Genomic DNA, 114,770 nt, shown 5'->3' with positions numbered 1-114,770 from the left:
GTTTGAGGAAAAGCAGTGGCGTACCGGCTTTCAGGCCGCGACCCTCTACGCCAAAGGATTTTAGCTCTGCCGCGACACCTGTCGGCAGGATGAAACCGGCCAGCGAGACGCTACCCTCGGGATAATCGAGGGTGATGCCGAGGTCTTCGACAATCACCCGTTCGCGCAGCCCGGTCTCGCGGAGAAACCGGCGACCATTGAGTGCCGGCACCGCAAGTACGACGCCGGATGTGGCGTTGAAGCGCTCGGCCGCAGCCAGGGCAATCGCCCCGCCGAGCCCCAACCCATAGAAAATCACGGAGCCGCAACCCGAAAGGCGACGCAATTCGTGGCCCGCAGACACAGCGCCTTCGATCCAGCTTTCCAAATCAGCGCCACCCTTCACGGCTGGGGCATCACCCTCACCGGGATAATCGAAGCGGAGCGTCGGATATCCACGCGAGGCCATAGAAGCGGCCAGCACGCGATGAAACTTGCGCGTACACAGCTGGTCGAAACCCCAGGGATCGCAGATGACGATTCCAACCGGCCCGCCACCCGGGCCGAAATGGCCCACCATTCCGGCAAAGGCGATCGGAATTTCAGCCCATTGCGTGACAGGGGCCTCGATCCGCGCGGCGCTGTTTGTCTTGACTGTCGACATGGCCACCGTCACCGAACCAGCAAGGCGGAACGCAGGATACCGGCCAAACGATTTGGAATTCGACCAGCAGCCCAATCCGCAATCATTGCGCGGTCCTCGGCTGGAATGGCATTCAAGGCCAAAAGGCCGACGCCGTAAACGACGGCACCTGCGACGATGCCAAGCAACATGCCGGATGGTCCAGGCAACCACCACATGCAGGCGCGCGCAGCCGCAGCGCAGAGCACCGCCGCCGCAAGGACCTTGAAGAGACCCGCGAGCCTGAACGATACCCCCAGCACGCGTTTGCAGAAGATGGCGTAGAAGACCATGGTGCCGACCGACACTGCTCCCTTCGCCCAGGCCGCGCCCTCACCGCCATAACGTGGCACCACCAGCATCAGCAGTATGACCGATATCAGTCCGCTGACAATCGACAGCCGCAACGCCTCGCTGCTGCGCTCCGTCGCCAGCAGCAGTCGTCCCGGAACATATTCAAGTGCCTGCGACAGGCAGAAAACCAGGAGAACAACCGAAACGGATATGGACGGAGTAAACTCCGCCCCGAACAGGAACGGGATAAGAACCGGGGCAATGGCAGCTCCCCCGAAACTGATAGGCGCAAGCACGATCGTCATGCCAAGCAGGCTGCGATTGAAAACGCGCGTCAGGGCTTCCCTGTCGCCACGATCGTAATGATGCCCCAGATAGGGAACGAGCGTCGCGACCAGAAAGAGCGCGACCTGGATTACCATGCCGCTCATCGTGATCCCGATACTGTAGAAACCGACATCGGAAAGCGTGAAGAACAGGCCGATCAACGCAAGTTCGATGCGAGAACTCAAGATGGCCGACAACCCGCCCGACAGCCAGTTGTCGCGGGCGTAGCGGCGCATGGCGGGTGTGACGACAGATGGCGCTGCCGGTCCCTTGCTCATGTAGCGGCGCAATGACAGTGCTTGCGGCAGGTGGCGAAGAGCGTGGCCGAAAATCGCACCAGCCGGTCCGAGCAACAGGCCGCCAACAAGAACGGAAAACGGTTGGATCAACGATCCGACGGCGGCGTAGAAAGTGCTTTCACGAAACCGGCCAAGCCCTTCGGCCGCGGCGAGCGCCATCGTCGAGTAGCCATAGGTCAGGAACAGCACGGTCGTCGCAATCCACATAAGACTGCTGTCGCCATTTCCCTGAAGGCCGATCCAGATCGCGTAGGCGCAGAGTGCTGCTCCGACTATCCCCGTCGAAAGCGCGAAACGGCGTGTCAGAACGTTAACCAGGCCGCCACCTTCAGGTCCACCATCGGTGCGCGCGATAAAGCGCAGAACGGTGTGCGGCATGCCGAAGCCGGACACGAGCGTTGCAAGCGACATGATCCAGAGCGCATAGGCGACGAGACCGGCTCCCTCGACGCCAAGCAGTCGCGCCACGAGCACGCTGCTCCCAAGTCCCGCGACCAGTGACAGCAGACCGGCAGCGGTATTGATCAGCGATGAGCTCAGCATGGACTGCATGGGCTGGGAAACGTCTCCGTGGCGCCGGCGGCGTCCTGCATCGGACAGCGCACCCATAAGCCGTAGTCCTTCGGGTTTAATATTCTGTTTCCCTTTCGCATGCCGCCTCTTTCTTTGCGGTGCACACTTAACCGGGGCTTAATGATGCGACGTTAGCGTGAAAGATGCGGACTGACATAGTTCGCGAAGGATCCCCGATGCCCGACATTTCCCTTTCCTCGCATCACGAAAGCTGGCTGAAAACAAAGCTGCAGCATCTGTTCTGGCGCCTGATATCGGGGTTGCCGGACCGCCCATATCTGCGTTGGAAATACTTCTCTATGGCCGGGCGCTTCCCCGATCTCGATCGTCCGACGCTGTTCAGCGAGAAGGTCCAGGTCCGTAAACTTTACGACCGAAACCCGCTTTACCCCGTCATGGTCGACAAATACGGAGCCAAACGGCTGATCGCCGAGCGCGCTGGCGAGCGATACGTGATCCCCACACTCTGGATCGGCCGGAACCTGAAGGACGTCGAGTGGTCGAAAATTCGCTTGCCCGCCGTGGTCAAACCGACCCACGCGTCAGGACGCGGCGCCTTCCTGCGAGGCCCAGCAGATATCGAACACCTTCTCTCCGATGATCCAGGGGAGGAATGGCTGTCGCTGAAACATCACAAGATCAACCGCGAATGGGCTTACGGCGAATTCGAACCCAAGATCATCATCGAGGAGATGCTGGTCGAAGGCGATGAAGTGCCCGACGACTACCGCTTCTTTGTGTTCTCCGGCGAAGTCTCGCACATCGAGATCAGGCTGAGGCGCAAGGGAGTCGGCTTTGAATGCAACTATACGCCCGACTGGCAAAAGATGCCGTACAGCGCCCCATACTACGAGGCCTTTCCAGACGACCTACCAGAACCGGCGGAACTCGCCGAGATGCTTGAGGTCGTCAAGAAAATGGCCGGCGAAAGCGACTTCATGCGCGTTGATCTTTACCTGACCGGCGGTCGCATCTATGTCGGCGAACTCACGCTCTATCCGGGTGGCGGCTTCAAGGGTTGCGTTGCCGACGAATATGACGCGATGCTGGGTGCGAAATGGAAGCAGACGCTCACGCCTGCGCGCGGATCGGCCGAGACATGACGAACCAATGAAATTCCTGTTCCTCTCGACGCACGCGTTTCTGCCGACGACACGCAAGACCAGCGTGCATTTCGTATCGGAGGCGCTTGCCGAGCGGGGGCATGATGTCTCGACGATCAGCGTCGGCTACAGCGGCCTCACCGCCCTGAAGAAGCCGGAACTGCACGCGCAACTCTCGGCCGATCAGAAAAACCGCTTCGTCGAAAGCCGCCCGCGATATCGCTCGGCCTGCTACCTGCCGCCGCTCCATCCGTTCAGTTCCGGCAACGCCCATATCAACAGGCTGACCGCCCTATTTTTCCCGCTCTATGGCAACCTGTTGCCGGGCTTCTTCCGGGAAGCGATCCGCGACGCGGATGTCGTGGCGATCGAATCCGGCACCGCGATCGCCTTCTTCGATGCCGTCCGCCGCATCAATCCCCGCGCCCGCACGCTTTACTTCAACCGGGATCGACTCGATACCGTCGGCGCATCTCGCTACTTGCAGACCCTGGAACAACGTGTGGCGCCGCGCTTCGACAGGGTAGTCGTCCCATCCCCGAAAATGGCGGAGCATTTGCCGCCGGAAAGCCGCGTCGTCTATATCCCGCAGGGCATAGACAAGGCTGGATTCGACGCATGCGATACCTCACCCTTCGCGGCGGGAACGAAAAACGCCGTGTCCGTCGGAAACATGCTCTTCGATCGCGAAGCGGTCGTGGCGATGGCGACGAGCAGTCCGGATGTGACCTTCCATTTCTTTGGCGCGGGAATACCCGAGGATCTGCCGGCGAACGCGGTGGTCTACGGCGAGAAGCCGTTCCTGGACATAATACCGTTCATCAAGTTCGCGAATTTCGGGATTGCCCCCTACCGGCTCAGCGAGCGCGAACTCTACCTCGCCCAGTCCAGCCTCAAGCTGCAGCAATACAGCTATTGCCTTCTGCCGATCATGGTACCGGACCTGCTGGAGGGTAGCCGCGCCAATCTGGTTTGCTACGGCCAGCATGGCGAGCCCGACTGGAAAGGCAAGGTGGCAAAGGCCGCTTCCATGCCGCATGAGGAGAACTGGCGAGACGGCATTCTGACCTGGGCCGAAGTGGCCGGGCGCATCGAAGAGGAAATCGCCGCTCTCTGAGGCGGGCGGGCCGTCCATTTGTCGCACCGCTTGCGATGACGGCGCGCTTGCGCGGCGAGAGCTGTCGGGGCAAAAACGCGTCAGTTGCGAAAGGACGACCGTGAGCCAGGAAACGATCACCCTCTATGAGGCTATAGGCGGCGACGAAACCGTCAAGGCGCTGACACGTCGGTTCTACGAGCTGATGGATACGCTCCCGGAGGCCGCCAGATGCCGGGCCATTCATCCGCCGGATCTCTCGGGAAGCGAGGAGAAACTCTACGAGTATCTCAGCGGCTATCTCGGTGGCCCGTCTCTTTACATCGAAAAGCGCGGACACCCAATGCTGCGCCGCCGCCATTTCGTTGCCGAGATCGGAGCCGAAGAACGCGATGAATGGCTGCTCTGCTTCCGTCGCGCCATGGACGACACGATCGCCAACGAGAAACTGCGGGATATCATCTGGGAACCGGTCGAACGGCTAGCGCACCACATGCAGAACAAGGAGTGAGCCAGATGGATCTGCCGGAACGTCTGAATCCGTTGGTTGGCATGCTCGCAGGGCTGATCGGCATGGCCGGAGTAGGCCTTGCGGCCGCTGCGACCCATGCCGGAGGGCCTTTGCTCGGACCGGCATCGGCCATGTGCCTCGCCCATGCGCCGGCCATGCTCGCGTTGTTCGCGGCGCAACCTTTGCTGCGCACCGCAACCGTTGCGGCGCTCGTGATGGGCATGGGATGTTGTCTCTTCGCGGGGGATCTGACGCTCAAGCAGTTCTATGGCGTCGGCATTTTTCCAATGGCAGCACCCATTGGCGGCATGACAATGATGGCCGGATGGCTGCTCGCCGGCGTGGGCGCTCTCATCCGCCCGCCGAAACGCTGAGATCGACCAGCAACACCGTCCGCGGTCGCCGTTTTCGAGACGATCCGCGTCAACGGGATCCGCGGGCCGCGTTCAGAGGCTGCCGGTCTCGCGCTGACCGAACAGCAAGAGGTTGCCGTGCGGGTCGCGTACATAGAACCGTGCGATGCCGCCATCGTCTTCGGCTGTGCGCATCACACCGTCAATGCCACGTGCAACAAGTTCCTCATAGAGACTTGAAACGGAATTGCAGCGGATGAAAACGGAGCTGTTGCTGGACATCAGCGGATCCTCACACTGCCAAAACTGCAGTTCCATGCGACCACGCCGAAACACGATGTAATCTTCACAGGCGACCGGCTTCTGTTCGAAGCCGAGCGCATTGACGTAGAAGTCGCGGGTCTGCGAGAAATTCAGCGAGGGGAGGATCGGCATGACGTCGACTTCGCTGAAATCGGCCCGGCTCATCTCGTTCATGTGAACGTTCCTTGATGATCCCTGCTCCGCCGAAGTGCGACCGGATCAGCCGTTCTTCCTCTCGGCATTGCGTTGCCAGCGGGGCGCAGGAAAATTGATGACTACTGCGTCACCCGAGGGCGACCAGCGAGACATGGGCGCATTGGGTCGCTCATGCAAGCCCGGCAGTTTCACAATCTCGGCACTGTGTTGCAAGTTTGTGTCAGCAGCGGCAAGCCGATCGAGAAGCTCCGGTATAAGTCCGTCCCCGTTCTGCTGCGCCAGCTTGTGCAGTCCGGTCAGAAAATGCTTCTCGTCACTCATTGTTCGCACCTCGGTCATTCAGGGTCTGCAGCGCTCGCTCCAGACTGGATTTGCTGCCATTGCGGAGCGGAATGAAGGTTTTTCCGAACTTCTTGCAGCCGGACTTCACCCTCAGACACGCATCGTGGCTGATACAGTCGATGGGGCAGAACACGCAGTCGACCGATGGCAGCACGGTGTCGATACGCGATACCGCCTCCCTCAAACCCCCGTCGTGGTGAATGAGTTCCGCCCCGTGATTGCTTGCAATCTGGCGAAGGTGCGCAACCTGGCAGTCCCGGCCGCCGACATAGAGGAAGCTGCGGATTGTCCGCGACGTCGGTTCGTTGACCGCGACATCCTCCGTCCTGCCCGCAAGCTTCTGCGCCGCCTGCTTCTTACCCTTCTTCGCCATGAATGCTCCCGATGCTGGCCACACGATCACGGCACTCGCCGATCCTCACGAGTCGGGACCATAATAAACTTGATTTTTCGAGTAAAGATTAAACATGACTTTTCAGGTCATATTTTCGCGGCACAACGCCGGCCCGCTCAAGGACCGGCGTTCGCGAGATGAATTTCGATGATCAATAAGGAAGACCGACATAGTTTTCGGCCATGGCCGTTTGCGCCGGTACCGAAGACGCGAGGTAGTCCAGTTCAGCCTCCTGGACTTTTTGACCGAACTCTCCATCGTCGGGAAAACGGTGCATCAGCATGGTCATAGACCAGGAGAACCGCTCCGCCTTCCAGATCCGCCGCAGCGCCCGCGCGGAATAGGCATCAATGCCGGCCTTCGATTTCTCGCCGTAGAATTCCTCAAGGCCGGCAAACAGGTAATGGACGTCCGAGGCGGCGAGGTTCAGCCCCTTGGCCCCGGTCGGCGGCACGATATGACCGGCGTCGCCGACCAGGAACAGTCGCCCGAAGCGCAGCGGTTCGGCGACGAACGACCTGAGCGGCGCGATGGACTTTTCGATCGAAGGACCTGTTACCATGCTCTGCGCCACATCCTCTGGAAGCCGTCTGCGGATCTCATCCCAGAAGGCGTCGTCGGACCATTCCTCCACCTTGTCCGTCAGCGGCACCTGTACGTAGTAACGGCTGCGGGTCGGAGACCGTTGTGAGCAGAGCGCAAAGCCACGCGCGTGATTTGCGTAGATCAGTTCGTGGTGAACGGGCGGAACGTCCGCCAGCACGCCCAGCCAGCCGAAGGGGTAGACTTTCTCGTAGGTTTGCAGCCCCTTTCCCTGGACGGCAGCGCGAGACGGTCCATGATAGCCGTCGCAGCCAGCGATGAAGTCGCAGTCGATACGATGCGTCACGCCGTCCCTTTCGTAGGTCACATAGGGCTTTTCACCGTCAAATTCGTGCGGGGTGACGTTCCCCGCGTTGTAGATCGTCTTCGCGCCGCTTTGCTCACGGTGATCCATGAGGTCGCGTGTCAATTCGGTCTGGCCGTAAACCATGACCGAGGTGCCGGTCAGTTCCTTCAGCGCAATCCGGTGCCGTCGACCCGAAAACGACAGGCTGAACCCGTCGTGCAGGAGACCCTCCCGGTGCATCCGCTCCCCGGCACCGATTCTGTCCATGAGTCCGATCGCGCCGACCTCCAGCACCCCTGCCCTGATCCGGCCCAGGATATAGTCTCGATCGACCCGGTCGATAATGATGTTGTCGATGCCGGACTTGGACAACAGCGCGCCGAGCATAAGACCAGACGGCCCGGAGCCGATGATGACGACCTGAGTACGCATGCGAAATCCTCCCAATTTCATGACGAATGATAAGAGAAGCCGCATGGCGAACAATGGAGGATTCAGCCACAGACTTGGACAAATCAAACATGGCGAGCTAAACTGAGGTCATGCGCAATGTGCCCACCTACAACCTCTATGGGGAAAACAGCGACGGCAGGCCGGAGTTCTGGCTGCACGCGGAATCGATCGCCAGCCGCAGCAGCCTCCATCGGTGGGAAATCAAGCCACACCGGCATGGCTCGTTGTTCCAGATCCTGCACATCCGCGCAGGAACCGGAGAGGTTCTGTTCGACAGCCGCTGGCGGCCGCTGGCGGCACCGTGCGTGGTCGTCGTCCCGGAAAAGCACGAACACGGCTTCCGTTTCTCGCGAGATATAGACGGCGCCGTAATGACCATGGTCACCGACAGGTTTCCTGCCTGCCGGCCGGGTTATTATGGGAATGACAACTGGCTTTCCGCCCCGCACCACCTGCATGTTCCCGCCGGTCACCCCGACGGCCCCTTCCTGATCGCTATGCTGGATCGCATCGAGCGGGAAATCCTGCTCGGCACCGCGGGCCCGGTTGCCCTGATCGAAAGCCTGCTGACGAGCGCCCTGCTCCTCATCCCCCGCATACTGGGTGAAAGCCCCGGAAGCGCACTCGATCGCGATCGCACCCGCTTCGCCGAACTGGAACGGATGATCCGGGACGGATTTCGAATGCATCTTCCTGTCGAGACCTATGCACGTCGACTCGGCATGACCGCCACCCATCTTAATCGCCTCACCAATGCCGTTGCCGGCAAACCGGTAAGCCGGCTGATCGACGAGCGGATCATGACCGAAGCCAAGCGCGACCTCGCCTTCACGGCGATCAGCATCCGGCAGATCGCCGAGAGCCTCGGCTTCGATGACCAGGCCTATTTCAGCCGCTTCTTCACCCGTCATGCAGGCGTCTCGCCACGTGCCTGGCGCGATCGGGAACGTGCGGACTGATGCCCACAGAAACCCCGGCGCCACAGGCAATCTGGTGCGAAAAACTCCAAAATTTTACCGTTTGATAAAATTTTGATCCTGAGTTACCGTGTGTGCAATCGCACCTAAAAAAACAGAGGGAACTCAGATGCGACGACTGGAACCGGGCCTGAAGGCCGGGCGGCTTGATGCTGCCGACTATGCAAGAAATTTTTCCGACCTCCACCCGCCTCTCGGCGACCACGAGGCGCTTGTCGCTTCCGACCGGTGCTACTTCTGTTACGACGCGCCGTGCATGACGGCCTGTCCGACCTCGATCGACATTCCGCTCTTCATCCGGCAGATCTCGACCGGCAATCCGCTGGGTTCGGCGAAGACGATCTTCGACCAGAACATTCTTGGCGGCATGTGCGCCCGCGTCTGTCCGACCGAACAACTCTGCGAGGAAGTCTGCGTCCGCAATACCGCCGAGGAACGCCCTGTCGAGATCGGCCGTCTTCAGCGCTATGCGACTGACGTGGCGATCGGCGAGGGTCGGCAGTTCTACACGGCAGGCCCCGAAACCGGCAAAAGAGTCGCTGTGGTCGGCGCCGGTCCCGCCGGCCTCGCCTGCGCCCACCGGCTCGCCATGGCCGGCCATTTCGTCACGATCTACGACCATCGGGAGAAGGCCGGCGGCCTGAACGAATACGGCATCGCCGCGTACAAGACGACCAACGACTTTGCCCAGCGGGAAGTCGACTACATCCTGTCGATCGGCAACATCGATGTCGTCAACGGCGAGATGCTGGGGCGCGATTTCACGCTTCCGGATCTGCAGGCAAAGTTCGACGCGGTGTTCCTCGGCGCTGGTCTCGGCAACGTCAACGCGCTGAACATCCCGGGCGCGCAGATCAATGGCGTGGTGGATGCGGTGGAGTTCATCGCAAACCTGCGCGAAGCCAATGACAAGGCCGATGTCCCTGTCGGCCGCGACGTGGTGGTGATCGGCGGCGGGATGACCGCGATCGACGCGGCTGTTCAATGCAAGCTGCTCGGAGCAGAAAACGTCACCATCTGCTATCGCCGCGGCAAGGAACACATGAACGCCTCGGAGTTCGAGCAGGACCTCGCTGCCTCGAAGGGCGTTCACATTCGCCACTGGCTGCAGCCGAAGGAGGTCGCCCACCATCACGGGCATTGCTCCGCGATAACCTTCGAATACACCCATCTCGAAAACGGGGTGATGAAGGGCACGGGGCATACGGCAGAGATCAAGGCCGACCAGATCCTCGTCGCGATCGGCCAGAAGCTCGATCCGCTCGGCCTGGAGGGTCTGCGGCTCGAAGGCGGCAAGATCGCGATCGATGGCGAGGGACGCACCTCCATACCGGGCGTCTGGGCCGGCGGCGACTGCGCCACCGGCGGCAAGGACCTCACCGTCTCCGCCGTCGCCATGGGCCGCGACGCGGCCGAAAGCATCAACCGCTCTCTCGCCGCATCTGCGGCGGGCGTGACCGCTGTCGCCTAACCGATCGGGAGAGACACATGGCTGATATCAGAAACAATTTCGTCGGCATCAAATCGCCCAATCCCTTCTGGCTCGCCTCGGCACCGCCAACCGATAAGGCCTACAACGTCGAGCGTGCCTTTAAGGCGGGCTGGGGCGGCGTCGTCTGGAAGACGCTGGGCGAGGACGGCCCGCCGGTCGTCAACGTCAACGGACCGCGCTACGGCGCGATCTGGGGCGCAGACCGACGCTTGCTCGGCCTGAACAACATCGAACTCATCACCGACCGCCCCCTGCAGATCAACCTGCAGGAGATGAAGATGGTGAAGAAGAACTGGCCGGACCGGGCGCTGATCGCCTCGATCATGGTGCCATGCGAGGAAAATGCCTGGAAAGCGATCCTGCCTCTCGTCGAGGAGACAGGCGCCGACGGCATCGAGCTCAACTTCGGCTGCCCCCACGGCATGTCCGAACGCGGCATGGGCGCCGCCGTCGGACAGGTGCCGGAATACATCGAGATGGTTGTGCGCTGGTGCAAGCAATACACCCGCATGCCGGTGATAACCAAGCTCACACCAAACATCACCGACATCCGCAAGCCCGCGCGCGCCGCCAAAGCCGGCGGCACAGACGCAGTGTCGCTGATCAACACGATCAACTCGATCGTTTCCGTCGATCTCGACAATTTCGCGCCCAATCCCACGGTCGGCGGCAAGGGCACCCACGGCGGCTATTGCGGCCCGGCGGTCAAGCCGATCGCCCTCAACATGGTGGCCGAGATCGCTCGCGATCCGGAAACGCAGGGTCTGCCGATTTCCGGCATCGGTGGCGTGACCACCTGGCGCGATGCCGCTGAGTTCCTGGTGCTAGGGGCGGGCAACGTCCAGGTCTGCACCGCGGCCATGACCTATGGCTTCAAGATCGTTCAGGAGATGATCACGGGCTTGTCCGACTGGATGGACGCCAAGGGCCACCGTACCCTCGACGACATCACCGGCCGCGCGGTGCCGAATGTCACCGACTGGCAGTACCTGAACCTCAACTACATCGCCAAGGCGCGCATCGACCAGGATGCCTGCATCAAGTGCGGACGCTGCCACATCGCCTGCGAAGACACCTCCCACCAGGCGATCACGTCCATGGTCGATGGCGTCCGGCATTTCGAGGTGATGGAAGACGAATGCGTCGGCTGCAATCTCTGCGTCAATGTCTGTCCCGTCGAGAACTGCATCACGATGGTCGGGCTGGACGCCGGCACGCTCGACCAGCGCACGGGCCGACCGGTCGACCCGAACTATGCCAACTGGACGACGCACCCCAACAATCCCATGGCCGTCCAGGCTGCGGAATAACAACCTCCCGTCAAACTGGCCCTCTTCGGAGGGCCTTTTCTTTGCCCATTTTCGTACGGTGGCACGCGTTTCCGATTCAGGAAATATTCAACTGTTGCTGCAATTTTAGGCTGCTTGGAAATGCTCTACGCGTTTTCAACCCGATTTGGATGACGTTCGCGATACGCAGGGTTACGGGGAGCCGCAATGGCGGGACACAGCGGTCTATCAGCGCGCTGGGCTGAATTGCGTGCAATTCTGCAGTATTACTTTCCTGCGCTTATCGTCATAGCAGCGGTCGCGGTATCGATCGTCTACGCCGATACCCAGAAAAAGTTGGTCCATCTCGACAATACCCGAAATCAGGTTGCCGAGCAGTTGGGCGCGCTGCGCACCAATCTCGAGACCAACATAAACTCCAACGTGCAACTTATCAGGGGTTTCGTCGCCGCGCTGGAGACGGAGCCGAGCATGGACCGCGAGAGATTTTCGGCGCTCGCCGCCCGGATCTTCGACACCACCACCCAGCTCCGCTCGCTGGCCGCCGCTCCGGATATGCGTGTCTCCTACGTCTATCCGACGATCGGCAACGAAGGCGTGATGGGACTCGACTACCGAACCAACGAGATTCAGCGCAAGGGCGCGGAGCGAGCTCGCGACACAGGTCGCTACGTCATCACCGGTCCGCTCGATCTCGTCCAGGGCGGTCGCGGCGTGATCGTCCGCTACCCCGTCGTCTACGAGACGCGGAAGGCTGGCCGCAATTTCTGGGGCATCCTCTCTGCCGTGATCGACATCGAGCGGCTCTACGAGGAAAGCGGCCTCAAGAACCCGGATCTGCCGATCGATATCGCCATTTCGACCGAGCTAGAGGATGGTCGACTGGGCAACACCTTCTTTGGAAATGGGACGATCGAGACCGAGCGTCCCGTCAGGATGACGGTGTCCATCGGCGAACTGCGTTGGCGGGTATCCGCCGTCCCGAAGGGTGGCTGGACGGACAGCGCCCCGGACATGTGGCTCTTCCGTGCCTTGATGTTGACCGTTGGGGTGCTGATCATGGCGCCCGTTCTCTGGGTCGCCAGCCTTCTGCGCGAGCGCCACGGCAACATCACCGTGCTGCGGCAGAGGGAAGAAGAACTTCGGGCGCTGTCCCACCGCCTGGAAATCGCTCTCGAAGCCTCGAAGATCGGTGTCTGGGAACTCGATATTGCCTCCGGCGAACTGAACTGGGATGCGCGCATGCGCTCTCTCTACGGCGTCGAAAACGCGACGGTCGCCGAATACGCCACGTGGCGAAATATCCTGCATCCCGACGACGTCGAGGAAGCGGAGCGACAATTCGCCGAGTCCGTGGCATCCGGACGTGACTACTCGACCGAATTCCGCGTGATCTGCCCGTCCGGCGAAATCCGGCACATCCGCTCCTATGGCACGATGTACCGCGACTCCCGGTTCCGCAAGAAAATGGTCGGCATCAACTGGAACGTCACGGGCGACGTGAAGCTTCAGCAAGCGTTGATCGAAGCCAAGCGCCAGGCTGAAATCCAAAACCAGGAACTGGAGCGCGCCAGACAGCACATGGAGTACAACTCGCTCCACGACGCGCTGACGGACCTGCCCAATCGCCGCTTCCTCGACCAGCGCCTCAAGGAAATGGACGAGACGCCGGGTGTAAAAGGTCGCTACGCCCTCCTGCATATCGACCTCGATCGCTTCAAGGAAATCAACGACACGCTCGGTCATGGCGCCGGCGACGTTATCCTTAGGCACGCTGCGGCGAGGCTTCGGGAGAACATCCGCCGCGGCGACTTCGCAGCGCGTATCGGCGGTGACGAATTCGTCGTGGTCTGCGCGGGAACCGCCACCGAAAGCGACTATACCGAACTCGCCAAGCGCCTGATTGATGCGATCAATGCATCCGTCACCTATCACGGCCACGACTGCCGGGTGGGCGCAAGTATTGGTATAGCCGTCAAGCGCGGGCCGGAAGAGCGGGCCGACCAGTTGCTGGTCAATGCCGATATCGCGCTCTATGACGCGAAGCGGCGCGGCCGCAACCGCGTGGAACACTATACCGAGGCGATGAAGTCACTGGCCGTTGCGACCAAGCAAACGGCCGACGCCATTCTCAAGTCTGTGGAGCAGAACGGCTTCATTGCCTATTATCAGCCCCAGTTCGACGCCAATACGCTGGCCATCTGCGGTGTCGAGGCACTCGCCCGCTGGGATCATCCAGAGCGCGGACTGCTGGGTCCCGCAACATTTCTTGCCGCCGCGGAGGACCTGAACGTCGTCTCGCAGATCGACGCGGCAATCCTCGACCAGACGCTCTTCCAGGCCACCCGTTGGGAAGCCAACGGTCTTGTCATCCCCAAAGTGTCCGTCAACATCTCGGCCCAGCGCCTGTTTGACGAAGGCCTGCTTGAGCATCTCGAACGCATCAATATCCCGAAAGGGCGCGTGTCGTTCGAACTCCTGGAATCGATCTCCTTCGACGACAAGAACGAGGCGGCGATCGTCGCGATCGAAAGGATTCGCCAGCACGGCATCGACATCGAAATAGACGACTTCGGCACCGGTTACGCTTCAATCCTCAGCCTGCTGAAGCTCTCGCCTCGCCGGCTGAAGATCGACCGCCAACTGACCCGTCCGGTGATCGAGTCGGAGGCCCAGCGGCGTCTGATCGGTTCGATCGTCGAGATCGGCCGGTCGTTGTCGATAGACATCGTCGCCGAAGGCGTGGAAACGATGGAGCACGCGACCATCCTTCGCGAACTCGGCTGCCAGACGCTCCAGGGATATGCGCTCGCACGGCCGATGTCGGCGAACGACTTCATGGAGTTCGCGCTCGACTACCAGAAGACCATGAAACCGCCGATCAAATCTGTCGGCTGACCACACTCTCGTTTTTGCGGCGACATGGGCTTAGCCGCCGAGCACGCCAAAGCTTTGCGTGGCTGCGAATGCGCCGTAGGCCAGTCCGCCGAAATAGAGCACTGTCAACACCACCAGCAGGTATCCCGCCGCCACCACGGCGCCGTCGCGCTGCGAGATGCCCGCCGATAGCAGCAGGATCGCGACACCTGGCAAGGTGTTGGAGAACGGAATGAAACTCAACGGCATCATCAACAGAAAGCCGGAGAAAGTCAGGACGAGACCGTTGACACGATTGACCAGCGTGCCAGTCGTCAGCACGGAAAGGCGCGGCTTGATATAGCCGTCCATGCGACGCAGCACGCCGACGCCGCGCTCAAGCACCGGAACGAGCTTCTTGCTGTCGAGACGCCGGTCGGCCAATCGTTCGGGCAGCCAGGGCATCTGGTTGAGCGTGATCGCAATACCGATCAGGACGATGCCGGCGCCGAACACGGTTGAGACGCCTGGGATGGAGACCGGGAAAAGAAAGGGCAACGACAGCAACCCGCAGAGCAGCAAGAGGCCGCTCTCCCCCATCTCGCTGAGAATTTCCCGCAAGGTGACGTCCTCGCCGTGCATGGACGCGATGACGTCTTGAAGGACGTCGCTGGTCTTCTTCTCGGTGTCTTGAAAACCGATCGTCGTTGTCATGGGAGCCACATTCGAGTAACAGGCGGGGGAATTCGGCAATGAGAAGCCGACGATGAATCGAGAACGGCTTTGCGGTCAAGCTGGATCGTGGAGACGACGCCGATCGAAACGCAGAACAGAGATGGCCGACCTAACTGAAAGAGCCGCTTCTCCGAACAGCCATGTCATTCATGCCACGGGTCGGGAAAAGCTCCTGGCCCACGGAGCCATGCTGCTTTTCGCAGCACTGATCGCGGGTTCATTCTCATTCGGCGGCATCGCCGCGCAGTCGATGGAGGCGGGCCCTCTGACGCTTTGGCGGTACCTACTTACCGTCTTCGTCATGGGCGTCATGGCCTTCGGCATCTTCAAGGCGCCGCTCGTTCTGCCAAAGCAGCCGTGGCGCTTCGCGATTCTTGGCGGCCTGATCGCCTTCTATATGCTGACGATGTTCACGGCGCTGGAGTTCACGAGCCCCGTACAGACGGGCGCGGTCTTCACTCTGATGCCGCTTTTGAGCGCCGGTTTCGCACTGGTCCTGATCCGCCAGCCGACCCGTCCGGGCGTCCTGGCCGCACTTATCATCGCCGCCCTAGGAGCCGTCTGGGTGATCTTCAGGGCTGATCTCCAGGCAATTCTGTCCTTTGACGTCGGCACGGGCGAAATCATCTACTTCTTCGGCGTGATCGCCCATGCGGCCTATGTGCCGCTGATACGGAAGTTCGGGCGCGGCGAAAATCCGGTCGCGTTCGGCTTCTGGGTCACCGTTTACAGCATCCCCTGGCTGCTACCGACCGGCCTGATGCCGTTGGTCCGGACGGATTTCACCGCCCTCCCCCTCTCGGTCTGGGCGACAGTGGCCTACCTGTCCATCGTGACCACGGCCGTTACCTTCATGCTCCTCCAATATGCCTCGACGCGCCTGCCTGCCGCGAAGGTCCTCGGCTACGGCTACCTCACGCCCACCACCGTCATCATCCTCGAAGGCATGATCGGGCACGGCTGGGCGAGCCCCGCTGTTTTCATGGGCGCTCTCGTCACGGCCGGCGGTTTGCTGGTGATGGGGCTATTGAGGGACTGACGGCCACCGTTCACGTCTGCGGCTGAACCAGCAGGCCGCGGACGAACAGCTCTTCCAGATAACGCGCCGCATCCTCGAACCGGCTTTGCTGCTTTGCCTCCGCACCCAGCACTGCCTGCACCTGCACGTCGAAATCGGCATAGTGCTGTGTGGTCGACCAGATCGAGAATATGAGGTGGTAGGGGTCGCGATCGGCGACCTTTCCCGCCCTGGCCCAGCTGCGGATGACCTCAACCTTCTCGTCCACGAGTTCCTTCAGCGGCCCCCTCAGCACATCGATGATACGAGGTGCACCCTGGAGGATTTCGTTGGCAAAGAGCCGGCTTTCGCGCGGATAGTCTCGCGCCATCTCTAGCTTGCGACGAATATAGGAGCGTATTTCATCCTCGGGATCACCTGCGGCATCGAAAGCGCGAAGCGGTTCCAACCAGTTTTCGAGCACCCTGTCGATCAACGCCCGGTGCATCGCGTCTTTCGTGCGAAAATAGTAGAGCAGATTCGGCTTCGACATGCCCGCCACCTCGGCGATCTGGTCGATCGTGGAACCGTGGAAACCGCGAGACGAAAAGACGTCTAATGCCGCCTCCAGGATCAGCTCCTCCTTCTCTTCCTGAATGCGTGTCCGCCGCAAAGTCTTCGCCGCCCTCGGAATTGCCATGAAGCCTCTCGTAACTGTCAGTTGCCAACCTTTAACCGGTTGATCTTTATCAAGATTACCCTGCATCTTTTTGCGGCAAATGCACGCGATTTCCGCTACGTTTTTTCGAGTTTTTCGTCTTGAGTACGCCGGCGGAAGCTGTAATGTTTACCAGTCGGTCAAATTATCCGGCAGATGCCTTCCGAAGGCAACCGCCGAGATGAAAACCTCCGAAAAGACCATCAAGGCAGCGGAGATGACCAGGGGAACGTAAAGGGAGAGACCACGCGCCGTCTCCCCCGCAAAGACAGGTGAGGACGAAGTCATGGTGGCAGCACCCGGCGAGAACATGCGCATCAACGGCGATCGCCTGTGGGATTCGTTGATGGAGATGGCGAAGATCGGCCCCGGCATTGCTGGCGGCAACAACCGCCAGACTCTGACGGACGAAGACGGTGAAGGCCGTCATCTGTTCAAACGGTGGTGCGACGAAGCCGGAATGACCATGGGTGTCGACAAGATGGGCACGATGTTCATGACCCGGCCCGGTACGGACCCTGATGCCTTGCCCGTCTATGTCGGCTCGCACCTCGACACGCAGCCGACCGGCGGAAAATATGACGGCGTGCTCGGCGTTCTGGCGGCGCTGGAGGTAGTTCGTTCGATGAACGACCTCGGCATCAAGACCAAACATCCGATCGTTGTCACCAACTGGGCCAACGAAGAAGGTGCGCGGTTTGCCCCGGCCATGCTGGCCTCCGGCGTCTTCGCCGGCGTGCATTCTCTCGACTACGCGTATGCGCGCAAGGATCCGGACGGCAAAACCTATGGCGAGGAGTTGAAACGCATCGGCTGGCTTGGCGAAGAGGATGTCGGTGCCCGCAAGATGCACGCCTATTTCGAGTATCACATCGAGCAGGGCCCGATCCTTGAGGCCGAGAACAGGCAGATCGGCGTCGTCACGCACTGTCAGGGCCTCTGGTGGCTGGAGTTCACCTTGACCGGGAAGGAAGCGCACACCGGGTCCACCCCGATGAACATGCGCGTCAATGCGGGCCTCGCGATGGCGCGCATCATGGAAATGTTGCAGGCTGTCGCCATGGAAAACCAGCCGGGCGCCGTCGGCGGCGTCGGACAGGTGAAGTTTTCACCAAATTCACGAAACGTGCTGCCGGGCACCGTCGTCTTCACGGTCGATATCCGAACACCGGACCTCGACAAGCTCAATCGCATGCGTTCCAAGATCGAGACGGAAGCAGCAAAGATTTGCGACACGCTCGGCGTTGGATGTTCGGTCGAGGCGGTCGGCCACTTCGACCCGGTGACCTTCGACCCGACCCTTGTCGAGCGGGTGCGAAACGCCGCCGAACGTCTTGGTTACAGCCACATGAATCTCATTTCCGGCGCCGGCCACGACGCCTGTTGGGCCGCCAAGGTCGCACCGTCGACAATGGTTATGTGCCCCTGCGTCGGCGGCCTCTCCCACAACGAAGCCGAGGAAATTTCGAAGGAATGGGCCGCCGCCGGAGCCGACGTATTGCTGCATGCCGTGCTGGAAACCGCTGAAATCGTAGCCTAGAGTGAACCCGTCGATGCAACAGCGGAACCCGGGGGATCAAGATGGCAGAGCGAAGCGGACCACGGGCGGCGATCTACCTTCTGCTCCTTCTCCCGTATCTGCTCCTGTGGTGGGTCCGCGATGCCCTGACGGAGAAGGCCACCCTCGTCTTCTGCGACGCTGGGGCCATGACCGGACTGCGGGACGCGACGGCGACATGCGGCTTGGAGCCGACCACGACAGCCATCGCGGTTTCCGCAGCGATCGTGTTTCTTGCCATCGCAACGCTGCTGCTGCGTTACGCCGGCAACAGACACCATGCCGGCGAACGCGAACGGCTGCTGCAGGAGAGAAGTGAACTGACGGCCCGCGTCACCCAGCTGGAGACGCGAATGGTCCATAACGCCACCGCCGATGAGGAGATGATCCCCTAGGCGGCCTTACCCGAACGACAAAACGACACGAGGCGAACAACCGCCCGCAAGACGAACAAGGGGAACGACATGAGCACAGTTATCAAGAACGGCACCATCGTGACCGCCGATCTCACTTACAAGGCCGACGTGAAGATCGACGGCGGCGTGATCGTTGAGATCGGCCCCAACCTGTCGGGCGACGAGGTCCTGGACGCTACGGGTTGCTACGTGATGCCCGGCGGTATCGACCCTCACGTCCACCTCGAAATGCCGTTCATGGGCACCTATTCGGCCGATGACTTCGAAAGCGGCACCCGCGCCGGTCTTTCGGGCGGCACGACTATGGTCGTCGATTTCTGTCTGCCCGCCCCCGACCAGTCGCTGCTCGAAGCCCTGCAGATGTGGGACAATAAGTCGGGACGAGCGACTGCCGACTATTCATTCCACATGGCAATAACCGGCTGGAACGAACGGGTCTTCGACGAGATGAAGACGGTCGTCCAGGACAAGGGCATCAACACCTTCAAGCACTTCATGGCCTACAAGGGTGCGCTGATGGTGAACGACGACGAGATGTTCGCCTCCTTCCAGCGCTGCGCCGAACTTGGCGCCCTGCCGATGGTGCATGCCGAAAACGGCGACGTCGTTGCCTCAATGACGGCAAAGCTGCTTGCCGAAGGCAATAACGGTCCTGAGGCCCATGCCTATTCCCGTCCGCCGGAAGTCGAGGGTGAAGCGACCAACCGCGCCATTATGCTGGCCGATATGGCGGGCGTTCCGCTCTATGTCGTGCACACATCCTGCGAACAGGCCCACGAAGCGATCCGCCGTGCCCGGCAGAAGGGCATGCGCGTCTATGGCGAGCCCCTGATCCAGCACCTGACGCTCGACGAGAGCGAGTATTTCAACAAGGACTGGGACCATGCCGCCCGCCGCGTTATGTCGCCGCCCTTCCGAAACAAGCAGCACCAGGACTCGCTCTGGGCAGGATTGCAGTCGGGTTCGCTCTCGGTTGTCGCCACCGACCACTGCGCCTTCACCACCGACCAGAAACGCTTCGGCGTCGGCAACTTCGCCAAGATTCCGAACGGCACCGGCGGGCTTGAGGATCGCATGCCGATGCTCTGGACCTATGGTGTGGCGACCGGTCGCCTGACGATGAACGAATTCGTCGCGGTGACGTCGACCAACATCGCCAAGATCCTCAACGTCTACCCGAAGAAGGGTGCCGTCCTCGTCGGTGCGGATGCGGACCTCGTCGTCTGGGATCCGAAGCGCTCGAAAACGATCTCGGCCAAGTCCCAGCAATCCTCGATCGACTACAACGTCTTCGAGGGCAAGGAAGTCACCGGCCTGCCCCGCTACACGCTGACACGCGGCTATGTCGCGATCGAGGAATCCTCGGTGAAGACCCGCGAGGGCCACGGCCAGTTCGTCAAGCGCGAGCCGTTCACGGCAGTGAACAAGGCGCTGTCGACGTGGAAGGAACTCGTCGCACCGCGCAAGGTGGAGCGCACGGGCATTCCGGCGACGGGTGTGTAATGCTTACGATGTCAGCGGTGCCCGCCAGCCTGACGTCAAATCTGCACCAGCGCGTCCAGCTCCGGCAGCAGGACGACGCTCTCCTGCTCGTTGGGATCGGTGCGCGCGATGATCGCCGAGCAAGGTGCGTTCGACAGGTTGGCCGGCAGATGCGGAACACCGGCCGGGATGTAGAACATCTCGCCGGCGTGCAGGATGATGTGGTTCTCCAGCCGGTCGCCGTACCAGGTATGCGCCTGGCCGGAGAGGCAGTAGATCGCCGTCTCGTGGCTCTCATGCAGATGCGCCTTGGCGCGCGCGCCGGGCGGCATGGTCAAGAGGTGCATGCAGATGCCCTTCGAGCCGACGGTCTCCGCCGCAATCCCCTCGAAGTAGCTGAGCCCCTGCTTGCCGTCATAGGTATGGCCGGGCTTCACGACCCGGCAGGTGGGTTTCGATGCTAGGTCCATGCGCGTCATCCTCCATGGCGGGATCTCCTCCCGCAAAACCTGATAGGCCGGGTCCCGCCGGCGCAGCAATATTATCATCAATCGGGCGTTACGCCTCAAAAACAAAAACGATCGGTTCCAGGCAATGACTGCTCCAGGCTTTTCCGTCGTGTCCGCCAAGGACCTCTGTCTTACCTTTCAGACCGGCGATGGCCCCGTCCATGCGCTCTCCAATGTAGACCTGGATGTGAGGAAGGGTGATTTCGTCTCCTTCATCGGCCCGTCGGGCTGCGGCAAGACAACGTTTCTGCGCGTGATCGCCGATCTGGAAAAACACACATCCGGCACGATCACAGTCAACGGCATGACGCCGGAAAACGCCCGCAAGGACCGGTCCTATGGCTATGTCTTCCAGGCAGCCGCACTTTATCCATGGCGCACGATCGAGAAGAACATAGCCCTCCCGCTTGAAATCATGGGCTTCACGAAGGAGGAGCAGAAGCGCCGGATCGAGCAGACGCTCGACCTCGTCAATCTCTCCGGGTTCGGCAAGAAGTATCCCTGGCAGTTGTCGGGCGGCATGCAGCAGCGCGCCTCAATCGCCCGCGCGCTGGCCTTCGACGCTGACCTGCTCCTGATGGACGAACCCTTCGGCGCGCTTGACGAGATCGTTCGCGACCACCTGAACGAACAACTCCTGAAGCTCTGGGCCCGCACCAACAAGACGATCTGCTTCGTCACCCACTCAATCCCCGAGGCCGTCTACCTCTCGACCAAGATCGTTGTCATGAGCCCCCGCCCCGGCCGCGTCACCGACATCATCGAGTCGACGTTGCCGAAGGAGCGGCCGCTGGAGATTCGCGAGAGCGAGGAATTCCTGAAGATCGCCCACAGGGTGCGGGAAGGGCTGAAGGCGGGGCATAGCTATGAGGAGTAGTAATCGATTTTCTACGAAGTTGCCCCTCATCCGCCTGCCGGTACCTTCTCCCCGCTGGCGGGGAGAAGAGAGATGGAGCGCCGGCGGTGCCACGAGTCCCTTCCCCCCGTTCCAACGGGGAGAAGGTGGCGGCAGCCGGATGAGGGGCAAAGTTACTTTCCCGGAGCGCCGCTGATGAACCCCGCCTTCCTCCTCTGGCTTGGCGCTGCCATGGTCGTATTTCTCTCTGCAGCCACAGCGTCGCGGGCTTACATCGCCAGCGGCGACAGGCTCTGGGTTCTCCTGCTGTCTCTCGCACTTTACTGCATCGGCAACCTGATGATGGTGAAGCTGATGCGGGAGGGAGGACTGGGGCTCGCGATCTCCGCGTCTTCCGTGGCGCAACTCCTGCTGATCAACGTCATCGCCTTCCTCGTCTTCGGCGAACGTCTGTCGGCCACGCAAATGGCGGGCGTCGCGCTCGGCATTGTCTCGATGGCGCTGATGCTCTTCCCGCAAAAGGGAGGCGTCTGATGGGGACAACGTCATCCTTTGTGCGTGACCGTCTCTTTCCGGTCCTGACCGTCATAGCCGTCATCCTGGTGATCTGGCATCTGTTCGTTATCTATCTCAACGCGCCCTTCGTGCGCGACCAGGCGGCCCGTGCCGGCGAGGAGATCTCGTTCGGCCAGATCATGGAACGGACGTTCGCTCAGGAAAGGCCTGTGCTGCCGGCGCCGCACCAGATCATCGCCGAACTCTGGGACACCACGGTCAACAAGGCTGTCACCTCCAAGCGCAGCCTCGTCTACCACGCGTGGATCACGCTCTCCGCCACCCTGCTCGGCTTCGGCATCGGCACCGCGCTCGGTATCCTGCTGGCGATCGGCATCGTCCACAACCGGGCCATGGATCGCTCGCTGATGCCGTGGGTCATCGCCAGCCAGACCATCCCGATCCTTGCCGTCGCGCCGATGATCATCGTCGTCCTGAACGCGATCGGGATTTCCGGCGTGCTGCCGAAGGCATTGATCTCGACTTATCTCTCCTTCTTCCCGATCGTCGTCGGCATGGTGAAGGGCTTGAGAAGTCCTGACATCATCCTGCTGGACCTGATGCACACGTATCACGCCAGCCCCTCGCAGATTTTCTGGAAACTGCGCTGGCCATCATCGATGCCTTATCTTTTCACCTCGCTGAAGGTCGCGATCGCCATTTCGCTCGTCGGAGCCATCGTCGGGGAACTGCCAACCGGCGCCGTCGCGGGCCTCGGCGCCCGGCTGTTGTCTGGTTCGTACTACGGCCAGACGATCCAGATATGGGCCGCGCTTTTCATGGCAGCGGGCCTCGCCGCGATCCTGGTTTCGATCGTCGGGATGGCGCACGCCCAGGTTCTCAAGCGCATGGGGGTCAAGCCATGAACGGTTATTTGACCTTTGCCGTCGTCTTCTGGCTGGCCGCTTGGGGGCTGAACGAATGGCTCGTGCGCCTGCGCCCGGTCGATGCCACCCTGCGAAAGATTGTCAACGCCGCTGTTCCGCTGATCTTCGGCATCACGCTGCTGGTGATCTGGGAGTGTCTGGTCAAAGGTTTCAACATTCCGTCGATCCTCCTGCCTGCGCCCTCGATGATTTGGGCCCGCCTGACGACCTCGGTTCCAACGCTCTGGGCCGATTTCCAGCAGACCTTCCTGAAATCAGTGCTCACCGGCTGGGTGCTAGGCTGCGGTCTCGGCTTTGTCGTCGCGATCCTGGTGGATCGGTCTCCCTTCCTTCAGAAGGGCTTGCTGCCGATCGGCAATTTCGTCTCCGCTCTCCCGGTCGTCGGCATCGCGCCGATCATGGTCATGTGGTTCGGCTTTGACTGGCAGTCCAAGGTCGCGGTCGTCGTCATCATGACGTTCTTTCCGATGCTGGTGAATACCGTTCAGGGCCTGTCGGCCGCAAGCCATATGGAGCGCGACCTGATGCGGACCTATGCCGCCTCCTGGTGGCAGACGCTCTTGAAGCTGAGGCTGCCTGCCGCATGGCCTTTCATTTTCAATGCACTCAAGATCAATTCGACGCTGGCGTTGATTGGCGCCATCGTCGCGGAGTTTTTCGGCACCCCGATCGTCGGCATGGGGTTCCGGATTTCCACGGAAGTGGGGCGCAGCAATGTCGACATGGTCTGGGCCGAGATCGCGGTCGCCGCGCTCGCCGGCTCGATCTTCTACGGTCTGGTGGCGCTCGCCGAGCGGGCCGTCACCTTCTGGCATCCGTCTGTCCGTGGTGGGCAGGCGTAACAACAAAAAGAGGGAACTGACAATGAAGAACAAAATCGCTTCCATGCTCCTCGCCGGCGCCGTGTCGCTGATGGCGATGCAAGCGGCCGCTGCCGAAAAGGTGACGCTGCAGCTGAAATGGGTCACCCAGGCCCAGTTCGCCGGCTACTACGTCGCCAAGGACAAGGGCTTCTACGAAGAAGAAGGCCTCGACGTCGAAATCAAGCCGGGCGGTCCGGACATCGCTCCGCCACAGGTTCTGGCCGGTGGCGGCGCCGACGTGATCGTCGACTGGATGCCGTCGGCACTGGCTACCCGCGAAAAAGGCGTGCCGCTCGTCAACATCGCACAGCCTTTCAAGTCCTCGGGCATGATGCTGACCTGCCTCAAGGAAACCGGCATCACCAAGCCCGATGACTTCAAGGGCAAGACGCTCGGCGTCTGGTTCTTCGGCAACGAATATCCGTTCCTGTCATGGATGAGCACGCTCGGCATCAAGACCGACGGCTCGCCGGATGGCGTCACTGTGCTGAAGCAGGGCTTCAACGTCGATCCTCTGCTGCAGAAGCAGGCGGCCTGCATCTCGACCATGACATACAACGAGTACTGGCAGGTCATCGACGCCGGCATCAAGCCGGAGGAACTGGTGACCTTCAAGTATGAGGACGAGGGCGTCGCGACCCTGGAAGACGGCCTCTATGTTCTGGAGGACTCCTTGAAGGACGCCGCTTTCAAGGAAAAAATGGTCAAGTTCGTTCGCGCTTCGATGAAGGGCTGGAAATACGCCGAAGAGAACCCGGACGAAGCCGCCGACATCGTGCTTGAAAACGACGCATCGGGCGCTCAGACCGAACAGCACCAGAAGCGGATGATGGGCGAAGTCGCTAAGCTGACCGCCGGTTCGAACGGCGCGCTTGATAAGGCCGACTACGACCGGACCGTCAAGACATTGCTCGGCGGCGGCTCCGACCCGGTCATCACCAAGGAGCCGGAAGGCGCCTACACCATGGACATCACGGACGCTGCCCTGAAATAGGCGTACCGCAATCCCTGAAAAAGTCGGCGTCCGGACCAGTGTCCGGGCGCCTTTTTCTTGCGCCGCAGCAGAGATGCTGACATCGGTTGGCGTCATGTGTTGTAGTTTTGCACGGAATTGTGTTTTGCGGAGAGGCAACGCGAAAAGTGCGAACCATAGACTTGCAACCGGTAGCCGCGTCACCATCTTGAGTGCCGTAGTGAGGCGGCATGACCGGCGGGTCCAGAGGGCAATTTCGTATCGCATTTGATGTAGGGCGATCCGCGGGCCCGTAACGCACGTAATGACAGTATTCTCGTTCAGACTTTACCGGAAGAGGCTCATGGTTCGCATCCCGATCTCCGCAGCAATAGCGCTGTTCGCTTTGTCCCTGACCGGCTTACCGGCGGTCTCCCAGGAGGCGGCATCGGAACCTCAACAGAACCTGCCATCGATCGTCGTGAGCGAGGCAACGGTGCGTCCTCTGGTCGATCGCGTTCTCGCGTCGGGCACGATCCGGCCGGTTCAGGAAGTCTTCATACAACCGCTCGTGGAAGGTCTGTCGATCAAGACTCTGAATGTCGATGTCGGTGACCGGGTGAAGGCCGGCGATGTCGTGGCGGAACTCAATCGCGACACCCTCATTCTCCAGAAAAGTCAGCTCGACGCCAACAAGGCAAAGGCGGAGGCAGCGCTTGCGCAGTATCGCGCGCAGGTGATCGAAGCGGAGGCAAACGCCGACGATGCCGTTCGCCAGCGCGACCGCGCAGTGACTCTTGGGCAAAAGGGCACGATTTCGACATCGCAGGTAGAACAACTGACCGCTGCGGCGGATGCCGCGCAAGCCAGGCTGAATGCCGCCCGACAGGCGGTGGCCGTGGGCGAAGCGGACATCAAGGTTGTCGAAGCGCAACTCGAGGACATCGACCTGAATCTCGGGCGTACCGAGGTCAAGGCACCTGTGGATGGTGTCATATCGGCCCGCGACGCAAAGATCGGCGCCATTGCGAGCGGATCGGCGACACCGCTTTTCACCATGATCCGCAATGGCGAGATCGAACTCGTGGCAGACGTGCCGGAAGGCGAAATCGGCCGCATACAGACAGGGATGCCCGCCAAGGTAACCATCGCTGGCACCCGCGACTCCCTGCCTGGCAAGGTGCGCCTGGTTTCGCCGGTCGTCGATCCGACGACACGACTGGGTTCCGTTCATATCCTGGTCGATGAAAGCGCCGGCGCCAAATCGGGCATGTACGCGAGCGCCCAGATCATCATTGAAGAAGTCACGGCGCTGGCGCTGCCGCAAGCAGCACTGACGACCGAACGAGCAGGTACCATTGCTCGCAAGGTCGAAGACAACGTCGTGAAGCAGGTTTCGGTCGAGATCGGCATTCAGGACGAGGGCTTCGTTGAGATCGTGAACGGTCTCGAACCGGGTGATTTGGTGGTTGCGAAGGCGGGTGCCTTCGTGCGTGATGGCGATAGGATCGTGCCGGTTCGCGAACAACCGGCAGCGTCGAACTAACAGGGGACACCTGACGATGAATTTCTCCGCCTGGGCGATCCGAAATCCGATAGCGCCCCTACTTGCGTTTGCACTCCTGGTGTTTCTCGGCATCCAGTCGTTCTTTGCGCTGCCGATCACCCGTTTCCCGAACATCGACGTTCCGGTGGTTTCGATCGCCGTGACACAGAGCGGCGCCTCGCCGTCCGAACTGGAAATGCAGGTAACGAAAGAGGTCGAGGACGCCGTTGCCTCGATCAGCGGCGTCGACGAAATCACGTCGACGGTGACGGATGGTCTTTCGTCCACTGCGGTCCTGTTCCGCATTGAAAAGCCAACCGAAGAAGCGGTGCAGGACGTCAAGGACGCAATCGACAGAATTCGCGGTGACCTGCCGGCCTCGGTCGACGAACCGATCGTTTCCAAGGTGGAAGTCGAGGGACAGGCGATCCAGACCTTTGCCGTCTCTTCGCCCAATATGACCCTCGAAGAACTGTCGTGGTTCGTGGATGACACCATCAAGCGTGCGCTTCAGGGCCAGCCCGGCGTTGGTCGGATCGACCGTTACGGTGGCGCCGATCGTGAAATCCGCATCGCTCTCGATGCCGACAAGCTGAACGCGCTGGGGATCACGGCACCCGATGTCAACGCCCAACTGCGTAGCGTCAACCTCGACCTCGGCTCGGGGCGTGGCCAGGTGGGCGGCAGCGAGCAAAGCATCCGCACCCTCGGCGACGCCCGCAATGTGGCGGAGCTTGCCGAGACGACGATCGCGCTTCCGAGCGGACGCTTCGTCAAGCTCTCGGATCTCGGTACCGTCCGGGACACGTATGAGGAGCCGAAGTCCTTCTCGAGGTTCAATGGCGAGCCGTCGGTGACCTTTGCGGTGTTCCGCGCCAAGGGCGCAAGCGAAGTCTCCGTCGCCGAAACCGTGGCAGCCCAGCTTGACCAGATCCGGACCAACAATCCGAACGTCAACATCCAGATGGTCGACGATGCGGTCTACTTCACCTACGGAAACTACGAGGCAGCGATCCACACCCTGATCGAGGGCGCGATCCTTGCCGTCATCGTGGTTCTGATCTTCCTCCGCAACTGGCGCGCAACGCTGATTTCGGCCGTCGCACTGCCTCTCTCCGCGATACCAACCTTCTGGGTCATGGACCTGCTCGGCTTCTCGCTGAACCTTGTCAGCTTCTTGGCTCTCACGCTTGCGACCGGTATTCTCGTCGACGACGCGATCGTGGAAGTCGAAAACATCGCCCGCCATATCAAGATGGGCAAGACGCCCTACCGCGCGGCGCTGGAAGCGGCTGACGAAATCGGTCTCGCCGTTATCGCAACGAGTTTCACCATCATCGCAGTGTTCGTGCCGGTGTCGTTCATGCCGGGCATACCGGGCCAGTACTTCATCCAGTTCGGCCTGACGGTGGCAATATCGGTGTTCTTCTCATTGCTGGTGGCGCGTCTTGTTACACCGTTGATGGCCGCGTATCTCATGCGCGCCGAAGACGCGATGGACGACCATAGCGACAACGACAGCGCGCTGATGAAGGCCTATACTAGGCTCGTCACCGGAACGACGAAGCGCTGGTACATGCGTTACGCGACGCTCGGCGGCGCGATTCTCTTCCTGATCGGTTCGATGATGCTTCTGGCCCAGGTGCCCGGCAGCTTCCTTCCGCCCGAAGATGCATCGCGCATCACCTTGTCGATAGAACTGCCACCCAACGCCACACTGGACGAAACGGCGGAAACGACGACCAAGCTCTACGAAACGATCCGCGCACTCGACGGTGTCGAAAGCGTGTTCGTGCTCGGCGGCGCCTCACCGAGGGGCGATCTGGAATTGCGTCGCGCGACGATCAACGTCATTCTTGGCAAGATCGAGCATTCGCTAGTCAAGACGCTCGTCAACAAAGGTCTGGGATCGATCCCCCTTGTCGGCGAATACCTGCCGAAGATGCCGGTTGAAGGTCGCGAGCGTCCACAATGGGACATCGAGAAGGAACTCTTCGCTAAGGTGAGTTCAATCCCGGATGTGCGGGTGACGAAACTCAACGATCGCGGCGAGCGCGAACTGTCGTTCAACTTCCTTGCCAGCAGCAGCGAGGAACTGGACGAGGCCGTGGCCAAGCTTGAAAGCCGCCTGCGCGCCTCACCGATCCTGGCCAATGTATCGTCGGAGGGCGCCCTGCCCCGCCCGGAACTGCAGATCCGGCCGCGCAAGGACGAGGCTGCCCGCCTCGGTATTACGCCGCAACAGATCTCCGAGACGGTCCGCGTTGCTACCATCGGCGATGTGGATGCGGCGTTGCCAAAGATCTCGCTCGATGACCGCCTGATCCCGATCCGCGCCCAAGCGTCCTTGGACGTTCGGCGCGACCTGCAGGCGATCCGCAACCTCAAGATCAAGACAGCGACGGGCAATACTGTTCCCCTCTATACGGTCGCCGACATCGACTATTCAGAGGGGCCGAGTTCGATCAAGCGCAACAACCGCAGCCGCGTGGTGTCGATCGGCTCCGACGTGCCGCAGGGGACTGCCCTGGATACGGCCAGTGACGAGTTCAAACGCATCGTCGAGGAGACAGACCTGCCTCCGACGGTTCGACTCGCCGAGAGCGGTGATGCCAAGATCCAGGCCGAAATGGTCCAGGGCTTCGCGAACGCCATGCTGCTCGGCCTGCTTCTCGTCCTTGTGGTGCTGATCCTGCTCTTCAAGGACGTGATCCAGCCGTTCACCATCCTGTTCTCCCTGCCGCTCGCCATAGGGGGCGTGGCGGTGGGCCTGATCGTCACCAACAATGCGCTCTCGATGCCCGTTCTGATCGGCATCCTGATGCTGATGGGCATCGTGACCAAGAACGCCATCCTGCTCGTGGATTTCGCGATCGAGATGCGAAATCACGGTCTGGAGCGGGTTCACGCCATGGTGGAGGCAGGCCGCAAACGTGCTCGCCCGATCATCATGACGTCGATCGCGATGTCGGCAGGCATGTTGCCCTCCGCACTCGGTGTCGGCGAAGGCGGATCTTTCCGCTCGCCGATGGCGATCGCCGTGATAGGCGGCATTATCGTCTCGACGGTGCTGAGCCTTCTGGTCGTGCCCGCCTTCTTCCTGATCATGGACGACCTTTCGCGCGTCCTCGGTTGGGTGTTCAGCCGGATGGTCGGCAAGAAGGAAGAGGAGCAACTGGCAATGAACTCGGAGGAATTGACGCGTCTCGCCCAATCGAACCGCGAGAACCTCTCGGTGCTGGAAGCCAGACTCTCCGAAATCGAGGCCCGCAACCGGCCTGATTCCCGCCGTAGCAGCGACAAAAGCAACGTGGTGACACTTCCACCGCTCGCCGCGGAGTAGTCCCGCGTACTCGCCTCTTCAGAAGCCGGGCCCAGCCCGGCTTTTTTCTTGCCGCACCATACCGTATTTTCGCGAAATGCTCACAAACGGTTGATCGAAATCAACCCGCCGGCATCGCGGGCATCCTATTCTCAACGACTGAAATGGGCGACAGAGCACCGTTTCGAAGGCAACGATCGCCATGGGATCGGGAGATCGGCTTCTCCAGACGCCTGGTGTCGTGGGTCGCGCGAGGCGAAGCAGGTTCAAGGCAAGGCCAGACCTCGCCGCACCTGCGATCATGCCACCGGACATCGAAACGCGTGATCACGACCGGGATGAAGCGTGGCGCTGGGCGCCAGGGTGGGAGCCGTAGGAACGTGAACAAGATACTGAAGTTGAATACACGCGACAGAAACATCCTCCTGAAGACGCCGTTCATGGCCTCACTCGGCCCGACGGCACTCGCGCAGATGCTGGAACTCGCGACCGTCACCAACTACGAGGCCCGGGATCTTCTGTTTCGTGAGGGAGAGCACGCGGAATACTTCTTTTGTGTCTTGAGCGGCTATGTCCGCCTTTACCGTCTGAACAAGGACGGCCGCGAGGCCGATATCCGGGTTTGCGGCCCAGGCGATACATTCGCCGAGTGTCTGCTCGCCGTTGGCGACAGCTACCGGTACAACACCCAGGCAGCCGAGAACGCGACAGTCGCGCGGTTCGAGCTCGACAAGGTCCGCGCACTGGCGGAGCAGGAAAAGGATGTCGCCAAGGCCATCATCCAGTGCCTGTCCAACTATCTCCGCTCGACAATGGATATCGTTGCCAACGACCGGCTTCAGACGGCGCCGCAGCGGGTCGCGCATTACCTTCTAGACCATTGCCCGCAGGACAGCCCCTCCGCCTCCATCAGGCTCCCGTTCCAGAAGAGCCTGTTGGCCGGAAAGCTCGGCCTGGCGCCGGAGGCTCTCTCCCGCGCCTTTTCCTCTCTGCGCCGCGCCGGTGTGACGGTGCGCGGCAGGGTCATTCAGATAAGCGACGTCAGCGCCCTCAAGCAGATCTGACGGACGATTTACTCTCCCTGGTAGACAGCTTTCGGCCGCCACTCCGGCGGCCTCTTTTTTTTCAGATACCGCCGTGCGTCACCAGGAAGTCGACGATCTCACCAAGCCCATCGCCCCGCTTCATGTCGGTGAAGACGAACGGGCGTCCGCCGCGCATGCGTCGCGCATCCCCGTCCATCACATCCGTGTCGACACCCACATACGGTGCCAGGTCCTTCTTGTTGATGACCAGAAGGTCTGACCGCGTGATGGCGGGTCCGCCCTTGCGGGGGATTTCCTCGCCCTGGCAGACCGAGATGACGTAAATGCTGAGGTCCGCAAGGTCGGGCGAAAAGGTCGCTGCGAGATTGTCGCCGCCCGACTCGATGAACACGATGTCGAGGTCGTCGAAACGTCGACCGAGTTCGGCAATGGCCTGGAGATTGATCGAGGCATCCTCCCGGATCGCCGTATGGGGACAGCCGCCGGTCTCAACCCCGATGATCCGGTCGGATGTCAGCGCCTGCATGCGCACAAGCGCATCAGCATCCTCGCGCGTATAGATGTCATTGGTGACCACAGCCACCGAGTAGCGATCCCTGAGTGCCTTGCAGAGTTTCTCCGTGAGCGCCGTCTTGCCAGAGCCCACCGGGCCGCCGATACCGACCCTCAAGGGTCCGTGTTCCGATTTCATCGTCTTCTTCCTTTCGTCGCCCCGGCTGATCCTCAGGACCTGAACAGCCGCACAGGCTGCGTTTCATGACGAAGCGACATGATGTCACCTATCATGGTGCCGCTGCCCAGATCGCCTTCCTCCGCAAATACCAACACTTCGGCGATCCGTTTGAGCAGATCCTCGGTCGCCGACTGAATGGCGACCGCCTCCACCTGTCCGATCACGCCAAGCCGGATGGCGACGGAGGTAGCCTGCGCGACATAGGCCTGCAGGAACGCAAGAAGCGCCCACTCCACCGGAACGCCATGGGCACCGGCGACAGCGCCAACCGCGACCGGATAGGGCACGGGATCTGGCAATCGATCCAGCACCGCCTCCGGCCATGCCCTGACCGCCGTTACAAAGGAACTGCCAAGACCTAGGCTCTCCGCGTGCCGTTCCCGCGACCCGGCAAGAGCGGCGGCAAGGTCCGCTAGTGCTGCGAGCTCTACAGCGTCCTCCTGACATCGATGCGCGAGCGACAGAAACAGGGCGTCCGTCCGCGTCGCACCGATCTCGAGAGATGAGTGTATCCAATCCCGCAGCGAGGGCCCGTCGGACACCAGCCGGTCCGCGACCGCGCGCTCCAGACCGCCGGAATAGGCGAACGTGCCCACAGGAAAGGCGGGAGACAGCCACGCCATTAGACGAAGGAGAGCTTGTCGCTCCCCTTTGTCGCCGCGCGGCGGGCTCTCACCCATGATGATGACCATGGCCGTGATATGCCCCGCGAACCGGTTGGAAACGCTCTTCCACCTCCGCGACCACTCCACCCAAGCCGATCAGCATCTCCCGGATCACATGATCGCGGAGAATGAGGATGCGATCGTCTTCGATTTGCGCCGATAGGTGACGATTGCCCAGATGCCAGGCAAGCTCGATCAGATGAAGACGGTTTCTTGCCCGGATTTCGAGCAGCTTTTCAGGCTTCGCCTCGATCTCCACCACGGTCCCGTCGTCCACTTCCAGCAGGTCGCCATGGGCGAGCAGCACTGGCTCCTTCAGATCGAGCATCACCATGCTGTCATCCGCAAGATGCAGCAGCTTGCGCCTCAGATGTCGCTCGTCATGGGAGAGTATGATCTTGCCGGTCACTGGACGCGTGCCCGCTCCGGCTGTCGAAATCGATGTTACACGACGCATGGACTGTCCTTTTGCACTGCCGTCAAACATGCAAAATTCACGCCAGCGCCGCAACCGGCAAATGCCGTAGATCAGGAGAGCGACACGGCGGTTCTGGTCGGCGGGACGACCTCGATCGATCCCGCCTCCCCTTCGTCGCGACGGAAGGACAGCGCCAGCTCGCTCTCGTGCACCACCCGATTCCGACCGGCGGCTTTGGCAAGGTAAAGCGCCCGATCGGCGGACGAATAAACGATCTCTCCACGCCGTTCGCCGAACTCGGCGACGCCGACCGAGATGGTCGTGGAAATGGCAACATCCTCGAAAGCGACTCTCTGCTCGGCGATCCGCTGCCTCACCCGCTCGACAAGCTCGATACGGCTTTGGATATCGCCGCCACGGATCACCACGCCGAATTCCTCGCCCCCGAGTCGAGCGGCGACATGCGGAGCGCCGAACACTTCGCGAATGGCTGTTGCAACAGAACGGATCACCGTATCGCCAGCCAGATGTCCATGACGGTCATTGATCGCCTTGAAACGGTCGAGATCGAAGATGGCGAGCGAGGCGTTCTCTTCTCCCTGCGCCAGCAGCTCGGAAAACGCGCGTCGATTGAGAAGACCGGAGAGCATATCGGTGCGGCTGAGACGTTCGAAACGCGCGCGGGACAAGGTCAACTCCCGCATGGCGCTCCCAAGGGCGAGAGCCATCAGTCCGGACACGGCACCGCCGATCAGCCACGAAAAAAGAACAGACAGCAACACCGCGTTGCTGAAATCGGGCGCGAGGCCGAGCACATGGTTGACCGGCAGCACGACCAGGCAGAGGGCAAACGACAGAAGAACGGCACGAAAGGCCATCTTGAGGGCAAAACGCCGAACGCCGCCGCGCCGCTCGAATTCGGCGAGATCGACCTTCAGGGAAAACCATTTGTTGAGGCGTTTCACGGGGCGCTCCTCGTTCCTCCGACGGCCAACGGATAAGGAGCTTCTCTTGGCGTTCTCCTAATCGAAACGTTAAAAAGAGAACGATTTCGGACAAAGTTTTCAGGTCGCTTCTGAAGACCGCGTGCCGATATTTAAAGTAGTATATTCGAATAAAATAATGTGCGTCGGATTTGTTGAGGAGCTACCGTAGCTTACGTATTTTGCCGATATTTCGCGGCGTCTTCGACGAACCTCTGCAACCGGATTTGACCGCAACACCACTTTTGGTATGCATCTTTCTTTTCCACAGAAAAGCGCGGTTTACGCTTCGGTCCGAGACCGAATTTCTTAATCTCTTAAAGCGTTGCGACGCTCAGCCGCGTATCGATTGTTAACGATAGCTAACTCCAAGGGAGGACATCTGGCCGGCGACTCACGCAGACCAATCCTCTGACGACATCCGGTGGATGCCGTCAGCCGCCAATGCCAGCAGAGTGCCGATCAGAAGAGAAAATACCGCTGCGCCATCGGCAGCACCCTCGCCGGTTCGCAGGTCAGCAATTCCCCGTCCGCACGCACCTCGTACGTCTCCGGATCGACCTCGATCTCGGGCGTCAGATCATTGAGGATCATCGACTTCTTGGAAATGCCCCCGCGTGTGTTCTTCACTGCAACCAGTTGCTTGCCCACGCCGATCCGCGAGGCCAGCCCCGCATCGAGCGAAGCCTGGCTGACGAAGGTGACGGATGTATTGGTACGGGCCTTGCCATAGGAGCCGAACATCGGCCGGTAGTGTACCGGCTGCGGCGTCGGGATCGACGCGTTCGGATCACCCATCGGCGCTGCGGCGATCATGCCGCCGAGCAGCACCATATCGGGCTTCACGCCGAAGAATGCGGGATTCCAGATCACGAGGTCGGCGCGCTTGCCGATCTCAACCGATCCGATCTCGTGGCTGAGGCCATGAGCGATCGCAGGGTTGATCGTGTATTTGGCGATATAGCGACGAACGCGGAAATTGTCGTTGTCGCCGGTTTCCTGCGCAAGCCGGCCGCGCTGGCGCTTCATCTTGTCGGCGGTCTGCCATGTACGGATCGCCACCTCGCCGACGCGGCCCATGGCCTGGCTATCGGACGAGATGATCGAGAAGGCGCCGATATCGTGCAGGATATCCTCGGCCGCGATCGTTTCCTTGCGGATACGGCTTTCGGCGAAAGCGATGTCTTCCGGAATGGATGACGACAGGTGATGGCAGACCATCAGCATGTCGAGATGCTCGGCGATCGTATTGACGGTGTAGGGACGCGTCGGATTGGTCGACGACGGGATGACGTTCAGCTGGCCGCAGATCTTGATGATATCGGGCGCGTGACCGCCACCCGCACCCTCGGTGTGGAAGGCGTGGATGGTGCGGCCGCGGATAGCGCCGATCGTATCCTCGACAAAGCCGCTTTCGTTCAGCGTGTCGGTGTGGATCATCACCTGCACGTCCATCTGGTCGGCGACCGACAGGCAGCAGTCGATCGCGCCGGGTGTCGTGCCCCAGTCCTCGTGCAGTTTGAGAGAAGTTGCGCCGGCGAGCACCATCTCCTCGAGCGCGCCGGGCAGCGATGCATTGCCCTTGCCGGCGAAGGCAAGGTTCATCGGGAAGGCGTCGGCTGCCTCGATCATGCGGGCGATATGCCAGGGACCGGGCGTGCAGGTGGTGGCGAGCGTGCCATGTGCCGGTCCCGTGCCTCCGCCCAACATGCAGGTGAGACCACTCATCAGGGCCTCCTCGATCTGCTGCGGGCAGATGAAATGGATATGCGCGTCCATACCGCCGGCCGTGACGATCTTGCCCTCCCCGGCAATCGCCTCCGTACCGGGGCCGACGATGATGTCGACACCAGGCTGCGTGTCCGGGTTTCCGGCCTTGCCGATCGCGACAATGCGGCCGTCCCTGAGGCCGATGTCGGCCTTCACGATTCCCCAGTGATCGATGATCAAAGCGTTGGTAATGACAGTGTCGACAGCCCCGTCCGCGCGTGTCACCTGGCTCTGCCCCATGCCGTCGCGGATCACCTTTCCGCCGCCGAACTTCACCTCTTCGCCATAGGTCGTGTAGTCCTTCTCGACCTCAACGAAGAGTTCGGTATCGGCGAGCCGCACCTTGTCACCTGTCGTCGGACCGAACATCGAGGCATAGGCGGCGCGGGACATCTTGTAGGGCATGGTTCAGGCTCCTTGGGAGGGGGAGGATGAGGACGGCAGGCGCTGCAGGCGCCCGGCGACGATATAGGTTTCGATCAACCGGCGTTCCGCCGCGAAGGGATGGCCATCCCACCCGGTATGGCCGAAGCCGGCAATGACGATCTCGTCTCCTGCAAAGCCGAAATCGCCAAGAATGTGGGTCACGACCACCATCCCGCTGCTTGGCACAACATACGGTCCCGGCTCATGGGCGGCGAGCGCCACGTCCGCAGCCTCGTGCACGGTTGCCGGAATGACGCGATGCGCCTTGCCGGACTCTTGAGCGAATGTTGCAAAATCCGCCGTCCGGTCGTCGCAGAAATCGTCGAGCTCGGGATTGGTGATGGCGAGTTGCGGCCGCAACGCGCTGAACTTCTCAGGATCGCGTACGGACCAGATTTCGCGCGACCCGGCGACGGCAGGACTACCCCGCCACTGTTGCGACGTGACCATCGCATGCGCCGGACGGCCGGTATTGCAGACGGCAACGACATCGGTTCTTCGACCGGCGGGGCCGAGATTGCGGCTGTCGTTGAAACGGATGACGAGGTCGGACAGGTCGATCATCCTGTCCGATCCATCCGCCACCGGCCCGTTTCCAACGATCATGATGCGTCTGCCCATTCCCTCGCCCTGCTGTGTCAGTAGTTCTCGACCAGGCTTTTCAGCTCTTCGGTCCGCTCGCGGGTCATTTCCGCCATGCAGGAGGAATAGACCATCGGCGCCATCGAACCGCCCTGCACCCCGAGTTCCTCCACGTCGCATTGCGTGTCGCGATATTTGAGCCAGGCCCGCTGGCTGGCAAGCAGAGCTTCCTCCGCGCGGGCGATCATGTTGAGCGTCTTGAACCCCTCGTCCCAGTCCTTGGCGGCTTCCTTCGTCAGCACCCACTGAGCGTTCAGCGCGGCATCGGCCTCCTCGTAATCCCTCTGGGCGCAGATATTCATGTCGCGCTGCGTCATTGCGTTGTCGCAGTCCACCTGGGGTTCGTCCTCCCCGACGGCCGGCCCATCGACGAGCAAAACACAACCACACAGCAAGAACGGCAGTACGGATTTCAGCATTATCTAACTTTCCGGTTCGGCCCGCACATCTCAGAGTGCCCCCATGACCTGCTGGCGGAACCCGTAGACCTCGCGTTTGCCCGAGAGCGGGATCAGCGTCACCTGCCGGGTCTGACCCGGCTCGAAACGGACAGCCGTGCCGGCCGGAATATCGAGCCGCATGCCGCGCGCCTTGTCCCGCTCGAAGGACAAACCGGCGTTGGTCTCGAAAAAGTGGTAGTGACTGCCCACCTGCACCGGACGGTCACCGGTGTTGGATACCTCGAGTGTCACAGTCGGCAAACCGCTATTGAGTTCGATGTCGCCGCTCGCGGCAATGATTTCACCGGGGATCATGGCTTCTCCTCACTCTCAGGCGGCCGTGCGGGGCTGACAGCCCTCGGCCTTGAAAATTCGTACTGTCGATGCAGGATTGTTGACGAGTTTGCCCGCCGGACGGACCGGCCGGCGCACGAGTTCGCCGCCGCAGTTGGGACAAATGCCTTCAAGAACACCTGTCGCGCAATCGACGCAGAAGGTGCATTCGAAGCTGCAAATCAGCGCGTCACGGCTCTCCGGCAGAAGGTCGCGGTCGCAGCATTCGCAATTGGGCCGAAGCTCGAGCATGGTCTCACCTGATCGGTTCGTGAACGGTCACCAGCTTGGTGCCGTCTGGAAAGGTCGCCTCCACCTGAACGTCGTGAATCATCTCGGCGACCCCTTCCATGACCTGGGCACGGGTGATGACATGCGCGCCGGCTTCCATCAGGTCGGCCACCGGCCTGCCGTCGCGGGCGCCCTCGACCACGAAGTCGGTAATCAGCGCGATTGCTTCGGGATGGTTGAGTTTCACCCCGCGCTCCAGCCGGCGCCGCGCCACCATGGCCGCCATGCTGATCAGCAGTTTGTCCTTTTCCCTCGGCGTCAGGTTCATGACCGCTCCACTTGTTTTTCAGGCTCTTACAGATTCCAGACTTTCGGCACAGACGCGCCGCCGCGCAAGACGGAAATGACCGGGATCAAGGTTTTTCTGAGTGCGAAACCGTCCTCGGCGACAAGGCGGACGACGAGCTTGCCGTTCCACTCGCTCGCACCGCCAAAGCTGTTGCCGAGCGCGCTACGCACTGTTGCCAGATAGGCTTCGCTTTTCGGGCCGGTATAGAGCACGGTCGCGAACGCGACATTTCCATGAAGCACCGCCGCGCGACCGGCAAGCTCTGCCACCGGCCCCTTTAGGCGCAGGTCTTCCGCATGGATGAGGCGCCCTTCGCGGCGGATGCGCCACCGATCACGCACAAGGCCGGTCTCCATGGCCTCGCCCATTGCCTTGCGCCCAAGCAGGATCGCTTCGACGGCAAGAAACTCGGCATCGGCGGCAAGATCGACGTCAAGATGGCGCGTCAGGGAAGAACGGTCGAAGAGAATGGATTCCTGCGGCAGCCAATGGACGCGCGCGCCCTGCTCAACCGTGATTCGGGTTCTGATCTCGGCCGTGTCCTCGGCGGCCTTGTAGATCTTCTCGCACGCCTGCGTCGTGGCGGTGACGAATGTGCCGGCGCCGGCGCTTACCTCCCAGCCGAAACGATCGCCGCCCGTCATCCCGCCGGCGGTGTTGATGAACACCGCCTCCATCTCGCTGGAAAACGTGTCGGGGAGCCGAATCTTGGCGGCCCCCTCCTGATAAAGCTCGGCGATCCGGCTGCGTCCGCCGAGCGCCTTTGCTACAAGTCGCCCACGACCGCGGGCTCGCTGCTGGCTGATCCGAGCGGCTGGCTGCACGTTTTCCCCTGTCCGCCCGTCGAATCCGGGCCGGCGTTCTTGGCGGTCGGGCAAGCCGCTTGTCCCGGCTGGCCCGCAAGCAGACCGCCACCCGAAGTCTGGAAGAAGTCCCATATTCTTCCGGTCGCATCAACCTCACGACTCGGCTGATTTCCGGTAGAGGCAAGTTGGAATAGCAGCTTCTGGCTTGGCCAAGAATGCCCTGCATCGGCGATCACATAGGACATGACGCCGACACCGTTCTTACAGCTGACATAACTGGAGACACTGATCTCCTCACCCTCGCCGGTCATCGGCTTCATGTCGCAGCCATTGAGTTCCGCCCAGCGCCCCACAGCGACCTTGCCGCCATATTGCCAATAAGGCTTTCCGCCGCCGGAGAAGGGATTGACGTCATCCTTCAGGCCCGAAAACGCGATGATCGAGATCGGCTTGGCGGGCTTGCAGGTATCCGGACGGGGGCGCCAAACACCTTCTTCCTGTTCCGGATAACCGGCGCGCAATCCCATCATGAACCCTGCCGCGGCGAACTCTGAGTTGCCGTTGCAGATGAACTGCGACAGCATCCGCCCGCCCCCGGAATAGCCGGTCGCGTAGATACGCGCCGGATCGACGCAGAAGGTTTCCTTGGCATAGGCAACCGCGTCGCGGATGAACTGCTCTTCGTCGAGACCATTCTCCTCGCTGACGCCCGGCAGCGGCTTCACCCCCGGCACGTTCCAGGCATGCGCGCCCTTGAACGATCCGTCGAGGCTGCCCTGCAGCGCGATAACCATGAAGCCCTCGCGCTCCCCGATCTCATCCCAGTGGCTGCGGTTCATCTGACCTTCCGGATGGCTGTTCGAGCCATGGAAGTCGAACACCAGCGGCATCTTGCGCTTTCCGTCATAGGCCGACGGAACGAAATAAACGGCGGAGCGTTCTACACCGTCAGACATGATCTTAAGGTCATGGCGCCCCGACTGGAAAACCGGGCCGCAGCCAGCGGCAAGAGCCGCAGAATTGACGAGTGTCACAAAAACCGTCGCGAGCACGACGCGAACCCACGCCGGCTGACGGAAAAAAACCGCGCTGGTTGTCATCGATATGCCTTCTGTTCGCAGACGAGCGGAAAGTACCACGACACCGTGCAGCATCAAGCGTACATTCTTATCAAATTAACAAAGCAGCCCTGCAACATCAGACGGTCAGATGCCTCCGCGCCTCCACTGTATCCAGCGTTTCGGCCGGCCCCTCATGCACGATCTCGCCGCGATCCATGATGTAGACGTGATCGGCGAGCTCCCGGCAGAAGTCGAGATATTGCTCGACGAGCAGGATCGCCATGCCCGTCGAATCCCTTAGATAGCGGATTGCCCGGCCGATATCCTTGATGATGGACGGTTGAATACCCTCGGTCGGCTCGTCGAGAACCAATATCTTCGGCCGCGTGACCATGGCCCGCCCGATCGCCAGTTGTTGCTGCTGTCCTCCGGACAGATCGCCCCCGCGTCGGCCCAGCATGGTCTGCAGGATCGGGAACAGGCTGAAAATCTCGTCGGGAATGAACTTGTCCTTTCGCGACAGCGGCGCGAAACCGGTCTCGAGGTTTTCCCTGACCGTGAGCAGCGGAAAGATCTCCCGCCCCTGCGGCACGTAGCCGACACCACGCCGCGCCCGATTAAACGGCGCCAGCCCGTTGAGCACCTCTCCCTCGAAGCTGATCGATCCCGCCGAAATGGGATGCTGCCCGGTCACCGCGCGCAACAGCGACGACTTGCCGACGCCGTTGCGTCCGAGAACGCAGGTGATCTTGCCCATCGGAGCGCCAAGGCTGACGCCGCGCAAGGCCTGCGCTGCGCCATAATGAAGATTGACGTTATCGACTGTCAGCATTGGAAAGCTCCAGCGGCTGGACCTGAACGGAAGATGGCCCTCATCATTACCGCCCCAGATAGTTTTCGATGACCTTCGGATCGCTCGACACGAAGTCGATCGATCCCTCGGCCAGAACAGAACCCTCGGCGAGGCAGGTGACCTTGACGCCGAGATCGCGGATAAAGCCCATGTCGTGCTCGACGACGACGACAGAGCGGGTCTTGGCAATTTCCTTGAGCAGCACCGCCGTCTCCACAGTCTCAGCATCCGTCATGCCGGCCACCGGCTCGTCGACGAGCAAAAGTTGCGGCTCCTGGGCGAGCAGCATGCCGATTTCCAGCCACTGCTTCTGCCCGTGGCTGAGATTGGCGGCATAGTCGTCCTTCCGACCGGTCAAACGGACCGTTTCGAGGATTTCTTCGATACGGCCCTTGTCTTCTGGCGACAAACGATAAAACAGCGTGGCGAAGACACCGCGCTTGCGGTTGAGCGCCAGTTCAAGATTGTCCCAGACGGTATGGCTCTCGAACACCGTCGGCTTCTGGAACTTGCGACCGATCCCGAGCTGGGCGATTTCGGCCTCGTCCTTCTTCGTCAGATCGACGGTGCCGTTGAAGAACACCTCGCCCTCGTCGGGACGGGTTTTCCCGGTGATGATATCCATCATCGTCGTCTTGCCGGCGCCGTTCGGGCCGATGATCGCCCGAAGCTCGCCGGGCTCGACCACGAAGGAAAGCGAGTTCAGGGCCTTGAACCCGTCGAAGGAGACCGAGACCCCATCGAGATAGAGAAGGCTGGTAGGCTTCTGGTTCTGGATCGTCGTGTTCATTCCGCCGCCTCGCGCTTCATCTCGACACCGATGCCCGCCTCAGCTGCCGCCGACACCTTCGCCGCCTGGGCATAGTCCTTGCGCCGGGCCATAGCCTGCTGGACCGTCCCGACAATGCCCTTCGGCAGGAAAAGCGTAACGGCAATGAACAACCCGCCCAGCGCATAGAGCCAGAACTCCGGAAACGCACCGGTAAAGAAGCTTTTTCCGGCGTTGACGAGAACAGCGCCGATGATCGGGCCGATCAGCGTTCCGCGCCCGCCGACTGCGGTCCAGACGACCACCTCGATGGAATTGGCCGGGGCAAATTCGCCCGGATTGATGATGCCGACCTGCGGCACGAACAGCGCGCCGGCAATGCCCGCCATCATGGCCGAGACCACGAAGGTGAAGAGCTTGATGTTTTCAACCCGGAACCCGAGGAAGCGGACCCGGCTTTCCGCATCGCGGACGCCGACCAGCACCTTTCCGAACTTGGACCGCGTAATCGCGGAGGCGAGCAAAAGGCAGATCGACAGCATGATCGCCGACAGGGCGAAGAGAACAGCACGCGTTCCGTCCGCCTGCACGTTGAAGCCGATGATTTCTTTGTAATCGGTCAGGCCGTTGTTGCCGCCAAAACCCATGTCGTTGCGGAAGAAGGCGAGCATCAGCGCATAGGTCATCGCCTGGGTGATGATCGACAGGTAGACGCCGTTGACACGGGAGCGGAACGCGAACCAGCCGAACACGAAGGCCAGCAGCCCGGGCACGAACAGCACCATCAGCATGGCAAACCAGAACATGTCCATCCCGTGCCAGAACCATGGCAGTTCCTTCCAGTTGAGGAACACCATGAAGTCCGGCAGGATCGGGTCGCCATAGACGCCGCGCGAGCCGATCTGCCGCATCAGGTACATGCCCATGGCATAGCCGCCAAGCGCGAAGAAGGCGCCGTGACCGAGCGAAAGAATGCCGCAATAGCCCCAGACGAGATCGAGCGCCAGCGCCAGCAGCGCGTAGCATAGATACTTGCCCATCAACGAGACGGCATAGGTCGGAATGTGGAAGGCGCTCGTCTCGGGCACCAGCAGGTTGAGCGCCGGCACCAGAAGCGCGAAGGCGAGGAGGATTGCCACCGCGACGACGATCTTGCCTTCCAGCGCGCGGAGAATGAAGCCGGTGATCATGCTTCCACCGCCCTTCCCTTGAGCGCGAACAGTCCGCGCGGTCGTTTCTGGATGAAGAGGATGATCAGGACCAGGACTAGGATCTTGCCGAGCACGGCACCGACCGATGGCTCGAGGAACTTGTTCAGCACACCGAGCGACAAAGCGCCGACCAGCGTGCCCCACAGATTTCCGACACCCCCGAAGACCACCACCATGAAGCTGTCGATGATGTAGCTCTGCCCAAGGTTCGGCGAGACGTTGTCGATCTGTGAGAGCGCAACACCCGCGATCCCGGCGATGCCGGAGCCGAGCGCGAAGGTGAGCGCATCGACCCAAGGGGTGCGGATACCCATGGAGGACGCCATCCGCCGGTTCTGCGTCACGGCGCGCATGTTGAGCCCGTAGGCGGATTTCTTCATGACGACGAGAAGGGTGAAGAAGATCGACAGGGCAAAGACAACGATCCAGAGACGGTTCCAGGTGATCGTCATGCCGCCGACCGGGAACGAGCCGGACATCCAGCTCGGATTGCCCACTTCCTGGTTGGTCGGCCCGAAGATCGAACGGATCGCCTGTTGCAGGATCAACGAGATGCCCCAGGTGGCGAGCAGCGTTTCAAGCGGACGACCGTAGAGAAAGCGGATCACCCCGCGCTCGATCGCGAAGCCGACCGCGCCGGTCACCAAAAAGGCGACCGGCAGCGCGATCGCGAGCGACCAGTCGAAAAGGCCGGGATAACTGGTGCGGATGACCTGCTGGACGACGAATGTCGAATACGCGCCAAGCATCACCATCTCGCCGTGCGCCATGTTGATGATGCCCATCACGCCGAACGTGATGGCAAGCCCGATGGCCGCGAGCAGAAGAACCGACCCGAGAGAGACGCCGTACCAGACGTTCTGCGCCATATCCCAGAAGACGAGCGTATCTTCGATGGAAGCAATTGCCGCCTCCAGGTCGGGGCGAAGTTCTTCATCGGCCGAACCGAGAGCGCCACCCAGAACGGAAATAGCGTCGCGGCCACCCTTGCTTTTCAGAGTCTCGATGGCGGCGCGCTTGTCTTCGATCGGGCGATCGGATGTCAGCAGGGACACGGCGCGGGCTTCTTCCATGCGCGCCTTGACCTCTGCATCGGTTTCCTTGGCAAGCGCGGCCTCGACGAGGTCCAGATTTTCCGCGCTTGGCGATTGCAGAACTTGCTGCGCGGCTTGCAAACGAATGGCGCGGTCAGGACTGAGCAATGTGAGGCCACCGAGCGCGGACCTGATGGCACGTCTCAGGTTGTTGTTGACCTTGATCTTGGTGACTGCAGATTTTGCGACCTCGGCGACGCCCTCGCCCGTCAGCGGATCGATCAGCGACAGCTTTGATCCAGCCGGCTTGGCGATGAAAACGACATTGTCCGACTTGCGGAAATAGAGATCACCCTCGGCGAAGGCTTCCAGAGCCGGCACGACGCGGGTATCCCCGGTCGCGGCAATCTGCATCAGAAGGTCTTCGGCCTGCTTGAAATTGGCCTTTGCCAGTTGATCGATCAGCGACTTCGGGTCAGCGCTTTGCGCCAGTGACGGCGCGGCCAACGACAGAAAAAGAAAAAGTAGCGTGAAGAAACGGATGAGCATTGTCTTGTCCCCCGGATGACGGGCGGTGGAGCGCAGAATGGCCTCTCATCCGCCTGCCGGTACCTTCTCCCCGTCAACGGGGAGAAGGACGATTGTCGCGCCCTCACTGACCACCACCGGCATGTCTGCCGGCCAAATCCCTCTCCCCGGTTGCGGGGAGAGGGTCAGGGTTGAGAGGCTGAGAGCAAAGATCAGCCGATCAGCTGCCCTTGCCGCCGCACTTGCCGGTGGCGACGTTGAAGTTGCCGCACTCCATCGGCTTGCGCCAATCGGAGATCAGGTCCTTCGAGTCCGGCAGATAGTCAGACCACTCGTCACCGACGACCGAAGGCGTCTGCTGCACGATTTCGAACTGGCCGTCGGCCTGGATTTCGCCGATCAGCACCGGCTTGGTGATGTGGTGGTTCGGCATGACGGTCGAGTAGCCGCCGGACAGGTTCGGCACGGCAACGCCGATGATTGAGTCGAGAACGGCATCCGTATCGGTGGTGCCTGCAGCTTCGACGGCCTGAACCCAGGCATTGAAGCCGATATAGGCGGCTTCCATCGGGTCGTTGGTCACGCGCTTGTCGTTCTTGGTGAACGCATGCCAGGTCTCGATGAACTCGGCATTGGCATCGGACTCGACGGACTGGAAGTAGTTCCAGGCGGCCAGGTGACCGACGAGCGGGCCGGTATCGAGACCGGCAAGCTCTTCTTCACCCACCGAGAAGGCGACGACAGGGATGTCTTCGGCCTTGATACCCTGGTTGGCGAGCTCCTTGTAGAAGGGAACGTTCGCGTCACCGTTGATGGTCGACACGACGGCGGTCTTCTTGCCGGCCGAGCCGAACTTCTTGATGTCGGAGACGATCGTCTGCCAGTCGGAGTGACCGAAAGGCGTGTAATTGATCATGATGTCTTCTTCGGCAACGCCCTTCGACATCAGGTAGGCCTTGAGGATCTTGTTGGTCGTCTGCGGGTAGACGTAGTCGGTGCCCGCGAGAACCCAACGCTCGACGCCTTCGGTCTCGGCCAGATAGTCGACCGCCGGGATCGCCTGCTGGTTCGGAGCGGCACCGGTGTAGAAGATGTTGCGCGAGGATTCTTCACCCTCGTACTGGACCGGGTAGAAGAGGATAGAGTTCAGCTCTTCGAATACCGGAAGAACAGACTTGCGCGAGGACGAGGTCCAGCAACCGAAGACGGCAGCGACCTTGTCCTGGGAGATAAGCTGACGAGCCTTTTCGGCAAACAACGGCCAGTCCGATGCCGGGTCGACGACCACGGCTTCGAGCTTCTTGCCAAGGACGCCGCCCTTCTTGTTCTGCTCTTCAACGAGCATCAGCATGGCGTCCTTCAGCGTCGTCTCCGAAATCGCCATCGTGCCGGACAGCGAATGCAGCACGCCGATCTTGATCGTGTCTTCCTGGGCGAACGCGCCATGGAAGGCCGTTGCCGACAGCATGGCGGCAGTCAGCGCGCCGATGAGATGTGACTTGAGTTTCATTGCTTGAACCCCTCTCCTTGTTTCGCAACTGGTGGGTTAATGCGTTTTAACCGTTGCTGAGGGGACTATCCGACGCTGCAGTGCAAAACCGTATACGTAATTTGACGTAGGCCAGGGGGAAAGCTGCGCAGGCCGGGCGCGCCTGTTTTGGGAGACCACCTTTTGTCGTCGGCATGTCATAGTATATTGACGCTTAGGCCATCGAAGGGACATGGCATGACTTTCAACGGGAAAAGATGAATGCCGCTTCCGCGCCGCAGGCAGAATTTGAAGACACTGACCGCAGACTTGCATCAGCGACTGGACGACAAGGTTGGCGCTCTCGACAGCATCGAGGGTTATGCGGCCTATGTTGAAGGAATGTTGAGATTTCGCCGTGAGATCGAGCCGAGAATCGAAGCATCCAATCTGGCTGACGTGTTGCCTGGCTTCCTTCCAATCCTGATCTCGAAGGAACTGGAGCGGGATGTTGCCAACGTTAGGGGTAGCGTCGCTGCTGGCAACAGCGAGTTGTCACGCGATGGCATCGCATTCAGCCGCGACGAACTTTTGGGCACACTCTACGTGCTGGAGGGTTCGGCGCTTGGTGCCCGTATTCTCGTTCGCCGTGCGGCGGGCCTGGGGTTCGGCGAGAACTCTGGCGCCGCCCATCTCGCAAAACAATCTTCGAACGCCGGGAACTGGAACGCGTTTGCCGCGTTATTGGAAACGGTGAGGAATGTGGACGAGGACGCTATGGCAAATGCGGCCTTGGCAACCTTTGCTACAGCACTAAGCGCCTTCGAGACCCACTAAATGCATTCTCCTCTACCTCCTCAAGCCGTCAACCTGACGAACTGCGACCGTGAGCCTATCCATATCCCTGGAAGCATCCAGCCTCACGGATGCCTTCTCGCCTGTGACGCCGTCGCTGCGCGCGTCTTGCGGCACTCGGCAAATGCCGCTGAGATGCTCGGCTTTTCGGGCAACATGATCGGCGCCAATCTGAATGACGTAGTTGGAAGCCAGGCAAGTCATGACCTTCGCAATGCTCTGGCCGCAGCGCCCCAGGCGTCGCGACCAGCACTTTTGCAGCGGGTCTTGTTGGAAAACGGCAAGTTCTTCGACGTCTCCCTCCATCGTCACGCCGGCCACGCGATCATCGAGTTCGAGGCGTGCGACGAGGTTTTCGTTCCGCTTCATCTTGCACGTGAACTGATTGGACGCATCCGGCAGGTTTCCCGAACCGACCAACTTTTGCGCCTGTCCGCTACGCTCTTGAAGGCCGTGCTCGGCTATGACCGGGTGATGATCTACCGTTTCGACGCCGACGGCGCTGGGAAGGTCGAGAGTGAGGCGAAGCGCCCCGATCTAGAGAGCTTTCTTGGCCAATACTTCCCGGCCAGTGACATCCCGCAACAGGCGCGGGCGCTCTATGTAAAAAATCCGATACGCATCATCTCCGACGCCAGTGGCAGCAGGATTCCCATAGAGCCGGTATTCGACCAGTCCGGCGAGCCGCTAGACCTCTCGTTCGCCCACCTACGCAGCGTCTCACCGATCCATCTGGAATATCTTCGCAACATGGGCGTCGCCGCATCGATGTCGATCTCGATCATCGTCGAGGGAGCGTTATGGGGATTGATCGCATGCCACCACTACAGCCCGAAAAACCTTAGCCTCCCTCAACGCGTCGCGGCGGAAATGTTTGGGGAATTTTTCTCCATGCATCTGATCGGACTGCTGCAGCGACAGAAGCTTGACGTCGTAACGATGGCGCGCCGCGCCCTCGATCGCTTCTTTCTTCGGGCCACCGAGTATGGGGACGTGGCGGAGCTTCTGGTCGAAGTCCTCCCGGATTTCAAATCGCTGCTGCCCTGCGACGGCATCGGCGTTCTGATCAACGGGAAATGGCATGGGCTCGGTACGACGCCCCCTGCCGATGCCATTCCATCGCTTGCGGAACATGTCGCGGCATTCGGCGAGCACAGGATCTGGGCGACGCATATGCTGGCCGATATCCACCCGCGCGCCGATGCTTATTTCCAGGATGTCTCCGGTCTTCTGGCTATTCCCCTGTCGCGCGTAACGGACGATTGCCTGATGTTCTTCCGCAAGGAACGCCTTCAGACACTGAACTGGGCAGGAAACCCCGAAAAGTCCTACGAAACAGGCCCCATGGGCGATCGCCTGACGCCGCGTAAGAGCTTCGACATCTGGAAGCAAACCGTCGAGCGGCAGTCCGAACCCTGGAGCGAGGCCGACCGGGAAATTGCCGCCGCCATTCACTCCGCGACCGTCGAGGTGGTGCTGCGCCAGAGCGAGCTCATGCAGGAAGAGCGCGACAAGGCGGAAGTGCGCCAGCGACTGCTGAACGAGGAACTGAATCACCGCGTCAAGAACATCCTTGCCGTGATCAAGTCACTTATTGCCGGCCCGGCGCGCGAAAGCGCGACACTTGTCGACTACGTGACCTCGCTGAAAGGTCGAATTCAGGCGCTCTCGCACGCGCACGATCAGGTCATTCGTGGCAGTGGCGGCGGCGAAATCGGCCGGTTGCTGGAGGCTGAACTGTCGCCGTACCGCACCGATATCAATCGTCTTGGCCTTGAAGGCCCGACGGTCTTGCTGGACGGCAGAGCCTATGCCGTGACGGCCCTCGTCATCCATGAGCTCTGCACCAACGCGGCCAAATACGGCTCGCTCTCGCGCTCCGGGGGAACGTTGGATGTGAGCTGGGAGCTGCTCGATCAAGGCGATCTGCAGATCCGCTGGACGGAAAGCGGCGGTCCGCCGGTGGACATCCCGATGTCGCGCGGCTTCGGCTCCGCACTCATCGACCGCAGCATCCCCTTCGACTTGGGCGGCAAGAGCAAGGTTACCTATGATCCAGGCGGTGTGAAAGCGACGCTTGTTATACCCGGCCGCTTCCTGAGCGTGCCGCAGGACCAGACAGCAAACATATCACGATCACCCGCGACGATGGGCGATACCGAAGTGCAACGGAGAACTGACATGTCCCTCCTCCTCGTCGAGGACCAGATCCTCATCGCCATGGATGCCGAAACCATGCTTGCCGACAACGGCATCCAAGACGTTGTCACCGCCAATTCCAGCGACATGGCGCTAACGCACTTGAAGACCTTCACACCGGACGTCGCGCTGCTGGATATTAATCTGGGCAGCGGCACCTCCGTTCCGGTGGCTGAGGAACTGGTTCGCCGCGGCATACCCTTCATTTTCGCAACCGGCTACGACGACCGTACCGCACTACCCCAAGAACTACTCTCGGTCCCTGTTGTCCGCAAACCCTACGACGCCGACGAACTGATCAGCGCGATCAATCGACTGCTGGCCGACCCTATCGCCTGACACCTCGCGAACGCCGGCGCGGATCATGCCGCAGATCCCTTGCATTTCGTGCCATTCTCGTAACAATGCCCAATCTCTATTCAGTCTCTCGAAGGCGCTAGATTTTAGGCATGCCGGCACGTCAACGCATCATTCCCGTCCGACGCGAGTACAATCGCTGGGTCGCCAACCAGACGCTTGAAGATTATGCACTGCGCTTCACCGCCAAGAGCGCGCGTCAGTTCTCATCGAGCCGGATTTCCCAGACCGCGATCGGCGCGATCTCGTTTCTAGCCCTGGAAGCGATCGGCGGAACGATTACCATTGCTTACGGCACGACCAACGCCTTCTTCGCGATCATCGTCGCCGCGGTCCTGATGCTGTTGGTCGGCGTGCCGATCAGCCGATACGCGATCCGCCATGGCGTTGACATCGACCTTCTGACGCGTGGCGCCGGCTTCGGTTACATCGGTTCGACCATCACCTCGCTCATCTATGCCAGCTTCACCTTCATGCTCTTCGCCATCGAAGCGTCGATCATGACCAAGGCGCTGGAACTGGCCTTCGGCATCCCGCTCTGGCTCGGCTACATTATCTCCGCTATCGTCGTTCTTCCGCTGGTCACCTACGGAATACGGATGATCTCGAAGTTCCAGCTGATCACCCAGCCCTTCTGGATCGTGCTCAATATCCTGCCCTTCGTTTTCATTGCATTTCTGGACTGGGAAAAGATCGACCTCTGGCGCGCCTTCGCCGGCGTCGGCCATTCGAATGCCGGGCTTGGAGACACCGCTCCCTTCGATCTCCTCGAATTCGGTGCCGCGTCCGCCGTGATCCTGGCGCTGATGCCGCAGATCGGCGAGCAGGTCGACTTCCTTCGCTTTCTGCCACCGGAGGGCGCGCGCAAGCTGCACCACCGTATTGCGATCTTTCTCGCCGGCTCCGGCTGGGTGGTGCTTGGCGTACCGAAGCTGCTTGCCGGCTCTTTCCTCGCCGTTCTGACTCTCTCCACCGGAGTGCCGATTGGCGACGCGGCGGACCCGGCTCACATGTATGTGGCGGCCTTCGGCTACATGATCCCGAACGAAACGGCAGCAATGCTGCTGATGGCAGGTTTCGTTGTCATCTCTCAGCTCAAGATCAACGTGATGAACGCCTATGCCGGCTCTCTCGCATGGTCGAACTTCTTTTCGCGCCTGACCCACAGCCATCCGGGCCGCGTCGTCTGGCTCGTCTTCAATGTGGCGATCGCCCTCCTCCTGATGGAGCTTGGCATCTATGGCCTGCTCGAGGAAACGCTCGGCATTTTCTCGATCATCGCCATGAGCTGGCTCTGCGCGATCTCCGCCGATCTCTTCGTGAACAAAAAGCTTGGGCTTTCGCCGCCCGGCATCGAGTTCAAGCGCGCTCATCTCTACGATATCAATCCCGTCGGATGCGGCACGATGCTGTTCTCGGCAAGCCTGGCGCTGGCTGCCCATTTCGGTGCCTTCGGCTCGCTGATGGCGTCGCTTTCCACCTATGTGACGCTCGTCGCTTTTGTCATCTCACCGCTCATCGCGTGGGCGACGGACGGCAAGTTCTATCTCGCCCGCAAGCCGCGGCAGAGCTGGAAAAATCTCACCGGTATCACCTGCTCCATCTGCGAGCATCCCTTCGAGCCGGAAGACATGGCCTGGTGCCCTGCCTATGCCGCTCCGATCTGCTCGCTCTGCTGCACGCTCGACAGCCGCTGCCACGACATGTGCAAGCCGCACGCGAAGCTCAATGCGCAGGCCGGGGTTGTCGCCCGAGCCTTCCTGCCGGATGTGCTGCTGGAGAAGTTCTCGACACGCCTGGGGCGCTATGCGCTTACGGCAATGATCTCTATTTCCATCATAGGCGGCATCCTCTCGCTGATCGCACACCAGGTGAACGTCGCCACGCCCGACATGGCCGAGGTGGTCAACCGCACCATCACCGTCGTCTTTTTCATTTTCGCGATTATCACCGGCATCGTCTCCTGGTTCTACGTGCTCGCCCATGACAGCCGCGTCGTTGCGGAGGAGGAATCATCCCGCCAGAACACGCTGCTGCTCAAGGAAATCGCCGCACACCGCAAGACGGACGCTGCCTTACAGAATGCGAAGGAAACCGCAGAGGCCGCCAACCGGGCCAAGAGCCGCTACGTGGTCGGCCTCAGCCACGAGCTGCGAACGCCACTCAACGCCGTGCTCGGTTACGCGCAGCTGCTGGAAAAGGACGAGAGCATTCCGCAGCCTCGCCAGTCCGCGATCCGCGTGATCCGCCGCTCCGCCGATCACCTTTCGGGCCTGATCGACGGGCTGCTGGACATTTCGAAGATCGAGGCCGGTCGGCTGCAGGTCTATTCCAACGAAGTGAACTTCCACGATTTTCTCGACCAGATCGTCGACATGTTTGCCCCCCAGGCCGAGGCCAAGGGTTTGAGCTTCGGCCACGAGCGCCCCCCCGGACTGCCGCAATATGTCCGTACCGACGAGAAACGCCTGCGTCAGATCCTCGTCAACCTGCTGTCCAATGCGATCAAGTTCACCGACGCGGGCACGGTCCGTTTCCTCGTCACCTATCGCAATCAGGTGGCGACCTTTACCGTCTCGGACACGGGTCGTGGCATCACCGAGCGCGACCTGAAACGCATCTACGAACCCTTCCAGCGCGGCGAGGCGGACAACATCCGGCCGATGCCCGGCCTGGGCCTCGGCCTGACGATCACCAAACTTTTGACCAATACGCTGGGCGGCGAGATCGCCGTGGAAAGCGAAAAGGACAAGGGCACGACCTTCCGCGTCCGCCTGATGCTATCGACCGTCGACCGGCCGAGCACGGCGCCGGCGCCGGAGCGAAAGATCGTCTCCTACACCGGCCCGCGACGCACCATCGTCGTCGTCGACGACAACGAAGATCATCGCGAACTGATGCGCGAGGTGCTTGCTCCTCTCGACTTCATTGTGTTGACCGCCAATTCGGGTCCGGACTGCCTGACACTGATAGAGGGCGTGAGACCGGACTTGTTCCTGGTCGATATCTCCATGCCGGGTATGAACGGCTGGCAACTCGTCGAGCGGCTTCGCGAGGCGGAGCAGAAGGCACCGATCCTGATGCTGTCGGCCAACATCGGCGATGGCACGGCGGCCGTCGGCACCGATGGCCACAGCGACACGATCGCAAAACCCGTCAACGTCAAGCGCCTTCGGGATAAGCTCGCCATGCATCTCGGGCTTGAATGGCTGTACGCCGACGACATGCCATCAGCGTCAACGACAGAGAAGGCGATCATAGCGAAAGGACCGGGGCGCCCGCATGTCGAGGACCTGCTTCGGCTGGCTGAAATCGGTTATGTGCGAGGCATCGAAGCCAAGCTTGCCGACCTGGCGAAGGAACCGGAAAACGCGGCCTTCACCTCCGCGGTGGGGAAGTACCTCGAGACATTCGACATGCCGGGTGCCATGCGGTATCTGAAGTCGCTTGAGGCAGAGGGGGCCAAGGACGGTGGCTGAGATTGGCGGACCGCGCGACATTGTCTTGCTGGTGGACGACAGCCCGGAAGCCTTGGGCTTTCTCACCGAGGCGCTGGAGCAATCCGGCTATTCCGTCCTGATCGCCACCTCGGGCCAGGCGGCGCTGTCGATCGTCGAACGGATCAGCCCCGACCTGATCCTGCTTGACGCCGTCATGCCCGGCATGGACGGGTTCGAAACCTGCCTGAAGCTCAAGGCGAACCCCTCGGTTGCGCAGGTACCCGTGATCTTCATGACGGGCCTGACGGAAACCGAGCACGTTGTGCACGCGCTGGAATCTGGTGGTGTCGACTACCTCACAAAGCCTATTAACATCGACGAACTGAGGGCCCGCATCCGCGTCCACCTGTCGAACGCCCGCTCCGCCCAGAGCGCGCGCGTCGCGCTCGACGCCGCCGGGCGGCATTTGCTGGCGATGAGGTCGAACGGGTCGGTTCTCTGGTCCACGCCTCAGGCAACACGCCTCGTCAACGCCGCGACCGGCCGTGATGACGGACTGGACGCCATCTCCAGAACCGTACGACAGTGGATGGAACGTCGGCAACAGCCGGGCTTCTCGCGCGACGCATCGTTCATGGTTGATGCTGCCCCTTCGCTGCAGATGACCTTCCTTGGCGCAATCAGCAACGACGAATACCTCTTCCGCCTGACCTCCGCCACGAAACGGGATGACGACGTGGCGCTGAGAAACGCATTCGGACTCACGCAGCGGGAATCCGAGGTGCTGATCTGGATAGCCAAGGGCAAATCCAACCGCGATATCGGTGAAATCCTCGGCCTGTCGGCTCGCACCGTCAACAAGCATCTGGAGCAGATCTACGTAAAGCTCGGGGTTGAGAATCGCGCATCCGCCGCGGTCAAGGCGGCGCAGACGTTGCACGAGGCCTGATTACGCCGGGGCTCCTCAAGAGCCTAACAGCTACAATGGCCCGTAAATCCCGATCTCATCGGGAGCGCCAAGAAGTTCCGACGCCTCGGCATGGTCCGCGACGGTGCCGTACTCTTTCTCAAGCGCTTTCGTCACCTTGTCGTTCGCCTCGGAATCACGCGCGCTGTTGATGACCTCGTTTATCGACAGACCGAGCTTGTCGAGGCCGAGATCCCGCTCAATGCTGGCAATGGCCTGCTGGCCGTTTGGCTGCATCCGGATGTTGCTGAGGGCAGCCTTCATTGCCGAGACGAATTCGTTCGCTGTCGCATAGTCGTCCTTGTCGACACCGAGCGCCTTGCCGGTGCGCTCGATGAGATCGAGCTTCATCGCGGCAATGCTCTGGTGATTGACGCTGAAAAGCCTCTCGGAAAGCTTGGCTTCCGCCTTATTCCCCTGCCCATCCGATCCGGTGAGGTCAGGGAGACCGTTGGCAACGGCGATCATGGCATCAGAAACGTCGGCCGAAGCGGGCGCTGAACCGCCAGTCGAAGTGGTCTGTTGGAGAATGAGCAAAGCGGCAGAATTGGTCGTCGAAATCGAGGTCATTGCACTTCCTTCGATCGGAGCGCCGTCGCGCGAAACGCCTAAATCATGGTCGTGTGATGTAAAATACCGGACCAGAAGTAGCGTGAACGCGATTAAGCATCCGTTAACCCGCAGCCTGTCCTCCTGGGCCGGAACCGCGCCCCCATGTGGGCGGCCGAGCGTGCAACTTTCCTTCTGATACGCTTTCAGACCGATAGATGCGGCGGGAATACATACGCCCACAAAAGCAGAAAGCCCGGTCTTGCGACCGGGCTTTCATGACATCGGCCGTAGGCCTGATGATTACATTTCGAAGTAGCTGATGTTGCCGTCTTCGCCCTTCTTCCACTCGTACATGACGTAGTCCGGACGGGTGATGTCGCCCTTCTCGTCAAAGCCGAGTTCGCCGATAACGGTCGGGAACGGACCCTTTTCCTTCGTTGCGGTTGCAACGGCTTCCGGATCGTTGGAACCGGCGGCCTTTGCAGCCTCTGCGATGACCTGCAGGGCAGCATAGGAGTAGAGGGTGTAGGCTTCCGGCTCGAAGTTGGCGTCACGGAACTTCTTGACGACGTCCTGTGCGGCCGGGTTCTTGCGCGGATCCGGAGCGAACGTCATAAGCGTGCCGATAACGGCGTCGCCGGCGATCGAAGCCAGTTCGTTCGAAACGATACCGTCGCCCGACATGAAGGTTGCCTTCATGCCCTGGTCGGCCGCCTGGCGCTCGATCAGGCCGAACTCGGTGTGCAGACCGCCGAAGTAGACGACGGTAACGCCGGCTTCCTTCATCTTGGCGATCAGAGCCGAGAAGTCCTTGTCGCCGGTCGTGACGCCTTCGTAGATCACTTCGGTGACGCCAGCGGCGTTCATGGCCTTCTTGGTTTCGTCAGCCAGACCCTGACCGTAGGGGGTCTTGTCGTGAATGACGGCAACCTTGGCGTCCTTGAACTTTTCGGCGATGTAGCTGCCGGCAACGAGGCCCTGCTGGTCGTCACGGCCGCAGGTACGGAAGGTGTTCCAAAGGCCGCGCTCGGTGTAGGTCGGGTTGGTCGAAGCAGGCGTGATCTGCATGATGCCGTTTTCGGCGTAGACTTCCGAAGCCGGGATCGAAACGCCCGAGTTGAAGTGACCGACGACGAACTTGACGCCGTCAGCAACGAACTTGTTGGCAACGGAAACGCCCTGCTTGGCGTCCGAAACGTCGTCGCCGAGCACGATCTTGATCATTTCACCGTTGATGCCGCCAGCTGCGTTGATGTCGGCAGCTGCCTGCTCGGCACCCTTCTGCAGCTGAGCGCCGAAAGCGGCGTTCGGACCGGTCAGCGGGCCTGCGACGCCAACCAGCAGGTCTGCCCAGGCGTTGCCGCCGAAGGCTACCACTGCCGTCAGCGCAACGGCGGAGAGAAGCGACTTCTTCATTATGTTACTCCCAATTTTTAAGGTGGCTTTGGTTACGAGAACCCTGCGCAATACCCACCATCACTGCGCGGGAAAACTGTTCCACTCTGTTGTTATGTGAGACGAGAAAACCGACGCTGTCAATCTTTCTTCTTCCAGGAAAAAGGCGAGGTTTTTTCGTACATCCAGTAATAGTTTTCAACCATTTGCGTGGTGCGCCGTGTCCGGAAACCACTGATCGAAAGGATCATCAGAAGCACCACGTCGATGACGTAGAAAGAAGGGCTGATGAAGGGCCCCTGGAACAGCGCGTAATGCAGGAAACGCATCACGACGCCGAGAAGAAGCGTGTAGACGATGACCGTCGGATAATCCTGCCACCCTTCGGCAACCGCCTTGCCGGTACGCCACGCGGTCCAGAACCCGAGGAGGACGACCAGGAAGCGCAGCACATAGCGGACGCCGGTATCGCTCTCGAAAAACAAACCCTGCATATCGAATACTCCTATCGGCGCCTTAGTGGTGGCCGCCTTCGAGGTAGGCCGCGCGGACCGACGGATCGGCGAGCAGTTCCTTGCCGGTACCGCTCATCGTGACCTGTCCGTTGACCATGACATAGGCGCGGTCCGACAGCTTAAGCGCCGCGAATGCGTTCTGTTCGACGAGGAACACGGTCAGCCCCTCTTCCTTGTTAAGCTTGCGGATCGCTTCGAAGATTCCCTTGACGATCAGCGGCGCGAGACCGAGTGACGGCTCGTCCAGCAGGAGAAGCTTCGGGCGGGCCATCAAGGCGCGGCCGATCGACAGCATCTGCTGCTCACCACCAGACAAGGTTCCGCCGCGCTGGCTCTGGCGCTCCTTCAAGCGCGGGAAGAGCGTGAAGATCTTCTCGACGTCCTCGTTGAAGTATTTGAGGTTATCGAGGCCGGCACCCATCTGCAGGTTTTCGAGCACCGTCATGCGCGGGAAGATGCGACGTCCCTCGGGCGACTGGGCGATGCGGCGGCGCGCGATCAGGTGCGTCGGCATCTTGGTAATATCGGTGCCGTCGAACGTGATCGTACCCGTGCGGGCCTGCGGCGCGCCGCAGATCGTCATCATCAGCGTCGACTTGCCGGCGCCGTTCGCGCCGATCAGGCTGACGATCTCGCCGCGATTGACGTGCACGGTGACACCGGCCAGCGCGCGGATGTTTCCGTAGTAGGTTTCGACACCTTCTACCTTGAGCAGGGCTTCAGCAGACATCAGTTCTGCCCTCCCGAAACGGCGTCGACTTCATGTATCGCGTCTTCCAATTCTTCGTCCTCGACACCGAGATAGGCAGCGATCACCTTCGGATCGTTTTTGACGTGATCCGGACTGCCGTCGGAAATCTTCTGGCCGTATTCCAGAACCACCACATGGTCGGAGATTTCCATAACCACCGACATGTCGTGCTCGATGAGCAGCAGCGAGGTACCCTCGTCGCGAATGCTGCGCAAAAGCGCGTTGAGCGCCAGCGACTCCTTCGGATTGAGACCGGCGGCCGGCTCATCGAGGCACAACAGTTCGGGGCCGGTGCACATGGCTCGTGCGATCTCGAGGCGACGCTGTGCACCATAGGGCAGATCACCGGCCGGATCGTCGGCGCGCTCGACCAGATCGGCCTTCTCCAGCCAGAACTTAGCCCGCTCGATTGATGCCTTTTCCGCCGCCTTGTAGGCCGGCAGACCAAGCAGACCGAGTACCGTGTAGCCGGAAGCCTTCATCAGCATGTTGTGCTGGGCGACGAGCAGGTTTTCCAGAACCGTCAGACCCGAGAACAGCCGGATATTCTGGAAGGTGCGCGCGACCTTCGCCTTCTTGGTGATCTCGAAGTCGGCGAGACGTTCGAGCAGAAACTGCTCGCCACTCTTCTGCGTCAGCGTGATCATGCCCATCGTCGGCTTGTAGAAACCGGTGATGCAGTTGAACACTGTGGTCTTGCCCGCGCCGTTCGGGCCGATCAGCGCGGTAATTTCCCCGCGCTTGGCCTCGAACGAGAAGTCGTTGATGGCCATGAGACCACCGAACTTCATCGACAGGTGTTCGACCTTGAGGATCGTATCAGTCATTGCAGTCGTCCCGGACGTCATCAGCCGTGACCTTCCTTGGTAAAGCTACCAGACACAGCCTTGCTTTCCTTGAGGAAGGCGGTTGGCTGGCGCGACCCCACGAAGCCGCGCGGCTTGAACAGCATCACGATGATCATCGCCAGGCCGAAGAGCAGCATGCGGTAGAGTTCCGGCGTAAAATCGTCGCCGAAGATATGCTTCAGGAACTCCATCTCGCGCAGCGCTTCCGTGCCGCCGACCATGACGATCGCTGCAATCGCGATACCCGTCAGCGAACCCATGCCGCCCAGAACCACGATGGCGAGAATGACAGCGGATTCCAGGAAGACGAAGCTTTCCGGCGAGACGAAGCCCTGGCGCGCGGCGAAGAACGAGCCGGCGAAGCCGCCGAACATCGCACCGATCGAGAACGCCGTCAGCTTGGTTGCGACCGTGTTGATGCCGAGCGAACGGCAGGCGATCTCGTCCTCGCGCAGCGCTTCCCACGCACGTCCGATCGGCATCCGGCGCAGGCGGATCGTCACGTAGGCGGTGAGCAGGCAGAGCGCCACGATCACGTAGAACAGGAAGATCTTGTAGTAGGCCGAAGACATCGGCAGGCCGAAGGTCTTGGCAAAACCGTCCGGCGAGGCATCGAACGACATGCCGAACAGCGTGGCCTTCGGGATGCCGGAAATGCCGAACGTACCCTTGGTGACGTCCGTCCAGTTGATCAGCACAAGGCGGATGATTTCGCCGAAGGCGAGCGTCACGATGGCAAGATAGTCGCCTCTGAGCCGGAGAACCGGGAAGCCGAGAATGATGCCCCAGAACGCAGCCAGGATGCCCGACAGCGGCAGCAGAACCCAGAACGACAGGCCGAACTGCTGCGACAGCAGCGCATAGGAATAGGCGCCGACCGCATAGAAGGCCACGTAGCCGAGGTCGAGAAGACCCGCGAGGCCGACGACGATGTTGAGGCCCCAGGCCAGCATTACGTAGATCAGGATCTGGATGCCGAAGTTGTCGACGAACTTCAGCGAGCCCTGAATGCCCGCAGCCCAGACGGCAACGGCCGGATAGATCAGCACGGCGGCGAGCGCCAACTTCAGGAAATGCTGGTGGAAGAAGGATGGCTTTGCATCGACCTCATGCACCGGCACCTGGGCGCGGCGGCTGGTGCGCGACGCCTTCCAGGGCTGGAACACGGCGACTACGAAGAAGCGTCCGGCTGCGGCGATGAGGACAAAGCTGGCCAGAAGACCCCAGCGTGTCCGCCACACCAGCGCGTTGTTCATGTCCTGGTAGGTTTCGATGCCGACGAACAGGAGGAACATGCCGAAGGCAAGAACGCCGGCAAAGATAGCCTCCTTCACCGCCCGGCCGAGCGTGCTCTGCTCGACCTGGGCTGTAGTGGGTGCAGTGCTTGTCATGATGTCAAACCTTCTCGACTTCGGGTCGACCAAGGATACCGGTCGGCTTGAAGATCAGCACGAAGGCGAGGATACCGAAGGTGGCCACGTCCTTGTAGGCGATCGTGAAGTAAGCAGACCAAAGAGATTCGATCAGGCCGATCAGCAGCCCGCCGAGAACCGCACCCGGCAACGATCCGATACCGCCGAGGACCGCAGCGGTGAACGCCTTGACACCCGGAATGAAGCCGTCGTTGAACGAGGCAACGCCGTAATACATCAGATACATCGTACCAGCGACCGCGGCCAGCGCAGCACCCATAACGAAGGTGATCGAGATGGTCCGGTCGACGTCGACGCCGAGCAGTGCGGCCATTTTCCGGTCCTGCTCCGTCGCACGTTGAGCACGCCCGAGCGGCGTCTTGTTGACGATGTACCAGAACGCAGCCAGCAGAACGACAGTGACGGCAACGATGATCAGCTGCTTCAGCGAAATCGTGATGTCGCCGAAATGATAAACGTCATTGACCAGGGGCGGGATCGGCTTGTTGCGCGGGCCCTGCGTGACCTGGATGAAGTTCGACAGCACGATCGACATGCCGATGGCCGTGATCAGCGGCGCCAGGCGGAACGAACCGCGCAGAGGCCGGTAGGCAACGCGTTCGATCACCCAGTTCCACAGACCCGTCATCAGCATGGCCACGATCAACATGACCAGCAGGGCCAGCGCGACCGGTATGCCGGCAAAGAACGACGTCAGGATGAGAAAAACGATCAGGGCTGCGAAGCCGCCAAGCATGAAGATATCGCCATGGGCGAAATTGATCATGCCGATGATGCCGTAAACCATCGTATAGCCGATCGCCACCAGACCATAGATGGATCCAAGAGTCAGCCCGTTGATGAGCTGCTGGACAAAGTACTCCATTTACTACCCCCGGACGCGATCTTCATCGCCGCGTCTCTTTTTTGTCTACCCTTGCGGGTCACCAACTGGAGCAATTCCATAGCGTCTCGGATAAAAAAGGGAAGTCTAAAAGCTCGACTTCCCGCATTTTCGACGCATTTCCGCACAAATTGACGCCAAAACGGCCTGAGGCATCAAATTTGCGGCATGATGTGCAGCAATTTTGGGCAGCGTACCGCTTTCGAAAAAACGGTACGGTTGCAAATGATGGCACTACTACCGCGCGAGTCGTGTTCGCCGAGTCAGCCGCGCATGACGGAACCGTTCGCATCGAAAAGAGGATGAGGCTGCAGACGGGCCGGAAGAACATCCCCGAGAATTTCGATAGACCATCCGTCCGCCTCGTCGGCGACGTCCTTCGGCACGTATCCGACCGCCACCGACAGTCCGGCCGCGTGCGCGTACCCCCCCGAAGTCACCCAGCCGAGCGGCTCGCCCTTGTAGAAGATCGGCTCGTCCCCGATGACATCGGCATCCTTCGCGTCGATGATGAAGGTGCGCAGGCGCAGCTTTCCGCCCGACAGCTTTTCCTCCATCGCCGCTTTCTTGCCGATGAAGTCGGCTTCTTTCTTGAGTGCCACGAAACGGGAAAGACCGGCTTCGAGCGGACCATAGAGGGGCCGGTATTCGCGCGACCAGCTGCCGTAGGATTTTTCCAGGCGAAGGGCGTTGAGAGCCCGCAGGCCGAACGGCTTGATCCCGAACTCGGCCCCTGCCTCCACGATCAGGTCGTAGAGATAACGCTGGTACTCAGGCCGGACCCAGATTTCGTAGCCGAGATCGCCGGTGTAGCTGACGCGCCCGACGACGACAGGCGCCATGCCGAGATCCATTTCGCGAATGTCCATGAACGGAAACGCTTCGTTCGAGACATCGAGATGCGTCAGCTTTGCCAGCACCTCGCGCGATTTCGGTCCCGCGATCGCAAGGCCGGTCAGACCCAGATTGAGCGACTCGATCTCGACGGAACCATCATCCGGCAAATGCTGTTCGAACCAGCGCATGTGGTAGTCCTCTGCAAGACCAGAGCCGATCAGCAGGAAGTCTTCGTCGTCGAGCGTCGCAAGCGTGAAATCGCCGATCAGCTTCCCGGCTTCGTTCAGCATGGGCGCAAGCGTCATGCGACCGGCCGGCGGGATCCGGCAGGTGAGCATCCGGTCGATCCAGTCACGCGCGCCGGGACCCGACACGGTATATTTCGCGAAGCCCGAGGTCTCCATGATCCCGACGCTGGCCCGCACCGCCTTGGCTTCGGCGGCGACATAGTCGAAGTCCGTCGAACGGCGCCAGGAGAACTTGTCCTCGATGCCTTCAGGCGCGAACCACAGCGGAGTCTCAAGGCCGTAATAGGCTCCGAACACGGCGCCGGCGCTCTTCAGCTTGTCGTAGACCGGCGTAGTAAGCAGTGGCCGCGCACCCGGAAGTTCCTCGTTCGGATAGCGGATCGAGAACCGGCGGGAATAGTTCTCGCGCACCTTGGCATTGGTATAGGCGAGCGTCGCGTAGTCGCCGTAACGGCAGACATCCATGGCAAAGACATCGAAGCCCGGATCGCCGTTGATGATCCACTGGGCGAGCGCAAGTCCAACGCCGCCGCCCTGGCTGAAGCCGGCCATGACCGCGCAGGCCGACCAGAAATTCGTCATGCCGCGCACCGGACCGACCAGCGGGTTGCCGTCGGGGGAGAATGTAAACGGTCCGTTGATGATCTTGCGGATGCCGGCATTGTTGAAAGCCGGAAAATGACGGAAGCCGATCTCGAGTTCGTTGGTGATCCGTTCAAGGTCTTCGGCCAGCAGCTCGTGCCCGAAGGTCCAGGGCGTCTCTATCGGCGACCATGGGCGGCAATCCTTTTCGTAGGTGCCCATGAGCATGCCGTTGCGCTCCTGGCGAATGTAGATTTCGCCGTCGAAGTCGACGCAGTGCATCAGTTCTCGACCGGCCTTCTGGTTGAACTCGATCACCTCCGGCATGTCCTCGGTGATCAGATACATGTGCTCCATCGCCAGTACAGGAAGCTCAAGGCCGACCATGCGCCCGACCTCACGCGCCCACAAACCGGCGGCATTGACGACATGCTCGGCCTGAATCTCTCCCTTGTCCGTGATCACCCGCCAGGTGCCGTCAGGAAGCTGCATCAGTTCCTCGACCTTGGTGTGCAGATAGATCTCGGCGCCGTTCTTCTTCGCCGACTTGGCGTAGGCGTGCGTGGTACCGTAGGGATCGAGATGACCTTCGTGCGGATCGAAGACGGCGCCGACGAACTGGGTTGGATCGAGCAACGGCATCATCGCATGCGCTTCTTCGACCGAGACGAGCCGCGCCTCCCCGCCCCCATACTTGCCTTTGGCGAGCAGCGATTTGAACCAGTCGAAGCGCTCATGGGTGGCCGCCAGCATCAGGCCGGAGGTCATGTGCAGGCCGATGTCCTGGCCGGAATACTCCTGGATTTCCTTATAGAGATCGACGGTGTATTTCTGCAGCTTGGCGACGTTCGGGTCACCGTTGATCGTGTGCATGCCGCCGGCCGCGTGCCAGGTCGATCCGGAGGTGAGCTCCGACCGCTCGAGCAGCACGACATCGCTCCAGCCGAACTTGGTGAGGTGATACAGCACCGAACATCCGACGACACCACCACCGATGACGACGACACGCGCATGACTTTTCATGAATGGATTCCCCTTAGCGCTACAGGCATTGTGCCGAAAGCTAGAGTGGCACGCAAAGGACGAGAAGCCCATGGCTGCGACGCGACATGTCGCGTGCGGAAAAACAATTGTTCAGTGTGCGGCGCCGGCTGGGCAATTGCTGCGGCGGAGCGCTGTCGGATATCCGGCTCGCGGCGTCAGCGCTCAAGCCCGGTCAACGCATTCGCGATCTGGTCGGGTTCGAACGGCTTCTGCACGACCATGGCATCCAGGTACGGCTCGATGAGTCCCGCCTTGCCGTAGCCGCTGGCGAACATGAACGGGATACCCCTTTCACGCAGCCTGTCGGCCACAGGGAAGGATTGTTTGCCCGCCAGGTTGATGTCGAGAATGGCGAAATCGACATCCTGCGCCTCGACGATGTCGAGCGCCGTTTCCAGTCGCATCGCAGGCCCCACGACCGTATGGCCGAGGTCGACAACGACATCCTCGATCAGCATTGCGACCAGCATTTCATCTTCGACAATCAGAACTCTTGCCATCACGAAGCGGCTCCGGTGGCCTTGTCACTGACGGCCTCCAAGCTCGTGTCCAGCGTAAAGACCACCCCTGATGGCGCGTACTCGATATGCGCAACGCCCCTGAGTTCAAGCGGCAGAACCTTGAGGATGAGACGCGAGCCGAAACCCCGACGATCGCTGGGCATAACCGCCGGGCCGCCTGTCTCGGTCCACGACATCCGGAATTCGGAATGGGGACCCACTGACCAGGACACGTCAACATTGCCGCTCGGGCTGGATAATGCACCGTATTTCGTCGCATTGGTCGCAAGCTCGTGGAGAGCAAGTGCGAGCGAGATGGCCGCATGCGGTCCGACGCGCAGATCAGGTCCACCTATCCGGATCGCATCCCGTCCGGCTACCTGAAATGCTTCGAGCGAACTCTCGACAATCGCACGCAGATCGGCTCCCTCCCAGTTTTCCCGGGTCAGAACGTCATGCGCTCGTGAAAGTGCCATGATCCGCAAGGATATGGCCTTTGCCGCCTCCTCCTTGGTCTGAACACCGCGAAGGGTCTGCGTGACGATCGACTGGATAGAGGCAAGCGTGTTTTTTACGCGATGATTGAGTTCGTTGATCAGCAGCTTCTGGTGTATCTCCGCCCGGACCCGATCGGTGACGTCGGACCCCTGAACGAAGATCTGGGTAACGGTCCCGCCATCTTCTCGTATTGGCTGATAGACGAAGTCGACAAAGCGTTCTTCGAGAACTCCCCCCTCCGTTCGACGCAGGAGCACTCTCTGCGATGTCCGGTTGACTGCCTCGCCCGACTGGAAGACGTGGTCAAGGAGTTCGACGAATCCCTGCTCGGCAACTTCCGGCAGAGCATCGGCGACCGGCAGACCCAGCACATCACGCGGACCGATCAGTTTCCGATACTCCGGATTTACGAGTTCGAACCGATGCTCCGGACCGCTCAGCATCACCATGAACGTCGGAGCCTGGGAAAAAAGGTTCTGCAGGCGCTGGAACTCCTCGCGATTGCGTCGCTCGGCAATGACACGCTCTGTGGTCTCGATGACGATGGCGATGACACCCGCAGGCGTGCCCGTTTCGTCCAGAACCGGAGAATAATCTAGGTCCAGCCACACTCTCTCGGGATAACCCTTTCGATGCAGGACGAACTCCTGGTCACGATAGGCGAGCGTTTTACCCGCCAGTCCCGTTTGCATCACATGGTCATTGAAATCTCTGGCCTCGGGCCAAGCGTCTCGCACGCTCGATCCAAGCAGCGCCGGATGCCTGTGACCGCCAATCACCGAATACCCGTCGTTATAAATCATCACGCCCTCTTCACCCCACAGCATGACCATGGGAACGGGCGATTGAAGGATGAGAGACGTGGACGTTTTCAGCGGAGCTGGCCAGCGCTCAACGGGTCCAACCGGCGTTGACGACCAATCGTACGAACGGATGAGAGACGCCATCTCTCCGCCATGACCGAGGAAGCGAAAAGCGTCTTCTGTGTCAGGTTCAGTATAGGACATAAAATGTGTGCTACCCATTAGTGCCCCAACGTCGATCGGAGCAGCATACCCAGGCGAGCAACGCACGACCTCCAACTTTGTTCCGCCGGCAAACAATATCTATTTGGCAGAGCAAGTGTTCCTAAAAAGCGTGTCAGGCGAACCCCGCTGTCATGGCATATTCGCGTCCCATCTCCATGATTTCTTCGAACACATGGCCCGCAAACGAGCGGGGAACGATCAGTTCAAAAGTGTTTTCGCCCGTGCGCGCCAGGTTGGCAGCGACATGACAGCATTGGGTTGGAGTGGACGCCCCGACAACAAATTCATCGGGATGGACGTCGACCGCCAGGCACTTGGCGAGGATCTTGCGGACGCTCGGGCCCGCAAGACGCAAGACCACGCGTCCATCACTCTGATCGGTAAAATGAAGCACATCGTCTCCCGCCGCCGTCAGTTCCCGTGCGATCGAGGAAGCAGAAGCATCCTCTGACACGAGCAACCATTCGCCGGGGCCGGCAAACCGGGCGGAACCAGCCTCTATCCGGCCAAGCACCGAAAGTGCGTCCCCTTCCCGCCCGCTTCGCGCCAACACGGAGAGAACGGCCGGTCTTTTCACGACAGCAAGGTGATGCGGGTTGGGCGTGCCTTCGAAGCCGACAATGTAGTCCTCGAGCACATGGCGATGCGGGAAGGTCATGGTCGCGCTCCTTAGATATAGAGTCTTTTGTTATCGGGATCGACAAAGGCCGGGGCGCAGACCTCGGCCAGCACCTCGGATCCTCGCAGGCCATCCCAGACGATAATCTTCTCACCCATGCGCTCGCGTCCGGACTTGAGGAAAGCAAGCCCGATATGCTGGCCGAGGACGGGGGAGTAGCAGACGGACGAAACCCAACCCTGGTCGTTTGCCATCGAAGGATTGGCACCCTCCTTCAGAAGATGGGCACCCGCCTTGATTTCCTTGTCGCGCTCGACGGGCTTTACTCCAACAAGCTGCGGCCGATCAGCCGCCGTCAGCCCGAAACGGCTGGAAAGCCGCTTGCCGATGAAATCGGGTTTCTGCTCGGAGAACATCCGTCCGAGACCGAGATCGTCCGGCGTCGTGCGGCCGTCGATCTCGTTGTGCGTAACATGTCCCTTCTCGATCCGCATCACGTTGAGCGCCTCGACGCCATAGGCGCAGATCGAATGCTCCTTGCCGGCGTCCATCAGGGCATCGGCCACGGCTTCGCCGTAACCCGCCGGAACGGCCAGCTCGTAGGCAAGCTCGCCGGAAAACGAGATACGGAACAGCCGCGCGCGAAGACCACCCTTCAGCCCGACCTCGCGGGCGGCAAGGAATGGGAAGGCCTCATTGGAAATGTCGTCCTCGACGATCTTCTCCAGAACCAGCCGTGCCTTCGGGCCGACCAGCGACATCTGTGCCCATTGGTCCGAAACCGATAAGAAGCGCACGTCAAGGTTCGGCCAATGAACCTGCGATGCGAACTCCATATGGGTCATGACTTCAGCCGCATAGGCCGTGGTCGTGGTGACGAGGAAATGGTTCTCCGCCAGACGGCTGGTGGTGCCGTCGTCGTAGACCATGCCGTCCTCGCGCAACATCAGCCCATAGCGCGCCTTTCCGACAGGGAGTTTCAGGAAGGCATTGGAATAAAGCCGGTTCAGGAATTCCGCCGCATCCGGTCCGAAGACCTCGATCTTGCCGAGCGTCGAGACGTCACAGAGTCCGACATTGGCACGGACGTTCAGAACCTCGCGGTCAACGCTTTCGCGCCACCCCTTCTCCCCCGCTCGTGGGAACCAGGATGAACGATACCAGAGCCCGGCCTCGACGAAGATCGCGCCGTTCTTTTTGGCCCAGCCATGCAGGGGCGACTGGCGGACAGGTCGCGAGTGTTCGCCGCGGCTCGTGCCGGCCATCGCGCCGAACGACACTGGCGTATAAAAGGGACGGAACGTCGGGGTCCCGACCTCGGCCGGCGACACGCCGCGCATGCCGGCAATGATCCCGGCCATGTTGACGTTGCCAAGCTTGCCCTGGTCGGTCGCCATGCCGCCTGTCGTATAACGCTTGGAGTGCTCCACATGGCTGTAGGCCTCGCGTTGGGCGAGACCGAGATCCTTGGTGTGAACATCGTTCTGGAAATCGACAAAAGCCTTGTCGCGGGCGCCCGGAACATACCAGAGCGGCGCGAAGGCGACGTCATAGTCTCCCTCGACTTCGGGTACCGGCAGAGAGCCCACCATGCGCCCCAGTGCCTCGATCGCGGCATGGCCCTTGTCGGCGCCGTCGCGCAGGCAGTCGGCAATCGTGGAAAGACCGGCAGCGCTGCCCGCCACCTGCAGCCCCTGCCCGACATCTGGCGCGAGAAACGCGCTGTGTTTGTCGGACCAAACCGGGCGTGCGCCGCGCTGGCAGGCAAGATGGATCACCGGGCTGTAGCCTCCCGACATCAGAAGCGCGTCGCAATCGAGCGCCTCGTCATAGCCGGATCGTTCAAGGATCAGGCTGGAGATGCGGTGACGGCCCGCGGTCTTGACGATACCGGCACCGCTGATCACACGGACCCCCTCCGGCGCGGTGTCGGTCGAACCGGCGCGGCTATCGATGACGGCAGCGACCTCGATCCCGGCCGCCACGAAATCGGCGGCGGCCTTATAGCCCGAACCACCGTTCGAGAAGATCGCGACCTTCTGGCCGACGGCGACGCCATAACGGTTGAGATAGGTTCGTGCCGCGCCGGCCATCATCACGCCGGGCCGATCGTTTCCGCCGAATACCAACGGCCTTTCCTCGGCACCGGTCGCTAGCACGGCCCGTTTGGCAACGATCCGCCACAAACGCTCCACCGGAAGATCCGGCGATGGTTTGGCGAGGTGCTTCTGCACTTTCTCAAGCGCGCCAAAAACGTTGTCGTCGTACCAGCCAAACACCGTGGTGCGCGGCATCACTGTTACGTTCGGCAGGGCGGAAAGCTCGGCCACGACATCGCCGACATAGACCGCCGCAGGCTTTCCATCGATCGCGACGCGCTCGTTGAGCAGCGACCCGCCAGGCCGGAACCCCTCGTCGGCAAGGATCACGCGAAGGCCGGCCCGACCGGCGGCGAGCGCTGCCATCAACCCGGTCGGTCCGGCGCCAATGACGAGCAGGTCGCAATGCGCCCAGCTCTTCTCGTAGCGGTCCGGGTCCGCTTCCATCACAGCCTTGCCGAGACCCGCCGCCTTGCGGATTAGCGGTTCATAGACCTTCTCCCAGAACGAGGCCGGCCACATGAATGTCTTGTAGTAGAAGCCGGCGCTCAGAAAGGGCGAGAGCAAACCATTGACGGAGCCGATATCGTATTTCAACGACGGCCACCGGTTCTGGCTGCGGGCGACAAGGCCGTGATAAAGCTCCGCCACCGTCGCCCGCGTATTCGGCTCGGTGCGCGCGCCCTCCCCGATGGCGACCAGAGCATTCGGCTCTGCCGACCCTGCCGTCACCATGCCGCGCGGACGATGATATTTAAACGACCGGCCGACCAGCATCTGATCGTTGGCGAGCAGTGCCGAGGCGAGCGTATCGCCTTCGAGGCCCTTCATTTCCCGACCATCGAAGGTGAAGGTGAAGCTGCGCCCGCGATTGACAAGGCCGCCACTGTTTAAACGATGGCTGGTCATCGGCCCGCCTCCCGCGCCACATCGGCGGCATCCCGTACGGAAAAGACCTCGTGGCTCATGGCATTGTCGCGCTCCACGACGAGCCAGCGGCGGCAGCCACCGGTGTGGTGCCAGTATTCCCGGATGCGCCCCTTGGGATTGTCTCTAACAAATACATACCGGTACCACGCATCGTCATCGGCCGAAGGCGACGGACGCTGCGGCACCGCATCTCCCCTGATGGAGAACTCTTCTTTCGGTCGAACCCCGCAATGCGGGCAATGAATCAGGCTGGCCATCGGATGTCTCAATGAAGATTGGGTTGCGGGCCCTTGCCGCCCTCGTCGACAGCAAAACCGCGACGGAAGCGATCAAGGCGCAGGAGGCGTGCGACATGATGTGGCTCGTTGCGGGCAATCAGGTGCGCAAAGCAGAAGCCCGAAGCGGGCGTCGCCTTGAAGCCGCCGTAACACCAGCCGCAGTTCAGGTAGAGATTGTCGATCGGTGTCTTGTCGATAATCGGCGAGCCGTCCATCGACATGTCCATGACCCCGCCCCAGGCGCGCAGAACGCGCAGCCGGGAAAGGCCCGGGATCAACGACACGCCTTCCTCGATCGTATGCTCGACGGTCGCAAGATTGCCGCGCTGGGCATAGGAGGAATAATAATCGATGTCCGCACCGAACACCAAACCACCCTTGTCCGACTGCGAGATATAGAAGTGTCCGGCACCATAGGTGATAACGTTATCGATAACCGGCTTGACGCCTTCGGAGACGAAAGCCTGCAGGACATGCGACTCGATCGGTAGTTCGAGGCCTGCCATCTGTCCGGTCAACGAGGTATTGCCAGCGGTTGCCAGCGCCAGCTTGCCGCAGCCGATGAAGCCTTTGGTCGTCTCCACGCCAAGCACGTGACCATCGACTTCCCGGCGAATGCCTGTCACCTCGCAATGCTGGATAAGATCGACGCCGCGACTGTCAGCGCCGCGCGCATAACCCCAGGCGACAGCGTCGTGCCGGGCGGTGCCGGCGCGCTTCTGGTGGAGGCCACCCAGGATCGGGAAGCGCGCATGCTCGAAATTCAGATACGGCATCATCTTGCGAACCTGCTCGCGGTCGAGCAGTTCCGCGTCGACGCCGTGGATCTTCATCGCATTGCCGCGCCGCGCATACGAATCGCGCTGGCCGTCGGAGTGGAACAGGTTGACGATGCCGCGCTGGCTGACCATCGCGTTGAAGTTGAAGTCCTGCTCCAGCCCTTCCCACAGCGTCATCGACAGCTCGTAGAACGGCTCGTTGCCTTCCAGCATGTAGTTAGAGCGGATGATCGTGGTGTTGCGGCCGACATTGCCTGAGCCGAGATATCCCTTCTCGATCACCGCGACATTCGTGACGCCGAATTCCTTGGCGAGATAGTAGGCGGTCGCAAGTCCATGGCCGCCGCCACCGACAATGATAACGTCGTAATGCGGCTTCGGCTCGGGTTCACGCCAGGCCGGCTTCCAGTTCCTGTTGCCTGAGAACGCTTCCCTGACGATGGAGAGGGCGGAGTAACGCATCTGTTGGTCCTGTGGATATGTGGCGGCCACATTCGCACAGCCGCGCCAAAGAGCAAGTCCATGCGGGACGTCAATCGTGCATTTTGGGACATCGGGTGAGATGCCGGGAATGCACACGCGACACAGACCTACAGTCGATAGTCAAGCGCCACAAAAGAGGCGGGGAGATACGCCCTTAATTATCAAAGAACCATATTTTTTCCTCGTCCTCCGCGTCCCCCTTTTCCGTCGGCAAGCGACAATCATCGGCACGTGATCCGGAAATGTCCGGCCGTTAGAAGGAGACCAACGATGCGCGAGACCACACCGAACCTCGACCTGCCCTACCTCAGGCCAGCACAGGCGCAGAAACATATCACCCATAACGACGCGCTGACGCGTCTGGACGCCATAACTCAGCTCGTTCTGGTCGACGATCTCGTCGACCCACCGGAAGACGCAGCCGATGGCGACTGCTTTATCGTCTCCGCAGGGGCCGGCGGACCCTGGTCCGGCAAGGACGGAAAGATTGCCGTCCGGCAGGACGGCGGGTGGCTTTTTCTCTCCCCCAGGGAAGGCTGGAGGGCGTACTTCCTCGGTGACCACGACATGAAAATCTTTGCGGAGGGCCAGTGGCAATCGATTGTCCTGCCGTCGCACGCAAGCGTCGGCACGCTCGGGATCAATGCGACGGCGGACAACACGAACCGGCTTTGTGTCTCGGCACCGGCGACACTCTTCAACCACGCTGGCTCTGATCATCGACTGACAATCAACAGGCAGGCGTCGGCAGACACGGCGGCTGTCGTTTTCCAGACGGATTGGCTCGGCCATGCGGAGATCGGTCTGGCTGGAAACAGCCGGCTTGCCCTCAAGGTCAGTCCGGACGGCACCAACTGGTTTACCGCTATGGACGTCTCACCGGCAGGGGTGGTCGACCAGCCGAACCGTCCGTTGGTATCGGCAACACTGTCTATCGGCGCCTATGCTCCACCAAGCGATTCGCAGATCGGCTTCGACACGGTTTTGTTTAGCCAAGGTGGCTTCACGCTCGGTTCAGCAGCGCCGGGGAGCGGTATGGGCAATCGACTCATTGTGCCTGCCGACGGCTTCTATGCGATAAATCTGCGGCTCCGGACGAGCGCGTCCTCTGGTCATCACGTAACGGTTCTGCGAAACGAGTCGATCGCGCTAGCCTCGCTGACGGGACAGGCAAACGACCAAAATTGCGTCAACTGCCTGGCGCAACTGGTGACCGGAGACAGTCTCACCCTCGGATTTTCGGGCGCATCGACGATCGATTTTTCCCCGGAAAACCTAGGCCTTGAGGTTTACCTAATATGAATAGCGGACAGAAAAGACGGTTAAATCCAAAGCCCAAAAAACCGTCATACAATTGTTAAATTTTCGACAAATGCATCGTTTTTAGTCTTCAATAGATTAAAATACGATCAGTCGAGAAATATTCACCGCCACAAATAGGACAAACTTTGCAGGACGGCCGGAAATGCCGTGACCGTCTTGCAACGGGACTTGGTTAAGTTAACCAACCGTTAATTTTGCGAATGACTTTGCCGAAAAGGTGATTTATTCAACCAGGGTGTCTTGGCGCAACCATCATGAATGAACGAGGCGAAAACCGTGAGTATTGCGCAAATCCAGGATTCGGATACCGCACGCCCCGCAGCAATGTCTGCTCCCATGGCGTACATCGAAGCGGCCTCGTTCAACGGTCGCGATGACAATCGCCAGGTGGCGGTGCATTACGCCTTGAAGCGATCGCTCGACATATTCGTGTCCGGTCTCGCTCTTCTGCTGTTGCTGCCGTTTTTCCTGACGGTCGCGCTTCTGATCAAGCTCGACAGTCCCGGTCCGGTTCTGTTCAGGCAGCACCGCTGGGGCAAGGGATGCAAGACAATCAGGGTCTACAAGTTCCGCTCCATGCGAACCGACCTCTGCGACACGACCGGGGTCGCGCAGACGGTGAAAAACGATCCGCGCGTAACACGAATGGGCGCCATCCTGCGCAAGACCAACATCGACGAACTGCCGCAACTGTTCAATGTGCTGATGGGCGATATGTCGCTGGTCGGCCCGCGCTGCCATGCTATCGGCATGCTTGCTGCGGGCATGCCCTATGAAAGCCTTGTTCCGGAATATCACCGCCGTCACGCCATGCGGCCCGGCATAACGGGACTGGCGCAGATGCGCGGTTTGCGTGGCCCGACGGATCGTCCGGCCAAGGCCCGTGCCCGTATCGCCTGCGATCTCTATTACATCGAAAACTTCTCGATTTGGCTGGACATCAAAATCCTCGTCGGCACCGTCATGTCGGAAATACGCGGCGGCAGCGGCTTCTGAGCCTACCCTCCATCGACGACTAATCGGATCACAACAGGCGGAATCGACAAGCTCGAGCGACCGCCTGCATCCTGTTGACCGAGTCAAGCTTTCGCATCGCGCTCTTCAGATAGCTGATGACCGTATGTCCAGAGATGTTCAGGATAACGGCGATCTCCTCGCTGCTTTTGCCCGCGGCCGACCAGCGAAGGCACTCCAGTTCGCGTGCGGACAACTTCTCCCGAGGACCGTCCTGCGGCGCGCGTGTAAGGCCGAGATCCAGCAGTTCCAGTGCTCCGAAATAGAGCTTAGCGACGTCTTCCTGCGGAAGAGAGTCTCGCGTCCCCGAGAAGACGAAGATGTAGTGATTGAGATGAGCGTCGTGTAACGAGAACGCGATGCTGGAGACAAGGCCCTGGCTCTCGAACAGACGCTTCTGGTCTGCATCCGATTCCGAGTTCAATGCCGTCGAAAAAAGGCATTCGCGCGTGAAGAACGGTCTCACACCTTGCCGCAGGCGACCCACCAGCTTGCTGAAACCGAAGGCATCGGTCGAATGATAGATATCGCGCAGCGATGCAGGCCAGTTGCAGCTGATCAGATTGGCGAGGAATTCGGGCTTATCCGCCTTGGGAAAGCTTGCCACCAGAAAAAACGGCATACCGTGCGCCTTGCCCAGTGCCATCAGACGGCGCGCAACTGCATCATTTCCGGCGTCGTCCCGTAAATCGGAACTGGCATCCACTGCATGGTCTGCATGACCTGTGTCTACGGCTCGGTACATAAATTCCTCATCGTCGGAACGATTCCGACATTGGACTGAGTGTGCAGGCTGCTTCTAGTCTCGACCTTGCTAACGGTTTTACGACGGCGAGCGTTCCGGATGACGGAACCGTGTCGACGGGTCAGCGGGTTGGAGGTCGGCTCGTATGCACGCATGGCATGCACCGTAACGTTGGTGTGCCTTCTACACGAAATCATACATTAAAATAATTCAAATTAGGCATAACTCCTATGCAACTGCCGCAAGTTTACGCAACGGCAGCAGATCGACGTGAATCATTCCTCTCAAGATCCGGTGAATCACTTTGCTTAAATACTTATCAAATCGTTACAGGCTGCTTAGCCAAATTTTAAAGGTGCATGGTTAGGATGAGCGCCTGTGGTCTTGAGTATGTGTAGAGAGTCCAATGACCGAAATGATACGCCCCCGAGTGAAGTATGTCATCGGCCCCGATGGCAGCCCGCTCACAATCGCCGACCTGCCGCCGCCGGATACGCGCCGTTGGGTCATTCGCCGAAAGGCGGAAGTCGTCGCCGCCGTCAGAGGCGGCCTGCTCAGCCTTGAGGAAGCGTGCGAACGCTATACGCTTACGGTCGAGGAATTCCTCTCCTGGCAGAGCTCCATCAACGATCATGGCCTTCCCGGCCTGCGCACCACAAGAATTCAGCAGTATCGCCATTAAACATCTGCTTTATTCATTCCGCTTTTAAGAACTGCGGGCAACACGCCCGCGATCATTGCAGAGACCGCGAAAAACCAGAGGCCTGGCTGAGTGAAAGCACTCGCCAGGCCGCTGCTTTTTGCGGCGAAGATCACGATCGCGACGAGCATCACATCCATCATGGACCAGCGGGCGAGATGAGGCAGGAGGCGCTGCCAGTACCCTGACTTGTCCGGCGAGGCGCGTTGCCCGATGGCCTCCGCAGCCAGCAACATCAGCTTCAATGTGGGCAGGACCATGGAGAGGACGGCCACGAGAGACGCAAGTCCGTAGTCTCCTCCCGACCACAGCGACCCGACGATTTCGATGAGCGACGGCGTGCGGCTGACGACATAGAACGTCTCCAGGCGAAGAAGTGGCAAGGTGAAGCCAAGAGCAAGACAGAAGGGTGCCGCCACCAGCAATGTCGCCCGTAGCCAGATCATCGCAAGTGTCCTCCCGCGCTTCATCCCTGGGGTTGAATGCCCTTTTAGCCTATATGAGCGTGTCAGGAAGAGACCAAGGTCAAATTGAGAGGATACGATGACGATCACGCACCAGGAAGGCCACAGCGGTGGCGCCTACACCATGGTAGTTGGCGATGAGACGGCGAAACTTACCTATTCCAGGGCTTCCCCGAGCCTGATCATCGTCGACCACACCGAGGTTCCGGATGCGATGCGCGGACAGGGGATCGGTCAGAAGCTGGCGGCCCACGCGGTCGAGGCCGCCCGACTTGGCGGCTGGAAGATCGTGCCGCTATGTCCATTCTTCCGAAGCCAGGTGGAGCGGCATCCCGAATGGCGCGACGTCATTTCAGCGTAACGCGCAAACATGAAGAGGGAAGCCGCGCCTCTTGCAGCGCAGCTTCCCTCTTCATTCCGCTCTAGCCTTTCCCGGTCAGGCGCGTGCGCGCTGCTGACCGTCCCGCTCCTCCAGAGCGGTTGCCTTCGCATATTCCGCTTCGGCCTCTTCCAGCGCCAGTTCCGCAGCTTCCTGCTGAACCTTCAGTTCCCGGATCGAGTTCTGGAGATTATCGGCACGCTGCCGGGCAGCCTTTGCGAAGGTTGGATAGGCAAAATGACCGGGATCGGAAATGCCCGACTTCTTCTCCTCGATGGAGATCTGGCTTTCCAGTTCCTTCGACATCCGATCGAATTCAGACATCATCAATTGCAATTGCTGCAACTGGCGACGTTTCTCGGTGACCTGAAAACCTTTCAGGCGCACTAGGCTCTCACGCGACTTCATACGCAATACTCCGTTGATGCGAGACCCCCGCCAACTCGTTTACTGCCCGCCGAGACGCTGTCGTTTGCGAATCGAATCCTAAAAAAGTTCGGCGACGTTAATAAAAAGCTACCGCTGGTAACCTTTCGTTTACGGGCATCGTTAATGATAACGGTGATCTTTTAAGGGTCAGTAAATGCCGCATCCCAAAAAGGGTGCCTCGACAATGACGAGTCGAATGAATCGGTTAGCGGGAGTTTCTCACAAACTGATTCAAACTTGGCGATGCCGGAAAGACGCGAAAAATCAGGAGTCTGCAAACCTTGCTTAATAAATTCCGTACACCTTGCCAGAGGGAATCAGAATTTGTTAACCATTTGGTGGCAGCCTTCAAATCAGGCAACGACTGGATCCGAAGCGCGTGGGGACCATCTCGACCTTTCGGCGGCGGTTAAGGGGATAATTATGCGGGTTCTTCTCATTGAGGACGACAGCGCCACGGCGCAGAGCATCGAACTGATGCTCAAATCGGAAAGCTTTAACGTCTACACCACCGACTTGGGTGAAGAAGGTGTCGACCTCGGCAAACTGTACGACTACGACATCATCCTGCTCGACCTGAACCTGCCCGACATGTCCGGCTACGAAGTGCTTCGTACGCTGCGTCTGTCCAAGGTTAAGACGCCCATCCTGATCCTGTCGGGCATGGCAGGCATCGAGGACAAGGTACGCGGTCTTGGCTTCGGCGCCGATGACTACATGACCAAACCCTTCCACAAGGACGAGCTCGTCGCCCGCATTCACGCGATCGTCCGCCGCTCCAAGGGCCACGCACAATCGATCATCATCACCGGTGAACTCATCGTGAACCTCGATGCGAAGACGGTTGAAGTCGGGGGCCAGCGCGTTCACCTAACTGGTAAGGAATACCAGATGCTGGAGCTCCTCTCGCTCCGCAAGGGTACCACGCTTACCAAGGAAATGTTCCTGAACCACCTCTATGGCGGTATGGATGAGCCGGAGTTGAAGATCATCGACGTCTTCATCTGCAAGCTGCGCAAGAAACTTGCCAACGCTGCCGGCGGCGCCAACTACATCGAAACCGTCTGGGGTCGTGGCTATGTGCTGCGCGAGCCGGATGGCTCGGAGTACATGGAAACCGCTTGAGCCTTGCTCGATAGACCATCAAAAAACCTGCCTCGCGGCAGGTTTTTTTGTGTTCAGCGCTCGAATGGATGGAAAGGCCGCTGCGCCGCGACCAGCTCAGGATTGTCAGGCGGCGATGGCCTTGTCGGTGAATATCTTCGTGAGGATCTTGCGATCGAAAGGCTTCAGCAGGAACTCGTTGGCCCCCGCCCGCTTGCCCAGCATCATCGTCTTGAGGTCGGCCTCGATCACGCAGTAATAGATCGTCACGCTCTTGCCGTCCGGCAGGGCGCGGATATTCGTGATCAGATCAAGCGCGCCTTCAAGCCCTGCATCGACGATCAGAAAGTTCGGGAGTTCTCGTTCGCAAAGGCGCAACGCTTCGCGCGCCGTCGCAGCTTCGGAAATGAGAAAGCCGATTTCCGACAGGATTCTCTTGCCGACCTTGCGGACGATGTCCGAACTGTCCGCGATCATCAAACGCTGCATGGAAAACTCCTCTCGTCCGCCAAGTCGGGGGCGACCAGAGAAACAATCTAACGTGGTGCGGCTAAGAAACGGTTACCGTGGACCGTCCCGTTTCGGGAAGTTGACCTAACAGGACCAGGCGTGTCAGGCCGCCATTTCCGCAATGAAGGCGATTTGCTCGTCGGACGAGACATACTTGATCTCCATCCCGCATTCCTCGGCCAGCAGCACCGTGTAGTAAGGCTGGATGGAGTGGGCGTCAATCGCTTCCTCTGCGCGACCCGAGAGGATCTCGGCAAACTTCTGCGGCACACGCATCAGGCGCCCTTTTACGGCGATCGTGAACCGCGCATCATATTCCGGGTTTTCGAGCGAGATCTCCATCTCGCCGCCGCGCGGAATGGCGCTGTATGCCACCAGAAACAAGTTGAGCAGCAACTTGACCCTGTTCTTCGCGATGATGGCCCGCGGACCGCTCCACGAAATCTGAGCCTTCTTTTCGGCTTCGACGAAATCGCGCGCCGCCTTTTCCGCCTCTCCGGTGTCGATGGAGGCGCCGACCGAGCCGGACGCACCGAAGGCCAGCCGCGCGAACTTCAGCCGGACCGACGCGTTGAGCGCGCTCGCCCGAATCAGTTCCATCGCGTCGGCATCAGCCCCGCCCTCATCGAGAAGCTCGAGACCGTTGTTGATGGCTCCGACCGGAGAAATAACGTCGTGGCATACCCGGCTGCACAGAAGCGCTGCAAGGTCGGGACCGGCAAGCGTGAGAATAGGGTTCTTTGGCATCGGGTTCTCCTAAGAAACGGAATCGCCGCACCACAGGCGGAGCGGCACACGGTGGCCGCTCGGACATCCGATTCCTCTGCGGCCATAATGACACCATATTTGGTAAACCGATTGTTAAGACCCTCGACGCAAAATGCGCCAAGGGTAACGGGTTCCGCCCGAGCATGCACAATTACGGAGGAAACGATGAGCCCCGCCAGACGTCCTGTGACCGCATTCGTGCGGGCGATCGCGCTGACCGTCATGACCATCGCGCTGTCACTCGGCGCAACGCGTCCCGCTTCGGCCGACAGTAGCCAGTATACCATGCAGGAGATCGTTGATGCCGGTCACGGCTTCTTCGGCTCGACCAGTGGCGCTTTGGCCAAGGTAATCGAGCAGGCCTTCGGCCAGTATGGCCTGCCGAATGGCTATATTCTCGGACAAGAGGGCTCCGGCGCCTTCATCGCCGGCCTAACCTATGGCGAAGGCAATCTCTACACCAAGAACGCCGGCCAGCACGAAGTCTTCTGGCAAGGCCCGTCGCTCGGCATAGACTATGGCGGCAACGGCACTCGCGCTATGATGCTGGTCTACAACCTGCCGAGCGTTGACAGCCTCTATACCAGGTTCGGCGGCGTCAGCGGCTCCGCTTACGTCGTCGCCGGCGTCGGGATGACAGCGCTGAAGAACGGCAACGTCGTTCTCGTTCCGATCCGCACCGGTATCGGCGCGCGCCTTGGCGTCAACGTTGGTTATCTGAAGCTCACCCAGGCGCCGACTTGGAACCCATTCTGAACGATTTGCGCGTCGAACGCGCAAACCTTGTTCCGCGCAAGCCTCGTGGTTAATGATGCGTGTCGCAACGGCTCGCTGAGGAACCACGAAACGTGATTGAATACGCTCTCTTGTTTGGTCTGGGTGTCCTGACGACGGCCCTTATCGTCATGCTGGTCGCGCCGGCCGTGCACCGCCGCATCGTCCGCTTCACCGAAAATCGCCTGCGCGCGACCGTGCCGTTGAGTCCGCAGGAAATCCGGGCGCAGAAGGATATGGCGCGTGCGGTCTATGCGGCCGAAAACGCCAAGACGATGCAGGAGCTGGTCCGCGAGCGCGAAAAGGCAATGGCCCTTCAGGTTCAGAACGACGAACTGGCCAAGGAAGCGAGCCGGCTTCTTGCCGATCATGAGGAGATGCGGATTTCGCTCGAAGAGATGGAGGTCACGGCGGGACAGCTACGCTCGGACGCCCGTCGCTATGAAAACGATGCCCTGAGCCTGTCGGAAATGGTCCGCCGACTGGAGGAGGCCTCGGCTGCGAAGGATATCGAGATCGAGCAGATGCTTGGCCGCCTCCAAAAGCTCGCCTACGAGATCGATACCCTCAAGATAGAAAGCGCCGCACGCGAGGCGGAGATCGAAAACCTCAAACAGCGCGTCCAGTCGCTGCGCGACGAGCGGGAAGACCTTCGTCGCGAGGCAAAACTTGCCGGCCAGCGTGCGAAGGAAGCCGAACAACGGCTGATCCAGGAAGAGCACACGCGGTTACGCATCGACGACCGGCTCACCCGGCAGATCGCCGAAAACGCCGACAAGGATGCCCAGCTGGAGCGCCGCGCCAACGAACTATCGAGCATGCGTGAGAAGCTCAAAGCCGCCAACGCTGCGGCACGCGCGGCCACCCGGGCGCTGCGAAGCGCGAAGATCCTTATTCCCACGGCTGCTGAGGGTGATTTCAGCGATCCTCCGGAGGAACCGCGCATCGATATTGCCAGCCGCCGCCAGCCCCCTGCCGCGCCAACCATCGATCTTGACCGGATGGCCGAAGAACTGACCTTGCGCCAGGAGGCGCTGACGGACCGGCTTCTGAAGTCGAAGGGCTCAGAAAATGATGATGCGTTACGCGAGGAAATTTCCGATCTCGCCGCCCGTATGATCGTACTGACTTCGCTGAAGGAAGGCCGCACCTCGCCAATCGGCGACCTCCTTCCCGGAGGTGCAAGTTTGAAAGACAGCGGCAAGCGCACCAATCTTGGGGAACGAGCCCGGGTGCTCAGAAATGGTATTGAGGAGAAACACTGACGCGTTAGATCCGTCCCAGCTTGGCGGCGATCGTATAGAGAGCGATCCCGCTCGACGTTCCGACGTTGAGACTGTCCAGCGACGGCGACTGTGAGATGCGCGCCGTGCGGAAGCGGGACAGAATTCTCTCCGGCAACCCCTCCCCTTCTGTTCCAAGCACCAGCGCGATCCGTTGCGATCGCTCTATCTGCCTGATCTCCACCTGCCCGGAGGGAGAAAGGGCCCATATGTCAAAACCGCCATCGGCCAACGCATCAAGAGTGGCCTCGGCCGTTCCCCCACGACAATAAGGGACCGACAGCACCGATCCCACAGACACCCTGAGGGCCTTGCGATAGAGCGGATCGCAGCAGGTTTCGTCGAGCAGCACGCCTTCAGCGCCGAAAGCGGCGGCATTGCGAAACATCGCGCCGATATTGTCATGGTTGGAGATGCCGCAGGCTGCCACGATCAGTGACGCCGAGGGAAGGCTTGCCACGAACTCGGTGACGCTCGGCGCGGTCTCGCGCGATCCCAGAGCCAGAACGCCTCGATGCAGATGGAAACCCGCTATGGCATCCAGAACGTCCGCCTCGGCCACGTAGACCGGAATGTCCTCCGGAAATGCGGCGATCAGATCGCCAAGTCCGCCGACGCGGCTGCGAAGCAGAAGCAGTTTTTCCGCTCGCACGCCCGAACCCGCCGAATGGGCGCGCGCCAGTACGCGCAGGACGACCGTGCCCTCGGCGATGAAACGGCCTTGGCGCCCCGTCAGGTCGCGCTCCCGAATGTCGCGGAACTCCGCGATCCTCGGGTCGTCCGGGCTCTCGATCGTCACGAGCCTGCGTTCGAGCATTGTGGCTCTCAGTTACCGGTCACGGTCACGTCGGCAATGATACGGCCGACCGTGAGGTCGAAGACAAGGGCCTTCCGGGTGCCGTCAGCCGTGGTGCCGTAGAAGAGGATCTGGCTGCCGGACAGATCGACTGAGAGGACGGTGAAACCGGCCGGTAACAGCGCGGCCGCGGCAATCGGTTGGTCGGATGGGATAGCGAGGCCCTGAGTGGCGACCTGGGGACGGGGATCCTCGGACCGGGTCACCTTGTAGACAATCGCAGCCAACACCGCCAGAAACATCAGGAACATGATGCCGCCCGAAACGAGCTGCAGTTTTACCATCTTGCGCCGGACGTTTTCCATCGCCGGGTCAAGAGGCTTCTCGTCTTCCTGCTCTTCGGGCTCGTAATTCGCCATGGCGTTCGTCGCTGCTCCTGTGACTCGTGATCTTTTTGCTTTTTCTCGCGAACAAGGCGTTGTGCGAAGAAAAACGGTCATCCGGCGCGTCTTGCGATTGTCGAAGGCGGCCGTCTGTGCCAATTGCACCGCAGCCCTGCCCTCACCGGCAACGTCGCACACGGGATGACGGAATGAACGACCCCTTTAAAGAAGGCGAGACCACAAGGAAAGCCCTGATCGCCGACGAGACGGCGGAAGGCCGGGTCGATGCGTGGATCGCGGCCGAACTGGGCGGAGAGATGTCTCGTAATCGCGTCAAGGCGCTGATCGAGCAGGGCGCGGTCTTCATCAACGGAACGGCCATCACCGAACCCAATAAGAAGGTACGGCCGGGCGACCGCGTCGAGTTGCTCATGCCCGAACCGCAGGATCCGGAACCGAAGGGCGAAAACATACCGATCGAGGTGCTTTACGAGGACTCCGATCTGATCGTTGTCGTCAAGCCACCCGGTCTCGTCGTCCATCCAGCCGCCGGCAACTGGACGGGCACGCTCGTGAACGCCTTGATCTACCATTGCGGCGACAGCCTCTCAGGCATTGGCGGCGTGAAGCGTCCGGGAATCGTCCACCGTCTCGACAAGGACACGTCCGGCGTCATGGTCGTTGCAAAGAACGATGCCGCGCATCGTCATCTTGCCGACCAGTTCGCCGACCATGGCCGCACCGGTCCGCTGGAGCGTGCCTACCTTGCCGTCGTCTGGGGCAGACCGCGCGCGTTGCAGGGAACGATAGACGCTCCTCTGGGACGCGCCGGTGATCGTACCAAACGGGCCGTCAAGCGCGAAGACAGCATCGATGCTCGCGAGGCGATCACGCATTACGAGGTGCTTGAACGTTTCGGCGAAAAGCCTGATGCAACCTGCCTCGCCTCGTTGGTGGAGTGCCGCTTGGAGACGGGTCGGACGCACCAGATCCGCGTCCACATGGCTCACATAGGCCATCCCGTCGTCGGCGACCCGGATTATGGCGCGGCGTTCAAGACCAAGGCCAACCTGCTGCCCGAGCCGGCAAAGCGCCTCGTCAACCGCTTTCACCGTCAGGCCCTGCATGCCTACCTCCTCGTCTTCGAACACCCCTCCACCGGGGAGATCATGAGCTTCGAAGCGCCTCTGCCGGCAGACATGCAGGCGATTGTCGAGGCCCTGCGGAACAGTTGAACGGTGGCCTGCGCTCGATTGTGCGGTATAATACGGTTGAAGCGGGAACGAGCTGCTATTTTTCGCGTTTTTGGAACAGTGTGTTGAAATGTGTCGGGGAAGTAATTCCCGGCGTTCCAGCGTATAAGACGTTCATCAACGAACGTTGACCCTGTCAAACGAGGTCGCGTTCGCCCGCGAAGCTTACCGATTTGTAATGCTGTTACATGCTGGTGATCGCTTGAATCACCATCATGCCGCACTTATCTCTCAATCGGGTTTCTGTGGGGTTTTGGAAATCCACGGAGATCAGGCTCGCCCCGAGATGGAGGGGAGCCACCAGAAAAGGGGGTGCTCTATGGCCCGCAGTTCATTGCCTACCATTACCGCCGGCGAAGGCGGTTTGAACCGTTATCTCGACGAAATCCGCAAGTTCCCGATGCTGGAGCCGCAGCAGGAATACATGCTCGCCAAGCGTTATCAGGAACATGGGGATCGTGACGCCGCTCATCAACTGGTGACCAGCCATTTGCGCCTCGTGGCGAAGATCGCCATGGGTTATCGCGGTTATGGGCTGCCGATCGGCGAAGTCGTTTCCGAAGGCAATGTCGGCCTGATGCAGGCCGTCAAGAAGTTCGATCCCGAGCGGGGCTTCCGCCTGGCGACCTATGCGATGTGGTGGATCAAGGCCTCTATCCAGGAATACATCCTCCGCTCGTGGTCTCTCGTCAAAATGGGCACCACCGCCAACCAAAAGCGCCTGTTCTTCAATCTGCGTCGCATGAAGGGTAAGATTCAGGCGATCGAGGAAGGCGACCTGCGGCCCGACCAGGTGACCGAGATCGCCACCAAGCTCAAGGTTTCCGAGGAAGAAGTCATCTCGATGAACCGGCGCCTATCCGGCGATGCCTCCCTGAATGCGCCAATTCGTGCAACGGAAGGTGAGTCCGGCCAGTGGCAGGATTGGCTCGTCGACGACCACGACAGCCAGGAAGACACTCTGATCGAGCAGGACGAGCTTGAGACGCGCCGCCGCATGCTGGCGAAAGCCATGGGCGTTTTGAACGACCGTGAACGGCGGATTTTCGAGGCTCGGCGTCTGGCGGATGAGCCGGTGACGCTGGAAGAACTATCGGCCGAGTTCGACATCAGCCGCGAACGCGTCCGCCAGATCGAGGTCCGTGCCTTCGAGAAGGTACAGGACGCGGTGCAGAAGGAAGCCCGCGAACGGGCACAGGCACTCCGGCTGGTCGACGCCTGAGCCAGATTGCCTCTGCTAACAGCGCCAGCTAGGTGTCACGATAAATCAAACGGCGGCTCATCAGCCGCCGTTTGTCGTTCCAAGCGCCGCCCACTCCTTGATGACGTTCTCAAAAGCGGCCGCCCCGGTCGCACCCTTGTCGATCGTCAGGAGCGCACGACGGCCGTTGCGATAGGTGACCGGTATGTCGATCCAGTTGCGGGTGCGAAGCAGCTCGAGATTGCGCGCCACGACATCCTGAAAGTCGTTCAGTGCGATCAGGAAGGTATCGTCGGTGATCTTGGCGGCGACCGCCACCAGCGGATCGCCCCGATCCTGCTCGGTGCGTTTCATGGCAACGCGTTGAACATCCTCGATCGCACCACCCTCAAAGGTCGGTGGGACTGAAAAGACGACCTCGATGAGATGGCTGGCAGGCAAGGAGCTGTCGGTATTGAGCTTGAAGGTGATGAGCGCACTCAAGCCGTTTTCCGGCACGATAAGCTTGCCCTGCACAGCCGGTTCCGGTTTGCCGGACGGGCCGATCTCGCGCGAAACGCTCCACTCGATCCGCCCGTTGACGGCCGTCGGTGTCGCTTGGCCGATGCGCTCTTCATACACGATGGCCCGTTCGCCCGCAGCTGTGGCGGCTCCGGCTTCGACAGGAGGCACTGCTGGAGGGGTGTTTGTCGCCCCGGCCGGAGCCTGCGCTGCAGGCGTGTCGGCAGCGGCAAGCGTCTGCTCGGAAACGGAACGGCCTTCCTCGCCGGTGCCGATGCTGCCGTCTCCCTCATCCACCTCGGTCCCGTTGGCAAGAAGCCGCTGGGTGAATTTACGACCGGCGACTTCGCCTTCGGCGGGCGCCTGTGCCTGCGGAGCCTCGGTACCGGTCGCCGTGTCGACCGGCGTCGGCGGCGTCTGGCCCTCGGTCGTCGCAACGTCCCCGGCCTCATCGCTGGTACCATTCGATGCCGAGCTCACAAGCCCGGTCACGAATTCGCCCATCGCATCTTTGTTCAGCCACACCGCATACCCGCCGCCGGCGATGACCACGAGGCCGGCAAGTCCCAAAAGCAATGGTACGAGGCTTCGTTTGCGGGTTGGCGGAGCCTTGTAAGCCTTGGCCTCGGTAGCCGCCATCAACTCGTCGAAATCACCGTCGGTTGCGACGCGCGACGCGGCCGGTTTACCGGTCGTCGGCTCCAACTCGAGTTCATCGAGAGCCTCCGTCATGCGTGACGACGTCGCCGCGGTACCGGCGGTGACAGCCGCAGGCGTCAGCCAGTCCGCGAAATCATCGACCGGCAATGGCTCGCCCTTGTTCACAGAACTCGTCGTTGCCGGCGGCTCCCAGTCGAGAAGGTCGAGACCTGCCGCCGGCATCTCAACGGCGCGCGGAGCCTCCGCAGACTGCGGGACCACCTCCGCCTGTTCTTGCTCGTGAACGTCTTCGCCCACTTGCGCAGGATGAAGTTCGTACGGATCGTAGGGAGCGGGAGCTACGGGCTCCTCGGATGGCAGCTCCGCCGCCTCGACAGCTGCGGCACGCGAAGCTTCGAGCGACCGTTCCCATTCATCGAAAGGGGAGCTCTCGGTCGCCGCCACGACCGGTGTCGGCTCCTCGCTCACCGGTTCCTCTTCAGGCAAGTCCTCTGGCTCTTCCGCCTGCTGGCTCTCGGCAGGGCTCTCCGTCCATGCCGCAGGCGCGCTGACTGGCCAGTTGTCCGCGTCTCCGGCGGAGACAGGCTCCATCGCCTCGACTTCGAGAGGCTCGGACGGTTCCGGATGGATCTCGGTCTCCGGCTGCCATCCGTAAACTGCGGCCGTGTCTTGAGGCTCGGCAGGTTCGACCGTTAGGACCGGCTCGTCTTCCTGCTCCGAATAGGGTATCTCGCCCGCGACAGGCTCCGGCTCCGCTGCCGACCGCTCATCAACTGAACCGTTCCGATCTCCGTCAGACTCAACCTCGCGATAGCTCTCGGGCTGCTCGCTCGTCTGTTCGTCCTGGTAGGGATGGACGTCGTATTCCGAAGGACGCTGCTCCTCGGCAGGAGCGTCCCAGGACGGAGCCGGCTCGACCGCGTCAGAAGCAGCTGCCGGAGGAACATAGGTTTCTGCCTCTGAAGGTTCATCGGCATATGCGAGCGCTTCGACCCCATCGTCTTCGACCGCCGGAAGCGCCTCGGCATATTCCGAATCCACCTCGATGATGGCGGCTTCCAGCTTGTCGAGCTGACGCTTCAGCATCTCCTCGGAGGGACGCGGGTTCATCGTCTCGAGCTGACGGCGGACAGCGGCGCGCGCCTTGTCGTAGACCTTGGTGCGCATCTCCGGCGTATTGTTCGGCAGTCCGGTCACCGCGCGACGAATTACTGCGATAAAATCTGCCATCAGTACTTTCTCATGGTCACCGGTCCACCGGTGATTAACATTTCCTTAAAGGTCGCCAACATTAGTCCTCAAAGGGATCGGTCACAAGTATCGTGTCGTCCCGCTCCGGGCTTGTGGACAAAAGCGCGACAGGAGCGCCGATGAGTTCCTCGACCTGGCGCACATACTTGATTGCCTGAGCAGGCAAATCCGCCCATTTGCGGGCACCAACGGTCGATTCCTTCCATCCTTCGAGCGTCACATAGATCGGCTCGACACGCGCCTGCGCCGCCTGGGCTGCCGGCAGATAGTCGATTTCCTGGCCGTCCAGCTTGTAGCCGACGCAGATCTTCAGCTCTTCAAGACCGTCAAGAACGTCGAGTTTGGTGAGCGCGATACCGGTGATTCCGTTGGTGGCAACCGACTGGCGCACCAGCGCTGCATCGAACCAGCCGCAGCGACGCTTTCGACCCGTCACCGTACCAAATTCATGGCCCTTTTCACCGAGGAACTGACCGATCTCGTCATGCAGCTCCGTCGGGAACGGACCTTCGCCGACGCGCGTGGTGTAAGCCTTTGTGATGCCGAGGATATAGCCAAGCGAACCAGGACCCATGCCAGAACCGGCAGCGGCCTGACCGGCAACCGTGTTCGACGATGTGACGAAAGGATAGGTACCGTGGTCGATGTCGAGAAGAGAGCCTTGCGCGCCTTCAAAAAGGATGCGCGAACCCTTGCGACGCTCCTTGTCGAGCATGTTCCAGACCGAATCCATGAACGGCAGGACACGCTCGGCGATGGAGGTGAGTTCCTGCATAATCGTCTTGTGCTCGACCTCGGCAGCGCCGAAGCCGCGACGCAGAGCGTTGTGGTGGGTGAGAATGCGCTCGACCTTGCCTTCGAGCGCATCGAGGTCGGCAAGATCCATGACGCGAATGGCACGGCGACCGACCTTGTCCTCGTAGGCTGGGCCGATGCCGCGACGGGTGGTTCCAATCTTCGTACCGCTGTTGGAAGCGGCATCCTCACGCATGCCGTCGAGCTCGCGGTGGAGCGACAGAATGAGCGTGGCATTTTCCGCGATTCGCAGATTGGCCGGCGTCACTTCGACACCCTGATCCTTCAACCGACCGATTTCGGCGATAAGTGCATGCGGATCGACAACGACTCCATTGCCAATCACCGCCATCTTGCCGGGGCGCACGACGCCGGACGGAAGAAGCGAGAGCTTGTAGCTGACGCCGTCGATGACGAGCGTGTGACCGGCATTGTGGCCGCCCTGGAAACGGACGACGATATCGGCACGCTCCGACAGCCAGTCGACGATCTTGCCCTTGCCTTCGTCGCCCCACTGCGAACCGATCACCACGACATTGGTCATTTCATAATCCTGTCAATCGCGCATGCCTGCGCCCTATGCAAACCGGCGCATCTATACTGCGTTGTTTTGCGGAAAGCGACCCGTTTGTCGCTGCAGATTCGGCTTTTTGCGTGACAATTCCATGCCCCTGGCCTATTCCGTCGCACACGTCTCGACCGCATTCCGGTCAACGTCAATACCGGTAAGGTGGTGGAACTTGTCCGCGAAAGCATATTTGTATCTGGTCGTGACGACGTTCCTGTGGGGCGGCAACACCGCCTTCGGGAAAATGGCGGTCGGCCATGTTAGCCCCATGATGCTGAACCTGTCGCGCTGGGGCATCGCCTTCATGCTGATCACCGCGATATCCGTTCCGCAGTTGCGCAGGGACTGGCCGGAGATCCGGCGTAACTGGCTGCTTCTGCTCGCTTACGGCGCCATCGGCTATACTGCCTTCAATGGCTTCCTCTACTCCGCTCTCAAATATACGAGTGCCGTCAACGGCGCGATCGAGCAGGGCGGGATCCCGGTTCTGATTTTCATCATCAACTTCATTTTCTTCCGGATCCCGGTGTCAGCAATCCAGATACTGGGCTTCCTGATCAGTTTCGTCGGCGTTGCCTTGACCGCCAGCCATGGCGATCTGGCCACGCTTCTGACGCTGACGCTGAACTACGGCGACGCCCTCCTTCTGCTGGCAGTACTCGCCTACTCCCTTTACACGGTAGCCTTGCGTTGGCGGCCGCAGATCCACTGGCGCAGCCTGATGGCAGGCTCCGCGTTCGGCGCGACGCTCGCAGCACTTCCCCTCGTCTTTTGGGAGGCCGAAACCGGCAACCTCATACTGCCAGACACGCTGGGGCTGGCGATCATAGCCTACGCCGCCTTGCTGCCGTCGCTCGTCTCGCAAATTCTCTATGTCAAAGGTGTCGAGGTCATAGGCGCCAACCGGGCTGGCCTCTTCGTCAACCTGGTGCCGGTATTCGGCACGCTTTTGTCCATTCTGGTCGTCGGCGAGAGCCTGCAGCTCTTCCACGTTGTCGCCATGGTGCTCGTGCTCGGCGGCATTGCAATCGCCGAATGGGGAAAGCCGAAAGAAAAGACGTGATGTGCTGACATCGATACGGTGGCCGCGTCCGCTACCGAAAAGGCAGCACGCTGCCCGCAAATTGATGCTTTTCGACGCCAGCCGGATTTCCTAAGCCATAGCGGAAGCCAAACCGAGGAAGCCGCCATGTCCAAGCCATTCTACTGGAACGAACTCAATACCTCGGACTTCGCGGGACTCTCGGTCGATAAGACGATAGCGGTATTGCCGATCGCATCGACGGAACAGCATGGCCCGCACCTTCCGATAGCGACCGACGTGGCGATAGCCAACGGCATGATCGCCGAACTCCGTAACCAGCTCCCCGCCGACCTCGACATTCTCGTGCTGCCAACCCAGGAAATCGGCAAGGCGAATGAACATATCTATGGTCCTGGCACACTCTCCTTCGGCCCCCAAATCCTGATCCCCGCCTGGACGGCGATCGGCACCAAGGTGGCGGAAGCTGGCGTGAAAAAACTCGTGATCGTCAATTCCCACGGCGGCAATGTCGATATCATGAGCATCGTGGCGCGCGAACTGCGCGTCCGTCACCAGATGGTGGTCGTCTCAACCCAATGGGGTCGCTTCGGCAATCCCGTCGGCATGATCTCCGAACACGAGAACCGCTACGGCATTCACGGCGGCGAAGTCGAGACCTCGCTGATGCTCTACTTCCGTCCGGACCTGGTGCGAATGGACAAGGCCCAGAACTTCGTCTCCAGGGCCGAGGAGATCCGGGCCGGTTCCAAATATCTGACGCCGCTTCCACCGCATTCGCTCGCCTGGATCGCCCACGACCTCAATCCGCACGGCGTCGTCGGAAATGCGGCGGCGGGAACCGCGGCGAAGGGCGAAGCGATTTGCAAGCATCAGGTCGCAGGGTTCGTGGACCTGTTGCGCGACGTCGAAGCCTACCCTCTGTCCAACCTCTACAAGCCCTGATCGAGGTCTGAAAGGACGGGAGCCGCAGCCCCGGCGATCGGCGCCGCTGATACCGGCAGATGGCCCTTCGCCTGCAACTCGCGAACCAGCGCCACGAGTTCCTGCATCAGATATTCGGCAAAGACGCTGGTTGCGGCATCGAGCGGCGCCCGCGCCCGGGCAAAGAGCTTCATCGGCTGGTGCCGCGTGTGCGGATCGGCAATCGGCCGGAAAACCAATTCTCCGCTGCGGCATTCTGCGCTCACATCGAGTGGATTGAGCAGGCTGAGCGCGGTACCCCGTTTGACGAGTTGCTTGAGCATCAACGAGGAATTGGTCTCCAGCAGCGGCTCCACAGGGATGGGAAGCGGTGCGAGCGCCAGATTGATGACATTGCGCAGGCTAGTCCCCGGCTGGGCAAGCACCAGCGGCTCCTGCACCACGCTGACCAGATCCACGGGGCCCGCCTCTTGCGCAAGAGGGTGAGACGGAGGCAAGACGACACCGATCGGGATATCGAAATTGGCCAGAGTGCGGATCCCGGGCGTCGCCGGGATGTTAAAGCCGAGGCCGAGATCGACCTCCCCCGTGAGCACCGGATTGATAGTGGATGTATTGCCGTCATCCCTCAGCAGAATGCGCACGCGCGGGTTCTTCTCTATGAAGCCGGCGAGGATGGCAGGCAGGGGGCCGGCGGCGAGCCCGGTCGTCACGACGATGGACACTTTCCCGGCCTGCGGCATCTTGAGGCTGCGGATACGGCTCTCGAGCCTTTCGTAGTTCTTCAGCACATCGCGGATGTGCTCCACGCATAACTCGCCGGCCGCCGTCAACCGTAGTCCGCGCGGCAGGCGTTCGAAAATAGGCGCTCCAAACTCCTCCTCGATGGCCAGGATCTGGCGGTTGACCGCGGATGAGGCGACATTCAACCGGGCGGCGGCTTTGCGGATCGATCCGCACCTGGCGATTTCGTCGATATAGAGCAGTTTTCTCGAATGCAGCATGGCCACCATTGCCTATTTTTTTATCATCCCGCACAATCAGGAAACAAAGGCGCAAGCGATGCTGCAAAGGCATCAATGCGCGCGAATTTTGATGCTTTTCATCGCGCATGGCAACCGCTCAAATGAGCGTAGAAGAACACGTCTCACGATGCCGCAAGGTTTAACAGGGGAACTCAAAACCATGACCAATGCACGGATATTCAAGTCTTTTGTCGCCGCGCTCAGCCTGACCGGCGCGGCAGCCGTCTCCATGCCCGCCTATGCCCTCGACGAGGTAACATACGGCACCAACTGGCTCGCGCAGGCGGAACATGGCGGCTTCTACCAGGCCGTCGCCGACGGCACTTATGAAAAGTACGGCTTGAAGGTCACCATCGTTCAGGGTGGGCCGCAGGCTGCCAACCGCTCGCTTCTAATCGCCGGCAAGGTCGATTTCTACATGGGCAGCCCGCTCGGTGAGATGGATGCCGTGAAGGAAGGCATCCCGCTGATCGACGTCGCCGCGATCTTCCAGAAGGACCCGCAGGTCCTGCTCGCCCATCCCGACCAGGGCATCGAAACCTTCGCCGATCTCGCCAAGCTTGAGTCGATCTTCATGGGCAAGGACGGCTACGTTACCTATTTCGAGTGGATGAAGAAGAATTTCGAAGGCTTCAGCGACGCACAGTACAAGCCCTACACCTTCAATCCGGCCCCCTTCATTGCCGATCCCAAGTCCGCGCAGCAGGGCTACCTGACCTCCGAACCCTATGAAATTGAGAAGCAGGCCGGCTGGGCGCCAAAGGTCTTCCTTCTCGCCGACAACGGCTACAATCCGTATTCGACGATGATCACGACGACCGCCACGATGGTCGAGACAAAGTCCGACGTTGTCCAGCGTTTCGTCGATGCTTCGATCGAGGGTTGGTACAACTACCTCTATGGTGACAACAAGGCGGCGAACGACCTCATCAAGAAGGACAATCCCGAGATGACCGACGGCCAGATCGAGTATTCGATCGCCAAGATGAAGGAGTACGGCATCGTCGAATCGGCGGAGGCGCTCGACAAGGGCATCGGCTGCATGACCGACGACAAGTACAAGGCCTTCTTCGATGCCATGGTCCAGATCGGTGTGCAGCCGGCCGACCTCGATTACAAGAAGGCCTACACCACGCAATACGTGTGCAAGGGCGTTGGCCTCGCATTGAAGAAGTAAGTCGGGAACTGCCCTCCGCGTTGCACGGCATCAGCGGAGGGCAACCCATCACATGGAATGCAAGGCCGGTAATGACTGCTTCCCAGGTTCAGACGACAACACCCACCATCGCGTCCGCCGCATCTCCGCAGACACGGCGCCCGCTTGTCGTTATGGACCGTGTATCGAAGATGTTTTCCAGTGGCACGCTGGCGCTGTCGAACATGACGCTCACCGTCAATGGCGGCGAGTTCGTCAGCCTTCTCGGACCCTCAGGTTGCGGCAAGTCGACGGCGCTGCGCATCATCGCCGGCCTCGGCGACACCTCGTCCGGCACAATCGACTGGCCGAGCTCCCGGATCAACTCGAAGGGGCTGCCGGAAGGCGACATCTCTTTCGTGTTCCAGGAACCGACATTGATGCCGTGGCAGACGGTGTTCGGGAACGTCTACCTGCCGCTCAAACTGCGTGGCATCTCCAAGGCGTCGGCGCGCGACGACATCATGGCGACCCTCGCGACCGTCGGTCTCCAGGATTTCGCGGATGCCTACCCGCGCGAACTCTCAGGCGGCATGAAGATGCGCGTATCCATCGCCCGCGCGTTGGTCACCAAGCCGAAGCTGCTGCTGATGGACGAGCCTTTTGCAGCACTCGACGAGATCACCCGCCAGAAGCTCAACGATGACGTCCTGCGCCTGTGGAAGGACACCGGCATCACGGTCATCTTTGTAACCCATTCCGTCTTCGAAAGCGCTTACCTCTCAAATCGTATCGTTGTCATGAAGGCCCGTCCCGGTCGGGTCCATGCCGATTTCCCGCTGACCACCAGCCTTGATCGCGACGCGCATTACCGCACGTCGGAAGAGTATCGGCAGGCCTGCGAAAAGGTCTCAAACATGCTGCTCGAAGCGATCGGCGGGGAGGAACACTGATGGCGGACGCGAACCTGATTCTTTCCGTACCAAAACAATCCGCGCTGGGCCGTCATTCCGAAACGATTCTGCGGGTTGTCGTCCCCGTCGGCGTCATCGCCTTCCTCATCCTGCTCTGGCATATCGGCGTCGTCGTCTCAGGCGTACCGCAATACATCCTTCCCGGTCCCGTGGCCGTCGCCAAATCTCTCTTCAACGACTGGGGCACGCTCTCTCCAGCTCTGTGGGTCACGACGAAGATCACCGTCGCTTCGCTCGCACTTGCCCTGATCGGCGGCGTCGGCATCGCCGTCTTCCTCGTCCAGTCCCGCTGGATCGAGGTCGCCTTCTATCCGATCACCGTCATCCTGCAGGTCACCCCGATCGTGGCGATCGCGCCGCTGATCCTGATTTACGCACCGTCGACCCAGGTCGCGCTGCTGATCTGCGCCTTCCTGGTCGCCTTCTTCCCGATCCTCTCCAACATGGTTCAGGGGCTCAAGAGCGTTGACCACAATCTGCTGAACCTCTTTGACCTCTATGGCGCCTCTCGCTGGCAGACCTTGCTCTATCTGAAGCTCCCGGCCTCCCTGCCCTATTTCATGACGGGTCTCCGGATCGGTGGCGGTCTCGCACTGATTGCGGCCGTGGTCGCGGAGTTCGCCGCGGGTTCCGCCGGCGCTGGTTCGGGGTTGGCTTTCCGCCTGCTGGAATCGCAATACCGGCTGAACATTCCCCGCCTGTTCGCCGCGCTATTCCTGCTCTCCTGCCTCGGCGTCGTGATCTTCGCGATCACCTCGTTCATCTCCTGGCTTGCGCTCCACCGCTGGCATGAAAGCAGCCTGAAACGGGAAAACTGATGCCTGCATTTGTTCCACACCTGCCAAAAGCCGACCGCTTCGCGCTGCGCAACGCGACCCTGCCCTCCGTCACCGTCGATGGTTTCCAAGCACCCACATGCGAAGGTCTCCTTAGCGCCGACATCGTGATCAGCGGAGGCAAGATCGAGGCGCTGTTGCCAGCCGGATCGGCGCCCGCGGACCTTCCGTCCACCGACCTCGACGAGAGCATGGTCTGGCCCTGCTTCGTCGACATGCATACTCATCTCGACAAGGGGCATATCTGGCCACGCAGTCCAAACCCGACCGGTGACTTCCCGGGCGCCTTGGAAACGGTCAAGGCCGATCGCGAGGCCCGCTGGAACGCGGGCGACGTACGCGCCCGCATGGAGTTTGCGCTCAGGACCGCCTATGCCCATGGCACGAAGCTGATCCGCACCCATCTCGACAGCCTCGCGCCGCAGCACCGCATATCGTTCGAGGTGTTTTCCGAAGTGCGCGACGCCTGGGCAGGCAAGATCGATCTGCAGGCCGTCGCGCTTTTTCCCTTCGACCAGATCGGCGACGAGGCGTTCTTCAAGGACCTCATCGAGGTGATCGTCGCTCACAATGGCCTGCTCGGCGGCGTCACCCGCATGGAAGGCAATCTCGACGCCGGCCTCGACCTTCTATTTCGCACCGCCGCGGATAACGGGCTCGACATCGACCTGCATGTCGACGAGACGCAGGACAAGGAAGTCCTGACGCTGAAGTCGATCGCGGAAGCCAAGCTGCGCAACCGTTTCGAAGGCGCTGTCACCGTCGGCCACTGCTGTTCGCTAACGCGACAGGACGCCGACGTGGCGAAATACACGATCGACAAGGTGGCCGAGGCCCGCATCTCCGTCGTATCGCTGCCGATGTGCAACATGTACCTGCAGGACCGCCAGCCGGGCCGCACGCCGCACTACCGCGGCGTCACCATGTTCAAGGAACTGGCGGCCGCCGGCGTGCCAACCGCTGTGTCCTCCGACAACACCCGCGACCCGTTTTATGCCTATGGCGATCTCGATGCCGTCGAGGTCTTCCGCGAGGCGGTCCGCATCATTCACCTCGACCACCCCCTCGACGACGCCGCCCGCGTGGTCACCCGCTCACCGGCCGATATCCTCGGTCGCCCAGATGTCGGCCGTATCGCAGCTGGGCTGCCGGCCGATCTCGTGATCTTCAGCGCCCGTCGCTGGAGCGAATTCCTCTCCCGTCCGCAGGCTGACCGCATCGTGATGCGGAATGGCATGGGCATCGACCGCAGCCTGCCGGACTATCGTGAACTTGACCCGCTGATGAAAGACTGACGACAATGGCCGACTACCAGCAGATCAAGAAGGAACTGGAAGGGATCGCCGTCGAGGACAATCCCGCGCTCGTGAAGCAGAAGAGCCGGGATTTCTACTGGTACTCGCCGATCCTGAAAGCGCAGCTCGACAACGTAACTGCCGACCTCGTCGTCTCACCGAAGAGCGAGGAAGAGGTGATCCGGACGCTGCGGGTCGCCTATGCCCACGGCGTGCCCGTCACCCCGCGCGGCGGCGGCACAGGCAACTACGGCCAGGCTATGCCGCTCTCCGGCGGCATCGTGCTGAACCTGATGAACATGAACGCAGTGAAGGAAATCCACCCCGGCCGTGTCGTGTGTGAGCCCGGGGTGATCATCTCCGAACTGGACAAGCAGACAAAGGCTCACTCCGGCCAGGAACTGCGCTTCCATCCCTCGACCGCCCAGACCGCGACGATCGCCGGTTTCATCGCCGGAGGGTCTGGCGGCGTCGGCTCGATCACCTGGGGCGGCCTGCGCGATCTCGGCAACATCCTGCGCCTGCGCGTCGTCACCATGGAAGCAGAGCCGCGCGTGCTGGAGCTCTCCGCCTGGGACCTTCAGAAGGTCAGCCATGCCTACGGCACCAACGGCATCATCACCGAGGTCGAGATGCCGCTCGCTCCCGCCTATGACTGGGTAGACGTCATCGTTGGCTATGACCATTTCATGGATGCGGTGAAGTTCGCCGATGCCCTCACCCATCGCAACGGTATCCTGCTCAAGGAAGTCGCACCGATCGCCGCCCCGATCCCCTACGACTATTTCACCCGCCACAAGCCTTGGCTGAAGGAAGGCCAGTCGGTCGTCGTGCTGATGGTCGCGCCACACTCCATGGAACCCTTCGTCGCCTACGCCGAAAAGATGAAGGGAGATATCCGCTTCCGTTCCGACACGGTCGAGAGCATGAAGGGCATCCCGCATGCCTACGAACTCGCCTGGAACCACACGACGCTACGCGCCCTGAAGCTCGACACGGGTTTCACCTATCTGCAGGTCCAATACCCCGGCCCTGACCATGTGGCTAAGGTCGCGAAAATGGTCGAATTGTTCCCGGACGAGGTCTACGGCCACCTCGAATTCATCAAGTTCGACGGCCAGATCCAGTGCTCCGGTCTGCCGCTGGTGCGCTATACCACCGAGGAACGGCTCGAAGAGATCATCCGTATCCACGAGGAACACGGCTGCCCGATCTTCAACCCACACCGTTACACGCTCGAGGAAGGCGGCATGAAGCAGACAGATACCGTCCAGCTCGCCTTCAAGAAGGAGACCGATCCGAAGGGACTTCTAAACCCCGGCAAGATGATTGCCTGGGACAATCCGGACTTCGATTTCGCCGCTGGCAAGAACTACCTCTTCCCTGGCCTCCAGGCATTCCAGGAGGCTTGAGACCGCCCACACGACGACAGAACTTCCGAAGGTACTCCCGGCCGGCATTACCCGGCGCATGGTATCATGGTGAGGGCCGGCCCGGCATAGGCGGGCGGGCCACCCTCATTGGGACAAACGGCGCGGAAAAATTTCAATCGAAGCCGGAAGAGATTGCCTCCGGCGGAAACTGGAGCTTTTCGACATGCGCGTACTCGTTATTCATTCCCATCCGGTCAAGGAAAGTTTTAACAAGGCCCTATTCCGGCTGGTCTGCGACAGCCTTGCCAGAGCGGGCCATGAGGTGGATCCCTGTGACCTTTACGCGGAAGGGTTCGATCCCGTCATGTCGGCTCATGACCGGCGGGTCTATCATGACTATCCGGAAAACACGCAACTGGTGCAGCCTTATGTCGACCGTTTGCTGGCTGCCGAGGCGTTGGTCTTTGTCACTCCGGTCTGGAACTTTGGCTTTCCAGCCATGCTGAAGGGCTATTTCGATCGGGTGTGGACCATGGGCGTGTCGTTCGATCTGACGGACGGCAAGCTGACCCCAACCCTCCGGCACATCCAGAAAGTCGCTTCGGTGATGACCTACGGCGGCACGCGGATGAGAGCCTTTCTCGTCGGCAATCCGCCGAAAAAGATCATTACGCGTGTAATTCGAGCTCAAGTGAAGCTCGGTGCTCCTGTCCGCTTTCTTGCCCATTACGATATGAACAACTGCACCGAGGAGACACGGTCCGCCTTCATGGCGAAGGTTCGCAAGGAAATGGAGGCTTTTTGATCTTCATCGCCCGGGACTATAAGTCCCGGCGCAGATCCAAAGCACCACCAGGATCGGGATAGAAGCGCGGACCGACACGTCGCACATTCATTCGATTTTCCGGTATAGGAACAGGGGTCACACCGATTTCTACCGGAGTTGCAGGCAGAAAGTCCTGAACAGCCTGAACGTTTGCAGCAACCTGAGTCTCGGACTGCACCGACGCCTTCTGCTGCGCGACGGCCGAAGTCTGCAAACTGATTGTCACGACTGAGAACGCGACGATGATAGGCAAGATGATAGTGCGCATGGCGATATCTCGGAATCAAAGCGGCAGGCGCTATGCACCTGCCGCTTCTTTGTCTCAGTAGACTCCCACGACCACATGGGTCTGGGGATCAACGATGACGCGCTGGTTGTTGACCACAGCGTAGGCGTAGACCGGATTTTCCGGAACGGGAGTCAGCACGACGGTCTGAGGAAGAGGCTGTCCCACAGCCACGCGCTCCTGGATCACAACGGTTTCGGCCGGCATCGGTGCCTGCTGCACGTAGGTGACCACCCGTTCCGGCGGCGGATCGATTGCCGTGCCGGCAGCGGCACCCACGATACCACCCACAGCCGCTCCGATCGGACCACCGACGATGGCACCCGTTACAGCACCACCGGCCGCACCGGTCACTGTAGAATCCTGCGCAAGGGCCACCCCTGCAAGCGAACTGGCTGCAAGTGCAGCGAGCGCGATTATCCTGGTCTTCATGGCTGTTTCCTTTTCTCCTCGTTTGGATGGCAGGAAAACAGCGGCGCCTCTTTTTTGTTCCGTCATCAAATCCGGAGAGGTCGCGAACGACAGGGTGGAACACACCACGTCTGGGTAAACGACTAGCGTTGCGCGCTAGCCGTCAGAAAACTTTAGCCGCCGTGACCTCCACCTCGACCAGAAACTCGGGCCGGGTGAACCCGCCGACGACGATCAGTGTGGAAACTGGCTTTGGATCCATAGTGTAACGGTCGCGCACGGCCATGTACGGGCCAAAATCCTCGCGTTTGGTGACGAACGCCGAGATACGGATGACGTCGGCAAACGACATTCCCGCCTCCTCCAGAATAGCCTTGATCGCCTCGAAGCAAAGTTCAGCCTGGCCGCTGACATCCGCCGGAATGCTGTCGTCTGGCCGGATTCCCAGCTGCCCGGATGTCACAAGAAGGCTCGCACCTGCGGGAACCATAACGCCGTGATTGTAGTGACCGAACGGCTTTCGGACGGATGGCGGGTTGAAAACGCTTTTCACTGAAAAATCCGGCTTTTATCATCGGGAAAAACAGATTGGCTGGCGGCGCCGGGAATTTCAAGCTCTCGACTGCAACCGTCATCGCTTTTGCAAAGCCTCTCTCATGGTGCGCAACCCTGCTCTTTTCTTTCGCAATAGTGCAACTATGCTGTCACCGCAGGCGTTGTAAGTTGTCTTGCACATCACCATTGGAGGGGAAATGTCGAGAACGTCTATTGCGAGCCAGTGGTGGCGTTATCCGCTTTGGACCATGGCAGTTTTGGGAAGCAGCAAATCGTTCAGAACCAACCCGGTGATAGGCAGTCCGGGCCTCAACGAACGCGGCCTTCACCGCGCACGCGTCAAACTGGCAGCCGACATGGCGGCAAGAAGACGCAAATGGCTCGCGCCCTCCGTCCGTGACGATGAGCGTCAGGCATTCGATCGCGACGGTTATGTCATCCGGGAAAACGCGCTGCCGCGGGAAGTTTTCGAACGGCTGGTCGAAACCCTCCACTCCACCCCCCTTCCGGCACGGGAAATGCGACAGGGGCAGGCGGTGACCAGAATGATCCCGCTCGGCCCAAATGTCCTGTCGACAATACCGGATCTAAAGGCTTTTACCGCTCCGCAGACCTTCGCACCGCTGATCCGCTACGTCGCCGGCCTTCCCGGTGAACCCGTTTACTTCATCCAGACAGTGATCGCTGAGCCGGCCGTGAAAAAGGCTGACCCACAGATAACCCTTCACGCTGACACATTTCACTCGACAGCAAAGGCGTGGCTTTTCCTCCAGGACGTTGGTCCGGATGACGGCCCTTTCGTCTTCGTTCCCGGTTCCCACCATCTAACCCCTGAGCGTCTGGAGTGGGAACACCGCCAAAGTCTGGCTGCGCATCACGACGATCGTCAGCACCATGCTTCCGGGTCGTTCCGTATCTCGCCGGAGGAACTGCAAGCGCTGGGTGATTTCACGCCGCAGAAAGTTACCGTCCCCGCAAACACCATTGTAGTAGCCGACACCTATGCGTTTCATTCGAGAGCAACGAGCCCGAAACATACAATCCGCGCGGAACTGCACGCCTATCATCGCGGCAATCCATTTTCTCCACTTCCGTTCTCGTTGAGCTCTCTACCGGGTTTCGGCGAACGCAGGTTGGACATGTTTCTCGCCTATGAGGACTGGCTCGCCAAAAGGCGGCACAAGCGTCCCGTCTGGCAGGACGTCGGAGAAAGCACCGCTTTCGACGGGGCGCATATCTAAAGCTGTGACAGGCGAAGGTGACCTCACTTGGCCTCGGACATCTCTGGCGTCTCCGGCAGACGCCAATCCACGGGCACCCTGCCGTGCTGTTCGAGATACGCGTTTGCCTTGGAAAAGTGGCCGGAGCCGAAGAAGCCGTTTTGCGCGGACAGCGGTGACGGGTGCGGTGCCTTCAGCACCAGATGGCGTGAGCGATCCACAAAGGCGGCCTTCTTCTGGGCGTAGGACCCCCAAAGCATGAAGACCACGTTGTCGCAACGCTCGTTGACCAGCCGGATCACCGCGTCGGTGAAGCGCTCCCATCCCCTGCCCTGATGCGCGGCGGCGCGACCTTCCTCCACCGTCAGAACACTGTTGAGCAGCAGCACGCCTTGCCGGGCCCAGTGCTCTAGGTACCCGTGCCGGGCCGGTGGGATGCCGAGATCGGACTGCAACTCCTTGTAGATATTGACGAGTGACGGCGGGATCCTGATGCCGGGACGGACGCTGAAGCAAAGTCCATGCGCCTGGCCCGCACCATGATAGGGATCCTGCCCGAGAATCACCACCTTGACCTCTTGCAGGGGAGTAAGATCGAGAGCTCTGAAATACTCGGAACCCTTGGGAAAAATTGTCTTTCCATGCGCCTTCTCCTCGACGAGGAACGCCCGGAGCTGCTGCATGTACGGATTGGCAAACTCGCCGCCGAGTTCCCGTTTCCAGCTTTCTTCCAGTTTGACGTCGGCAGTCATGCGGATCACCGTTTCATGAATGGGCTGTCGATTGAAGGCGACCCGTCGACGGTGTCAACCCGAAGCGAGGCTTTTCCACCTGGCATCATCTGAACGGACAGTCCCAAACGGCAGAGCCTTCAGAAAGCGAGCACGCGGGAACGCAGTCCCGACAAAGGCGTTCGGTCTGTCATAAAACTGTCTCCGAATATGCGTTCTATCGCGCCCGAAACAGCGCGGAATCGGGAACATGACCATGGATGGACTGACGCTCTTCTGCCTGGCGACCGGCGCGGTGCAAATGACGAGTTCGGCATTGGCGATACGACGAGCGTGGGCGACGAGCCACGAGGCTGGCCCCTCGATCCAGGGGCAGCCTCCGGTCAGTATCCTCCGCCCCATCTGCGGCCTCGAAAACAACCTGGAGCGCACGCTCGAATCGGCATTCGCGCTGGATTGGCCTTCTCCCTACGAGGTCGTCTTCTGCGTAGCATCCGAAACGGACCCGGCGATCTCCGTTGCGCGCCGTGTGATCGAGAGGAACCCGCATATACCCGCACGGATTTTGACCGGCGACGACCGGGTCAGCGTCAACCCGAAGCTCAATAATCTCGTCAAGGGCTGGAAGGCGGCCCGCTATCCCTGGATCGTGATGGCCGACAGCAACGTGCTGATGCCGCGCGATTACCTTGCACGCCTTTTCGCGCGCTGGCTGCCCGGCACCGGCATGGTCTGCTCCCCGCCTGTGGGCTCGGATCCGGAGGGCTTCTGGGCCGAGGTCGAATGCGCTTGGCTCAACAGCTACCAGGCCCGGTGGCAACTGGTCGCCGACGAAATCGGTCTGGGTTTCGCGCAGGGCAAGACCATGATGCTCCATCGCGGCCTGCTGGACAGCCATGGCGGCATCGAACGTCTGGCATCCGAAGTGGCGGAGGATGCTGCTTCGACAAAGATCGTCAGGGGCGAAGGTCTCAATGTTCGCTTGGTGGAGAAGCCCTTCCCGCAGCCGATCGGTCACCGCGACTGGCGCGGCATCTGGCGTCGGCAGTTGCGCTGGGCCCGACTGCGACGCGATTCCTTCGTGCTGTTCTTCGTGCCGGAATTGCTGGCCGGAGGCTTGCTGCCGATCCTCGCCGCCGGCACGGCCGCAGCGCTGGGACTATGGTCGCCGGTAACAGCCGCCGCATACGCTATTGCCTGGTACAGTATAGAGCTGGCGCTGATCCGCGCCTATCGCTGGCCGCTCGACCGTTGGACACCATTGGCGCTGCTCGCCCGCGACATCGCTTTGCCGGCACTCTGGTTCGCGGCTTGGTTCGGCAACGGTTTCGAATGGCGCGGCAATGCCATGAGCGTCGCGCATCCCGTTGAGGTCAGCCCTGCAAGAGCGCGCATACGCCGTGCCATGGACAAAACCCGGGAAAAGGCGCGGGCGATAGCCGCCTTTAGGCACTAACGCTGAACATGGTTTACTTGAAGCGCCCGTGACGCTGCAGCACCTCGATCTTGTAGCCATCCGGATCGGTGACAAAGAAGAAGCGGGCAAACAGCGAACCGTCCCGGTTGAACTCCACGATCTTGCCGGGCGCCAAACCCGCGTCGTCCATGCGCCGGTGCTCCGCGTCCAGATCGGTGACGCTGACGGCGAGATGGCCATAGCCGGTGCCCAGGTCGTAGGCCTCGTCCCGCCCCTTGTTGACCGTCAGTTCGAGCTCGAACTCCGTCTCGGGATTGCTGAGATAGATCAGCGTGAAGGTTTCGAAGTCGAGCCGCTCGGCGATGTCTAGTGCGAATGCCGTCCGGTAGAATTCAACGGAGCGCGCCTCTTCCAGAACACGGATCATCGAATGGATCATCTTTGCCATGCGTTTCTCCTAAATGAAAAATAACCGTCAGTAGAGCGAGGGTTTTGAAGGCGTTGCCGCCGTGGATTTGTACGGAGCCACCAGATCGGCTGCGGCCTTGACCAGCAGACCGACATCGCTACCAATCGCCACAAAATTTGCGCCAGCCTCGATTGCCTTGTCGATCAGGTTTTGATCCGTCGTCATGATCCCCGCCGGCTTACCAAGTTCACGGATACGGCCAATAGCTTGGACAACCGTCTTCACAACTTCCGGCGCACGCGGACTGCCGGCAAACCCCATATCAGCGGACAGATCCGCTGGTCCAATGAACACGCCGTCGACACCGTCGGTCTTGGTGATCGCATCAAGGTTTGAAATTGCCAGCCGGCTCTCGATCTGCACAAGACACGCGATCTGTTCGTTGGCGGTTTCGACATAATTGGGCACCCGCCCGAAGTTCGACGCCCGGCCCAGCGACGCGCCAAGACCGCGCACGCCATCGGGCGGATACCGGCAGGCGCGCGCCATCTCAAGTGCCTGTTCCGGCGTGTCGACCATCGGAATCAAAATACTCTGCGCGCCGATGTCGAGCGCCTGCTTGATCATCCAGGTCTCGCCTACGGGGAGGCGAACGACCGCATGGGCGGGATGACGCGCGGCGGCGGCAAGCTGTTGCGTCAGAAGCGGAATATCGTTCGGCCCGTGTTCTCCGTCGATCAGGATCCAGTCAAATCCCGAGCCTGCGCAGATCTCTGCCGCGTGCGGACTTGCCAGCGCCGTCCAGAGGCCTAACAGCCTCTTGCCCTCCTGGATGTCGCGTTTGAACTGGTTGACGGGTGCCGACATTGTCCGTGTCCTTATTCTTGCTGTTCAGTAAGTTGTCATGCAACCCGACCTACCGCTTGACAAGCCCCGGCCAGCCGAATTTCGGTACGCTGATTGTCACACTGGGCAAACCGCCGGTTCTGATTGACACCCCTTGGCGCCGCCGCTACCAAATTCGACCGAGGGGAGATCATGGCAAGACGCATAGGCAGCACCGGAAGACTTGACGACGCCGCACGCGCGGGCTGGCTCTATTACGTTGCCGGCAAGACGCAGGACGAGATCGCCGCCGCCATGAGCATCTCCCGCCAGAGCGCCCAGCGGCTGGTCTCGCTTGCCATCGCGGAGAAACTGATCAAGGTCCGCCTCGACCATCCCATCGCCGAATGCATTGAGCTCGCCCAGGCCCTCAGGGACAAATATGATCTGCGCCAGGTCGAGGTCACGCCCAGCGCACCGGGCTCTGACGGCGGCCATGCCGGTATCGCGGAAGCTGGTGCGGCGGAACTTGAGCGCTGGCTGAAACAGACCGACCCACTGATCATCGCCATCGGTACCGGTCGAACGCTGCGCGCTGCCGTCGACCAGTTGTCGCCGATGGAGTGTCCGCAGCACCGGATCGTCTCGTTGACCGGCAACATCAGCCCCGACGGCTCCGCTGCCTATTACAACGTCATCTTCTCGATGGCCGACGCCATCAAGGCGCGGCATTTTCCGATGCCGCTGCCGGTTATTGTCTCGTCCAAGGCCGAACGTGACCTGCTCCATCAGCAGGCGCTCGTCAAACCGACGCTGGCGCTCGGCGCGAAGGCCGACGTAACGTTCGTCGGTGTCGGCGAAGTCGATCCACAGGCACCGTTGTTGCTCGACGGCTTCCTCAATCCGGACGAGGTGAAGAGCCTGATGGCCGCCGGTGTCATCGGCGAAATCTGCGGCTGGATGTTCGACGAAAACGGTGCGCTCGTCGACAATCCCGTCAACGAACGGATCGCCAGTTTGCCGCTGCCGTCAATCGAGACCTCCTGTGTCATCGGCCTGGCACGAGGCCGCCGCAAGCATGTTGCCATCAGGGCAGCTCTCAGGGGCCGGCACATCAACGCCCTCATTACCGATGAGGATGCAGCACGCTTCCTGCTGCAAGACTGACCCCCCTTCACACACATTTATCGTTTCTTAATCAATTGCTTGACTGCCCTTTTCGGCAGCGCAGCATTGATTCCGCATTGACATTCTCACCGGCAAAAGTGAGTAATTGCCCATGAGCAAAGCGAATGCTCATTTCTCTTCTGGGAGGAAGTTATGACTTTCAAGACGATTCTGCTGGGCGCCTGCTCGGCACTGGCACTGGCTGGAATGGCCTCTGCCGAAACTCTCACCATCGCGACCGTGAACAATGGCGACATGATCCGCATGCAGGGTCTGACGTCGGAATTCACGTCGGCCAACCCCGACATCCAGGTTGAATGGGTCACGCTGGAAGAAAACGTCCTGCGCGAACGCGTCACGACGGATATCGCCACCAAGGGTGGCCAGTACGACATCATGACCATCGGTACCTATGAAGTTCCGATCTGGGCAAAGCAGGGCTGGCTTGTCGCTCTCGACAACCTCGGCGCCGACTATGATGTCGACGATCTGCTGCCGGCCATTCGTTCGGGTCTGACCGGCGATGACGGCAAGCTCTATGCCGCTCCGTTCTACGGCGAATCCTCGTTCATCATGTACCGCAAGGACCTGATGGAGAAGGCCGGCCTGACCATGCCCGATGCCCCGACATGGGAATTCGTGGCTGACGCCGCCCGCAAGATGACCGACCGCGCCAACGACATCAACGGCATCTGCCTTCGCGGCAAGGCCGGCTGGGGCGAGAACATGGCCTTCCTGACGGCCACGTCCAACGCCTTCGGCGCCCGCTGGTTCGACGAAAACTGGAACCCCCAGTTCGACCAGCCGGAATGGAAGAACACGCTCGACTTCTACGTCAAGCTGATGAACGACGCCGGCCCGCAGGGTGCATCGTCGAACGGCTTCAATGAGAACCTGGCGCTGTTCCAGCAGGGCAAGTGCGGCATGTGGATCGACGCCACTGTGGCGGCTTCCTTCGTGACGAACCCGAAGGACTCGACCGTTGCCGACAAGGTCGGCTTCGCTCTGGCTCCCGATACCGGTCTTGGCAAGCGTGGCAACTGGCTCTGGGCCTGGAACCTCGCCATCCCGGCCGGCTCGCAGAAGGTCGAAGCAGCCGAGAAGTTCATCGCCTGGGCAACCAGCAAGCAGTACGCCGAACTGGTCGCCTCCAAGGAAGGTTGGGCAAACGTTCCTCCGGGCACCCGCACCTCGCTCTATGAGAACCCGGAATACCAGAAGGCTGCACCTTTCGCCAAGATGACGCTCGACTCGATCAACGCCGCCGACCCGAAGAACCCGACGGTCAAGCCGGTGCCTTATGTCGGCGTGCAGTTCGTGGCCATCCCGGAATTCCAGGGTCTTGGCACCACGGTCGGCCAGCTCTTCTCGGCAGCCCTTGCAGGTCAGATGTCGGTTGACGACGCGCTCGCCCAGGCCCAGCAGGTCTCGGTTCGCGAAATGACCCGCGCCGGCTACATCAAGTAAGGCTCTCCTCCCGAAAGAGCCGTCCGGGCCGAGGCCCGGGCGGCACCCCAAAATAAAGCGGATCGGTGGCCCGCGCGGATCAATTCCGGATACAGTCCCGCCTGGAAAGACGAGCCGCAGCGCCCGATTACGGAAGACGCCGGCCTCTAGGAAGAGATTTTACCCATGGCTACGCAAAACACCCGGACGCTTGCCCGTCTCATGATGGCGCCTTCCGTCGCCCTTCTTCTGATCTGGATGATCGTGCCGCTGTCGATGACGCTGTGGTTCTCGTTCCAGAACTACAATCTCCTCAACCCGGCAAACGTCAGCTTCGCCGGCCTGTTCAATTACCGGTTTTTCTACACCGACCCCGCGTTTTTCCAGTCGATCTGGAACACGCTGCTGATTGTTGGCGGCGTGCTTTTTATCACCGTTGTTGGCGGCATCGCCATCGCCCTGCTGCTCGACCAGCCGATGTTCGGCCAGGGCATCGTGCGCATCATGATCATTTCGCCCTTCTTTGTTATGCCGCCGGTCGCGGCGCTGGTGTGGAAGAATATGATCATGCACCCGGGCTACGGCGTGCTCGCCGATATCAACCGCTGGCTGGGTTTGCAGCCGGTGGACTGGTTCGCCCAATATCCGCTCTTCTCGATCATCGTCATCGTCGCTTGGCAATGGTTGCCGTTCGCGACACTCATTCTGCTCACCGCGCTTCAGTCGCTCGACGGCGAACAGAAGGAAGCGGCAGAGATGGATGGCGCCGGCTTCATCAATCAGTTCATCTACCTGACGCTGCCGCACCTCGCCCGCGCCATCACGGTCGTCGTCCTGATCCAAACGATCTTCCTGCTCGGCGTCTATGCGGAAATCCTCGTCACCACCAATGGCGGCCCCGGTTACGCCTCCACCAACCTGGTGTTCCTGATCTACCGCACCGCGCTTCTCGGCTACGACGTCGGCGGCGCATCGGCCGGCGGCATCATCGCCATCATCCTCGCCAACATCGTCGCCTTCTTCCTGATGCGCGCCGTTGGCAAGAACCTGGACAGGTAAGGAGAACGATCATGGCACGCGCCGTCAGCACCCGCAGAAAGATCGCCTTTACCGTCTTCGCATGGATCGTGGCCCTCGTGATCTTCTTCCCGATCCTCTACACGATCATCACCTCGCTGAAGACGGAGACTGAGGCGATTCAGGGTTTCAGGCTGATCCCGTCCTTCACGCTCGAGAACTATGTGACGGTCCAGACGCAGCGCGACTACTTCAAGCCCTTCATGAACTCGGTCATCATTTCCGTCGGCTCGACCATTCTCGCGCTGCTGGTGGCGATCCCGTCCGCCTGGGCCATGGCGTTCTCTCCGACCAAGCGCACGAAGGACATCCTGATGTGGATGCTCTCGACCAAGATGATGCCAGCCGTCGCCGTTCTCGTGCCGATCTACTTGATGTTCCGGGATTTCGGCCTGCTAGACACCCGCATCGGCCTGACGATTATGCTGATGCTCATCAACCTGCCGATCGTCGTATGGATGCTCTACACCTATTTCCGCGAGATTCCCGGCGAAATCCTAGAAGCCGCGCGCATGGATGGCGCCTCGTTGTGGAACGAGATCATCTATGTGCTCACACCTATGGCGGTTCCCGGCATCGCCTCCACCATGCTGCTCAACATCATTCTCGCGTGGAACGAGGCCTTCTGGACCATCCGGCTGACAACGACCAACGCGGCGCCGCTGACAGCGTTCATTGCGTCCTTCTCCAGTCCGCAAGGTCTGTTCTGGGCGAAGCTTTCGGCGGCCTCGACGCTTGCCATCGCCCCGATCGTCATCCTCGGCTGGTTCAGCCAGAAACAACTCGTCCGCGGCCTCACCTTCGGCGCCGTGAAGTAAGGAACAGGAAGATGGGTAGCATCACGCTTCAGAACGTCTCGAAGACCTTTGGCGAGGTCTCGGTCATTCCCTCGATCGATCTCGAGATCAACAATGGCGAGTTCGCGGTTTTCGTCGGTCCGTCGGGCTGCGGCAAGTCCACGCTGCTTCGACTGATCGCCGGCCTTGAAGACGTGTCCGGGGGCCGAATCCTGATCGATGGCAAGGACGCCACCGACAAGGCGCCGTCGCAGCGCGGTCTTGCGATGGTGTTCCAGTCCTACGCACTCTACCCGCATATGAGTGTGCGTTCGAACATTGGCTTCCCGCTGAAGATGGCCAAGGTCGACAAGGCCGAGATCGACCGCAAGGTCGAGGAGGCCGCCAAGATCCTCAATCTCACCGACTATCTCGACCGCAAGCCCCGCAACCTCTCCGGTGGCCAGCGCCAGCGCGTCGCCATCGGCCGCGCTATCGTCCGCTCGCCGGAATGTTTCCTGTTCGATGAACCGCTGTCGAACCTCGACGCCGCGCTGCGCGTCAACATGCGGCTCGAAATCTCCGAGCTTCACCAGAAGCTCAAGGCAACGTCGATCTACGTCACCCACGACCAGGTCGAGGCCATGACCATGGCCGACAAGATCGTCGTCTTGAACAAGGGCCGCATCGAGCAGGTCGGCTCTCCGCTTGATCTCTACAAGAGCCCGCGCAACCTCTTCGTCGCCGGCTTTATCGGCTCGCCCAAGATGAACTTCATCACCGGAGCCCCGGCGACCGCGAAGAACGCGCATACGATCGGCATTCGCCCGGAGCACGTGACGCTCTCCACCACGGAGGGCGCCTGGAAGGGCCGGGTCATCATCGCCGAACATCTCGGCTCTGACACCTTCCTCCATATCGACACCGAAGGCGTGGGCACGATCACCGCGCGCTGCAGCGGCGACATGCCGGTCCGCCATGGCGATACCGTGTACGTCACGCCGGATGATGCCCGCATCCACCGCTTCGACGACAAGGGCATGGCGCAATGACTGGCAGGCTTTCCGGCAAATCGGCGCTGATCACGGGCTCGGCCCGTGGCATCGGCCGCGCCTTTGCGGAAGCCTATGTCCGCGAAGGGGCAACCGTCGCGATTGCCGACATCGACATCGCTCGCGCCGGAGAAACGGCCAACGCCATCGGCCCGTCCGCCTATGCCATACAGCTTGATGTGACCGACCAGTCCTCCATCGACGCCGCCGTAAAGGCCGTCGAGGAAAAGACCGGCGGCCTCGACATCCTGATCAACAATGCCGCGCTCTTCGACCTCGCGCCGATCATCGACATCACCCGAGAAAGCTATGACCGGCTGTTCTCTATCAACGTTGCCGGCTCGCTCTTCATGCTACAGGCGGCGGCGAAGTCGATGATCGCTCGCGGCAAGGGCCGAAAGATCATCAACATGGCAAGCCAGGCGGGGCGGCGGGGTGAGGCCTTGGTGGCAGTGTATTGCGCCACCAAGGCCGCCATCATCTCCCTCACCCAGTCTGCCGGGCTCGACCTCATCAAGCATCGTATCAACGTCAACGCTATCGCACCGGGGGTCGTCGATGGCGAGCACTGGGACGGCGTCGACGCGCTGTTTGCGAAATACGAGAACCGGCCGCGGGGCGAGAAGAAGAAGCTCGTCGGCGAAGCCGTGCCCTTCGGCCGCATGGGCCGTGCCGAGGATCTGACGGGCATGGCAATTTTCCTGGCCTCCAGCGAGGCCGACTACATCGTCGCCCAGACCTACAATGTCGACGGCGGCAACTGGATGAGCTGAGCCTCGGAGCCAGCTTACCGATCGAGGACACTGATATGACCTGCAAGCTTTCGCTCGCCACCCTGAAAGAAGCCGCCAAGCTGGCCGCCGTTCCCTCCTATCGGCACGACCAGCTGAAGGCAGGCATCCTGCATTTCGGCGTCGGCAATTTTCATCGCGCGCATCAGGCGATCTACCTGCACGAACTCTTCGAAAAAGGGTTGGACCACGATTGGGCAATCATCGGCGCAGGGGTGATGCCGAGCGATCAGCGCATGAAGGACAAGCTCGCCGCGCAGGATTTTCTGACCACGGTGGTGGAGCAGGACAACAACCGCTCGTCCGCGACGGTCACCGGCCCGATGGTCGATATCCTCACCGCCCCGGATTACAAGGCAATCATCGCCAAGCTGGCCGATCCGGCAATCCGCATCGTGTCCCTGACGATCACCGAAGGTGGCTACTTCATTGATCCCGCCACCGGAAAGTTCGACCCGAAGCATCCCGCGATGGTGGCCGATGCGGCCGATCCGGAAAGTCCGAAGTCCGTCTTCGGCCTGATCATCGCCGGCCTCAAGACCCGGCGCGCGGCCGGCGCGCCGCCCTTCACCGTCATGTGCTGCGACAACATTCCCGGCAATGGTGAGGTAACGGAGGCAACGGTCACGGGTCTCGCGAAACTCTCCGATCCTGACTTCGCACATTGGATCCACGAGAACGTCGCCTTTCCGAATGCCATGGTCGACCGCATCACGCCCGCCACAGGCGAGCGCGAAATCAACATCACGCGCGAGACTTACGGCATAGAGGATTCGTGGCCGGTATTCTGCGAGGAGTTCAAGCAGTGGGTTCTTGAAGACAAGTTCCCGCTTGGCCGCCCTGCGCTGGAGAAGGTCGGCGTCACATTCGTTCCGGATGTCGCACCTTATGAACTGATGAAGCTGCGCATTCTGAACGGCGGCCATGCCGCGATCGCCTATCCGGCGGCGCTGATGGACATTCACTTTGTCCATGAAGCGATGGAGAACGACCTGATCCGTGCCTTCCTCGCCAAGCTGGAGAAGGAAGAAATCATCCCGATCGTTCCGCCGGTCCCGAACACCAGCCTCGACGACTATTTCGACCTGATCGAACGTCGCTTCTCCAACCCGAAGATCGGCGACACCATCCCCCGCCTTGCTCAGGACGGCTCCAATCGCCAGCCGAAATTCATCCTACCCTCCACTGCAGATCGCCTCGCAAAAGGAATGGACGTGGTCGGGCTTGCTTTGGTCTCTGCACTCTGGTGCCGCTATTTCGAAGGCAAGTCGGACAGCGGCAAGGAAATCGTCTTCAACGACCCGAATGCCGAACGGCTGCACACCACCGCAGTGGCCTCGCGCAAGGATCCGCTTGCATTCTTGGCACTTTCCGACATCTTCGGCAGCGTCGGTACGAATCCGCTATTCCAGCGCCGCTTCGCCGGGGCGCTCACCTCGCTCCGCAACGTGGGAACAGCCGAGACCCTGACCCGATATCTGGAAGGCAAACTCGACTGAACGAGACGGCATGACGACAGCGACATCGAAGACCCCCCTGATCATCTTCGATTGCGACGGCGTTCTCGTTGACAGCGAACCGATTTCGCTCGCCGTGCTCGTCGAGGCCCTGGCCGAAGCCGGCGCGCCGATGGACGAAACGCGCGCCCGCGAGCTCTTTCTGGGTCGCAGTCTCGCCTCGATGATCGCCACGGCGCGTGACGAGTATGGCCTTTCGATCGACGACGCTTTCCTGAGTGCGATGCGCCTGAAACTCTACGACCGCTTTCAGGAAGAATTGCAGGCGATTGAGGGTATCGCCGATGCGCTGGGCGCCCTCACCACCGCCGGAATCGACTGGTGCGTCGCCTCGTCCTCGCAGCCGGAGCGGATCGAGCTTTCACTGACCGTCACGGGCATCCTGCCGCGCTTTGCCCCGCGTATTTTTTCTGCCAGCATGGTCGATCATGGCAAACCCGCACCCGACCTGTTTCTTTTTGCCGCACGGTCGATGGACCGCAACCCGGCCGATTGCATAGTGATCGAGGATAGTCCAGCCGGAATCGCTGCGGCAAAGGCCGCGGGAATGAAGGTTTTCGCCTTCCTCGGCGGCTCTCACGCAAGAGATCCTGCCTTCGGCGACGCGATCAGAGCGCTTCATGCCGACGCCGTGTTTGACGCCATGGGTGATTTGCTCCACCTTGTCTCCAAAAATATGAGCAGGGATGGAAATAAGCCGTAATGCGCGATCACGTGATTGCCGTCGATGTCGGAACGGGCAGTGCGCGCGCGGGCGTCGTCAGCGCGAGCGGACGACTGCTGAGTCGCCGCGAACATCCGATTCATATGCGCCACGACGGCGACCATGTGGCGGAATACTCCTCCGAGCAGATCTGGAGCGCCACGTCCCTCGCGGTCCGCGACGCGCTTTCGGCCGCTCAACTGACGGCCGATCGTATCGCGGCGATCGCCTTTGACGCGACCTGCTCGCTGGTGCTGCGAGACAGCGGCGGCGGTCCTCTCGTTCTGAAAGAACAGGATGGCCTCGCCTTCGACACCATCGCCTGGCTCGACCATCGCGCGGTATCGGAAGCCGAAGAGATAAACGCTAGCGGCCATCCCCTGCTTGCCCATTCCGGTGAGATGCTCTCGCCCGAGATGCAGATGCCGAAGCTGATGTGGCTGAAGCGCAACCGGCCCGAGCTGTGGGAAAAATCCGGCCATTTCTTCGATCTTTCTGACTTCCTGACCTGGAAATCGACAGGCAGCACCGCGCGATCGCTCTGCACCCTGACCTCGAAATGGAACTTCGCAGCGCATGAACAGGAAGGCTGGAGCCGCAGCTTCCTCCGAAGCATGGACCTGGAAGATCTGACCACGCGGGGGTCTCTGCCCGCTGAAGGCGTCCTTGTCGGAGAACCGATCGGACAGTTGTCCGAAACCGCCGCCGCCGCGCTCGGCCTCGATGCCGGCATCGCGGTTGCGCCCGGCATGATCGACGCCTATGCCGGCGCGCTCGGAGTGCTCGGTGCTTCCGCCCGTAGCCGCGAGACGCTCCGCCGTCAGGCGGCGCTGATCGGTGGCACCTCAAGCTGCCTGATCTGCTTCTCATCTGTCCCGAATTTCGGTCGCAGCCTGTGGGGACCTTTCCGGGACACGGTTTTTGCCGGACAATGGCTCGTCGAAGCCGGACAGTCGGCGACCGGCGGACTTCTCAACCACCTGATCCGCGTGCATTCCGCCGGCGGCGAGCCGACCACGGAACGCCATCAGCAGGTGATCGCCCGCATCCAGGAACTGCGCGCCACCGAAGGAGACGGTTTTGCCGGGCAGGTCAACATCCTGCCGGATTTTCACGGCAACCGCTCACCCTTCGCCGATCCAACACTGACAGGTGTGATCTCCGGCCTCACTCTCGACAGTTCCTTCGACGGGCTCTGCCGCATCTACTGGCGGGCCTGCGTGGCGATCGCGCTCGGCCTGCGCCAGATCCTCGACTACATGCACAACAGAGACTTCCACCCTCAGCAATTGCTCGTCACGGGCGGGCACGTGAAAAACCCGCTGCTTGTCGAACTCTATGGCGATGTCACGGGCTGTGACCTGCTGATCCCGGAAACAGACGACGCGGTGCTGGTCGGAACCGCGATCAACGCCGCGACCGCTGCAAGGCTGCACCCGGATCTCGCCTCGGCCGGAAGCGCAATGATTGCCGGCGGTCGCACACGCCCGGCCGATCCGGAACGGCGACGACACTACGACATCGACTTCGCCCGGTTCGTGCTGATGCAGAAACACCGCGCCGAGCTGACGGCACTCTGATCAGCCCCAAAGACGCGGAGATGGCGGATACATGATCGCGCCATCATAGCGGATCGCGTCGTCCCGGTCCGCGGCAAGCAGCAGCGGCCCGTCGAGATCGACGTAATCCGCCCCCTGCGCGGCATAGAAAGCCGGTGCCATGGCGAGCGACGTGCCGAGCATGCAGCCCACCATGATCGAAAAGCCCTCGGCCCGCGCGGCGCTCAAGAGCTCCAGCGCCTCCGTCAGTCCACCCGTCTTGTCGAGCTTGATGTTGACCGCGTCGTAGCGGCCCTTGAGCTTTGCGAGCGACGCCTTGTCGTGGCAGCTCTCGTCGGCGCAGACCGGCAAGGGCCGCGCTATCGTCGCCAGCGCCTGATCCTCACCGGCCGGCAGCGGTTGCTCCACGAGCGCCACGCCGAGCCGCAGGAAGGCCGGCGCCAGCGCCTGGTATTGCTCGACGCTCCATCCCTCGTTGGCATCGACGATGATCTTCGATGCGGGGGCGCCGGCCCTCACCGCCTCGATGCGCTCGAGATCGCCGTCATGCCCGAGTTTAACTTTCAACAAAGGCCGATGCGCATTCGCCTTCGCCGCCGCGTGCATCGTCTCCGGCGTCCCGAGCGAAAGCGTGTAGGTCGTTTCGAGCGTCACCGGCTCCGCAAGCCCGGCGAGCTGCCAGACCGGCTTGCTAGCCCCCTTGGCCTCGATATCCCAAAAGGCGCAATCAAGAGCATTGCGCGCTGCCCCCGGCGGCAGGCGTGACTGCAATCCGGCCCGGTCCAATCCCCGGGCGAGATCGTCCTTAAGCCCAGCGATGGTCTCAATGACGCCTTCCACCGTCTCGCCGTATCGCGCATAGGGCACGCACTCGCCGCGCCCGATGAACGTCCCGTCGGACAACGTCACCGTCACCACCCGGATCTCGGTGCGCGACCCCCGCGAGATCGTGAAAGCACCGGCAACGGGAAAGCGCTCTTCGACGACGGTAAGCGTAAGCGACGTCATCGCCGAACCTCGTGATGGCGGAAAAGAATTGGGAACATCGACGGCTCTCCTCATGAATCACCCGCAAACTCGCATGCGGCGGATGTTGAAGGAAGCGGCTTGGTGAAACAGCCCTCAAGCCCACCACGCAACTGGCTGCGGGGCCTCAAAACGCCCCTCCCCTTGCGTGCAAGCCCAATCCTTTCTATATCCGTCAACATTCAAAGGGGCGGAACAGTGCCCTCGCGCTTGACCGCCTTCCCGTCGATGACCGAACGGCCGCAACGCGCCCAGAAGAGACGATGCCCGTGAACACGCTGGATTTCGACAAGAGACCCGAGGATACCCGCGTTGTCGTCGCCATGTCCGGCGGCGTCGATTCATCCGTCGTGGCCGGTCTTCTGAAACGCGAAGGCTATGACGTCCTCGGCATCACGCTGCAGCTTTACGACCATGGCGCCGCCGTTCACCGCGCAGGCTCCTGCTGCGCCGGACAGGATATCGACGACGCCCGCCGGGTCTGCGAAACGCTCGGCATCCCGCATTACGTGCTCGACTACGAACAGCGTTTTCGCGATACGGTGATCAACCCGTTCATGGAAAGCTATATCGCCGGCGAAACGCCGATCCCGTGCGTGGCCTGCAACCAGACGGTCAAGTTCGCCGATCTGCTCGCGACGGCGAAGGAACTCGGCGCCGACGCGCTGGCGACCGGCCACTACATCCGCTCGAAATCCGTGCCGCTCGCCAACGATCCCGGCCACCGCGCCCTGTTCCGCCCGATCGACAGCGAGCGGGACCAGAGCTACTTCCTGTTCGCCACCACGCAGGAACAGATCGACTATCTGCGCTTTCCACTTGGCGGCATGTCGAAGGCGGAGGTGCGCGCGCTTGCCGAAGAGATGGGCCTCGTCGTCGCCCAGAAGGCCGACAGCCAGGACATCTGTTTCGTGCCGCAGGGCAAGTATGCCGACATCATCACCAAGCTGAAGCCGGAATCAGCGCTCGGCGGCGATATCGTCCATCTCGACGGACGCGTGCTCGGCCACCACGAGGGCATCCTGCATTACACGATCGGGCAGCGGAAGGGCCTGGGCGTCGCCACGGGCGAACCGCTCTACGTCGTCTATCTCGACGCCCGCTCCAAGCGCGTCATCGTCGGCCCCAAGGAAGCGTTAGAAACACATCGTATCTATCTGCGCGACGTCAACTGGCTGGGTGATCTGACGGTGGCCGAAGAAGCCGCCGACGGCTTTGCCTGCTACGCCAAGGTACGTTCCACCCGCCCGCCGACCCCCGCGACGCTGCATGCCGACGAAAAGGGGATCTACGTCGATCTCGCCATCGGTGAAGCCGGTGTCGCCGCCGGTCAGGCCTGCGTCATCTATTCCGCCCCGGGCGCCGACGCGCGCGTCTATGGCGGCGGCTTCATCGAACGCTCCGAACGCGCCGCGGACGCGGAAGCCGCGCTGAAGACCCTGCTCGCTAGCCCCGTCGCCGCCTGACCGCGGCGGCGCCCTAAGCCTTGCGTCCGCAAGGCAAAAACCCGGTTTTGCACTGCGCTTTTCTTTTTGCGATACCGCGCTTGACAGTCCGCCCCGCCCCGACCTATAAGCCGCTCAACCTGACGGCCGGACGCTTTCAAAGCACTTGCAAATCCCGGTCGCCGAACCCGGCGGAGTAGCTCAGTAGGTTAGAGCAGAGGAATCATAATCCTTGTGTCGGGGGTTCGAATCCCTCCTCCGCTACCAAAAATTTCCTGTCCATACCGAAGACATAGGTAACATCGTGTACCTAAGACATGGGTGACAACCTCGTGCCGAACGGGTTGTCGATGGTTTGCAAAGTCCTCTGCTCCAG

The 114,770-nt window shown here is 60.8% G+C and carries 110 protein-coding genes and 1 tRNA gene (1 of these 111 only partly in view); 54 read left to right on the top strand and 57 right to left on the bottom strand.

All coding sequences use genetic code 11. The annotated features are described in order from the left end of the window. On the bottom strand, positions 1-643 hold the start of the coding sequence (locus J5J10_RS04020) for an alpha/beta hydrolase (RefSeq protein ID WP_211928929.1). It extends 1,154 nt beyond the left edge of the window; the window shows 643 of its 1,797 coding nt (coding positions 1-643); its start codon is at positions 641-643; its stop codon lies off the left edge, out of view. 8 nt (positions 644-651) lie between these two features. Beyond that, positions 652-2,133 (bottom strand): oligosaccharide flippase family protein, encoded by a 1,482-nt coding sequence (locus J5J10_RS04015; RefSeq protein ID WP_211928928.1) that lies wholly within the window; start codon positions 2,131-2,133, stop codon positions 652-654. 197 nt (positions 2,134-2,330) lie between these two features. On the opposite strand from J5J10_RS04015, the gene J5J10_RS04010 reads away from it, so the two are divergent. The 4 genes from J5J10_RS04010 to J5J10_RS03995 all read left to right on the top strand — a co-directional run bounded on the left by J5J10_RS04010 (position 2,331) and on the right by J5J10_RS03995 (position 5,238). Beyond that, positions 2,331-3,257, top strand: coding sequence for an ATP-grasp fold amidoligase family protein (locus tag J5J10_RS04010; RefSeq protein WP_249116671.1), 927 nt, complete (start codon positions 2,331-2,333; stop codon positions 3,255-3,257). Positions 3,258-3,264: 7 nt separating this feature from the next. Further along, positions 3,265-4,374 (top strand): glycosyltransferase, encoded by a 1,110-nt coding sequence (locus J5J10_RS04005; protein WP_211928927.1) that lies wholly within the window; start codon positions 3,265-3,267, stop codon positions 4,372-4,374. A gap of 100 nt (positions 4,375-4,474) precedes the next feature. Beyond that, the gene (locus tag J5J10_RS04000; protein WP_211928926.1) at positions 4,475-4,864 is read left to right on the top strand and encodes a group II truncated hemoglobin; all 390 of its coding nucleotides are present in this window, start codon (positions 4,475-4,477) and stop codon (positions 4,862-4,864) included. A 5-nt stretch (positions 4,865-4,869) separates the two neighbouring features. Further along, positions 4,870-5,238, top strand: coding sequence for a DUF423 domain-containing protein (locus J5J10_RS03995; RefSeq protein ID WP_211928925.1), 369 nt, complete (start codon positions 4,870-4,872; stop codon positions 5,236-5,238). Positions 5,239-5,310: 72 nt separating this feature from the next. Here J5J10_RS03995 and J5J10_RS03990 read toward each other — a convergent pair whose 3' ends face one another. The 4 genes from J5J10_RS03990 to pobA all read right to left on the bottom strand — a co-directional run bounded on the left by J5J10_RS03990 (position 5,311) and on the right by pobA (position 7,733). After that, a complete protein-coding gene (locus tag J5J10_RS03990; protein ID WP_211928924.1) occupies positions 5,311-5,694 on the bottom strand; it encodes a VOC family protein in 384 nt (127 codons plus the stop codon). A gap of 45 nt (positions 5,695-5,739) precedes the next feature. Continuing rightward, a complete protein-coding gene (locus tag J5J10_RS03985; protein ID WP_211928923.1) occupies positions 5,740-5,997 on the bottom strand; it encodes a hypothetical protein in 258 nt (85 codons plus the stop codon). Continuing rightward, positions 5,990-6,391, bottom strand: coding sequence for a DUF2325 domain-containing protein (locus tag J5J10_RS03980; RefSeq protein WP_208552104.1), 402 nt, complete (start codon positions 6,389-6,391; stop codon positions 5,990-5,992). The genes J5J10_RS03985 and J5J10_RS03980 overlap by 8 nt, the downstream gene beginning before the upstream one ends. 172 nt (positions 6,392-6,563) lie before the next feature. Then, entirely contained in the window at positions 6,564-7,733 is a 1,170-nt protein-coding gene (pobA, locus tag J5J10_RS03975) for a 4-hydroxybenzoate 3-monooxygenase (RefSeq protein ID WP_211928922.1), read from the bottom strand. A gap of 110 nt (positions 7,734-7,843) precedes the next feature. Between pobA and J5J10_RS03970 the strand changes: the two genes are divergently transcribed. The 4 genes from J5J10_RS03970 to J5J10_RS03955 all read left to right on the top strand — a co-directional run bounded on the left by J5J10_RS03970 (position 7,844) and on the right by J5J10_RS03955 (position 14,410). Then, complete coding sequence (locus J5J10_RS03970; RefSeq protein ID WP_211928921.1) at positions 7,844-8,713, top strand: helix-turn-helix domain-containing protein; 870 nt, start codon at positions 7,844-7,846, stop codon at positions 8,711-8,713. 127 nt (positions 8,714-8,840) lie between these two features. Continuing rightward, on the top strand, positions 8,841-10,202 hold the full coding sequence (locus J5J10_RS03965; protein ID WP_211928920.1) for an NAD(P)-dependent oxidoreductase: 1,362 nt from the start codon (positions 8,841-8,843) through the stop codon (positions 10,200-10,202). 17 nt (positions 10,203-10,219) lie between these two features. After that, complete coding sequence (gene preA, locus J5J10_RS03960) at positions 10,220-11,533, top strand: NAD-dependent dihydropyrimidine dehydrogenase subunit PreA (RefSeq protein ID WP_211928919.1); 1,314 nt, start codon at positions 10,220-10,222, stop codon at positions 11,531-11,533. A gap of 186 nt (positions 11,534-11,719) precedes the next feature. Next, positions 11,720-14,410 carry an EAL domain-containing protein gene (locus J5J10_RS03955; protein ID WP_211928918.1) on the top strand — a complete coding sequence of 897 codons (2,691 nt, stop codon included), beginning with the start codon at positions 11,720-11,722 and terminating at the stop codon, positions 14,408-14,410. 30 nt (positions 14,411-14,440) lie between these two features. On the opposite strand, the gene J5J10_RS03950 is transcribed toward J5J10_RS03955, so the two are convergent. After that, complete coding sequence (locus J5J10_RS03950) at positions 14,441-15,082, bottom strand: exopolysaccharide biosynthesis protein (RefSeq protein WP_211928917.1); 642 nt, start codon at positions 15,080-15,082, stop codon at positions 14,441-14,443. 121 nt (positions 15,083-15,203) lie between these two features. Between J5J10_RS03950 and J5J10_RS03945 the strand changes: the two genes are divergently transcribed. Continuing rightward, positions 15,204-16,142: a DMT family transporter gene (locus J5J10_RS03945; protein WP_211928916.1), complete on the top strand. Its 939-nt coding sequence runs from the start codon at positions 15,204-15,206 to the stop codon at positions 16,140-16,142. Between the two features lie 10 nt (positions 16,143-16,152). Here the strand turns inward: J5J10_RS03945 and J5J10_RS03940 are convergent, their stop codons facing one another. Continuing rightward, positions 16,153-16,800, bottom strand: a complete 648-nt coding sequence (locus tag J5J10_RS03940) for a TetR family transcriptional regulator C-terminal domain-containing protein (protein WP_211928915.1) — start codon at positions 16,798-16,800, stop codon at positions 16,153-16,155. Between the two features lie 304 nt (positions 16,801-17,104). Here J5J10_RS03940 and J5J10_RS03935 point away from each other — a divergent pair, with 304 nt between their 5' ends. The 3 genes from J5J10_RS03935 (at position 17,105) to hydA (ending at position 20,295) form a co-directional block, all read left to right on the top strand. Beyond that, positions 17,105-18,358, top strand: coding sequence for a Zn-dependent hydrolase (locus J5J10_RS03935; RefSeq protein WP_211928914.1), 1,254 nt, complete (start codon positions 17,105-17,107; stop codon positions 18,356-18,358). A 41-nt stretch (positions 18,359-18,399) separates the two neighbouring features. After that, complete coding sequence (locus J5J10_RS03930; protein WP_211928913.1) at positions 18,400-18,771, top strand: hypothetical protein; 372 nt, start codon at positions 18,400-18,402, stop codon at positions 18,769-18,771. 69 nt (positions 18,772-18,840) lie between these two features. Then, positions 18,841-20,295 (top strand): dihydropyrimidinase, encoded by a 1,455-nt coding sequence (gene hydA, locus J5J10_RS03925; RefSeq protein WP_211928912.1) that lies wholly within the window; start codon positions 18,841-18,843, stop codon positions 20,293-20,295. A gap of 35 nt (positions 20,296-20,330) precedes the next feature. Here the strand turns inward: hydA and J5J10_RS03920 are convergent, their stop codons facing one another. Further along, positions 20,331-20,744 (bottom strand): cupin domain-containing protein, encoded by a 414-nt coding sequence (locus J5J10_RS03920; RefSeq protein WP_208552144.1) that lies wholly within the window; start codon positions 20,742-20,744, stop codon positions 20,331-20,333. 124 nt (positions 20,745-20,868) lie between these two features. Between J5J10_RS03920 and J5J10_RS03915 the strand changes: the two genes are divergently transcribed. The 8 genes from J5J10_RS03915 to J5J10_RS03880 all read left to right on the top strand — a co-directional run bounded on the left by J5J10_RS03915 (position 20,869) and on the right by J5J10_RS03880 (position 30,828). Next, on the top strand, positions 20,869-21,660 hold the full coding sequence (locus J5J10_RS03915) for an ABC transporter ATP-binding protein (protein ID WP_208552145.1): 792 nt from the start codon (positions 20,869-20,871) through the stop codon (positions 21,658-21,660). A 174-nt stretch (positions 21,661-21,834) separates the two neighbouring features. Beyond that, the gene (locus tag J5J10_RS03910; protein WP_208552146.1) at positions 21,835-22,173 is read left to right on the top strand and encodes a hypothetical protein; all 339 of its coding nucleotides are present in this window, start codon (positions 21,835-21,837) and stop codon (positions 22,171-22,173) included. Further along, positions 22,173-23,060 carry an ABC transporter permease gene (locus J5J10_RS03905; RefSeq protein ID WP_211928911.1) on the top strand — a complete coding sequence of 296 codons (888 nt, stop codon included), beginning with the start codon at positions 22,173-22,175 and terminating at the stop codon, positions 23,058-23,060. The genes J5J10_RS03910 and J5J10_RS03905 overlap by 1 nt, the downstream gene beginning before the upstream one ends. Next, positions 23,057-23,923, top strand: coding sequence for an ABC transporter permease (locus J5J10_RS03900; protein WP_211928910.1), 867 nt, complete (start codon positions 23,057-23,059; stop codon positions 23,921-23,923). Before J5J10_RS03905 ends, J5J10_RS03900 begins: the two co-directional genes overlap by 4 nt. A 22-nt stretch (positions 23,924-23,945) precedes the next feature. Beyond that, positions 23,946-24,938 (top strand): ABC transporter substrate-binding protein, encoded by a 993-nt coding sequence (locus J5J10_RS03895; protein ID WP_208552149.1) that lies wholly within the window; start codon positions 23,946-23,948, stop codon positions 24,936-24,938. Between the two features lie 322 nt (positions 24,939-25,260). After that, positions 25,261-26,442, top strand: a complete 1,182-nt coding sequence (locus J5J10_RS03890; protein WP_211928909.1) for an efflux RND transporter periplasmic adaptor subunit — start codon at positions 25,261-25,263, stop codon at positions 26,440-26,442. A gap of 16 nt (positions 26,443-26,458) precedes the next feature. Further along, positions 26,459-29,785, top strand: a complete 3,327-nt coding sequence (locus J5J10_RS03885; protein WP_211928908.1) for an efflux RND transporter permease subunit — start codon at positions 26,459-26,461, stop codon at positions 29,783-29,785. Positions 29,786-30,102: 317 nt separating this feature from the next. After that, entirely contained in the window at positions 30,103-30,828 is a 726-nt protein-coding gene (locus J5J10_RS03880) for a Crp/Fnr family transcriptional regulator (RefSeq protein WP_211931129.1), read from the top strand. A gap of 61 nt (positions 30,829-30,889) precedes the next feature. On the opposite strand, the gene ureG is transcribed toward J5J10_RS03880, so the two are convergent. The 17 genes from ureG to urtA all read right to left on the bottom strand — a co-directional run bounded on the left by ureG (position 30,890) and on the right by urtA (position 45,572). Continuing rightward, positions 30,890-31,501 (bottom strand): urease accessory protein UreG, encoded by a 612-nt coding sequence (gene ureG / locus J5J10_RS03875; protein WP_211928907.1) that lies wholly within the window; start codon positions 31,499-31,501, stop codon positions 30,890-30,892. A gap of 32 nt (positions 31,502-31,533) precedes the next feature. Next, positions 31,534-32,235, bottom strand: a complete 702-nt coding sequence (locus J5J10_RS03870) for an urease accessory UreF family protein (RefSeq protein WP_249116670.1) — start codon at positions 32,233-32,235, stop codon at positions 31,534-31,536. Further along, positions 32,216-32,665 (bottom strand): urease accessory protein UreE, encoded by a 450-nt coding sequence (locus J5J10_RS03865; RefSeq protein WP_211928906.1) that lies wholly within the window; start codon positions 32,663-32,665, stop codon positions 32,216-32,218. Before J5J10_RS03865 ends, J5J10_RS03870 begins: the two co-directional genes overlap by 20 nt. Before the next feature lie 71 nt (positions 32,666-32,736). Then, positions 32,737-33,591, bottom strand: coding sequence for a GGDEF domain-containing protein (locus J5J10_RS22360; RefSeq protein WP_211928905.1), 855 nt, complete (start codon positions 33,589-33,591; stop codon positions 32,737-32,739). A gap of 480 nt (positions 33,592-34,071) precedes the next feature. Beyond that, positions 34,072-35,784 carry an urease subunit alpha gene (gene ureC / locus J5J10_RS03855; protein ID WP_211928904.1) on the bottom strand — a complete coding sequence of 571 codons (1,713 nt, stop codon included), beginning with the start codon at positions 35,782-35,784 and terminating at the stop codon, positions 34,072-34,074. Positions 35,785-35,787: 3 nt separating this feature from the next. Beyond that, positions 35,788-36,411 (bottom strand): Urease operon accessory protein, encoded by a 624-nt coding sequence (locus J5J10_RS03850; protein WP_211931127.1) that lies wholly within the window; start codon positions 36,409-36,411, stop codon positions 35,788-35,790. Between the two features lie 32 nt (positions 36,412-36,443). Beyond that, positions 36,444-36,866, bottom strand: a complete 423-nt coding sequence (locus J5J10_RS03845) for a lysozyme inhibitor LprI family protein (RefSeq protein ID WP_211928903.1) — start codon at positions 36,864-36,866, stop codon at positions 36,444-36,446. Positions 36,867-36,896: 30 nt separating this feature from the next. Next, positions 36,897-37,202: an urease subunit beta gene (locus J5J10_RS03840; protein WP_211928902.1), complete on the bottom strand. Its 306-nt coding sequence runs from the start codon at positions 37,200-37,202 to the stop codon at positions 36,897-36,899. Between the two features lie 15 nt (positions 37,203-37,217). Further along, entirely contained in the window at positions 37,218-37,472 is a 255-nt protein-coding gene (locus J5J10_RS03835) for a DUF1272 domain-containing protein (RefSeq protein ID WP_211928901.1), read from the bottom strand. A gap of 4 nt (positions 37,473-37,476) precedes the next feature. Beyond that, complete coding sequence (locus tag J5J10_RS03830) at positions 37,477-37,779, bottom strand: urease subunit gamma (RefSeq protein WP_211928900.1); 303 nt, start codon at positions 37,777-37,779, stop codon at positions 37,477-37,479. Positions 37,780-37,805: 26 nt separating this feature from the next. Then, the gene (locus J5J10_RS03825; protein ID WP_349252035.1) at positions 37,806-38,624 is read right to left on the bottom strand and encodes an urease accessory protein UreD; all 819 of its coding nucleotides are present in this window, start codon (positions 38,622-38,624) and stop codon (positions 37,806-37,808) included. Further along, positions 38,567-39,706 carry a polyhydroxybutyrate depolymerase gene (locus J5J10_RS22355; protein ID WP_249116668.1) on the bottom strand — a complete coding sequence of 380 codons (1,140 nt, stop codon included), beginning with the start codon at positions 39,704-39,706 and terminating at the stop codon, positions 38,567-38,569. Before J5J10_RS22355 ends, J5J10_RS03825 begins: the two co-directional genes overlap by 58 nt. A gap of 97 nt (positions 39,707-39,803) precedes the next feature. Continuing rightward, entirely contained in the window at positions 39,804-40,499 is a 696-nt protein-coding gene (gene urtE, locus J5J10_RS03820; RefSeq protein WP_211928898.1) for an urea ABC transporter ATP-binding subunit UrtE, read from the bottom strand. A 46-nt stretch (positions 40,500-40,545) separates the two neighbouring features. Next, the gene (gene urtD / locus J5J10_RS03815) at positions 40,546-41,310 is read right to left on the bottom strand and encodes an urea ABC transporter ATP-binding protein UrtD (RefSeq protein ID WP_208552173.1); all 765 of its coding nucleotides are present in this window, start codon (positions 41,308-41,310) and stop codon (positions 40,546-40,548) included. Next, positions 41,307-42,479 carry an urea ABC transporter permease subunit UrtC gene (gene urtC, locus J5J10_RS03810; RefSeq protein ID WP_211928897.1) on the bottom strand — a complete coding sequence of 391 codons (1,173 nt, stop codon included), beginning with the start codon at positions 42,477-42,479 and terminating at the stop codon, positions 41,307-41,309. The genes urtD and urtC overlap by 4 nt, the downstream gene beginning before the upstream one ends. Continuing rightward, the gene (urtB, locus tag J5J10_RS03805) at positions 42,476-44,083 is read right to left on the bottom strand and encodes an urea ABC transporter permease subunit UrtB (protein WP_211928896.1); all 1,608 of its coding nucleotides are present in this window, start codon (positions 44,081-44,083) and stop codon (positions 42,476-42,478) included. Before urtB ends, urtC begins: the two co-directional genes overlap by 4 nt. Positions 44,084-44,282: 199 nt before the next feature. Beyond that, entirely contained in the window at positions 44,283-45,572 is a 1,290-nt protein-coding gene (gene urtA / locus J5J10_RS03800) for an urea ABC transporter substrate-binding protein (RefSeq protein ID WP_208552185.1), read from the bottom strand. 240 nt (positions 45,573-45,812) lie between these two features. On the opposite strand from urtA, the gene J5J10_RS03795 reads away from it, so the two are divergent. The 4 genes from J5J10_RS03795 (at position 45,813) to J5J10_RS03780 (ending at position 53,330) form a co-directional block, all read left to right on the top strand. Continuing rightward, positions 45,813-46,367: a biliverdin-producing heme oxygenase gene (locus J5J10_RS03795; RefSeq protein ID WP_211928895.1), complete on the top strand. Its 555-nt coding sequence runs from the start codon at positions 45,813-45,815 to the stop codon at positions 46,365-46,367. Next, on the top strand, positions 46,368-48,923 hold the full coding sequence (locus J5J10_RS03790; RefSeq protein ID WP_211928894.1) for an HWE histidine kinase domain-containing protein: 2,556 nt from the start codon (positions 46,368-46,370) through the stop codon (positions 48,921-48,923). Positions 48,924-49,033: 110 nt separating this feature from the next. Continuing rightward, complete coding sequence (locus J5J10_RS03785) at positions 49,034-52,420, top strand: ATP-binding protein (protein ID WP_211928893.1); 3,387 nt, start codon at positions 49,034-49,036, stop codon at positions 52,418-52,420. Continuing rightward, complete coding sequence (locus J5J10_RS03780) at positions 52,413-53,330, top strand: response regulator transcription factor (RefSeq protein WP_211928892.1); 918 nt, start codon at positions 52,413-52,415, stop codon at positions 53,328-53,330. Before J5J10_RS03785 ends, J5J10_RS03780 begins: the two co-directional genes overlap by 8 nt. 30 nt (positions 53,331-53,360) lie before the next feature. Here the strand turns inward: J5J10_RS03780 and J5J10_RS03775 are convergent, their stop codons facing one another. The 14 genes from J5J10_RS03775 to J5J10_RS03710 form a co-directional block, all read right to left on the bottom strand. Next, entirely contained in the window at positions 53,361-53,918 is a 558-nt protein-coding gene (locus J5J10_RS03775; protein ID WP_211928891.1) for a hypothetical protein, read from the bottom strand. A gap of 282 nt (positions 53,919-54,200) precedes the next feature. Next, entirely contained in the window at positions 54,201-55,316 is a 1,116-nt protein-coding gene (locus J5J10_RS03770; RefSeq protein ID WP_208553940.1) for a branched-chain amino acid ABC transporter substrate-binding protein, read from the bottom strand. Positions 55,317-55,435: 119 nt separating this feature from the next. Continuing rightward, positions 55,436-55,789 carry a DUF6867 family protein gene (locus J5J10_RS03765; RefSeq protein ID WP_208553939.1) on the bottom strand — a complete coding sequence of 118 codons (354 nt, stop codon included), beginning with the start codon at positions 55,787-55,789 and terminating at the stop codon, positions 55,436-55,438. A gap of 22 nt (positions 55,790-55,811) precedes the next feature. Beyond that, entirely contained in the window at positions 55,812-56,540 is a 729-nt protein-coding gene (locus J5J10_RS03760; protein WP_211928890.1) for an ABC transporter ATP-binding protein, read from the bottom strand. Next, positions 56,540-57,409, bottom strand: a complete 870-nt coding sequence (locus tag J5J10_RS03755; protein ID WP_282959979.1) for an ABC transporter ATP-binding protein — start codon at positions 57,407-57,409, stop codon at positions 56,540-56,542. The genes J5J10_RS03760 and J5J10_RS03755 overlap by 1 nt, the downstream gene beginning before the upstream one ends. Then, complete coding sequence (livM, locus tag J5J10_RS03750; RefSeq protein WP_211928888.1) at positions 57,409-58,800, bottom strand: high-affinity branched-chain amino acid ABC transporter permease LivM; 1,392 nt, start codon at positions 58,798-58,800, stop codon at positions 57,409-57,411. The genes J5J10_RS03755 and livM overlap by 1 nt, the downstream gene beginning before the upstream one ends. Positions 58,801-58,804: 4 nt before the next feature. After that, on the bottom strand, positions 58,805-59,707 hold the full coding sequence (locus tag J5J10_RS03745; protein WP_208553935.1) for a branched-chain amino acid ABC transporter permease: 903 nt from the start codon (positions 59,705-59,707) through the stop codon (positions 58,805-58,807). A 281-nt stretch (positions 59,708-59,988) separates the two neighbouring features. Continuing rightward, on the bottom strand, positions 59,989-62,415 hold the full coding sequence (locus J5J10_RS03740) for an FAD-dependent oxidoreductase (RefSeq protein WP_211928887.1): 2,427 nt from the start codon (positions 62,413-62,415) through the stop codon (positions 59,989-59,991). A 176-nt stretch (positions 62,416-62,591) separates the two neighbouring features. Further along, positions 62,592-62,936 carry a response regulator gene (locus J5J10_RS03735; RefSeq protein ID WP_208553933.1) on the bottom strand — a complete coding sequence of 115 codons (345 nt, stop codon included), beginning with the start codon at positions 62,934-62,936 and terminating at the stop codon, positions 62,592-62,594. Continuing rightward, positions 62,936-64,381, bottom strand: a complete 1,446-nt coding sequence (locus J5J10_RS03730) for an HWE histidine kinase domain-containing protein (RefSeq protein WP_211928886.1) — start codon at positions 64,379-64,381, stop codon at positions 62,936-62,938. Before J5J10_RS03730 ends, J5J10_RS03735 begins: the two co-directional genes overlap by 1 nt. A 193-nt stretch (positions 64,382-64,574) precedes the next feature. Then, entirely contained in the window at positions 64,575-65,120 is a 546-nt protein-coding gene (locus J5J10_RS03725) for a sarcosine oxidase subunit gamma family protein (protein WP_211928885.1), read from the bottom strand. A gap of 11 nt (positions 65,121-65,131) precedes the next feature. After that, positions 65,132-68,089 carry a sarcosine oxidase subunit alpha family protein gene (locus J5J10_RS03720; RefSeq protein ID WP_211928884.1) on the bottom strand — a complete coding sequence of 986 codons (2,958 nt, stop codon included), beginning with the start codon at positions 68,087-68,089 and terminating at the stop codon, positions 65,132-65,134. After that, on the bottom strand, positions 68,086-68,367 hold the full coding sequence (locus J5J10_RS03715; RefSeq protein ID WP_208553929.1) for a sarcosine oxidase subunit delta: 282 nt from the start codon (positions 68,365-68,367) through the stop codon (positions 68,086-68,088). The genes J5J10_RS03720 and J5J10_RS03715 overlap by 4 nt, the downstream gene beginning before the upstream one ends. A gap of 8 nt (positions 68,368-68,375) precedes the next feature. Further along, entirely contained in the window at positions 68,376-69,629 is a 1,254-nt protein-coding gene (locus J5J10_RS03710) for a sarcosine oxidase subunit beta family protein (RefSeq protein WP_211928883.1), read from the bottom strand. A gap of 291 nt (positions 69,630-69,920) precedes the next feature. Between J5J10_RS03710 and J5J10_RS03705 the strand changes: the two genes are divergently transcribed. Further along, positions 69,921-70,952 (top strand): DUF2793 domain-containing protein, encoded by a 1,032-nt coding sequence (locus tag J5J10_RS03705; protein ID WP_211928882.1) that lies wholly within the window; start codon positions 69,921-69,923, stop codon positions 70,950-70,952. 297 nt (positions 70,953-71,249) lie between these two features. Next, positions 71,250-71,969 carry a sugar transferase gene (locus J5J10_RS03700; protein ID WP_348646496.1) on the top strand — a complete coding sequence of 240 codons (720 nt, stop codon included), beginning with the start codon at positions 71,250-71,252 and terminating at the stop codon, positions 71,967-71,969. A gap of 28 nt (positions 71,970-71,997) precedes the next feature. On the opposite strand, the gene J5J10_RS03695 is transcribed toward J5J10_RS03700, so the two are convergent. Then, on the bottom strand, positions 71,998-72,732 hold the full coding sequence (locus tag J5J10_RS03695) for a helix-turn-helix transcriptional regulator (RefSeq protein WP_211928881.1): 735 nt from the start codon (positions 72,730-72,732) through the stop codon (positions 71,998-72,000). A gap of 406 nt (positions 72,733-73,138) precedes the next feature. On the opposite strand from J5J10_RS03695, the gene J5J10_RS03690 reads away from it, so the two are divergent. Continuing rightward, positions 73,139-73,414 carry a DUF1153 domain-containing protein gene (locus tag J5J10_RS03690; protein ID WP_208553925.1) on the top strand — a complete coding sequence of 92 codons (276 nt, stop codon included), beginning with the start codon at positions 73,139-73,141 and terminating at the stop codon, positions 73,412-73,414. Here J5J10_RS03690 and J5J10_RS03685 read toward each other — a convergent pair. After that, a complete protein-coding gene (locus tag J5J10_RS03685) occupies positions 73,411-73,878 on the bottom strand; it encodes a paraquat-inducible protein A (RefSeq protein WP_249116666.1) in 468 nt (155 codons plus the stop codon). The two genes, J5J10_RS03690 and J5J10_RS03685, sit on opposite strands and share 4 nt — an antisense overlap. Positions 73,879-73,975: 97 nt before the next feature. Between J5J10_RS03685 and J5J10_RS03680 the strand changes: the two genes are divergently transcribed. Continuing rightward, positions 73,976-74,257 (top strand): GNAT family N-acetyltransferase, encoded by a 282-nt coding sequence (locus J5J10_RS03680; protein ID WP_211928880.1) that lies wholly within the window; start codon positions 73,976-73,978, stop codon positions 74,255-74,257. A gap of 75 nt (positions 74,258-74,332) precedes the next feature. Here the strand turns inward: J5J10_RS03680 and J5J10_RS03675 are convergent, their stop codons facing one another. After that, positions 74,333-74,683: a flagellar export protein FliJ gene (locus J5J10_RS03675; protein WP_208553923.1), complete on the bottom strand. Its 351-nt coding sequence runs from the start codon at positions 74,681-74,683 to the stop codon at positions 74,333-74,335. Positions 74,684-75,127: 444 nt separating this feature from the next. Between J5J10_RS03675 and ctrA the strand changes: the two genes are divergently transcribed. After that, a complete protein-coding gene (gene ctrA, locus J5J10_RS03670; protein WP_099058674.1) occupies positions 75,128-75,829 on the top strand; it encodes a response regulator transcription factor CtrA in 702 nt (233 codons plus the stop codon). A gap of 105 nt (positions 75,830-75,934) precedes the next feature. Here ctrA and J5J10_RS03665 read toward each other — a convergent pair whose 3' ends face one another. Then, a complete protein-coding gene (locus J5J10_RS03665; RefSeq protein WP_208553922.1) occupies positions 75,935-76,297 on the bottom strand; it encodes a response regulator in 363 nt (120 codons plus the stop codon). 123 nt (positions 76,298-76,420) lie between these two features. Further along, entirely contained in the window at positions 76,421-77,065 is a 645-nt protein-coding gene (locus tag J5J10_RS03660) for a histidine phosphotransferase ChpT (RefSeq protein WP_211928879.1), read from the bottom strand. Between the two features lie 243 nt (positions 77,066-77,308). Between J5J10_RS03660 and J5J10_RS03655 the strand changes: the two genes are divergently transcribed. Together J5J10_RS03655 and J5J10_RS03650 are read left to right on the top strand one after the other, a co-directional pair. Beyond that, positions 77,309-77,842, top strand: a complete 534-nt coding sequence (locus J5J10_RS03655; RefSeq protein ID WP_246746052.1) for an EipA family protein — start codon at positions 77,309-77,311, stop codon at positions 77,840-77,842. Between the two features lie 92 nt (positions 77,843-77,934). Then, positions 77,935-79,125, top strand: coding sequence for a hypothetical protein (locus J5J10_RS03650; RefSeq protein WP_211928878.1), 1,191 nt, complete (start codon positions 77,935-77,937; stop codon positions 79,123-79,125). A gap of 4 nt (positions 79,126-79,129) precedes the next feature. Here J5J10_RS03650 and J5J10_RS03645 read toward each other — a convergent pair whose 3' ends face one another. Together J5J10_RS03645 and J5J10_RS03640 are read right to left on the bottom strand one after the other, a co-directional pair. Next, a complete protein-coding gene (locus J5J10_RS03645; RefSeq protein ID WP_211928877.1) occupies positions 79,130-79,960 on the bottom strand; it encodes an RNA methyltransferase in 831 nt (276 codons plus the stop codon). An 8-nt stretch (positions 79,961-79,968) separates the two neighbouring features. Beyond that, positions 79,969-80,358: a hypothetical protein gene (locus J5J10_RS03640; protein WP_211928876.1), complete on the bottom strand. Its 390-nt coding sequence runs from the start codon at positions 80,356-80,358 to the stop codon at positions 79,969-79,971. 173 nt (positions 80,359-80,531) lie between these two features. Between J5J10_RS03640 and J5J10_RS03635 the strand changes: the two genes are divergently transcribed. Continuing rightward, the gene (locus J5J10_RS03635) at positions 80,532-81,557 is read left to right on the top strand and encodes an RluA family pseudouridine synthase (protein WP_208553916.1); all 1,026 of its coding nucleotides are present in this window, start codon (positions 80,532-80,534) and stop codon (positions 81,555-81,557) included. 337 nt (positions 81,558-81,894) lie between these two features. Beyond that, the gene (gene rpoH, locus J5J10_RS03630; protein WP_211928875.1) at positions 81,895-82,797 is read left to right on the top strand and encodes an RNA polymerase sigma factor RpoH; all 903 of its coding nucleotides are present in this window, start codon (positions 81,895-81,897) and stop codon (positions 82,795-82,797) included. Positions 82,798-82,857: 60 nt separating this feature from the next. On the opposite strand, the gene J5J10_RS03625 is transcribed toward rpoH, so the two are convergent. Both J5J10_RS03625 and J5J10_RS03620 read right to left on the bottom strand, forming a co-directional pair. Further along, a complete protein-coding gene (locus J5J10_RS03625; RefSeq protein ID WP_211928874.1) occupies positions 82,858-85,167 on the bottom strand; it encodes a hypothetical protein in 2,310 nt (769 codons plus the stop codon). A gap of 61 nt (positions 85,168-85,228) precedes the next feature. Next, positions 85,229-86,527: an adenylosuccinate synthase gene (locus J5J10_RS03620; RefSeq protein WP_208553913.1), complete on the bottom strand. Its 1,299-nt coding sequence runs from the start codon at positions 86,525-86,527 to the stop codon at positions 85,229-85,231. Positions 86,528-86,723: 196 nt separating this feature from the next. Between J5J10_RS03620 and J5J10_RS03615 the strand changes: the two genes are divergently transcribed. Continuing rightward, positions 86,724-87,614, top strand: a complete 891-nt coding sequence (locus tag J5J10_RS03615) for a DMT family transporter (protein WP_208553912.1) — start codon at positions 86,724-86,726, stop codon at positions 87,612-87,614. Positions 87,615-87,740: 126 nt separating this feature from the next. Beyond that, positions 87,741-88,538, top strand: a complete 798-nt coding sequence (locus J5J10_RS03610) for a creatininase family protein (protein WP_211928873.1) — start codon at positions 87,741-87,743, stop codon at positions 88,536-88,538. Here the strand turns inward: J5J10_RS03610 and J5J10_RS03605 are convergent. Then, on the bottom strand, positions 88,526-89,521 hold the full coding sequence (locus J5J10_RS03605) for a LysR family transcriptional regulator (protein ID WP_211928872.1): 996 nt from the start codon (positions 89,519-89,521) through the stop codon (positions 88,526-88,528). The genes J5J10_RS03610 and J5J10_RS03605 overlap by 13 nt on opposite strands. A 181-nt stretch (positions 89,522-89,702) precedes the next feature. On the opposite strand from J5J10_RS03605, the gene J5J10_RS03600 reads away from it, so the two are divergent. From J5J10_RS03600 to J5J10_RS03575, 6 genes are all read left to right on the top strand, one after another. Further along, a complete protein-coding gene (locus tag J5J10_RS03600; RefSeq protein ID WP_249116665.1) occupies positions 89,703-90,719 on the top strand; it encodes an ABC transporter substrate-binding protein in 1,017 nt (338 codons plus the stop codon). A 152-nt stretch (positions 90,720-90,871) separates the two neighbouring features. Then, a complete protein-coding gene (locus J5J10_RS03595) occupies positions 90,872-91,630 on the top strand; it encodes an ABC transporter ATP-binding protein (protein WP_249116819.1) in 759 nt (252 codons plus the stop codon). Next, on the top strand, positions 91,630-92,469 hold the full coding sequence (locus J5J10_RS03590) for an ABC transporter permease (RefSeq protein WP_211928869.1): 840 nt from the start codon (positions 91,630-91,632) through the stop codon (positions 92,467-92,469). The genes J5J10_RS03595 and J5J10_RS03590 overlap by 1 nt, the downstream gene beginning before the upstream one ends. Further along, complete coding sequence (locus J5J10_RS03585) at positions 92,466-93,782, top strand: cytosine deaminase (protein ID WP_211931125.1); 1,317 nt, start codon at positions 92,466-92,468, stop codon at positions 93,780-93,782. Before J5J10_RS03590 ends, J5J10_RS03585 begins: the two co-directional genes overlap by 4 nt. A 5-nt stretch (positions 93,783-93,787) precedes the next feature. Then, positions 93,788-95,194, top strand: coding sequence for an FAD-binding oxidoreductase (locus tag J5J10_RS03580; protein WP_211928868.1), 1,407 nt, complete (start codon positions 93,788-93,790; stop codon positions 95,192-95,194). Positions 95,195-95,378: 184 nt separating this feature from the next. After that, on the top strand, positions 95,379-95,960 hold the full coding sequence (locus J5J10_RS03575) for an NAD(P)H-dependent oxidoreductase (protein ID WP_211928867.1): 582 nt from the start codon (positions 95,379-95,381) through the stop codon (positions 95,958-95,960). A 16-nt stretch (positions 95,961-95,976) separates the two neighbouring features. Here the strand turns inward: J5J10_RS03575 and J5J10_RS03570 are convergent, their stop codons facing one another. The 3 genes from J5J10_RS03570 to J5J10_RS03560 all read right to left on the bottom strand — a co-directional run bounded on the left by J5J10_RS03570 (position 95,977) and on the right by J5J10_RS03560 (position 97,231). Next, on the bottom strand, positions 95,977-96,249 hold the full coding sequence (locus J5J10_RS03570; RefSeq protein ID WP_211928866.1) for a hypothetical protein: 273 nt from the start codon (positions 96,247-96,249) through the stop codon (positions 95,977-95,979). Positions 96,250-96,303: 54 nt separating this feature from the next. Beyond that, entirely contained in the window at positions 96,304-96,699 is a 396-nt protein-coding gene (locus tag J5J10_RS03565; protein WP_208553902.1) for a DUF1236 domain-containing protein, read from the bottom strand. Between the two features lie 142 nt (positions 96,700-96,841). Further along, the gene (locus J5J10_RS03560) at positions 96,842-97,231 is read right to left on the bottom strand and encodes a RidA family protein (protein ID WP_211928865.1); all 390 of its coding nucleotides are present in this window, start codon (positions 97,229-97,231) and stop codon (positions 96,842-96,844) included. Between the two features lie 199 nt (positions 97,232-97,430). On the opposite strand from J5J10_RS03560, the gene J5J10_RS03555 reads away from it, so the two are divergent. Continuing rightward, a complete protein-coding gene (locus J5J10_RS03555; protein ID WP_211928864.1) occupies positions 97,431-98,474 on the top strand; it encodes a phytanoyl-CoA dioxygenase family protein in 1,044 nt (347 codons plus the stop codon). Positions 98,475-98,497: 23 nt separating this feature from the next. Here J5J10_RS03555 and ung read toward each other — a convergent pair whose 3' ends face one another. Next, a complete protein-coding gene (gene ung, locus J5J10_RS03550) occupies positions 98,498-99,205 on the bottom strand; it encodes a uracil-DNA glycosylase (protein WP_211928863.1) in 708 nt (235 codons plus the stop codon). Between the two features lie 229 nt (positions 99,206-99,434). On the opposite strand from ung, the gene J5J10_RS03545 reads away from it, so the two are divergent. After that, on the top strand, positions 99,435-100,640 hold the full coding sequence (locus J5J10_RS03545; protein ID WP_211928862.1) for a ceramide glucosyltransferase: 1,206 nt from the start codon (positions 99,435-99,437) through the stop codon (positions 100,638-100,640). A gap of 13 nt (positions 100,641-100,653) precedes the next feature. Here the strand turns inward: J5J10_RS03545 and J5J10_RS03540 are convergent, their stop codons facing one another. Both J5J10_RS03540 and J5J10_RS03535 read right to left on the bottom strand, forming a co-directional pair. Continuing rightward, positions 100,654-101,049 (bottom strand): VOC family protein, encoded by a 396-nt coding sequence (locus J5J10_RS03540; RefSeq protein ID WP_211928861.1) that lies wholly within the window; start codon positions 101,047-101,049, stop codon positions 100,654-100,656. Between the two features lie 27 nt (positions 101,050-101,076). Beyond that, entirely contained in the window at positions 101,077-101,877 is an 801-nt protein-coding gene (locus J5J10_RS03535) for an HpcH/HpaI aldolase/citrate lyase family protein (RefSeq protein WP_211928860.1), read from the bottom strand. A gap of 171 nt (positions 101,878-102,048) precedes the next feature. On the opposite strand from J5J10_RS03535, the gene J5J10_RS03530 reads away from it, so the two are divergent. The 9 genes from J5J10_RS03530 to J5J10_RS03490 all read left to right on the top strand — a co-directional run bounded on the left by J5J10_RS03530 (position 102,049) and on the right by J5J10_RS03490 (position 111,944). Then, positions 102,049-103,002, top strand: a complete 954-nt coding sequence (locus tag J5J10_RS03530) for a sugar-binding transcriptional regulator (RefSeq protein WP_211928859.1) — start codon at positions 102,049-102,051, stop codon at positions 103,000-103,002. 153 nt (positions 103,003-103,155) lie between these two features. Beyond that, positions 103,156-104,469 (top strand): sugar ABC transporter substrate-binding protein, encoded by a 1,314-nt coding sequence (locus tag J5J10_RS03525; RefSeq protein ID WP_208553894.1) that lies wholly within the window; start codon positions 103,156-103,158, stop codon positions 104,467-104,469. A gap of 165 nt (positions 104,470-104,634) precedes the next feature. Continuing rightward, positions 104,635-105,507: a sugar ABC transporter permease gene (locus J5J10_RS03520; protein ID WP_211928858.1), complete on the top strand. Its 873-nt coding sequence runs from the start codon at positions 104,635-104,637 to the stop codon at positions 105,505-105,507. A gap of 11 nt (positions 105,508-105,518) precedes the next feature. Then, positions 105,519-106,343 carry a carbohydrate ABC transporter permease gene (locus tag J5J10_RS03515; protein ID WP_208553892.1) on the top strand — a complete coding sequence of 275 codons (825 nt, stop codon included), beginning with the start codon at positions 105,519-105,521 and terminating at the stop codon, positions 106,341-106,343. Between the two features lie 11 nt (positions 106,344-106,354). Beyond that, complete coding sequence (locus J5J10_RS03510; RefSeq protein ID WP_211928857.1) at positions 106,355-107,353, top strand: ABC transporter ATP-binding protein; 999 nt, start codon at positions 106,355-106,357, stop codon at positions 107,351-107,353. Next, entirely contained in the window at positions 107,350-108,126 is a 777-nt protein-coding gene (locus J5J10_RS03505) for an L-iditol 2-dehydrogenase (RefSeq protein WP_211928856.1), read from the top strand. The genes J5J10_RS03510 and J5J10_RS03505 overlap by 4 nt, the downstream gene beginning before the upstream one ends. A gap of 35 nt (positions 108,127-108,161) precedes the next feature. Next, complete coding sequence (locus J5J10_RS03500; protein ID WP_211928855.1) at positions 108,162-109,643, top strand: mannitol dehydrogenase family protein; 1,482 nt, start codon at positions 108,162-108,164, stop codon at positions 109,641-109,643. Positions 109,644-109,653: 10 nt separating this feature from the next. Beyond that, the gene (locus tag J5J10_RS03495) at positions 109,654-110,364 is read left to right on the top strand and encodes an HAD family hydrolase (RefSeq protein ID WP_211928854.1); all 711 of its coding nucleotides are present in this window, start codon (positions 109,654-109,656) and stop codon (positions 110,362-110,364) included. Beyond that, positions 110,364-111,944 (top strand): FGGY-family carbohydrate kinase, encoded by a 1,581-nt coding sequence (locus J5J10_RS03490; RefSeq protein WP_211928853.1) that lies wholly within the window; start codon positions 110,364-110,366, stop codon positions 111,942-111,944. The genes J5J10_RS03495 and J5J10_RS03490 overlap by 1 nt, the downstream gene beginning before the upstream one ends. Here the strand turns inward: J5J10_RS03490 and dgcA are convergent, their stop codons facing one another. Further along, entirely contained in the window at positions 111,945-112,931 is a 987-nt protein-coding gene (gene dgcA / locus J5J10_RS03485; RefSeq protein ID WP_211928852.1) for an N-acetyl-D-Glu racemase DgcA, read from the bottom strand. A 287-nt stretch (positions 112,932-113,218) separates the two neighbouring features. Between dgcA and mnmA the strand changes: the two genes are divergently transcribed. Both mnmA and J5J10_RS03475 read left to right on the top strand, forming a co-directional pair. Next, positions 113,219-114,415 (top strand): tRNA 2-thiouridine(34) synthase MnmA, encoded by a 1,197-nt coding sequence (mnmA, locus tag J5J10_RS03480; RefSeq protein WP_211931124.1) that lies wholly within the window; start codon positions 113,219-113,221, stop codon positions 114,413-114,415. Between the two features lie 169 nt (positions 114,416-114,584). Beyond that, positions 114,585-114,661, top strand: a tRNA-Met gene (locus J5J10_RS03475). Positions 114,662-114,770 lie beyond the last annotated feature (109 nt).

This window comes from Ciceribacter sp. L1K23 (genome assembly GCF_018122705.1).
Lineage (GTDB): Bacteria > Pseudomonadota > Alphaproteobacteria > Rhizobiales > Rhizobiaceae > Allorhizobium.
This window is presented reverse-complemented; position numbering and strand designations above follow the sequence as displayed.

Coding starts and splice junctions, on each gene's coding strand:
- J5J10_RS03760 (WP_211928890.1), bottom strand. CDS start 56,540: ATGTCTGCTGAAGCCCTGCTCAAGGTAGAAGGTGTCGAAACCTACTAC.
- J5J10_RS03505 (WP_211928856.1), top strand. CDS start 107,350: ATGACTGGCAGGCTTTCCGGCAAATCGGCGCTGATCACGGGCTCGGCC.
- J5J10_RS03520 (WP_211928858.1), top strand. CDS start 104,635: ATGGCTACGCAAAACACCCGGACGCTTGCCCGTCTCATGATGGCGCCT.
- J5J10_RS03515 (WP_208553892.1), top strand. CDS start 105,519: ATGGCACGCGCCGTCAGCACCCGCAGAAAGATCGCCTTTACCGTCTTC.
- J5J10_RS03500 (WP_211928855.1), top strand. CDS start 108,162: ATGACCTGCAAGCTTTCGCTCGCCACCCTGAAAGAAGCCGCCAAGCTG.
- J5J10_RS03565 (WP_208553902.1), bottom strand. CDS start 96,699: ATGAAGACCAGGATAATCGCGCTCGCTGCACTTGCAGCCAGTTCGCTT.
- J5J10_RS03610 (WP_211928873.1), top strand. CDS start 87,741: ATGTCCAAGCCATTCTACTGGAACGAACTCAATACCTCGGACTTCGCG.
- J5J10_RS03530 (WP_211928859.1), top strand. CDS start 102,049: ATGGCAAGACGCATAGGCAGCACCGGAAGACTTGACGACGCCGCACGC.
- J5J10_RS03865 (WP_211928906.1), bottom strand. CDS start 32,665: ATGCGTCGTGTAACATCGATTTCGACAGCCGGAGCGGGCACGCGTCCA.
- ctrA (WP_099058674.1), top strand. CDS start 75,128: ATGCGGGTTCTTCTCATTGAGGACGACAGCGCCACGGCGCAGAGCATC.
- J5J10_RS03840 (WP_211928902.1), bottom strand. CDS start 37,202: ATGATCCCCGGTGAAATCATTGCCGCGAGCGGCGACATCGAACTCAAT.
- J5J10_RS03720 (WP_211928884.1), bottom strand. CDS start 68,089: ATGACCAGCCATCGTTTAAACAGTGGCGGCCTTGTCAATCGCGGGCGC.
- J5J10_RS03590 (WP_211928869.1), top strand. CDS start 91,630: ATGGCGGACGCGAACCTGATTCTTTCCGTACCAAAACAATCCGCGCTG.
- J5J10_RS04005 (WP_211928927.1), top strand. CDS start 3,265: ATGAAATTCCTGTTCCTCTCGACGCACGCGTTTCTGCCGACGACACGC.
- J5J10_RS03635 (WP_208553916.1), top strand. CDS start 80,532: ATGAACGACCCCTTTAAAGAAGGCGAGACCACAAGGAAAGCCCTGATC.
- J5J10_RS03895 (WP_208552149.1), top strand. CDS start 23,946: ATGAAGAACAAAATCGCTTCCATGCTCCTCGCCGGCGCCGTGTCGCTG.
- J5J10_RS22355 (WP_249116668.1), bottom strand. CDS start 39,706: ATGACAACCAGCGCGGTTTTTTTCCGTCAGCCGGCGTGGGTTCGCGTC.
- J5J10_RS03790 (WP_211928894.1), top strand. CDS start 46,368: ATGCATTCTCCTCTACCTCCTCAAGCCGTCAACCTGACGAACTGCGAC.
- J5J10_RS03785 (WP_211928893.1), top strand. CDS start 49,034: ATGCCGGCACGTCAACGCATCATTCCCGTCCGACGCGAGTACAATCGC.
- J5J10_RS04010 (WP_249116671.1), top strand. CDS start 2,331: ATGCCCGACATTTCCCTTTCCTCGCATCACGAAAGCTGGCTGAAAACA.
- J5J10_RS03775 (WP_211928891.1), bottom strand. CDS start 53,918: ATGACCTCGATTTCGACGACCAATTCTGCCGCTTTGCTCATTCTCCAA.
- J5J10_RS03880 (WP_211931129.1), top strand. CDS start 30,103: ATGAAGCGTGGCGCTGGGCGCCAGGGTGGGAGCCGTAGGAACGTGAAC.
- J5J10_RS03885 (WP_211928908.1), top strand. CDS start 26,459: ATGAATTTCTCCGCCTGGGCGATCCGAAATCCGATAGCGCCCCTACTT.
- J5J10_RS03915 (WP_208552145.1), top strand. CDS start 20,869: ATGACTGCTCCAGGCTTTTCCGTCGTGTCCGCCAAGGACCTCTGTCTT.
- dgcA (WP_211928852.1), bottom strand. CDS start 112,931: ATGACGTCGCTTACGCTTACCGTCGTCGAAGAGCGCTTTCCCGTTGCC.
- J5J10_RS03645 (WP_211928877.1), bottom strand. CDS start 79,960: ATGCTCGAACGCAGGCTCGTGACGATCGAGAGCCCGGACGACCCGAGG.
- J5J10_RS03910 (WP_208552146.1), top strand. CDS start 21,835: ATGAACCCCGCCTTCCTCCTCTGGCTTGGCGCTGCCATGGTCGTATTT.
- J5J10_RS03735 (WP_208553933.1), bottom strand. CDS start 62,936: ATGGCAAGAGTTCTGATTGTCGAAGATGAAATGCTGGTCGCAATGCTG.
- J5J10_RS03545 (WP_211928862.1), top strand. CDS start 99,435: ATGACCATGGATGGACTGACGCTCTTCTGCCTGGCGACCGGCGCGGTG.
- urtB (WP_211928896.1), bottom strand. CDS start 44,083: ATGCTCATCCGTTTCTTCACGCTACTTTTTCTTTTTCTGTCGTTGGCC.
- J5J10_RS03770 (WP_208553940.1), bottom strand. CDS start 55,316: ATGAAGAAGTCGCTTCTCTCCGCCGTTGCGCTGACGGCAGTGGTAGCC.
- J5J10_RS03765 (WP_208553939.1), bottom strand. CDS start 55,789: ATGCAGGGTTTGTTTTTCGAGAGCGATACCGGCGTCCGCTATGTGCTG.
- hydA (WP_211928912.1), top strand. CDS start 18,841: ATGAGCACAGTTATCAAGAACGGCACCATCGTGACCGCCGATCTCACT.
- J5J10_RS03990 (WP_211928924.1), bottom strand. CDS start 5,694: ATGAACGAGATGAGCCGGGCCGATTTCAGCGAAGTCGACGTCATGCCG.
- J5J10_RS03575 (WP_211928867.1), top strand. CDS start 95,379: ATGCGCGTACTCGTTATTCATTCCCATCCGGTCAAGGAAAGTTTTAAC.
- J5J10_RS03905 (WP_211928911.1), top strand. CDS start 22,173: ATGGGGACAACGTCATCCTTTGTGCGTGACCGTCTCTTTCCGGTCCTG.
- J5J10_RS03490 (WP_211928853.1), top strand. CDS start 110,364: ATGCGCGATCACGTGATTGCCGTCGATGTCGGAACGGGCAGTGCGCGC.
- J5J10_RS03715 (WP_208553929.1), bottom strand. CDS start 68,367: ATGGCCAGCCTGATTCATTGCCCGCATTGCGGGGTTCGACCGAAAGAA.
- J5J10_RS03935 (WP_211928914.1), top strand. CDS start 17,105: ATGGTGGCAGCACCCGGCGAGAACATGCGCATCAACGGCGATCGCCTG.
- urtA (WP_208552185.1), bottom strand. CDS start 45,572: ATGAAACTCAAGTCACATCTCATCGGCGCGCTGACTGCCGCCATGCTG.
- J5J10_RS03685 (WP_249116666.1), bottom strand. CDS start 73,878: ATGATCTGGCTACGGGCGACATTGCTGGTGGCGGCACCCTTCTGTCTT.
- J5J10_RS03655 (WP_246746052.1), top strand. CDS start 77,309: ATGACCATCGCGCTGTCACTCGGCGCAACGCGTCCCGCTTCGGCCGAC.
- J5J10_RS03695 (WP_211928881.1), bottom strand. CDS start 72,732: ATGTACCGAGCCGTAGACACAGGTCATGCAGACCATGCAGTGGATGCC.
- ureG (WP_211928907.1), bottom strand. CDS start 31,501: ATGAAATCGGAACACGGACCCTTGAGGGTCGGTATCGGCGGCCCGGTG.
- J5J10_RS03755 (WP_282959979.1), bottom strand. CDS start 57,409: ATGACGTCCGGGACGACTGCAATGACTGATACGATCCTCAAGGTCGAA.
- J5J10_RS03870 (WP_249116670.1), bottom strand. CDS start 32,235: ATGGTCATCATCATGGGTGAGAGCCCGCCGCGCGGCGACAAAGGGGAG.
- J5J10_RS03535 (WP_211928860.1), bottom strand. CDS start 101,877: ATGTCGGCACCCGTCAACCAGTTCAAACGCGACATCCAGGAGGGCAAG.
- J5J10_RS03835 (WP_211928901.1), bottom strand. CDS start 37,472: ATGCTCGAGCTTCGGCCCAATTGCGAATGCTGCGACCGCGACCTTCTG.
- urtC (WP_211928897.1), bottom strand. CDS start 42,479: ATGATCACCGGCTTCATTCTCCGCGCGCTGGAAGGCAAGATCGTCGTC.
- J5J10_RS03890 (WP_211928909.1), top strand. CDS start 25,261: ATGGTTCGCATCCCGATCTCCGCAGCAATAGCGCTGTTCGCTTTGTCC.
- J5J10_RS03540 (WP_211928861.1), bottom strand. CDS start 101,049: ATGGCAAAGATGATCCATTCGATGATCCGTGTTCTGGAAGAGGCGCGC.
- J5J10_RS03995 (WP_211928925.1), top strand. CDS start 4,870: ATGGATCTGCCGGAACGTCTGAATCCGTTGGTTGGCATGCTCGCAGGG.
- livM (WP_211928888.1), bottom strand. CDS start 58,800: ATGACAAGCACTGCACCCACTACAGCCCAGGTCGAGCAGAGCACGCTC.
- urtD (WP_208552173.1), bottom strand. CDS start 41,310: ATGAACACGACGATCCAGAACCAGAAGCCTACCAGCCTTCTCTATCTC.
- J5J10_RS03510 (WP_211928857.1), top strand. CDS start 106,355: ATGGGTAGCATCACGCTTCAGAACGTCTCGAAGACCTTTGGCGAGGTC.
- J5J10_RS04015 (WP_211928928.1), bottom strand. CDS start 2,133: ATGCAGTCCATGCTGAGCTCATCGCTGATCAATACCGCTGCCGGTCTG.
- J5J10_RS03955 (WP_211928918.1), top strand. CDS start 11,720: ATGGCGGGACACAGCGGTCTATCAGCGCGCTGGGCTGAATTGCGTGCA.
- J5J10_RS03845 (WP_211928903.1), bottom strand. CDS start 36,866: ATGCTGAAATCCGTACTGCCGTTCTTGCTGTGTGGTTGTGTTTTGCTC.
- J5J10_RS03495 (WP_211928854.1), top strand. CDS start 109,654: ATGACGACAGCGACATCGAAGACCCCCCTGATCATCTTCGATTGCGAC.
- J5J10_RS03710 (WP_211928883.1), bottom strand. CDS start 69,629: ATGCGTTACTCCGCCCTCTCCATCGTCAGGGAAGCGTTCTCAGGCAAC.
- J5J10_RS03930 (WP_211928913.1), top strand. CDS start 18,400: ATGGCAGAGCGAAGCGGACCACGGGCGGCGATCTACCTTCTGCTCCTT.
- J5J10_RS03730 (WP_211928886.1), bottom strand. CDS start 64,381: ATGGCGTCTCTCATCCGTTCGTACGATTGGTCGTCAACGCCGGTTGGA.
- J5J10_RS03950 (WP_211928917.1), bottom strand. CDS start 15,082: ATGACAACGACGATCGGTTTTCAAGACACCGAGAAGAAGACCAGCGAC.
- rpoH (WP_211928875.1), top strand. CDS start 81,895: ATGGCCCGCAGTTCATTGCCTACCATTACCGCCGGCGAAGGCGGTTTG.
- J5J10_RS03665 (WP_208553922.1), bottom strand. CDS start 76,297: ATGCAGCGTTTGATGATCGCGGACAGTTCGGACATCGTCCGCAAGGTC.
- J5J10_RS03625 (WP_211928874.1), bottom strand. CDS start 85,167: ATGGCAGATTTTATCGCAGTAATTCGTCGCGCGGTGACCGGACTGCCG.
- J5J10_RS03830 (WP_211928900.1), bottom strand. CDS start 37,779: ATGAACCTGACGCCGAGGGAAAAGGACAAACTGCTGATCAGCATGGCG.
- J5J10_RS03600 (WP_249116665.1), top strand. CDS start 89,703: ATGACCAATGCACGGATATTCAAGTCTTTTGTCGCCGCGCTCAGCCTG.
- J5J10_RS03680 (WP_211928880.1), top strand. CDS start 73,976: ATGACGATCACGCACCAGGAAGGCCACAGCGGTGGCGCCTACACCATG.
- J5J10_RS03940 (WP_211928915.1), bottom strand. CDS start 16,800: ATGGCAATTCCGAGGGCGGCGAAGACTTTGCGGCGGACACGCATTCAG.
- J5J10_RS03525 (WP_208553894.1), top strand. CDS start 103,156: ATGACTTTCAAGACGATTCTGCTGGGCGCCTGCTCGGCACTGGCACTG.
- J5J10_RS03795 (WP_211928895.1), top strand. CDS start 45,813: ATGCCGCTTCCGCGCCGCAGGCAGAATTTGAAGACACTGACCGCAGAC.
- J5J10_RS03660 (WP_211928879.1), bottom strand. CDS start 77,065: ATGCCAAAGAACCCTATTCTCACGCTTGCCGGTCCCGACCTTGCAGCG.
- J5J10_RS03965 (WP_211928920.1), top strand. CDS start 8,841: ATGCGACGACTGGAACCGGGCCTGAAGGCCGGGCGGCTTGATGCTGCC.
- J5J10_RS03980 (WP_208552104.1), bottom strand. CDS start 6,391: ATGGCGAAGAAGGGTAAGAAGCAGGCGGCGCAGAAGCTTGCGGGCAGG.
- J5J10_RS03690 (WP_208553925.1), top strand. CDS start 73,139: ATGACCGAAATGATACGCCCCCGAGTGAAGTATGTCATCGGCCCCGAT.
- J5J10_RS03725 (WP_211928885.1), bottom strand. CDS start 65,120: ATGACCTTCCCGCATCGCCATGTGCTCGAGGACTACATTGTCGGCTTC.
- J5J10_RS03640 (WP_211928876.1), bottom strand. CDS start 80,358: ATGGCGAATTACGAGCCCGAAGAGCAGGAAGACGAGAAGCCTCTTGAC.
- J5J10_RS03740 (WP_211928887.1), bottom strand. CDS start 62,415: ATGAAAAGTCATGCGCGTGTCGTCGTCATCGGTGGTGGTGTCGTCGGA.
- J5J10_RS03920 (WP_208552144.1), bottom strand. CDS start 20,744: ATGGACCTAGCATCGAAACCCACCTGCCGGGTCGTGAAGCCCGGCCAT.
- preA (WP_211928919.1), top strand. CDS start 10,220: ATGGCTGATATCAGAAACAATTTCGTCGGCATCAAATCGCCCAATCCC.
- ung (WP_211928863.1), bottom strand. CDS start 99,205: ATGACTGCCGACGTCAAACTGGAAGAAAGCTGGAAACGGGAACTCGGC.
- ureC (WP_211928904.1), bottom strand. CDS start 35,784: ATGCCCTACAAGATGTCCCGCGCCGCCTATGCCTCGATGTTCGGTCCG.
- J5J10_RS03970 (WP_211928921.1), top strand. CDS start 7,844: ATGCGCAATGTGCCCACCTACAACCTCTATGGGGAAAACAGCGACGGC.
- pobA (WP_211928922.1), bottom strand. CDS start 7,733: ATGCGTACTCAGGTCGTCATCATCGGCTCCGGGCCGTCTGGTCTTATG.
- J5J10_RS03745 (WP_208553935.1), bottom strand. CDS start 59,707: ATGGAGTACTTTGTCCAGCAGCTCATCAACGGGCTGACTCTTGGATCC.
- J5J10_RS03605 (WP_211928872.1), bottom strand. CDS start 89,521: ATGCTGCATTCGAGAAAACTGCTCTATATCGACGAAATCGCCAGGTGC.
- J5J10_RS03555 (WP_211928864.1), top strand. CDS start 97,431: ATGTCGAGAACGTCTATTGCGAGCCAGTGGTGGCGTTATCCGCTTTGG.
- J5J10_RS03595 (WP_249116819.1), top strand. CDS start 90,872: ATGGACCGTGTATCGAAGATGTTTTCCAGTGGCACGCTGGCGCTGTCG.
- J5J10_RS03945 (WP_211928916.1), top strand. CDS start 15,204: ATGGCCGACCTAACTGAAAGAGCCGCTTCTCCGAACAGCCATGTCATT.
- urtE (WP_211928898.1), bottom strand. CDS start 40,499: ATGCTGACAGTCGATAACGTCAATCTTCATTATGGCGCAGCGCAGGCC.
- J5J10_RS03705 (WP_211928882.1), top strand. CDS start 69,921: ATGCGCGAGACCACACCGAACCTCGACCTGCCCTACCTCAGGCCAGCA.
- J5J10_RS03900 (WP_211928910.1), top strand. CDS start 23,057: ATGAACGGTTATTTGACCTTTGCCGTCGTCTTCTGGCTGGCCGCTTGG.
- J5J10_RS03850 (WP_211931127.1), bottom strand. CDS start 36,411: ATGATCGTTGGAAACGGGCCGGTGGCGGATGGATCGGACAGGATGATC.
- J5J10_RS03570 (WP_211928866.1), bottom strand. CDS start 96,249: ATGCGCACTATCATCTTGCCTATCATCGTCGCGTTCTCAGTCGTGACA.
- J5J10_RS03985 (WP_211928923.1), bottom strand. CDS start 5,997: ATGAGTGACGAGAAGCATTTTCTGACCGGACTGCACAAGCTGGCGCAG.
- J5J10_RS03580 (WP_211928868.1), top strand. CDS start 93,788: ATGGCCGACTACCAGCAGATCAAGAAGGAACTGGAAGGGATCGCCGTC.
- J5J10_RS03675 (WP_208553923.1), bottom strand. CDS start 74,683: ATGAAGTCGCGTGAGAGCCTAGTGCGCCTGAAAGGTTTTCAGGTCACC.
- J5J10_RS03620 (WP_208553913.1), bottom strand. CDS start 86,527: ATGACCAATGTCGTGGTGATCGGTTCGCAGTGGGGCGACGAAGGCAAG.